The following is a 115,343-nucleotide window of genomic DNA, read 5'->3' as shown; positions in this document are numbered from 1 at the left end:
ACGCCGTGCGCCCAAAGCTGGCCGAGCGACTGCGCGAAACGGGACCAGCCACCCTCGTCGCGGCGGAGAGTTCCCGTCACTACGACGGGGTTGCCCGCCTCCTGCGCGGTGTCCTCGATTCCCGGAGTCAGAACGGGATGCGCACTGCATTCGACGAATACGCCGTGCCCGTCGGCCAGCAGCGCCTGGATCGCTTCCTCGAACCGCACGGTGTTGCGGAGATTCTCGAACCAGTACGCGGCGTCCAGGTCCTCGCCGGAGACGAGTGCGGCGTTCACCGCGGAGTAGAACGGGATCCGGCCTTCAGCAGGGGTCACCTCGGCCAGGACCGTCGCAAGCTCCTCCCGCAGCTCCTCGACCTGGGCACCGTGCGAGGCGTAGTCCACCGGAACCTGCCGAGCCCGCACCTCCTGCTCAGCACACTCCGCCAACAACTCCTGCAAAGCCTCGGGCTCGCCTGAAACCACGGTCGACGACGGGCCATTGATAGCGGCGATAGATATCCGCTCGCCCCACTTGGCGATGCGCTCCTGCACCGCCTCACGCGAACCGGCAACCGAGACCATGCCACCGCGCCCGGCAAGCACCCGCCCGATGGCCTGACTGCGCAGTGCCACGACCCGGGCACCATCACGCAGCGACAAGATCCCGGCCACGCAGGCCGCGGCAATCTCACCCTGCGAATGACCCACCACGGCAGCGGGCACCACACCACAGTCCTCCCAGACCGCAGCCAGCGACACCATCACCGCCCACAACACAGGCTGAACCACATCAACCCGCGCCAGCATGTCCTCGTCGGACAGAACCTCATCCAACTTCCAGGACACGAACTCCGACAGCGCCTCACCACACTCAGCCATCCGACCCGCGAACACCGGGGACATAGCGAGCAGTTCATCCGCCATCCCCAGCCACTGCGAACCCTGACCAGGGAACACCAGCGCCACACGGGTACCGGCTCCGGTGCCGGTCGAACCCCGCACCACACCCGCCGGATCCAGACCCCCAGCCACACCCTTCAGCCCGGCAAGGAGCTCCGCACCGTCAGCACCGAGCACCACAGACCGGTACTCCAACCCCGCCCGCGAACTCAGCAGCGAGAACCCCACATCAGCAGGATCAAGCTCCCGTCGGTCCTCCGGACGGCCCTCCAGACGGTCCTCCACGAAGGACGCCAACCGCTCCGCCTGAGCCGCCAAGGCCTGCTCCGAACGCGCCGACAGCACCCACGGCACCACCCCGGCCCGCGCCGCCGCCCCAGCAGGCTCGCCCTGAACCGGCTCCACAGCGACCGGTTCCACAGCCACCGTCTCAGAGGCAGGTGCCTGCTCCAGCACCACATGGGCATTCGTCCCGCTGATGCCGAACGACGACACGCCCGCCCGACGCGGCTGACCACTCTCGGGCCAGTCCCTGGCCTCCGTCAGCAGCTCCACCGCACCCGCGGACCAGTCCACATGCGACGACGGCTCATCGACATGCAGCGTCTTCGGCAGCACACCGTGCCGCAGCGCCATGACCATCTTGATGACGCCGGCCGCACCGGCCGCGGACTGGGTGTGTCCGATGTTGGACTTGATGGACCCGAGCCACAGCGGCCGGTCCTCCGGGCGGTCCTGGCCGTACGTGGCCAGCAGCGCCTGGGCCTCGATCGGGTCGCCCAGCGTCGTGCCGGTGCCGTGCGCCTCCACCGCGTCGACCTGACCGGCGGCCACTCCCGCGTTGGCCAGTGCCTGCCGGATCACCCGCTGCTGCGAGGGACCGTTCGGCGCGGTCAGACCATTGGAGGCACCGTCCTGGTTCACCGCCGAACCCCGCACCACCGCAAGGACGCGATGGCCGTTGCGCTGAGCGTCGGACAGGCGCTCCACCAGCAGCATGCCGGCGCCCTCTCCCCAGCCCGTGCCGTCCGCGGCGTCCGCGAAGGGCTTGCAGCGGCCGTCCGCGGCGAGGCCGCGCTGGCGGGAGAACTCGATGAACACGTCCGGGGTGGCCAGCACCGTGACGCCGCCGGCCAGGGCCAGCGAGCACTCGCCGGAGCGCAGCGCCTGGATGGCCAGATGCAGGGCCACCAAGGAGGACGAGCAGGCCGTGTCCACGGTCAGCGCCGGGCCTTCGAGGCCGAAGGAGTAGGAGATACGGCCGGAGACGACGCTGCCTGCGGTGCCGGTGCTGGCGTACCCCTCGGTCTGGTCGAACACCGGGGCCAGTTGGGTCGAGTAGTCATCGGAGGTCGCGCCCGCGAACACTCCGGTCTTGGTGCCCCGGACCGACTGGGGGTCGATGCCGGCGCTCTCGAAGGCCTCCCAGGAGGTTTCCAGCAGCAGTCGCTGCTGCGGGTCCATGGCCAGGGCCTCGCGCGGGGAGATCCCGAAGAAGGCGGGGTCGAAGCCGGTGACATCCGCGAGGAAGCCGCCCGCCCGCGCATAGGAGGTACCGCGGTGGTCGGGGTCCGGGTGGTACAGCTCGTCGAGGTTCCAGCCCCGGTCCGCGGGGAAGCCGGACAGCGCGTCGGTGCCGTCGGTGAGCAGCCGCCAGAGGTCCTCGGGCGACTCCACCCCGCCGGGGTAGCGGCAGGCCATGCCGACGATGGCGATCGGCTCGTCGTCGGCGGCACCGGCGGCCCGCACGGGCGCCAGTGTGTCGTCCTGCCGGCCGAGCAGCTCGCCGCGCAAGTGGTGCACGAGGGCGAGCGAGTTCGGATAGTCGAAGACGAGGGTCGCGGGCAGCCGCAGTGCGGTGCCGCTGTTGATCCGGTTGCGCAGCTCCACCGCGGTCAGCGAGTCGAAGCCGAGTTCGGAGAAGGCGCGCTCGGCCTCCACCGCCTCCGGGCCCGGATAGCCGAGCACGGCGGCCACCTGCGTACGTACCAGGTCCAGCAGGGCCCGGTCCTGGTCGGCCGTGGACAGTGCGGTGAGCCGCTGGACGAGGGTGTTGCCGGATTCCGGTCCGGTGACGGCCGCGGCGGCGCGCCGGGACGGGGTGCGCACCAGACCGCTGAGCACGGGCGGCAGTTCCGCCGCGGCGAGTCCCTTGAGGTCCAGCTTGGCGGGCGCGACCACCGCGCGGGCGACGGTGGCGGCCGCGTCGTACAGTGCGACGCCCTCCTCCGACGTCATCGGCAGGACACCGCCGGAGGCGGCGCGCCGCACATCGTGCTCGGCCAGCTTCCCGGTCATGGCGCTGGCCTCGGCCCACAGGCCCCACGGCAGGGAGAGCGCGGGCAGGCCGAGCGCGCGGCGGTGTGCGGCCAGGGAGTCCAGGAAGGTGTTCGCGGCCGCGTAGTTGGCCTGACCCGGCCCGCCGAACACCCCGGACACCGAGGAGAACAGGACGAAAGCGGAGAGGTCGAGGTCCTTGGTGAGCTCGTGGAGGTGCCAGGCGCCGTCCACCTTCGGCCGCAGCACGTGGTCGAGCCGTTCCGGGGTGAGCGATTCGATCACTCCGTCGGAGAGCACACCGGCGGTGTGCACCACACCGGTCAGCGGGGTCTCCGCGGGGATCCCGGCGAGCAGCGAGGCCACGGCGTCCCGGTCGGCGATGTCGCAGGCGGCCAGGGTGACCTCGGCGCCGAGTGCGGTGAGTTCGGCGCGCAGGTCGGCCGCGCCGGGCGCGTCGGCGCCGCGTCGGCTGACCAGCAGGAGGTGGCGCACACGGTGCTCGGCCACCAGGTGGCGGGCGATGACGGCGGCGAGGGTGCCACTGGCCCCGGTGATCAGCACCGTGCCGTCCGGGTGCGGCGCCGGCGGGATGGTGAGGACGACCTTGCCGACCTGGCGGGCCTGGCTGATGTACCGGAAGGCCTCCGGGGCGCGGCGCACATCCCAGGTGGTCAGGGGAAGCGGGCGCAGCACACCGCGTTCGAACAGGGAGAGGAGGTCGGCGAACATCTCGCGGGTGCGTACCGGCCCGGCCTCGGGGAGGTCGAAGGCGCGGTAGCGGACGCCGGGGTAGGCGGCGGCGACCTCGTCCGCGTCCCGGACATCGGCCTTGCCCATCTCGATGAACCGGCCGCCCGAGGGCAGCAGACGCAGGGAGGCGTCCACGTACTCACCGACCAGGGAGTCGAGGACGACATCCATGCCGCGGCCTCCGGTGGCGGCGAGGAACTCGTTCTCGAAGTCCAGGGTCCGGGAGGAGGCGATGTGGTCGTCATCCAGGCCGAGTTGGCGCAGGGCGTCCCACTTCGCGGGGCTGGCGGTGCCGTACACCTCGGCGCCGAGGTGGGTGGCCAGCTGGACCGCGGCCATGCCCACACCACCGGCGGCGGAGTTCACCAGCACGGTGTCCCCCGGCTGCACTCCGGCGAGATCGACCAGGGCGTAGTAGGCGGTGAGGAAGACGATCGGGGTGGCCGCGGCCTCGGCGAAGGACCAGCCCTCCGGGATGCGGACGATGGCGCGGTGGTCGGCCACGGCGAGGGGCCCGAAGGCCTCGGTGAACGTCCCCATCACGCGGTCGCCGGGGGCGAGGCCGGTCACGCCGGAGCCGACCTCGACGATCACGCCGGCCCCTTCCAGGCCCATCGGCCCGGGGTCGCCGGGGTACATGTCCAGGGCGCTGAGGACGTCGCGGAAGTTGAGGCCGGCGGCGCGCACCTCGATCCGGACGTGGTGCCCGGCGAGTGGTCCACAGGCCCGGTCGCTGTCCACGAGCGCGAGGGCGTCCAGGTTGCCCTTGGCGGTGCTGGTGAGCTGCCAGGCCGGGCCGTCCGGCGGGGTCAGCGGGGCGGTGGAGGCGGCCTTGACCAGGCGGGTGGCGTGGAGCGTGCCGTCGCGCAGCGCGAGCTGCGGTTCGCCGGAGGCGACGGCGGCGGGCAGGGCGCGGCAGGACGCGTCCTGGTCGTCGAGGTCGATGAGCAGGAAGCGGTCCGGGTGCTCGGTCTGCGCGGAGCGGACGAGTCCCCACACCGGGGCGGGTGCGAGGTCCGGGCCGCGCTCGTCGGTGACGGAGACCGCGTCCCGGGTGAGGATGACGAGCCGGGACGCGGTGAACCGCTCCTCGGCCAGCCAGTCGCGCAGCGCGGCCAGCGTCCGGGTGGTGGTCTCCCGCACCTGGTCCGGCAGTTCGCCGGGGGTGGTCTCCGGAAGGGACCAGAGCACGGTGTCCGGCACGGTGTCCCGCGCGGCGAGGGCCGCGAAGTCCTCGGCCGTCACCACCTCGGCGCCGTCGGCGCGCAGTGTTGCGGCCAGGGTCTCGGTGCCGCTGCCGACGGCCGCCCAGGTGGCCGGGGCGGGTGCGGCGGCTTCGGGCAGCGTGATCCAGTCGAGGTGGAAGAGGGAGGACCAGCGGTCGCGGGCGGGGGCCGTGAGAGTGCCGGAGACGGGCCGGATCGCCAGGGAGTCGATGGTGGCGACGGGCGCGCCGGTGTCGTCGGCGACAAGGACCGCGACACCGCCGTCCGGCGACGGCGAGAGCCGTGCACGCAGGGTGGCGGCGCCGACGGCGTGCAGCCGGACCCCGGTCCAGGAGAACGGCAGGCCGGGCCCGCCCTTGGTGAGGGTCGTGCCGAGGCTCACGGTCTGTACGGCGGCGTCGAGCAGGGCCGGATGCAGACCGAACCGGCCGGCCTGTTCGGCCGCGTCCGCGGGCAGGGCGACCTCGGCGAACACCTCGTCACCGCGCCGCCATGCGGCCCGTACACCCTGGAACACCGGTCCGTACGCGAACCCGGCGGCGGACAGCTCCTCGTAGAAGCCGTCCACGGCAACGGGCTCGGCCTCGGCGGGCGGCCAGGACTCCTCGAATACGGGGGGTGTGCCGGTTCCGGCGGCCGCGGTGAGGAACCCGGTGGCGTGCTGGGTCCAGGGCTCCTCGTTCTCGGCGTCCTCGTGGCGGGAGAAGACCGAGATCTCCCGGCGGCCGTCCGCGGCGGCCTCACCGACGGTGACGCGCGTCTGCACCGCGCCCCGGTCGGGGAGGGTCAGGGGTGTCTGGAGGGTGAGTTCCTCCAGGAGGTCGCAGCCGACCTGGTCCCCGGCGCGGATGGCGAGTTCGACCAATGCGGTGCCCGGTACCAGTACGGTGCCGGAGACCGCGTGGTCGGCGAGCCAGGGGTGGGTGGCCAGCGCCAGCCGGCCGGTGAAGAGGAAACCGTCGGAGTCGGGCAGCGCCACGGCCGCGCCGAGGAGGGGGTGTCCGGCCGGACCGAGTCCGGCGGCCGTCACGTCTCCGGCACCGGCGGATCCTTCGAGCCAGTACCGCCGGCGCTGGAAGGCGTAGGTGGGCAGGGCCGTCCGCCGGCCGCCCTGGAGCTGTGCGGTCCAGTCCACGGTGGCACCGCGTACGTGGGCGCCGGCGAGGGTTTCGCGCAGGGCCTGGGGTTCGGGGCGGTCCTCGCGCAGACTCGGCTGGAACGCCACGGTCTCCGGCAGACAGTCCTGGCCCATGGCGGAGAGCACCCCACCGGGGCCGAGCTCCACGAAGAGGTCCACGCCTTCGCGGTGCGCGGCACGGATGCCGTCATGGAAGCGCACGGCCTCCCGGACATGACGCACCCAGTACGCCGGATCGCGCAGCTCCTCGGGCTCGGCAAGGCGTCCGGTCACATTGGACACCACCGCGAGCTGCGGTTCCTGGTAGGTGAGTTGCTCGGCGACCGAGCGGAACTCGGCCAGCATCGGCTCCATGAGGGGTGAGTGGAAGGCGTGGCTCACCCGCAGCCGCTTGACCTTGCGGCCCTCGGCCTCCAGAGCGGCGATGACCGTCTCCAGCTCGGCCTCGGCGCCCGAAAGTACGACGGACTCGGGGCCGTTGACGGCAGCGATCCCGACCTGGTCCCGGCCGTCCAGCAGCGGTACGACCTCGTCCTCCGACGCCCGCACCGACACCATCACACCACCGGTCGGCAGGGCCTGCATCAGCCGCCCACGCGCCGCGACCAGCTTCGCCGCATCCGCCAGCGACCAGACGCCCGCCAGGTGGGCCGCCGTGACCTCACCGATGGAGTGGCCCAGCAGGACGTCCGGGGTCAGGCCCCAGGACCGCATGAGCCGGTAGAGCGCGACCTCGACGGTGAACAGGGCGGCCTGGGCGTACTGGGTCTGGTGGAGGAGTTGCTGCTCCTCGCCCCAGACGACCTCCCGCAAGGGCCGGGGCAGGTGCGGGTCGAGTTCCGCGCACACCTCGTCCCAGGCCCGCGCGAAGACCGGATAGGTCTCGTACAGCTCACGGCCCATACCCAGCCGCTGAGACCCCTGGCCGGTGAAGAGCACACCGACCCGGCCGTCGCCCGCGACCCCGCACAGCGCTCCGGCGGCATCGGCGCCGCGCTCGGCCAACTCCTCTACGCAGGCGAGGAGTTCATCCCGTCCGGTACCGAAGACGACCGCGCGGTGCTCCAGCGCGGCGCGGCCGGTCGCCAGGGAGAACCCGATGTCGACCGGGTCCAGGTCCGGCCGGTCGGCCACGAAGGGCATCAGCGCACGGGCCTGTGCGGCAAGGGCGTCCCGGGAACGGGCGGACAGTACCCAGGGCAGCACCGCGGGCGTCACCGGGGCGGCGGACTCCACCGGGCCTGCTTCCGGGGCCGGTTCGAGTTCCGGGGCCTGTTCCGGCGCTGCTTCCGGGGCCTGTTCGAGGATGACATGGGCGTTGGTGCCGCTGATCCCGAAGGACGACACCCCCGACCTGCGGGGGCGGCCGGTCGCCGGCCAGTCGCGTGCCTCGGTGAGCAGACGCACCTCGCCGGCCGACCAGTCGACATGCGGGGTGGGCTCGTCCACGTACAGCGTCTTGGGCAGCACGCCATGTTGCAGGGCCATGACCATCTTGATGACCCCGGCAGCTCCGGCGGCGGCCTGGGTGTGCCCGATGTTGGACTTCACCGAGCCGAGCCAGAGCGGCTGGTCGGCGGGCCGGTCCTGCCCATAGGTCGCCAGCAGGGCCTGCGCCTCGATGGGGTCGCCGAGGGTCGTGCCGGTGCCGTGCGCCTCCACGGCGTCGATCTGGTCGGCCGACAGCCGGCTGCTGGCCAGGGCCTGCCGGATCACGCGCTGCTGTGCGGGACCGTTGGGGGCGGTCAGACCGTTGGACGCACCGTCCTGGTTCACCGCCGAACCCCGCACCACGGCGAGCACCGGATGGCCGTTGCGCTGGGCATCCGACAGCCGCTCCACCAGCAGCAGTCCGGCGCCCTCGCCCCAGCCGGTGCCGTCCGCGGCACCGGCGAAGGCCTTGCACCGGCCGTCCTCGGCGAGCCCGCGCTGCCGGGAGAACTCCACGAACAGATCGGGGGTCGACATCACCGACACACCGCCGGCCACGGCCAGCGAGCACTCCCCGGCGCGCAGGGCCTGCATCGCCCAGTGCAGCGCCACCAGCGAGGAGGAACAGGCGGTGTCCACGGTGATCGCGGGACCTTCGAGGCCGAAGGTGTAGGCAATGCGGCCGGACAGCACGCTCGCCGAGGCGCCGGTGACGCCGTAGCCCTCGGCGACCTCGGGCGCCACCCGCAGCTGCGAGGCGTAGTCCTGGTAGTTCACGCCGACGAACACGCCGGTCCGGCTGCCGCGCAGCGAGAGCCCGTCGATACCCGCCCGCTCGAAGGTCTCCCAGGAGGCTTCGAGCAGCAGCCGCTGCTGCGGGTCCATCGCGGTCGCCTCACGAGGCGAGATCCCGAAGAAGCCGGCATCGAACTCGCCGACCCCGTCCAGGAAGCCGCCCTCGCGGACGTAGGAGGTGCCGCGGTGATCGGGGTCCGGGTGGTACAGGCTCTCCACGTCCCAGCCGCGGTCGGCCGGGAAGGCGGTCATGGCGTCGGTGCCGGAGGCCAGGACGCGCCAGAGTTCCTCGGGAGAGTTCGCGCCGGGGAACCGGCATGCCATCGCGACGATCGCGATCGGCTCCCGCATCGCGCCCGCGAGCTTGCGGTTCTGTTCACGCAACCGTTCGGTCTCCTTGAGCGATGCTCGCAGAGCCTCAGCGACGCGGTCTTTCTGCACGGCCATCGTGAACTCACAGTCCTCGCGTCATGTCGTCTTCGGCGCCGGAACCGTCGAGCGCGAGCTGGATCATGGCTTCCATGTCCATCGTGTCGAGTGATTCGCGGTCGTCGTCTTCGGTGGTCTCGGACGCTTCCTCGGTGATCCCGGCCAGTTCCAGCAGGGAGCTCATCAGCCCGGCCTCGGCAAGACGGTTCAGCGGAATCGAGGTCAGCATCCGGCGGATGGTCTCCTCGTCATCGGCGGCACCGGTGCCGGTGTCCCCGTACGGCGCGAAGTGCGTGCCGAGGTATTCGGCGAGCACCCGCGAGTTGGGGTAGTCGAAGATCGTGGTCGCCGGGAGTTTCAGCCCGGTGTCCCGGTTGAGCCGGTTCCGCAGCTCCACGGCGGTCAGCGAATCGAACCCCAGGTCCTTGAAGGCCCGGCCCGCTTCCACGGCGTCCGCATCGGCGTAGCCCAGTACGGCGACCACATGGCCGCGCACCAGGTTCAACAGCAGGCGCGCCCGCTGTGCCGGGGAGGCGGTCCGCAGCCGCTCCGGCAGTCCGTCCGCACCGCTCTGGCCGGCCGCGGCGCTGCGCCGGGTCCCGCGGACCAGGTTGCGCAGGAGCGGCGGGACCTCGTCGGTACGCAGGCCGGCGCCGAGCGCCGTGAGATCGAGCCGGACCGGCACGGTGAGCGCCCGTCCCCCCGCGACCGAGGCGTCGAACAGTGCCAGGGCCTCCGCCGAGGACATCGGGCGCAGGCCGTCCCGGGCCTTACGCTGCCGGTCGGCCTCGCTGAGCGTGCCAGTCAGCCCGCTGCTCTCCTCCCACAGCCCCCAGGCCAGCGATTCGGCAGGCAGGGTGTGGGCGCGACGGTAGGCGGCGAGCGCGTCCAGGAACGCGTTCGCGGTGGCGTAGTTGCCCTGTCCCGGTGCGCCGAACACACCGGCTGCCGAGGAGAACAGCACGAAGGCGGACAGATCGAGGTCCTTGGTGAGCTCGTGCAGGTTCCAGGCGGCGTCCACCTTCGGCCGCAGTACCGCGTCGATACGGTCCGGGGTCAAGGACCCGAGGACACCGTCGTCCAGCACGCCCGCGGTGTGGACGACACCGTTCAGCGGGGCCTCCGCCGGGATCCCGGCGAGCAGTCCGGCCAGCGCGTCCCGGTCGGCGGTGTCACAGCCGGCGATGGTCACCCGGGCGCCCAGAGCGGTGAGTTCGTCCCGGAGTTCCGCGGCGCCCTCGGCGTCCGGACCGCGTCGGCTGGTCAGCAGCAGGTTCCGTACCCCGTGCTCGGTGACCAGATGCCGGGCAACCAGTGTGCCCAGGGTCCCGGTACCACCGGTGATCAGCACGGTGCCCTCCGGCTTCCACACCGACCCGCCGTCCTTCTCCGACGGGTCCAGCGTGGTGAGCCGCGGTACCGACAACTCCTGGTGACGAACAGCCACTTGGGGCTCGCCCAGGGCGACGGCCGCGAACAGCGCGCTGCGCGAAACCTGCTGGTCATCGCTGTCCACCAGCAAGAAATGATCCGGGTTCTCCGACTGTGCCGAACGCACCAACCCCCATACCGGTGCCGTCACCAGATCTACTTCCTCCCCCGTCACAGACACCGCACTTCGGGTCAGAACCACCAACCGTGACCCGGCGAACCGTTCTTCAGCCAACCAGGCCCGCAGCGTGTCCAACACCCCATATGCGACCTCCCGAACCCCACCAGGAACCCCGACAACCCCTGAGTCCGGCACGGGGAGAACCACTACTTCCGGGGTCGGGTCGAGCGCTCTCACGGCTTCCAGGCTCATGACATCGGCACCCAGTGCGGCGCCGACCCCTAGACCGTCGTCGTCCCCGAGCACCACCAGGGCACTCCCCTCGGGGTCCATCCGGGTCGTCGACGGGGCCACCCAGTCCACCCCGTACAGCGATTCGCGGCGGCCGGCGGCTTCGACCAGCCGCTCCGCCGGCACCTCGCCCCAGTTCACGGCATCGATGGAGGCGACCGGGTCACCCTCGGTGTCCGCGAGCCGTACGGAGTACCCGTCTCCGGCCGGGGTCAGGGCCACCCGTAGTGCGGTCGCCCCCACGGCGTGCAGGCACACCCCGGCCCAGGCGAGCGGCAGGTGCGCCCCGGCCGGCCCGGCGAACTGCAGCGCCGCATCGAGCAGTGCCGGGTGCAGCCCGAAGCCGGCCGTGTCGCCCGTGTCCCCCTCAGGGAGGGCCACTTCGGCGAACAGCTCGCCACCGCGCCGCCAGACCGCACGCAGCCCTTGGAACACCGGGCCGTAGCCCAGCCCCAGATCGGCCCGTTCGCGGTAGAAGTCCGCCAGCTCGACGCGCTCGGCTTCCGCGGGAGGCCAGGCCCGTGCGTCAAAGGCGGCCGGTTCGGCGCCGCGGGTGAGGACACCGGTCGCGTGCCGGGTCCAGTCCTGCTCGTCCGGGGCGTCCTCGGACCGGGAGTAGACGGTGAGCTCCCGGGCGTCGTCCGCGTCGGGCTCCGCGACGAGCACCCGCAGCAGCACGGCACCACGGTCAGGGAGCACCAGCGGCGCGTGCACGGTGAGTTCGCGTACGAGGTCGCAGCCGACCTGGTCCCCGGCCCGGAGCGCAAGGTCGACCCACGCGGTCTCGGGCACCACCGTGGTGTTGAGGACGATCCGCTCGGCCAGCCAGGGGTGGGTGGCCAGGGACAGCCGCCCGGTGAGCACCTGGGTACCGGGCATCGCGACGGCCGCACCGAGCAGGGGGTGTTCGGCACTGCTCAGCCCGGCGGCGGTGACATCGCCGACGGTGCCGGTGTCGTCCAGCCAGTAGCGCTGGCGTTGGAAGGCGTAGGTGGGCAGTCCGATCCGCCGTCCGGTGGGGAGCAGGGTGCTCCAGTCCACCGGGACGCCGTGCGCCCAGAGTTGGGCGAGCGACTGCGCGAAACGGGACCAGCCGCCCTCGTCGCGGCGGAGAGTGCCCGTCACCACGACGGGACTGCCCGCCTCCTGTGCCGTGTCCTCGATTCCCGGGGTCAGGACGGGGTGCGCACTGCATTCGACGAATACGCCGTGCCCGTCGGCCAGCAGCGCCTGGATCGCTTCCTCGAACCGCACGGTGTTGCGCAGGTTCTCGAACCAGTACCCGGCGTCCAGGTCCTCGCCGGAGACGAGTGCGGCGTTCACCGCGGAGTAGAACGGGATCCGGCCTTCAGCAGGGGTCACCTCGGCCAGGACCGTCGCGAGTTCCTCGCGCAGCTCCTCGACCTGGGCACCGTGTGAGGCGTAATCCACCGGGATCTGGCGAGCCCGCACCTCCTGCTCGGCACACTCCGCCAGCAGTTCCTGCAGGGCCTCGGCTTCGCCTGAAACGACGGTCGATGTCGGGCCGTTGATGGCGGCGATAGATATCCGCTCGCCCCACTTGGCGATGCGCTCCTGCACCGCCTCACGAGAGCCGGCGACGGAGACCATGCCACCGCGCCCGGCAAGCACCCGCCCGATGGCCTGACTGCGCAGTGCCACGACCCGGGCACCATCACGCAGCGACAAGATCCCGGCGACGCAGGCCGCGGCAATCTCACCCTGAGAATGACCCACCACGGCAGCGGGCACCACACCACAGTCCTCCCAGACCGCAGCCAGCGACACCATCACCGCCCACAACACCGGCTGAACCACATCAACCCGCGCCAACATGTCCTCGTCGGACAGAACCTCATCCAACTTCCAGGACACGAACTCCGACAGCGCCTCAGCACAGTCAGCCATCCGCTGCGCGAACACCGGGGAACTGGCGAGCAGTTCATCCGCCATCCCCAGCCACTGCGAACCCTGACCAGGGAACACCAGCGCCACACGGGTCCCGGCTCCGGTGCCGGTCGAACCCCGCACCACACCCGCCGGGTCCAGGTCCCCAGCCAGTCCACGTACTCCGGAGAGCGACTCCTCCCGGTCAGCGCCGAGGACCACCGCCCGGTACTCCAACCCGGCCCGTGTGCTCAGTAGGGAGAATCCCAGGTCAGTAGCGTCCAGCTCCGGGCGCTCCGCCACAAAGGAGGCCAAGCGCTCCGCCTGTGCCGACAACGCCTGCTCCGAACGCGCCGACAGCACCCACGGCACCACCCCGGCCCGCGCCGCCACCTCAACCGGCTCGTCACCAGCCGAATCCACGGCCTCCGGGTCAGAGACGGGAGGCGCCTGCTCCAGCACCACATGGGCATTCGTCCCGCTGATGCCGAACGACGACACACCCGCCCGACGCGGCTGACCACTCTCGGGCCAGTCCCTGGCCTCCGTCAGCAACTCCACCGCACCCGCGGACCAATTCACATGCGACGACGGCTCATCGACATGCAGCGTCTTCGGCAGCACACCGTGCCGCATGGCCAGCACCATCTTCATCACACCGGCCACCCCGGCCGCGGCCTGGGTATGACCGAGGTTGGACTTGACCGAGCCCAGCCACAGCGGCCGGTCCTCCTGCCGGCCCTGCCCGTAGGTGGCCAGCAGCGCCTGTGCCTCGATCGGGTCGCCGAGGGCGGTGCCGGTTCCGTGGGCCTCCACCGCGTCGACCTGATCGGCGGAGAGACGGGCATTCGCCAGCGCCTGTTCCACGACCCGCTGCTGCGAGGGACCGTTCGGCGCGGTCAACCCATTCGAGGCACCGTCCTGGTTCACCGCCGAACCCCGCACCACCGCGAGCACCGGATGGCCGTTGCGCTCGGCATCCGACAGGCGCTCCACCAGCAGCATCCCGGCGCCCTCGGCGAGGGTGGTGCCGTCCGCGCCCGAGGCGAAGGCCTTGCACCGCCCGTTGCGTGCCAGGTTCTGCTGCCGGGAGAAGTCGATGAACGTATCGGGGGTGGACATCACGGTCACACCGCCGGCCAGGGCCAGCGAGCACTCCCCGGTCCGCAGCGCCTGCACCGCCAGATGCAGCGTCACCAGGGAGGAGGAGCAGGCGGTGTCCACGGTCACCGCCGGGCCCTCCAGGCCGAAGGAGTACGAGATCCGGCCGGACAGCACGCTGCCGATGCTCCCGGTGCCGAGGAATCCCGCGGCTTCGGGGGCGACATTGTTCAGCCGGGACGCGTACTCGTGATACATCAGCCCGGCGAACACCCCGGTGGGGCTGCCGCGCAAGGCCACCGGGTCGATTCCCGCATGCTCGAACGCCTCCCAGGAGGCTTCCAGCAGCAGCCGCTGCTGGGGGTCCATGGCGGAGGCCTCATGCGGTGAGATGCCGAACATCTCGGGGTCGAATTCGAGGGCGTCGTGCAGGAATCCGCCCTCGCGGACATAAGAGGTGTAGGGACGTCCGGAATCCGGGTCGTGCAGGGATTCCAGGTCCCAGCCCCGGTCGTCCGGGAAGGTGGTGACGGCGTCCCGGCCGGCGGCCACCAGCTGCCAGAGTTCCTCGGGTGAGCTCACTCCTCCCGGGTACCGGCAGGCCATGCCGATGATGGCGATCGGCTCGTGCTGTTTCTCCTCGACCTCGCGCAACCTCTGGCGCGTGCGGCGGAGATCAGCCGTTGCTCGCTTGAGATAATCCCGGAGTTTGGCTTCATTCTCCATCCGGTACCTTCCCCCAAAACACTGTCAGGCGCTTGATCCGCACGCGTTAGGACATTCCGAGTTCGTTGTCGAGAGCATCGAAGAGTTCGTCGTCGGTGGCTGAGTCGAAGTCCTCGTCGGAGTGCTCCGGACTCTCGCCGTTCCCGCTCTCATCCCACTGCCACAAGATGCTGCGCAGCCGGGCGGTGATCTTGTCGCGCCCGGCGGCGTCGGGGGCGATCTCCGGGAGTCCGGCGGCGATCCGATCGAGTTCGGCGAGCAGCCGCGCCGAGGGTTCCTCTTCGGCCGGCACCAGTTCCGCCCGCAGGAACTCGGCGAGCGCGACCGGGGTCGGATGGTCGAAGACCAGGGTGGCGGGCAGGGTCAGGCCGCCGACCGCGGCGAGCTGATTGCGCAGTTTCACGGCGGTCAGCGAATCGAATCCCAGGTCCTTGAACGGCCGGTGGTCCTCGACCTGGTCGGCGGACTCATAGGCGAGTACCGACGCGACATGGGTACGCACCAGGCCCAGCACGGTCTCCCGCTGCTTGTCCGCCGGCATGGCGATCAGCCGGTCTGCCCAGCCCTTCTCGCCTGGTCCCTCGGCGCCGGCCGACCGGCGGGTGTCGCCCGGCATCAGACCGTGCAGCAGGATCGGTATCCGGTCCTTCGGCAGGGCCCGGATCGCCGGGATGTCCAGCGGGATCGGCACCAGCACCGGTTCGCCGGCCCGGCGGGCCTGGTCGAAGAGGACCATCCCGAGTTCCGCGGTCATCGCTCCCGCGGAGATCCGTTCCGCGCGCATCTCCTCGCTCTGGTCCGCGGCCTCGACCCGCTCGGCCCAGACGCTCCACGCCATCGAGACGGCGGGCAGGCCCTCGGCTCGGCGGTGGTGCGCCAGTGCGTCCAAGAAGGCGTTGGCCGCGGCGTAGTTGCCCTGCCCGGGATTGCCGAAGTGCGCGGCCGCCGAGGAGAACAGGATGAACGCGGACAGATCGAGGTCGCGGGTCAGCTCGTGCAGGTTCCAGGCCGCGTCCACCTTGGGCCGCAGCACGGTGTCCAGGTGCCCCGGGGTGAGCGAGGTGACCACACTGTCCTCGACCACCCCGGCCGCGTGCACGACCGCGGTCAGCGGATGGGCCTGCGGGAGCGCTGCCAGCAGTTCCGCCAACGCGGTCCGGTCGGCGGCGTCGCAGGCGGCGAGGGTGACCTCCGCCCCGAGTGCGGCCAGTTCGTCCCGCAGTTCCGTGGCACCCGGGCTCGCCGGGCCACGGCGGCTGGTGAGCACGAGGTGACGTATCCCGTGCTGGGTCACCAGATGGCGGGCCACCAGGGTGCCGATCATTCCCGTGCCGCCGGTGATCAGCACCGTGCCCTGCGCATCGAACGCCGGGGCCTCGCCGGTCAGGTGGACCCGGGCGAGCCGTACGGCGCGCGGCGTGCCGGAACGGATCACGGCCTGGGGTTCGCCGGAGCCGATGACCTCCGGCAGGGCGGCGGCCGAGGAGGCCTCCTCGTCCAGATCGACGAGGACGAACCGCCCGGGATGCTCGGACTGGGCGGACCGGAACAGCCCCCAGCTCGACGCGTGCGGCAGATCGGTCACCGCGTCGGTGACCTCGGCCGCCATGGCGCCGCTGGTCACCAGGACCAGCCGGGAGGTGGCGAACCGGTCGTCGTCCAGCCAGCCCTGAATGAGTTCCAGCGACTCGCGCACGATGCCGTGTACCGCCGACGGAAGGGATCCGTCCTGATCAACGCGGGGTGCGGCGACCAGCACGGCCTCGGGGACGGGTGCGCCCTCCTCGATCGCAGCGGTGAGCGCGCCGAGATCGGCGTAGGTTTCGCCGTTCCCCGCCAACGCCGCCGTCAGACCCGCGCTGTGCGCACCGAGCACGGCCCAGGAACCGGTGAACTTCGGCCCGTGGAGCACCGTCCACTCGGGACGGAAGAGGGTGTCGCGCGGTGCGGAGCCGGTCAGCGCGGAGGCGGTGACGGCCCGCAGCCGCAGCGCGTCGACGGAGGCGATGGGATCGCCGAGGCCGTCGGCGATGTCCAGCGTCACCGCTCCGGTGGGCGCGGTGGTCAGGCGGGCCCGCAGAGTGGTGGCCCCGGTCGCGAAGAGCGAGACCCCGTTCCAGGTGAACGGCATCCAGGGGCCGCCGCCCTGCTCCGCGAGCGGGGTCCACGACAGGGCGTGCAGTACGGAGTCGAGCAGGGCCGGGTGCAGCCCGAACCTCTCGGCCTCGTCCCGCTGGTCCTGCGGCAGGGTCACCTCCGCATAGAGGTCGTCACCCTGGCGCCAGACTTCCCTCAGCCCCTGGAAGACGGGGCCGTAGTCGACTCCGGCCGCGGCGAGCTGTTCGTAGATGCCATCCAGGTCCACCGGGGTGGCTCCCTTAGGGGGCCAGACCTCGAGGCCGGAGCCGCCGGCGGCGGTGTCCGGGCCGAGAAGTCCGGTGGCGTGCCCGGTCCACGGCTCACCGTCGAGCGCGTCATCGGCACGCGAGTGCACATTGACCGGCCGACGGCCCTGATCGTCGGGGTCGCCGACGGTGACCTGGAGCTGCAGCCCACCCTGATCCGGGAGGATCAGCGGGGCCTCCAGCACGAGTTCCTCGATCCGCGGGCAGCCGACCTGGTCACCCGCCCTGATGGCAAGGTCCACAAAGCCGGTGCCGGGAAGGATGGTGACACCCCGGACGGTGTGGTCGGCGATCCAAGGGTGGGTGGCCGTACTGACCCGCCCGGTGAGGACGACCGTGTCGCTGCCGGCCATCGAAACGGCGGCAGGGACGAGCGGATGCTCGACCGGTTGCAGCCCGAGCCCGGTGGCGTCCTGAGTGGCCGCGGAGGCCGACAGCCAGTAGCGCTGCCGTTGGAAGGCGTAGGTGGGCAGGCCGATACGGCGTCCGGTCGGGAGCAGGGTGCTCCATTCCACCGGGACACCGTGCGCCCAGAGCTGGCCGAGCGACTGCGCGAAACGGGACCAGCCACCCTCGTCACGGCGGAGAGTGCCCGTCACCACGACGGGACTGCCCGCCTCCTGCGCGGTGTCCTCGATTCCCGGAGTCAGAACGGGATGCGCACTGCATTCGACGAATACGCCATGCCCGTCAGCCAGCAGCGCCTGGATCGCTTCCTCGAACCGCACCGTGTTGCGCAGGTTCTCGAACCAGTACCCGGCGTCCAGTTCCTCGCCGGAGACGAGTGCGGCGTTCACCGCGGAGTAGAACGGGACCCGGCCCTGGCCAGGGCTTACCTCGGCCAGGACGGTGGCGAGTTCCTCGCGCAGTTCCTCGACCTGGGCACCGTGCGAGGCGTAGTCCACCGGAACCTGCCGAGCCCGCACCTCCTGCTCAGCACACTCCGCCAACAACTCCTGCAAAGCCTCGGGCTCGCCTGAAACGACGGTCGACGTCGGGCCGTTGATGGCGGCGATAGATATCCGCTCGCCCCACTTGGCGATGCGGTCCTGCACCCCCTCACGCGAGGCGGCGACGGAGACCATGCCACCGCGCCCGGCAAGCACCCGCCCGATGGCCTGACTGCGCAACGCCACCACCCGGGCACCATCACGCAAGGACAAAATCCCGGCGACGCAGGCCGCGGCAATCTCACCCTGCGAATGACCCACCACAGCAGCAGGCACCACACCGCAGTCCTCCCAGACCGCAGCCAGCGACACCATCACCGCCCACAACACCGGCTGAACCACATCAACCCGCGCCAGCATGTCCTCGTCGGACAGAACCTCATCCAACTTCCAGGACACGAACTCCGACAGCGCCTCAGCACAGTCAGCCATCCGCTGCGCGAACACCGGGGAACTGGCGAGCAGTTCATCCGCCATGCCCAACCACTGCGAACCCTGACCAGGGAACACCAGCGCCACACGGGTCCCGGCTCCGGTGCCGGTCGAACCCCGCACCACACCCGCCGGATCCAGACCCCCGGCCACACCCTTCAGCCCGGCAAGGAGCTCCGCACCGTCAGCACCGAGCACGACAGACCGGTACTCCAACCCCGCCCGCGAACTCAGCAGCGAGAACCCCACATCAGCAGGATCAAGCTCCGGAAGGCCCTCCGGTCGGCCCTCCAGACGGTCCTCCACGAAGGACGCCAACCGCTCCGCCTGCGCGACCAATGCACGCTCGGAGCGCGCCGACAGCACCCAGGGGAGAACGCCGGGCCGCGTCACTTCCTCAACCGGCTCCGCCGGCGTCTCGTCAGGTGCCTGCTCCAGCACGACATGCGCGTTCGTCCCGCTGATGCCGAAGGACGACACACCCGCCCGACGCGGCTGACCGCTCTCGGGCCAGTCCCTGGCCTCCGTCAGCAGCTCCACCGCACCCGCGGACCAGTCCACATGCGACGACGGCTCATCGACATGCAGCGTCTTCGGCAGCACACCGTGCCGCATGGCCAGCACCATCTTCATCACACCGGCCACCCCGGCCGCGGCCTGGGCGTGCCCGATGTTGGACTTGACCGAGCCCAGCCACAGCGGCCGGTCCTCCTGCCGGCCCTGCCCGTACGTGGCCAGCAGCGCCTGCGCCTCGATCGGGTCGCCCAGCGTCGTGCCGGTGCCGTGCGCCTCCACCGCGTCGACCTGACCGGCGGTCACCCCCGCGTTGGCCAGCGCCTGCCGGATCACCCGCTGCTGCGAGGGACCGTTCGGCGCGGTCAACCCATTCGAGGCACCGTCCTGGTTCACCGCCGAACCCCGCACCACCGCGAGCACCGGGTGACCGTTGCGGCGGGCGTCCGAGAGGCGCTCGACCAGGAGCAGGCCGACGCCCTCACCCCAGCCCGCGCCGTCCGCGCTCTCCGCGAAGGCCTTGCTGCGCCCGTTCGGAGCGAGGGCGCGCTGGCGGGAGAACTCGATGAACTCCATCGGTGTGGACATGATCGTCACACCGCCGGCCAGGGCCAGCGAGCACTCGCCGGACCGCAGTGCCTGGCTCGCCCAGTGCAGGGCCACCAGGGAGGACGAGCACGCGGTGTCCACGGTGACCGCGGGGCCCTCGAAGCCGAAGGTGTAGGAGATCCGGCCGGAGACCACGCTGCCCGCGGTGCCGGTGGCGAGGTGGCCGTCCACATCGGCGGAACTCTGGGACAGGAAGGAGCCGTAGTCCTGGCCGTTGGTGCCGACGAAGACACCGGTGTCGGCGCCGCGCAGCGTCGTCGGGTCGATCCCCGCGTCCTCCAGGGCCTCCCAGGAGGTTTCCAGCAGGAGCCGCTGCTGCGGGTCCATGGCGGTCGCCTCACGCGGCGAGATGCCGAAGAACCCGGGGTCGAAGTCGGCCACGTCCCGCAGGAAGCCGCCCTCGCGGACGTAGGAGGTGCCGTGGTGGTCGGGGTCCGGGTGGTAGAGCCGTTCGATGTCCCAGCCGCGGTCCCCGGGGAAGTACCCGACGGCGTCCTCGCCGCGGGCCAGCAGGTCCCAGAGTTCCGCCGGAGAGGCGACGCCGCCGGGAAAACGGCAGGCCATGCCGACGATGGCGATGGGCTCGTCGTCCACGGCCCCCCGGGCCCGCACCACGGTGGCGGCGGCCTGCCCGCCGAGCAGCTCTTCCCGCAGGTACCGCACGAGAGCAGCCGGGGTCGGATGGTCGAAGACCAGGGTCGCCGGGAGGCTGAGTCCCGTCGCGGTGTCCAGGCGGTTGCGCAGCTCCACCGCGGTCAGCGAATCGAACCCGAGGTCCCGGAACGCGCGGGAGGTCTCCACCGCGCCGCCACCGGCGTAGCCGAGGACCAGGGCGACCTGGGCCGTGACCAGTTCCCTCAGCGCCCGGTCCTGGTCGGCCTGCGGCAGGCCGGCCAGACGGTCGCGCAACGCGTTGCCCGCACCGGCGCCGGCCGTGGCGGCACGCCGGCGCAGCGGCACCAGTCCGCGCAGGACGGGCGCGACCTCCCCGGAGGCGGCGAGGGCCCGCAGGTCCAGTCGTATGGGGACGGACAGCGCGGTGTCCGCGGTGACCGCGGCGTCGAAGAGGGCCACGCCTTCCTCGGCGGTGAGCGGGACGAGTCCGCCGCGGGCCATCCGTCGCAGATCGGTGTCGCTGAGCTGCTTGGTGATCTCGCTGGTCTCGGCCCAGAGCCCCCAGGCCAGGGAGGTGCCCGGCAGACCGTTGTTCCGGCGGTGGCGGGCGAGCGTGTCCAGGAAGGTGTTGGCGGTGGCGTAGTTGCCCTGTCCGGCCGCGCCGAGGACCGCCGCGGCCGAGGAGAACAGCACGAACGCGGAGAGATCGGCGTCCTGGGTGAGCTCGTGCAGGTTCCAGGCGGCGTCCATCTTGGGCCGCAGAACGGTGTCCAGGCTTTCCGCGGTGAGGGAGCCGAGGGTCCCGTCGGAGGTGACCCCTGCGGTGTGCACGACTCCGGTCAGCGGGGCGTCCGCCGGGATCCCCGCCAGCAACTCGGCGAGGGCGTCGCGATCCGCCGCGTCACAGGCGGCGATCTCCACCTGGGCGCCCAGCGCGGTGAGTTCCTCCCGGAGTGCGGCGGCGCCTTCGGCGTCCGGGCCGCGTCGGCTCGTCAGCAGGAGGCTGCGGATGCCATGGGTGGTCACCAGGTGCCGGGCGATCACTGTGCCCAGGGTTCCGGTGCCACCGGTGATCAGTACCGTGCCCTCGGGGTTCCAGACCGTGTCCGTACCGGACGGTTCCAGCCTGGCGAGTCGCGGTACCGACACCCCCCCTTCCCGCAGGGCGAGTTCGGTTTCGCCGGTGGCCACGGCGGCACGGATCGCGGCGGAGGACTTCTCGTGGTCATCGGTGTCGACCAGGACGAAACGGCCCGGGTGCTCCGACTGCGCCGAGCGCACCAGCCCCCAGAGCGGCGCCGTGGCCAGATCCACCGGCTCACCAGCGACCGAGACGGCGCCCCGGGTCACCACCACAAGCCGCGAAGCGGTGTTCTGGTCATCGGCGGCCCAGCTCTGCAGCCGCTCCAGGACCTGGTGGGTCACCGTACGCACGCCGTCCGGAACGGTCGTCCCCTCCTCCGCCGACGGATGCAGGAGTACGAGCTCGTCGCCCTCGCCTTCGGAGGTCTCGGGCAGCTCCGGAAGGGCCACCCACTCCACTGCGAACAGCGAGTCGCGGTCGCCCGGGACGGTCGTGGTGGTCAACTGCTCGGGAACCACGGGCTCCCAGCGCACCGCATCGACGGAGGCGACCACGCCCCCGGCCTCGTCGGCGACCAGGAGCGCGTACCCGTCACCGGACGTGGTCAGCTTCACCCGGAGCGCGGTGGCGCCCACCGCGTACAGGCGCACCCCGGTCCAAGACGCGGGGAGCCGCAGCCCGTCGAGTGCCGGTTGCAGCGCGGCGTCGAGCAGGGCCGGGTGCAGTCCGAACTTCGCTGCCTCGGCGGCCACTTCGTCCGGCAGGGTGACCTCGGCGTAGAGCTCGTCGCCGCGCCGCCAGATGGCCTGAACACCCTGGAACAGGGGGCCGTGCTGGAATCCGGCGGCGTCGAGGGCGTCGTAGCAGCCGTCCACGGAGAGGGACTCGGCGCCGGCCGGCGGCCAGACCGGTTCGTTGAAGGAGACCGTCCCGGTGCCCGCCGCCAGCACACCCATGGCGTGCGGGGTCCAGGACTGTTCGGGGGAATCCTCAAGCCGGGAGTACACCGCCAGTTCGCGACGGTCGTCCCCATCGGGCTCCGCGACGACGACGCGCAGCTGCACTCCGCCACGCTCCGGAAGAACCAGTGGCTGCTGCACGGTGAGTTCTTCGAGCAGATCGCAGCCGACCTGGTCCCCGGCCCGGATGGCGAGTTCGACCAGGGCCGAGCCCGGCAGCACGACGGCCCCGAGTACGGAGTGATCGGCAAGCCAGGGGTGGGTGACCAGGGACAACCGGCCGGCCAGGACCACGGCGTCCGGCAGGGTCACGGTGGCACCGAGCAGCGGGTGATCGGCAGCGCCCAGCCCCGCGGCGGTCACATCGCCGACCCCGGTGTCACCTTCCAGCCAGAAGTGCTGTCGCTGGAAGGCGTACGTCGGCAGCTCCACCCGGCGGCCGCCGGTGAGCATCGGGTGCCAGTCGACGGGGACTCCACGGACCCACAGTCCGGCGAGCGCCTCGGTCGACACCTCGGGTTCGGGGCGGTCCTTGCGCAGCGTGGGCACGAAGCCCGCGTCCTCCGGCAGGCAGTCCTGCCCCATGGCGCAGAGCACGCCGTCCGGGCCCAGTTCGAGGAAGGTGGTCACGCCGTCGTCGTATGCGGCCTGAATACCGTCGTGGAAGCGGACGGCCTCGCGGACATGACGCACCCAGTACTCCGGGTCGCGGAGTTCGGCGGGCTCGGCGAGTCGGCCGGTCACATTCGACACCACCGGCAACTGAGCGTCGGTGAAGGTGAGTTGCTCCACGACCGCGCGGAATTCCGCCAGCATCGGCTCCATGAGCGGGGAGTGGAAGGCGTGGCTCACGCGCAGCCGCTTGACCTTGCGGCCCTCGGCCTCCAGAGCGGCGACGACCTGCTCGACCTCGGTCTCGGCGCCCGAGAGGACTATGGACTCGGGGCCGTTGACGGCAGCGATCCCGACCTGGTCCCGGCCCTCCAGCAGCGGTACGACCGCGTCCTCCGGCGCCCGCACCGACACCATGACGCCACCGGTCGGCAAGGCCTGCATCAGCCGGCCTCGCGCCGCGACCAGCTTCGCCGCGTCCGCCAGCGACCACACACCGGCCAGATAGGCAGCCGTCACCTCGCCGATGGAGTGCCCCAGCAACACCTCGGGTGTCACACCACGCGACTCCATCCACCGATAGAGCGCGACCTCCAGCGCGAACAACGCCGCCTGCGCATACTGCGTCTGGTCGAGGAGCTCTCCCCCGCCCCGGATCACCTCCGCCAAGGGCATGGGCAGCAGACCATCCAGCTCCGCACACACCTCGTCCCAGGCCCGCGCAAACACCGGAGAGGAGTCGTACAGTTCACGGCCCATTCCCAGCCGCTGCGCGCCCTGACCCGTGAACAGCGCGCCGAGTTTGCCGTCGCTGACCAGTCCTGTGATGACGCCGGGCGCGGCGTCCTCGGTGGCCAGGGCGGCCACCGCGGTGCGCAGGCCGTCCCGGTCGGCGGCCAGTGCGACCGCCCGATGGTCGAGGTCGGCGCGCGTGGTGACCAGCGAGAAGCCGGTGTCCACGAGGTTCGGCTCCGGCTGGTCGTCCACGAAGGCGGCGAGTTTGGCGGCCTGTGCGGTGAGCGCCTGCCGGGAACGGGCGGACAGCACCCAGGGGACCAGACCGGAGGGGTCGGAGGCCACGGGGGCGGAGCCGGCCACTGCGGGCTTCCCGACGGGGGCCTGTTCCGGGGTCTTCTCCGGGGTCTTCTCCGCCGTCCTCTCCGGGTCCTGTTCCGGGGCCTGTTCGAGGACGACATGGGCGTTGGTGCCGCTGATTCCGAAGGAGGACACCCCGGCCCGGCGAGGCCGTTCGGTCTCCGGCCAGTCCCTGGCTTCGGCGAGGAGTTCCACCGCGCCGGCCGACCAGTCCACGTGCGGTGAAGGGGCGTCCAGATGCAGGGTCTTGGGCAGCACGCCATGCCGCATGGCGAGCACCATCTTGATGATTCCGGCGACACCGGCGGCGGCCTGGGTGTGTCCGAGGTTGGACTTGATTCCGCCCAGCCAGAGCGGTCGGTCCGCCGGGCGGTCCTGCCCGTAGGTCGCGAGCAGCGCCTGGGCCTCGATGGGGTCGCCGAGCGTCGTACCGGTGCCGTGCGCCTCCACCGCGTCCACCTCGGACGGCGACAGATGGGCGTTGGAGAGTGCCTGCCGGATCACCCTCTGCTGCGACGGACCGTTCGGCGCGGTCAGACCATTGGACGCACCGTCCTGGTTCACCGCCGAACCCCGCACCACCGCGAGCACCGGGTGACCGTTGCGCTGGGCGTCCGACAGCCGCTCCACCAGCAGCAGTCCGACGCCCTCGCCCCAGCCCGTGCCGTCCGCGGCGGCGGCGAACGGCTTGCAGCGGCCGTCCGCCGCGAGACCACGCTGGTAGGAGAAGTCGACGAAGGTGTCCGCGGTGGCCATGACGGTCACCCCGCCGGCCAGCGCGAGGTCGCACTCCCCCGCCCGCAGCGCCAGTACCGCCTGGTGCAGCGCCACCAGTGAGGAGGAACAGGCGGTGTCGACGGTGATCGCGGGGCCTTCGAAGCCGAACAGATAGGAGATCCGGCCGGAGACCACACTGCTCACCGCGCCGGTGCTCATGAAGCTGGCGATTTCGTCGGGGACGTCGACGACCCGCGCGGCGTAGTTGTGATACATCAGCCCGGCGTACACCCCGGTCTTGCTTCCGCGCAGGGTGCCCGGGTCGATACCGGCGCGTTCGAAGGTCTCCCACGCCGTTTCCAGGAGCAGCCGCTGCTGCGGGTCCATCGCGAGCGCCTCGTGCGGGGAGATTCCGAAGAACCCCGGGTCGAACTCCGCGGCATTCTGCAGGAATCCGCCCTCACGGACATAGGACGTGCCGGGGTTTTCGGGGTCGGGGTGATACAGCCCTTCCACATCCCAGCCCCGGTCCGCGGGGAAGGCGGACATGCCGTCGCGGCCCTCGGACAGCAGCGTCCACAGCTCTTCCGGTGAGGCGACCCCGCCGGGATAGCGGCAGGCCATACCGACAATCGCGATCGGTTCCGATTCGAGTTCCCATATCCGGCGGCGACTCTGCCGGAGATCAATCGTGGCCTGCTTGAGATACTCGACAAGTTTCTTGTCGTTCGTCACCTGGTTCCGCCCCTTCGACCGGCACGAAAAATGTTCTGGAAGGTCATGAGTTACCGAACTCCCGGTCAAAGACGTCCAGCAGTTCATCGGTGGAGGCGTCCCGGATATCGCTGTCCGTGTCGTCGCCGTATTCCGCCGCATCGCCGTCGCGGTACTGGCTCAGCGCACGCTCCAGCCGCTTGGTGATTTCCCTTCGGTCACCGCTCTCCGTGTGCAGCATCGAGAGACCGGCTTCCAGCTTTTCGATGGTGGCCAGCACCGTCGCGACCGGGTCGGGTTCATGCGCCACCACCTCGTCGAGGATGTGGCCCGCGAGCGCGGCGGAGGTCGGATAGTCGAAGATCAGAGTGGCCGGCAGCCGCAGACCGGTGGCGGTGTGCAACCGGTTGCGCAGCTCCACCGCGGTCAGCGAGTCGAAGCCCAGCTCGGTGAACTGCTGCTCCGCCTTCATCTTCGCGGTCTCCGCATGTCCGAGGACCGCGGCGACATGGGTGCGCACCAGATCGAGCACCATGCCGGACCGTTCGGCCGCCGGTACCGACCCCAGCCGCTCGCCCAGCGATACCTCCGCCACGGCCGGACCGGCTGCCGCCGCCCGTCGTGCGGGTGCCCGCACCACACCGCGCAGCACCGCGGGAATGTCCCCCGAGGCCGCCAGCTTCCGCGGGTCCAGGTCCATCGGGAGGACCACGGCCGGACCGGCCACGGTGGCCGCGTCGAGCAGTGCCACGCCCGCTTCGGAGGACAGCGGTACGAGCCCGCCGCTCCCGATGCGCCGCAGATCGGCCTCGCCGAGCTTTCCGGTCATCCCGCTGCTCTGCGCCCACAGGCCCCAGGGCAACGAGACCGCGGGGAGCCCCTCCGCACTCCGGTGCGCGGCGAGCGCGTCCAGGAAGGTGTTGGCTGCGGCGTAGTTGCCCTGTCCCGGGGCGCCGAGGATGCCGGCGACCGAGGAGAACAGGACGAACGCGGACAGGTCGTGATCCCGGGTGAGCTCGTGCAGGTTCCACGCCGCGTCGATCTTGGGGCTCAGCACACGGTCCACCCGGTCGGGGGTCAGCGAGGTGATCACCCCGTCGTCCGTGACCCCGGCGGTGTGCACCACCGCGGTCAGCGGAGCCTCCTCAGGAATACCGGCCAGCACTCCGGCGAGGGCGTCCCGGTCGGCCGCATCGCAGGCGAGGATCTCCACCCGGGCACCGGCTTCGGCGAGTTGGGCCCGCAGTTCCTCGGCGCCCGCGGCCGTCGGGCCGCTGCGGCTGGTCAGCAGCAGGTTCCGTACGCCGTGTGCGGTCACCAGGTGCCGCGCGACCTCGGCGCCCAGTACACCGGTACCGCCGGTGATGAGCACAGTCCCTCCGGTGTTCCACACCGGTGCGCTGTCCTGCCCGGCCGGTGGGAGCGCCGACAGGCGGGGCACCGAGAGGACTCCCCGGCGGATCGCGGCCTGCGGTTCACCGGCGGCGATCAGAGCGGGCAGCTTCGCCGGCGAGGCGTCCTCGTCATCGAGGTCGGCCAGCACGATCCGGTCCGGATGCTCCGACTGCGCGGAACGGATGAGGCCCCAGACCGGCGTGGTCGCCAGGTCAGCCGGTGCCCGGTCGAGTGAGACCGCGCCCCGGGTGAGGACGACCAGCCGGGCGCCTTCGAGACGTTCCTCGGCCAGCCAGGCCTGGACCGCGCCGAGGACACTGTGCACCGCCGCGCGGGCAGCGGCCGGCATCGCGTCGGACCCGGCCTCGGACACCGGCACCGATACCGGCAGCACCACCACATCCGGTGCCGGGTCCTGGCCCGCGGCCTTCGCCGGCTCCGGGCAGGTGCTGACGTCCACACCCGCCCGCCGCAAGGGTTCGGCGATCTTCTCGGCGTCCGGGCCGACCACGGTCCAGCTACCGGATACGGGTTCGGCGGCTTCCTCGACGACGTTCCAGGCGAGTTCGTACAGCGATCCGCGCCGCGTGGTGGTGCCGAGCTGTTCGGCCGGCACCGGTCGGGTCACCAGAGAATCGATGGTGGCCACCGGCGCACCGGTCTCGTCGGCCACCAGGACCTGCACCCCACCGTCCCCGGCCGGGGAGAGCCGCACCCGCAGTGCCGTCGCACCGACGGCGTGCAGCCGCACACCGGTCCAGGCGAACGGCAGCCCCGATGCGGCGTCGTCGAGCAGTCCGACGGTCTGCAGCCCGGCATCGAGCAGAGCCGGGTGCAGTGCGAACTTCGCCGCCTCGGCGGCCGTGTCCTCCGGGAGGGCCACCTCGGCGAACACCTCGTCACCGCGTCGCCAGGCCGCGCGCAGCCCCTGGAACGCCGGCCCGTACGCAAAGCCGACGGTGACCAGTTCCTCGTAGAACCCGTCCACCGGAATGCTCTCGGCATCCGCAGGCGGCCAGACGGTCTCGTCGAAGCGCACCGGCGTATCCGTGGCAGTGGTCAGTGTGCCGCTGGCGTTGCGGGTCCACTCCTGGTCGGGCTCGTTCTCGTTCCGGGAGAGCACCGCAAGTTCGCGGCGGCCGTCCTCCGCCGACTCCTCGCCCACCGTCACGCGAAGCTGCATTCCGCCGTGCGGCGGGAGAATCAGCGGGGCGTGCAGGGTGAGTTCGTCCAGGAGATCGCAGCCGACCTGGTCCCCGGCCTGGATGGCGAGTTCGACCAGCGCGGTTCCCGGCAGCAGGACGGTGTCCATGATGGCGTGATCGGCCAGCCAGGGATGCGTGGTCAGGGAGAGCCGCCCTGTGAGGACCACGGCGTCCGGCAGAGTGACCGCGGCACCGAGCAGCGGATGGTCCGCGGCGCCCAGCCCGATCGAGGACACATTTCCGCTCCCCGTGGTGGCCTGCAGCCAGTAGTTCTGCCGCTGGAACGCGTAGGTGGGCAGCGCCACCCGACGCGCGCCCGGGAACAGCGGGGCCCAGTCCACCGCGGCACCACGGGCCCACAACCCGCCCAGTGCGTCGATCAGCGCTCCGGGTTCGGGGCGGTCCTTGCGCAGGCTCGGCTGAAGGGTGATGGGGGCAGTGGTGGTCTCGGTCTCCGGCAGGCAGTCCTGACCCATGGCGCAGAGCACGCCGTCGGGGCCGAGTTCGAGGAACGTGGTCACGCCTTCGGCGTGCGCGGCCTGAATACCGTCGTGGAAGCGGACGGCCTCGCGGACATGACGCACCCAGTACTCCGGGTCGCGGAGTTCGACGGGGTCGGCGAGACGGCCGCTGACATTGGAGACCACCGGCAACTTTGCCTCGGAGTACGTGAGTTGCTCCAGGACCGTACGGAACTCGGCCAGCATCGGTTCCATGAGGGGTGAGTGGAAGGCGTGGCTCACGCGCAGCCGCTTGACCTTCCGGCCCTCCGCCTCCAGGGCGGTGATGACCTGCTCCACCTCGGCCTCGGCACCCGACAGGACGACGGACTCGGGGCCGTTGACGGCGGCGATGCCGACCTGGGCCCGTCCCTCCAGCAGCGGTACGACCTCGTCCTCCGACGCACGCACCGACACCATCACGCCACCGGCCGGCAGGGCCTGCATCAGCCGCCCACGCGCCGCGACCAGCTTCGCCGCGTCCGCCAGGGACCAGACGCCCGCCAGATAGGCAGCCGTGACCTCGCCGATGGAGTGGCCCAGCAGCACTGCGGGAGTCACACCATGGGACTCGACGAGACGGTAGAGCGAGACCTCCAGTGCGAACAGTGCCGCCTGGGCGTACTGCGTCTGGTCGAGAAGCCTCTCCTCACCATCGTCGGCCGCCGCCCAGACCACCTCACTCAGCGGCCGCGGCAGCAGACCATCCAGCTCCGCACACACCTCATCCCAGGCCCGCGCAAACACCGGATAGGTCTCATACAACTCCCGGCCCATCCCCAGCCGCTGCGCACCCTGACCCGTGAACAGCACACCGACCCGGCCATCGCCGGCGAGCGCTGTGGGGTGCTCGCCCGCGGCCAGTCGTCCGGCCGCGTCCAGCAGGGCATCCCGGTCCGCTCCCGTGATGACCGCCCGGTGCTCCAGAGCCGCTCGGGTGGTGGCCAGCGAGAACCCGATGTCGGCCGGGGCCAGTTCCGGGCGTTCGACGGCAAAGGTCACCAGCCGCTCCGCCTGCGCGTACAGGGCTTCCTGTGTACGTGCGGAGAGCGCCCAGGACAGCGCACCGGCCGGCCCGGTCTCGGGGGATCCGGCCTCGACAGTTTCGGTCGGGGCGGTTTCAGTCAGGGCCGTTTCGGTCTTGGCGGGTTCGTCTTCGGGAGCCTGCTCAAGGATGACGTGGGCGTTGGTGCCGCTGATCCCGAACGCGGAGATACCGGTCCGGCGCGGGCGGCCGGTCTCCGGCCACTTCCGTGCCTCGCTGAGCAGCTCCACCGCGCCCGCGGACCAGTCGACGTGCGGGGTGGGCTCGTCCACGTGCAGGGTCTTGGGCAGCAGCCCTTGCTGCAGCGCGAAGACCATCTTGATGATTCCGGCCGCACCGGCCGCGGCCTGGGTGTGCCCGATGTTGGACTTGACCGCACCGAGCCACAGGGGCTGGTCGGCGGGCCGGTTCTGCCCGTACGTGGCGAGCAGTGCCTGGGCCTCGATCGGGTCGCCCAGCGTCGTGCCGGTGCCGTGGGCCTCCACCGCGTCCACGTCGGACGGTTCGAGTCCGGCGTTGGCGAGTGCCTTCCGGATCACCCGCTGCTGCGAGGGACCGTTGGGGGCGGTGAGACCGTTGGACGCACCGTCCTGGTTCACCGCCGAACCCCGCACCACCGCCAGAATCGGATGACCGTTGCGCCGGGCGTCCGACAGCCGCTCCACCAGCACCATGCCGGCGCCTTCGGCCCAGCCGGTGCCGTCCGCCGCGGCGGCGAACGGCTTGCAGCGGCCGTCCACCGCGAGACCACGCTGGCGGGAGAACTCCACGAAGTTGCCCGGGGTGGCCATGACGCAGACACCACCGGCCAGGGCCATCGAGCACTCCCCCGAGCGCAGCGCCTGGATCGCCAGGTGCAGTGCCACCAGTGACGAGGAGCAGGCCGTGTCCACAGTCACTGCGGGCCCTTCGAGGCCGAGTGAGTAGGAGATGCGGCCGGAGAGCACGCTGCCCGCGCCACCGGTGGTCAGGTAGCCCTCGATGTCCTCGGGTACGTTTCCGTCGGCGGGCGCATAGTCGTGGTAGTTGATCCCGGTGAACACGCCTGTCTGGCTGCCGCTCAGGGCCAGCGGGTCGATGCCCGCGTGCTCGAAGGTCTCCCAGGCTGCCTCCAGCAGAATCCGCTGCTGCGGGTCGGCCGCCAGGGCCTCCCTGGGGCTGATCCCGAAGAAGCCGGCATCGAACTCGCCCGCGTCGTAAAGGAATCCGCCCTGCTGGGTGATGCTCTTCCCGGTTTCGGCGGAATCGCTGCCGAACAGGTTGTCCAGGTCCCAGCCGCGGTTGACGGGGAAGCCGGAGATGGCGTCCCCACCGCTGGTCACGAGCTGCCACAGGTCGTCCGGTGATGCCACCCCGCCGGGGTAGCGGCAGGCCATGCCGACGATCACGATGGGGTCGTCGTCGACCGGCCGGGCCACCGGGACGGTGGCGACCGGTGCGGCCACTGTGCCCAGCAGTTCCTCGCGCACATAGCGGGCGAGGGACTCCGGGTTCGGGTAGTCGAAGATCAGCGTGGCCGGCAGGGTCAGCCCGGTGGCCGCGTTCAGCCGGTTCCGCAGTTCGACCGCGGTGAGCGAATCGAAGCCGAGTTCCTTGAAGGCCCGGGTGGTCCCCACGGCGTCGCCGCCGTCGTAGCCGAGTACGGCGGAGGCCTGCCGACGGACCAGTTCCACCAAGGCCCGCTCGCGCTCCGCCTCGGTCATCGGGCGCAGTCGCTCGGCAAGGGTGTCGGCCGTGGCACTGCCGGTGGCCACGGCACGGCGCCGGACCCGCACCAGGCTGCGCAGGAGCGACGGGACCTCGCCGGTGGCGGCGATGGTGTTGAGGTCGAGGTGTGCGGACAGCGCAACCGTCTGCCCCGTGGCCATGACCGCGTCGAACAGCGCGGTGCCCTCGGCCTGGCCGAGCGGGATGAGCCCGCCCCGGGCCATGCGCCGCAGGTCGGTGTCGCTCAGCTGCCCGGTCATGCCGCTGGCGTCCGCCCACAGGCCCCAGGCCAGGGAGGTACCCGGCCGACCGCTGAGGCGACGGTGCTGAGCAAGCGCATCCAGGAACGTGTTCGCCGCCGCGTAACTGCCCTGTCCCGCACTGCCGAGCACACCGGCAGCGGACGAGAACAGGACGAACGCGGTCAGGTCCAGGTCCTGGGTCAGCTCGTGCAGGTTCCAGGCCGCGTCGACCTTCGGCCGCAGAACGGTGTCGACGCGTTCAGGAGTCAGCGACCCGATCACGCCGTCGTCCAAGACACCGGCCGTGTGCACCACACCGGTCAGCGGCCTCTCGGCGGGGATGCCTGCCAGCAGCGCCGCCAGTGCCTCCCGGTCAGCGGCGTCACACGCCACGACCTCAACCCGGGCACCCAGATCCGTCAGCTCGGACCGCAACTCCTGTGCGCCGTCAGCCTCCAAGCCACGTCGGCTGGTCAACACCAGGCTGCGAACGCCGTGTTCAGCGATCAGATGCCGGGCGAACAGCGCTCCCAGCGTTCCGGTACCACCGGTGATCAGCACCGTTCCCTCGGTGTCCCACACCGGCGCGCCGTCCGCGTCCGACGGCTCGGACCGCGCCAGCCGCGGCACGGAAACCACCCCGGCCCGGACCGCCAACTGCGGCTCACCCGAAGCAACCGCCGCGGCGATGGCGTCCACCGAGGCCGGACGCTCATCAAGATCGAGGAGCACGAACTGGTCCGGGTTCTCGGTCTGCGCGGAACGCAGCAGACCCCATACCGCGGCACCCACTGCATCCAGCGACTCCCCCACCACCGAAACGGCACCGCGAGTGGCCACTATCAGCTTCGAACGGACACAACGCTCATCGGCCAGCCAGGACTGCACCGTTTCCAGCACTCGCCCCACCGTGGCACGTACAGCCGCCGGGACCTCCGGCGCACCATCCGCGCCACCCGAGCCCTCCGCGCCAGGCACCGCAAGCACCACACACTCCGGCACCTCCACAAGCTCACTCAGCACGTCCGCAGTCGACGCGCCCAACGCCGCAGCCAACGCCACGTCATCGCCCAGCAACGCCCACGAACCCGCCACCGGCCCGGACCCGAGCGGCAACGCCGACCACTCCACCCCGAAGAGCGAATCCCGGTGCCCCGGGCCGGCAACAGCCACTTCCTCCTCGGAGACCGTCGTCCAGGTGATGGATTCGGCCGCGGCGACCACCTCGCCCTCGTGGTCGGCGGCGACGAGTGCGTAACCGTCCGCAACGCTTGAGAGCTTGACCCGCAGGGAGGTCGCGCCCTCGGCGAACAGCGTCACACCGGTCCACTGAGTGGCGAGTTTCGTCCCGTCCACGGCTTCCTGGCGAGTGACCGGGTGCAGCGCGGCGTCGAGCAGCGCAGGGTGCAGACCGAATCGGCCCGCCTCGCCCTCGTTCTCCTCCGTCAGGGCGACCTCGGCGAACAGGTCCGCGCCGCGGCGCCAGGCCGCCCGCACGTTCTCGAACACCGGGCCATGGGTGATACCTGCGGCGGCGAGTTCGTCGTAGAGCCCGTCCACCGTCAGGGTGTCGGCGCCCGCCGGGGGCCAGGCAGCTTCACCGAAAGCGACCGGCGCGGCTCCCACTGCCAGTACACCGGTGGCGTGCCGGACCCAAGGCAGATCGGCTTCGGCGTCCTCATTGCGGGAGAACACCGCCAGCTCCCGGCGCCCGTCCGCATCGGACTCGCCAACGGTGACACGGAGCTGGATCCCACCGCCTTCCGGCAGAAGGGGCGGAGCCAGAACGGTGAGTTCTTCCAGACGGTCGCAGCCGACCTGGTCCCCGGCCCGAATGGCCAGCTCGACCAGGGCCGAACTCGGCAGCACCACGGCGCCGAGTACGGAGTGATCGGCCAGCCAGGGGTGCGTGGCCAGGGACAGCCGCCCGGTGAACAGGTAGCCATCGGACTCGGGCAGGGCCACGGCCGCGCCCAGCAGGGGATGCTGAGAGTCCGCCTGGCCGAGGCCCGAGGCGTCACCGGCCGCGACCACCGTGGCGGGCCAGTAGCGCTTGTGCTGGAAGGCGTAGGTGGGCAGATCGACCCGACGTCCGGACGGCAGCAGGGTGCCCCAGTCCACCGGGACGCCGTGCGCCCAAAGCTGGCCGAGCGACTGCGCGAAACGAGACCAGCCACCCTCGTCGCGACGCAGAGTGCCCGTCACCACTACAGGGCTGCCGACCTTTTGCGCGGTGTCTTCGATCCCCGGAGTCAGGACGGGGTGCGCACTGCACTCCACGAACACTCCGTGCCCGTCGGCAACCAGCGCCTGGATCGCTTCCTCGAACCGCACGGTGTTGCGGAGATTCTCGAACCAGTACCCCGCATCCAGCTCCTCACCGGAGACGACCGAGGCATTCACCGCGGAGTAGAACGGAACCCGCCCCTGGCCAGGGCTCACCTCGGCCAGGACCGTCGCAAGCTCCTCGCGCAGCTCCTCGACCTGCGCACCGTGCGAGGCGTAATCCACCGGAACCTGCCGAGCCCGCACCTCCTGCTCAGCACACTCCGCCAGCAGTTCCTGCAAAGCCTCGGGCTCGCCTGAAACCACAGTCGACGACGGGCCGTTGATAGCGGCGATAGATATCCGCTCGCCCCACTTGGCGATGCGCTCCTGCACCCCCTCACGCGAACCGGCAACCGAGACCATGCCACCGCGCCCGGCAAGAACCCGCCCAATGGCCTGACTGCGCAACGCCACCACCCGGGCACCATCACGCAAGGACAAAATCCCGGCGACGCAGGCCGCGGCAATCTCACCCTGAGAGTGCCCCACCACAGCAGCAGGCACCACACCGCAGTCCTCCCAGACCGCAGCCAGCGACACCATCACCGCCCACAGGACAGGCTGAACCACATCAACCCGCGCCAGCATGTCCTCATCCGCATCCGACAGCACAGCCATCAGATCCCAGGACGCGAACTCCGACAGCGCCTCAGCACAGTCACCCATCCGACCCGCGAACACCGGGGACGTAGCGAGCAGTTCATCCGCCATGCCCAACCACTGCGAACCCTGACCGGGGAACACCAACACCGCGCCAGAAGCCGCCGTAGCCGCCACACCGCCGCGCACCGCACCCGGCCCCTCCAGGCCATCGGCGAGACCACGCAGGCCACTCAGCAACTGATCCTTGTCAGCACCGACCACCACAGCCCGATGCTCCAACTCCGCCCGCGTGCTCAGCAGAGAGAAACCCACATCAGCCAGACCCAGCTCCGGACGGCCCTCCACAAAAGACACCAACCGGCCCGCCTGAGCCGCCAACGCCTGCTCCGAACGCGCCGACAGCACCCAGGGAAGAACCCCGGGCCGTGTCTCCTCCTCAACCGGCTCCGCCGGCGCCTCTTCAGGTGCCTGCTCCAGCACCACATGCGCGTTCGTCCCGCTGATGCCGAACGACGAGACACCCGCTCGGCGGGGACGGCCGGTGTCCGGCCACTGGCGCGCCTCGGCGAGCAGTTCGACCGCGCCGGAAGCCCAGTCCACATGCGGGGAGGGCTCGTCCACGTGCAGCGACTTGGGCAGGACGCCCTGCCGCATCGCGAGGATCATCTTCATCACGCCGGCGGCGCCGGCCGCGGCCTGGGTGTGCCCGATGTTGGACTTGATGGAGCCCAGCCACAGCGGCTGGTCCTCCGGGCGGTCCTGGCCGTAGGTGGCCAGCAGCGCCTGGGCCTCGATCGGGTCACCGAGCCTCGTACCGGTGCCATGGGCCTCCACCGCGTCCACCTCGGACGGGGACAGCCGTGCACCGGCGAGTGCCTGCCGGATCACCCGCTGCTGCGACGGGCCGTTCGGGGCGGTCAGACCGTTGGACGCACCGTCCTGGTTCACCGCCGAGCCCCGGACGACCGCCAGGACACGATGTCCGTTGCGCCGGGCGTCCGAGAGGCGCTCCACGAGCAGCATGCCGACGCCCTCGCCCCAGCCCGTACCGTCGGCGGCCGCGGCGAACGGCTTGCAGCGGCCGTCCGCGGACAGGCCGCGCTGCCGGGAGAAGTCGATGAACGTATCCGGGGTGGCCATCACGGTCACGCCTCCGGCCAGGGCCAGCGAGCACTCCCCGGACCGCAGCGCCTGCACCGCGAAGTGCAGGGCCACCAGGGAGGACGAGCACGCGGTGTCCACGGTGACCGCGGGCCCTTCGAACCCGAAGGAGTAGGCCAGCCGGCCGGACGTCACGCTGCCGGAGTTGCCGGTGCCCATGAAGCCTTCGACGCCCTCGCCCACGGACTGCAGCTGGTGGACGTAGTCGTGGTACATGAGCCCGGCGTACACGCCGGTCGGGGTGCCGCGCAGGGTGGTCGGGTCGATGCCCGCGCTCTCCAGGGCCTCCCAGGACGTTTCCAGCAGGAGGCGCTGCTGCGGGTCCATGGCCAGGGCCTCGTTCGGGCTGATCCCGAAGAAGGTGGGATCGAAGTCCGCGGCACCGTCCAGGAAACCTCCCTCGCGCGTGTACGAGGTGCCCTGGTGGTCGGGGTCCGGGTGATAGAGAGCGTCGAGGTTCCAGCCGCGGTCGCCGGGGAAGGCGGAGATGCCGTCCCGCCCGGATTCCAGCATGCGCCAGAGATCCTCGGGGCTGTGGACGTTCCCGGGGAGGTGGCAGGCCATACCGATGATGGCGATGGGTTCGTCCACCGTCGTGCTGGTGGCGACGCTGGTGACCGCGGGCTGATCACGGCCCCCGACCAGCTCGTCGCGCAGATGGTCCAGCAGCGCGGCCGGGGTCGGGTAGTCGAACACCAAGGTGGCGGGAAGCCGGAGGCCGGTGGCCGAGTTGAGCCGGTTCCGGAGTTCGACCGCGGTCAGCGAGTCGAATCCGAGGTCCTTGAAGACCTGGTCGATACGGACCGCACCGGAGTTCTCGTAGCCCAGTACGGCAGCCACCTGCGTGGTCACCAGGTCGAGCAGCAGCTCCTCGCGTTCCTCGACGGGCAGGCCGAGCAGGCGGTCGCCCAGCGAGCCGGCCGAGGTGGCCTCGGCGGCGCTGCGACGTACGGGAGCCCGCACCACTCCTCGCAGGATCGCCGGCACCGCGCCGGAGGCGGCGAGCGCCCGCGCGTCCAGCCTGATCGGTGCGACCACGGCCTCACCGGTGCCGACGGCCGCGTCGAACAGCGCGGTGCCGTCGGCCACGGAGATCGGCAGGAACCCGTCCGCGGCCATCCGCCGCAGATGGGTGTCGTCGACCTGGCCGGTCATGCCGCTGGTGTCCGCCCACGGCCCCCAGGCCAGGGACACACCCGTCAGCCCCGCAGCGTGGCGGTGCTGAGCGAGCGCGTCGAGGAAGGAGTTGGCAGCGGCGTAGTTGCCCTGCCCGGCGCTGCCGAGCACACCGGCAGCCGACGAGAACACCACGAACGCCGACAGGTCCAGATCCTGGGTCAGCTCATGCAGGTTCCAGGCCGCGTCCACCTTCGGCCGCAGCACGGCATGGACGCGCTCCGGAGTCAGCGATCCGATCACGCCGTCGTCCAGGACACCCGCCGTGTGCACCACGCCGGTCAGCGGCACGTCGGCGGGGATGGCGGCCAGCAGCGCCGCCAGCGCCTCCCGGTCAGCGGCGTCACACGCCACGACCTCAACCCGGGCACCCAGATCCGTCAGCTCGGACCGCAACTCCCTGGCGCCGTCGGCCTCCAGACCGCGACGACTGGTCAACACCAGGCTACGAACGCCATGTTCGGCCACCAGGTGCCGGGCGAACAGCGCGCCCAGGTTCCCGGTGCCACCGGTGATCAGCACCGTGCCCTCGGTGTCCCACACCGGCGCACCGTCCGCCCCGGACGACACGGTCCGCGCCAGCCGCGGCGCGGAAGCCACCCCGTCCCGGACCGCCAACTGCGGCTCACCCGAGCCCACAGCCGCACGGACGGCCTCCAGCGAACCCGCCGCACCGTCCACATCGATCAGAACGAACCGGCCGGGATTCTCCGACTGCGCCGACCGCACCAGCCCCCACACGGCGGCCGCCGCCACATCGACCGGCTCGCCGGCCACCGAGACCGCGCCCCGGGTCACCACCACCAGCGTCGAACCGTCACACCGCTCATCCGCCAACCACTGCTGTACCCGCTGCAACGCCTCGGTCGTGGCCCCGCGCACCGAGCCCGGAACCCCCGCGCTCGCGCCCGTCTCCACTTCCGGGGACCAGGCCACATGACCAGGCACAACTTCCGCAGCCGGATCCAGGACCCCCACACCCAGACCAGCCGCCGGCGCCACATCCTCGTCGGCCACCGCCCACGAGCCGTCAACGTCCCCTGCGGGCAAGGCGATCTGCGCCCATTCCACCCCGAACAACGCGTCCTGGTGTGCGCCACCGGCGCGCACGAGCTGCCCGGCGGCGGGCACCGGCCGGGTGGTCAGGGAGTCGATGGTGGCCACCGGGGCGCCGGTGTCATCGGCCGCCAGGATCCGTATCCCACCGTCACCCGTCGGCGTCAGCCTGGCGCGCAAGGAGGCTGCGCCGACGGCGTGCAGGCGCACACCGGCCCAGGCGAACGGGAGACCGGGACCGTCCGTACCGAGTTCCTCGCTCAGACCGAAGGTCTGCAGTACGGCGTCGAGCAGGGCAGGGTGCAGCCCGAACTCCGCCGCCTCCTCGGCCGCGTCCTCAGGCAGCGCGACCTCGACGAACACCTCCCCGCCGCGTCGCCAGGCAGCCCGCACCCCTTGGAACACCGGGCCGTAGCCGAATCCGGCGGCGACGAGTTCCGCGTAGAAGCCGTCCACGGAGACGGCCTCGGCTCCGGCCGGAGGCCAGGCCGCTTCACCGAGGTCCGGGACCGCGGTGGCACCCGCAGTGGTCAGCGTCCCCAGCGCGTGCTGGGTCCACGGTTCCTCGCTGTCCTCGCCACGGGAGAACATGGCCAGCTCGCGTCGGCCGTGGGCGTCCGGGCCGCTCACGGTGATCTGGATCTGGATTCCGCCGCGCGACGGGATGATCATGGGCGCCTGAAGAGTCAGTTCCTCCAGCAGATCGCAGCCGACCTCGTCCCCGGCCCGGATGGCGAGCTCGACCAGCGCGGTTCCGGGCACCAGGACGGTGTCCATGACGGCGTGGTCGGCCAGCCAGGGGTGGGTGGCCAGGGACAGCCGGCCGGTGAAGAGGAAACCGTCGGACCCGGGCAGCGGCACCGCGGCACTCAGCAGCGGGTGATCCGCCGCGCCCAGACCGGCGGAGGTCATATCGCCCGCAACCGCGCCGCTGCGGTCCAGCCAGTACCGCTGCCGCTGGAACGCGTACGTGGGCAGCGCCACCCGGCGGGCGCCGGGGAAGAACGTCGCCCAGTCCACCGCGACACCCCGCGCGTAGACGGCGCCCAGCGCCTGGAGAACCGCTTCCGGCTCGGCCCGGTTCTTGCGCAGGCTCGACTGAAGGGTGACGGTGGCGGTCTCCGGCAGAGTGTCCTGGCCCATGGCGGAGAGCACGCCGTCGGGGCCGAGTTCGAGGAAGGTGGTCACGCCTTCGGCGTGCGCGGCCTGAATACCGTCGTGGAAGCGGACGGCCTCGCGGACATGACGCACCCAGTACTCCGGGTCGCGGAGTTCGACGGGCTCGGCGAGACGGCCGGTCACATTCGACACCACCGGCAACTGAGCGTCGGAGAAGGTGAGTTGCTCCACGACCGCACGGAAGTCCGCCAGCATCGGCTCCATCAGCGGCGAGTGGAAGGCGTGGCTCACCCGCAGCCGCTTGACCTTGCGGCCCTCCGCCTCCAGAGCAGTGACGACCTGCTCCACCTCGGCCTCGGCACCCGACAGGACGACGGACTCGGGGCCGTTGACGGCAGCGATGCCGACCTGCTCCCGGCCCTCCAGCAGCGGTACGACCGCGTCCTCCGACGCCCGCACCGACACCATCACACCACCGGCCGGCAGGGCCTGCATCAGCCGCCCACGCGCCGCGACCAGCTTCGCCGCATCCGCCAGCGACCACACACCGGCCAGATAGGCAGCCGTCACCTCACCAATCGAGTGGCCCAGCAACACATCCGGCGTCACACCATGGGACTCGACGAGACGGTAGAGCGAGACCTCCAGTGCGAACAGCGCCGCCTGCGCATACTGCGTCTGATCGAGCAGATCTCCCTCGCCCCAGACCACCTCACCCAGCGGCCGCGGCAGCAGACCATCCAGCTCCGCACACACCTCATCCCAGGCCCGCGCAAACACCGGATAGGTCTCATACAACTCCCGGCCCATGCCCAGTCGCTGCGCACCCTGACCGGTGAACAACACACCGACCCGGCCGTCACCAGCCGCCGGACCAGTCGCCGGACCAGTCGCCGAAGACACATTCCCCAGAGCCGCAAGCAGCGACTCCCGGTCCGCACCCGTGACCACGGCACGGTATTCCAGCCCCGCACGACTGGTCGCAAGAGAAAACCCGACGTCAGCAAGCCCCAGCTCCGAACGCCCAGCCGCCCACGCCGCAAGACGCTCCGCCTGACCCGCCAACGCCTGCGGAGAACGAGCAGAAAGCACCCACGGCACCGGCCCCGCCACCACCGCAGCAACCGACTCCGCCCGCTCCACCTCAGGCGCCTGCTCCAGCACCACATGCGCATTCGTCCCACTGATGCCGAACGACGACACACCCGCCCGACGGGGACGGCCGGTGTCCGGCCACTCCTGTGCTTCGGCGAGGAGCTCGACGGCACCCGAGGACCAGTCGACATGCGGGGTGGGCTCGTCCAGGTGCAGGGTCTTGGGCAGGATCCCCTGTCGCATGGCGAGGACCATCTTCATCAGGCCCGCGACGCCTGCCGCGGCCTGGGTGTGGCCGAGGTTGGACTTGATCGCACCGAGCCACAGTGGCTGGTCGGCGGGCCGGTTCTGCCCGTACGTGGCGAGCAGCGCCTGGGCCTCGATCGGGTCGCCCAGCCGCGTACCGGTGCCGTGCGCCTCCACCGCGTCCACCTCGGACGGGGACAGCCCCGCGCCGGCCAGCGCCTGCCGGATCACCCGCTGCTGCGAGGGACCGTTCGGGGCGGTCAGACCGTTGGACGCACCGTCCTGGTTCACCGCCGAACCCCGTACCACCGCAAGGACCGTATGGCCGTTACGGCGGGCATCGGAGAGCCGCTCCACGAGCAGCATGCCGACGCCCTCGCCCCAGCCGGTGCCGTCCGCGGCGGCGGCGAACGGCTTGCAGCGGCCGTCCGCCGCGAGACCGCGCTGCCGGGAGAAGTCGACGAAGGTGTCGGGGGTGGACATCACCGAGACACCGCCGGCCAGGGCCATCGAGCACTCCCCGGACCGCAGCGCCTGCATCGCCCAGTGCAATGCCACCAGCGAGGCCGAGCACGCCGTGTCCACGGTGACCGCGGGCCCCTCGAAGCCGAACACGTACGAGACCCGGCCCGATACCACGCTGGCCGAGGTTCCGGTGATCAGGTAGCCGTCCGCGTTGTCCGCACCCTGGGCGAGGACCGTTCCGTAGTCCTGGCCGTTGGTGCCGACAAAGACACCGGCGTCGCTGCCGCGCAGGGTGGTCGGGTCGATGCCCGCGTTCTCCAGGGTCTCCCAGGAGGTTTCCAGCAGCAGCCGCTGCTGCGGATCCATCGCGGTCGCCTCACGCGGCGAGACCCCGAAGAAGCCGGCGTCGAATTCCCCGGCATTGCCGAGGAAGCCGCCCTCGCGCACATACGAGGTGCCCTTGTGCTCCGGGTCCGGGTGATACAGCCGCTCCACGTCCCAGCCACGGTCGGCCGGGAAGTCACCGATGGCGTCGCCGCCACGTGCCAGCAGGTCCCACAGTGCCTCGGGGCTGTCGATCCCGCCGGGGAACCGGCAGGCCATTCCGACGATGGCGATGGGCTCGTCGTCCACGGCTGCCGTGGGCCGTACCGCAGGGAGGGCGGTCTGCCCTCCGAGCAGTTCCTCCCGGAGATGGCGCACCATCGCGCCCGGGGTGGGGTAGTCGAAGATCAGCGTGGCCGGAAGCCGCAGACCGGTGGCGTTGTCCATCCGGTTGCGCAGTTCCACCGCGGTGAGTGAATCGAACCCGAGGTCCTTGAACGCCCGGGACGCGTCGAGCCCACTGCTGCCGGAGTAGCCCAGCACCAGGGCGACCTGGGCGGTGACGAGGTCCAGCAGAGCGCGGTCCTGATCTGCCTTCGTCAGCCCGGCGAGACGGTCCCGCAAGGTGTGACCCGCACCGCCGCCGGCCGCGGCGGTGCGCCGCCTCATCGGTACGAGGCCGTGCAGGATCGCCGGCACCGAGGGCGCGGCGGCAAGCGCCCGGAAGTCGAGGTGGATCGGTACGGCCAGCGACGGTTCCGCGCCGACCGCCGCGTCGAACAGGGCCACGCCGTCGGCCGTGGAGACCGGCAGCACACCGTCGGCCGCCATACGCCGCAGGTCGGTGTCGCTCAGCTGCCCGGTCATGCCGCTGGCGTCCGCCCACAGGCCCCAGGCCAGGGAGGTACCCGGCTGTCCACTGAGGCGACGGTGCTGAGCAAGCCCGTCGAGGAACGTATTCGCCGCGGCGTAGTTGCCCTGTCCGGCGCTGCCGAGCACACCGGCAGCGGACGAGAACACCACGAACGCCGTCAGGTCCAGGTCCTGGGTCAGCTCGTGCAGGTTCCAGGCCGCGTCGACCTTGGGCCGCAGAGCGGTGTCGAGGCGTTCAGGAGTCAGCGACCCGATCACGCCGTCGTCCAGGACACCGGCCGTGTGCACCACACCGGTCAGCGGCCTCTCGGCGGGGATGTCTGCCAGCAGCGCCGTCAGTGCCTCCCGGTCAGCGGCGTCACACGCCACGACCTCAACCCGGGCACCCAGATCCGTCAGCTCGGACTGCAACTCACGGGCACTCGGGGCCTCCAGACCACGGCGACTGGTCAACACCAAACTCTGGACGCCGTGTTCGGATACGAGATGCCGGGCGAACAGCGCTCCCAGCGTTCCCGTGCCACCGGTGATCAGCACCGTGCCCTCGGTGCCCCACACCGGCGCACGCTCGGCCTCGGACGGTACGGCCCGAACCAGTCGCGGCACGGAAACAACCCCGTCCCGGACCGCCAACTGCGGCTCACCCGAAGCAACCGCCGCGGCAATCACATCCACCGAGGTCTGACGCTCATCAAGGTCAAGAAGAACGAACTGGTCCGGATTCTCGCTCTGTGCGGAGCGCAGCAGACCCCACACCGCGGAACCCACCGCATCCAACGGCTCCCCCGCCACCGAAACGGCACCGCGGGTCACCACCACCAGCTTCGAACGAGCGCAACGCTCATCGGCCAGCCAGGACTGGACACTCTCCAGCACCCGACCCACCGTGGCACGCACCGCCGCCGGCACGTCCAGCGCACCCTCCGCGCCATCCGAGCCCTCCGCTCCCTCCGCGCCAGGCACCGCAAGCACCACACACTCCGGCACCTCCACAAGCTCACTCAGCGCGTCCGCAGTCGACGCACCCAACGCCGCAGCCAGCGCCACGTCATCACCCAGCACCGCCCACGAACCCGCCACCGACCCGGATCCGAGCGGCAACACCGACCACTCCACCCCGAAGAGCGAATCCCGGTGTCGCACATCGGTGTGCGCGAACTGCTCGGCGGAGACCGCCTCCCACGCCACCGCGTCCGCCGAGGCCACCAGGCCGCCGGCCTCGTCCGTCGCGGTCAGCGCATAGCGGTCACCGGCCTTGGTCAGCCGCACCCGCAACGACACCGCACCGACCGCGTGCAGCCGCACCCCGGACCAGGAGACGGGCAACCGCAGCGTGCCGGTCACCGGCTGCAGGGCAGCGTCCAGCAATGCCGGATGCAACCCGAACTCGCCCGCCTGATCGGCCGTTTCTTCGGGCAGCGCAACCTCGGCGAAGACCTCATCGCCACGACGCCACATCGCGCGCACGCCGCCGAACACCGGCCCGTGCCCGAAGCCCGCAGCCGCCAGCTCCCCGTAGAGCCCCTCCACGGAGACGGCTTCCGCGTCGGCCGGTGGCCATACCGGCGCGTCGAAGCTCCCGGCGGGTGAACCCGCGGCCAGCACGCCGTCGGCATGCCGGGTCCAGGCCTCGTCCACCGCTTCCTCATCGCGGGCGAACACCGCAACCTCACGGCGACCGTCCACTCCGGACTGGCCGAGCGCGACCCGGAGCTGCACTCCGCCACGTTCGGGCAGGATCAGCGGCGCCCGTACGGTGAGTTCCTCCAGCAGGTCGCAGCCGACCTGGTCCCCGGCCCGGATGGCGAGTTCGACCAGGGCCGAGCCCGGCAGCACGGCGGCGCCGAGTACGGAGTGGTCGGCAAGCCAGGGGTGGGTGGCCAGGGACAGCCGGCCGGTGAAGAGGAAGCCGTCCGAATCCGGCAGGGCGACGGCGGCGCTGAGCAGCGGGTGATCCGCGGGGCCCAGGCCGGCAGCGGTCATATCGCCGGTGCCCACGCCACTGCGGTCCAGCCAGTACCGCTGCCGCTGGAAGGCATAGGTCGGCAGCGCCACCCGACGGGCGCCGGGGAAGAACGTCGCCCAGTCCACCTCGACACCCCGGGCATAGGCAGCGCCCAGCGCCTGGAGGACGGACTCCGGCTCGGACCGGTCCTTGCGCAGACCGGAGAGGAAGGCCGCGGGGGTGCCCTCGACCTCACGAAGGCAGTCCTGTCCCATGGCGGAGAGCACGCCGTCCGGACCCAGTTCGAGGAAAGTGGTCACGCCGTCGGCGTACGCGGCCCGGATACCGTCATGGAAACGGACGGCCTCGCGGACATGCCGCACCCAGTACTCCGGGTCACGGAGTTCGGAGGGCTCGGCGAGACGGCCGGTCACATTCGACACCACCGGCAACTGAGCGTCGGAGAAGGTGAGTTGCTCCACGACCGCGCGGAAGTCCGACAGCATCGGCTCCATGAGGGGTGAGTGGAAGGCGTGGCTCACCCGCAGCCGCTTGACCTTGCGGCCCTCCGCCTCCAGAGCGGCGACGACCTGCTCGACCTCCGCCTCGGCGCCCGAGAGGACTATGGACTCGGGGCCGTTGACGGCAGCGATCCCGACCTGCTCCCGGCCCTCCAGCAGCGGTACGACCTCGTCCTCCGACGCCCGCACCGACACCATCACACCACCGGCCGGCAGGGCCTGCATCAGCCGCCCACGCGCCGCGACCAGCTTCGCCGCATCCACCAGCGACCACACACCGGCCAGATAGGCAGCCGTGACCTCGCCGATGGAGTGGCCCAGCAACACATCCGGCGTCACACCATGGGACTCGACGAGACGGAAGAGAGCGACCTCCAGTGCGAACAGTGCCGCCTGGGCGTACTGCGTCTGGTCGAGAAGCCCCTGCTCACCATCGTCGGCCGCCGCCCAGACCACCTCACTCAGCGGCCGCGGCAGCAGACCATCCAGCTCCCCGCACACCTCATCCCAGGCCCGCGCAAACACCGGATAGGTCTCATACAGCTCCCGGCCCATTCCCAGTCGCTGCGCGCCCTGACCGGTGAACAACACACCGACCCGGCCATCACCAGCCACCGGACCAGCCACCGGACCAGTCGCCGAAGACACATTCCCCAGAGCCGCAAGCAGCGACTCCCGGTCCGCACCCGTGACCACGGCACGGTATTCCAGCCCCGCACGACTGGTCGCAAGAGAAAACCCGACGTCAGCAAGCCCCAGCTCCGAACGCCCAGCCGCCCACGCCGCAAGACGCTCCGCCTGACCCGCCAACGCCTGCGGAGAACGAGCAGACAACACCCACGGCACCGGCCCCGCCACCACCGCAGCAACCGACTCCGCCCGCTCCACCTCAGGCGCCTGCTCCAGCACCACATGCGCATTCGTCCCACTGATGCCGAACGACGACACACCCGCCCGACGGGGCTGATCGCCCTCGGGCCAGTCCCTGGCCTCCGTCAGCAGCTCCACCGCGCCCGCGGACCAGTCCACATGCGACGACGGCTGGTCGATGTGCAGGCTCTTGGGCAGCACACCGTTCCGCAGTGCCATGACCATCTTGATGACACCGGCCGCACCGGCCGCGGCCTGACTGTGTCCGATATTGGACTTGACCGTACCCAGCCACAGCGGCCGGTCCTCCGGGCGGTCCTGGCCGTACGTGGCCAGCAGCGCCTGCGCCTCGATCGGGTCGCCCAGGGTCGTACCGGTGCCGTGCGCCTCCACCGCGTCCACCTGGCCGGCGGCCACTCCCGCGTTGGCGAGCGCCTGGTCGATGACGCGCTGCTGCGAGGGACCGTTCGGCGCGGTCAATCCATTCGAGGCACCGTCCTGGTTCACCGCCGAACCCCGTACCACCGCAAGGATCGGATGACCATTGCGCTCGGCGTCCGACAGCCGCTCCACCAGCAGTATTCCGGCGCCTTCGGAGAGCACCGTGCCGTCGGCACCCGTTCCGAACGCCCTGACCTCACCGCTGCGCGCCAGGTTCTGCTGGCGGCTGAAGTCGACGAAGGTGACCGGGGTGGACATCACGGTGACGCCGCCGGCCAGCGCCATCGAGCATTCGCCGGACCGCAGCGCCTGGATCGCGAGGTGGAGGGCGACCAGCGAGGAGGAACAGGCGGTGTCCACCGATACGGCCGGACCTTCGAGTCCGAACAGATAGGCAACCCGGCCGGAGAAAATGCTGCCGTCGGAACCGCTGCCGAGAAAGGCAGCCACTTCCTCCGACGCACCGGAAACCCCGGTCCCGTAGTCGTGGTACATGACTCCGGCGAAGACCCCGGTTTTGCTTCCCTTCAGCGAGAGGGGGTCGATGCCGGCGCGTTCGATGGCTTCCCAGGACACCTCCAGCATCAGCCGCTGCTGCGGGTCCATGGCCAGCGCTTCGCGCGGGGAGATGCCGAAGAATGCCGGGTCGAACTCCGCGGCCTCGTGCAGGAATCCGCCCTGCCGGACGTAAGAGGTACCGCGGTTCCCGGGGTCCGGGTTGTAGAGCGAGTCAATATCCCAGCCACGGTCGGCGGGGAAGTCGGTGATGCCGTTTTCGCCCCGGGAGACCAGTTCCCAGAGATCCTCCGGCGACGACACCCCGCCCGGGTACCGGCAGGCCATTCCGACGATCGCGATCGGCTCGGATTCGAGCTCCCAGACGCGACGGCGGCTCTCTCGCAGGTCGATCGCCGCCTGCTTCAGATACTCGACAAGCTTCTCGTTGTTCGTCACCTGCACCGGCCCCCTCAGGCTGGAAAGAATGTGGACAGAATCGCGGTCAGGACTTCCCGAACTCCTGGTCGAAGAAGTCGAGTAGCTCATCGGCGGAGGCATCCCGGATATCGCTGTTCGTGTCGCGTTTATCCGTTGCCGAGCCGCCGTCGCGATACCTGCTCAAGGCCCGCTCGAGGCGTTTCGTGATGGTCGTTCGTTCACGGCTTTCCGTTTCCAGCGTCAGAAGAGCGTTTTCCAGCTTGGTGATGGTGGCCAGCGCCGTGGCGACCGCATCGGGTTCGTCATCGACGAGTCCGGCGAGAATGTGGTGCGCCAGTGCCGTGGAGGTCGGGTAGTCGAAGACCAAGGTGGCCGGCAACCGCAGCCCGGTCTCCGCATGCAGGCCGTTGCGCAGCTCCACCGCGGTCAGTGAGTCGAAGCCCAGTTCAGAGAAGCTCTGATCCGCGTTGACCATGCCTGCACCGGAGTGCCCCAGCACCATGGCCGTGTGAGTACGCACCAAGTCCAGGACGACACCGGCGCGTTCGGCGGCCGGTACCGCCGCCAGCCGGTCGCGCAGGGACTTCGCCACGGCGGGCCCGGCGCTCACCGTACGGCGCGCGGGCGTGCGGACGATGCCGCGCAGGATCGCGGGCACCTCCCCGGCTGCCGCGACCTTCTTGGTGTCCAGCGCCACGGGAATCACCACCGGGGTTTCGGCGGCGCCCACCACGTCGAACAGTGCCACGCCCTCCTCCGAGGACATCGGCGGCAGCCCCTCACGGCTCATCCGCCGCAGATCGGTCTCGGTGAGCTTCCTGGTGAGGTCGCTGCGCTCCGACCAGAGCCCCCAGGCCAGTGACAACGCAGGGAGGCCTTGGGCGTGCCGGTGCTCGGCCAGCGCGTCGAGGAAGGTGCTCGCCGCCGCGTAGTTGGCCTGGCCGGGCGCGCCGAGCACCCCGGAGGCCGAGGAGAACAGCACAAACGCCGACAGGTTCAGGTCCTGGGTGAGTTCGTGCAGGTTCCAGGCCGCGTCGACCTTGGGCCGCAGCACGGTCTCGATCCGCTCCGGGGTCAGCGCGCCGATCAGTCCGTCGTCCAGCACCCCGGCGGTGTGCACCACCCCGGTCAGCGGCGCCTCCGCCGGTATCCCGGCGAGCAGTTCACCCAGCGCGTTCCGGTCGGCCGCGTCGCAGGCGACCACGTCCACATGGGCACCCAGCTCGGTCAGTTCGTCCCGGAGCCGCGGGGCGCCGTCGGCGGCCAGGCCCCGGCGGCCGGCCAGAATCAGCCGCTTCGCACCGTGCTCGGCGACCAGGTGCCGCGCGACCAGACCGGCCAGCATGCCGGTGCCACCGGTGATCAGCACCGTTCCCTGACCGGCCCATACGGGCTTCCGGTCCGCATCCACCGGCCCGGGACGGGCCAGCCGGGCCACGGAGGCGACCCCGCCGCGCACCGCCAGTTGCGGTTCCGCCTCGGCCAGCAAGGCGGGCAGGGCCCGCAGCGATGACTCCTCGCCATCGAGGTCGGCGAGCACGATCCGGCCCGGGTTCTCGGACTGGGCCGACCGCACCAGGCCCCAGACGGGAGCGAGCGCGAGATCCGGGCTCAGCTCACCGGACACGGCGACCGCGCCCCGGGTGAGGACCACCAGTTTCGCGTCGGCGAACCGGCTCTCGGCCAGCCAGGTCTGCACCGTGCCCAGCACCTGGTGCACCGCCGAGCGCACGGCATCCGGCACCGGGCCGGGGCCGGCCGCGGGCACCGGAAGCAGCACATACTCCGGCACCGGGTCCTGCTTGCCGAGCACCGCCAGATCCGCCGCGGCACCCGCCTCGATCCCGGCGCCCCGCAGGGCACCCGCGAACGCTTCGGCCTCGGGCCCGACCACGGCCAGGGACATCCCGTTGTCTCGGCCGGAGAGGTCGGGCAGTACCGTCCAGTCGAGCCGGAAGACCGAGTCCCGGCCGCTGCCGGCGACCCGCATCTGGTCGGCCGAGACCTCACGCATGACCAGCGACTCGACGGTCGCCACGGGGGCACCGTCGGCATCGCTCACCACGACCCGCACACCGTTCTCGCCGGCCTTGCTCAGCCTGGCGCGCAGCGCGGTGGCGCCCACCGCATGCAGCTGGACCCCGGTCCATGCGAACGGCAGCCCCGGCCCCTCGTCGCCGTGGGCTTCGCCAAGGCCCACCGTGTGCAGGACCGCGTCGAGGAGTGCCGGGTGCAGACCGAACCGGCCCGCCTCTCCGACGGCTTCCTCGGGAAGAGCGACCTCGGCGAACACCTCGTCACCGCGTCGCCAGGCAGCGCGCAGCCCCTGGAAGACCGGGCCGTACTCGTAGCCCGCCGCGGCGAGTTCCCCGTAGAACCCGTCCACCGAAACGGCTTCCGCACCGGCCGGCGGCCAGGCCTCCTCGCCGAGCACCGCCGGAGCTCCGGTCCCGACGGCGAGCACGCCGGTCGCGTGCCGGGTCCACGTCTGTTCGGGCGCTGCGTTCTCGTCACGGGAGAACACCGCCAGGTTCCGGCGCCCGTTCTCGTCGGACTCACCGATGGTGACCCGCAGCTGCACCCCACCGGTCGGCGCGATGATCAGCGGTGTCTCCAGCGTGAGTTCCTCCAGCAGGTCACAACCCACCTGGTCCCCGGCCCGAATAGCCAGCTCGACCAGCCCGGTACCCGGCACCAACACCGTGTCCAGCACGGTGTGATCGGCCAGCCAACGGTGCGTGGACAGCGACAGCCGCCCGGTGAACAAGAAGCCGTCCGAGTCCGGCAACGCCACCGCGGCACCGAGCAGCGGATGATCCGCCGCACCCAGCCCCACCGAGGACACGTCCCCGGCACCGGACGAGGTCTCCAGCCAGTAACGCTGCCGCTGGAAGGCGTAGGTCGGAAGCTGGACCCGCCGCCCGGCAGCGAGCAGGGTGCTCCATTCCACCGGGACACCGTGCGCCCAGAGCTGGCCGAGCGACTGCGCGAAACGGGACCAGCCACCCTCGTCACGACGCAGAGTGCCCGTCACCACGACGGGACTGCCCGCCTCCTGCGCCGTGTCCTCGATCCCCGGGGTCAGGACGGGATGCGCACTGCATTCGACGAATACGCCGTGCCCGTCAGCCAGCAGCGCCTGGACGGCTTCCTCGAACCGCACAGTGTTGCGCAGGTTCTCGAACCAGTACCCGGCGCCGAGTTCCTCGCCCGATATGGCCGAAGCACTCACGGCGGAGTAGAACGGGACCCGACCCTCACCAGGACGCACTTCGGCCAGGACCGTCGCAAGCTCCTCGCGCAGCTCCTCGACCTGCGCACCATGCGAGGCGTAATCCACCGGAACCTGCCGAGCCCGCACCTCCTGCTCAGCACACTCCGCCAACAACTCCTGCAAAGCCTCGGGCTCGCCTGAAACCACGGTCGACGTCGGGCCGTTGATGGCGGCGATAGATATCCGCTCGCCCCACTTGGCGATGCGCTCCTGCACCGCCTCACGAGAGCCGGCAACCGAGACCATGCCACCACGTCCGGCAAGCACCCGCCCGATGGCCTGACTGCGCAACGCCACCACCCGGGCACCATCACGCAGCGACAAGATCCCCGCCACGCAGGCCGCGGCAATCTCACCCTGAGAATGACCCACCACGGCGGACGGCACTACACCACAGTCCTCCCAGACCGCAGCCAGCGACACCATCACCGCCCACAACACCGGCTGAACCACATCAACCCGCGCCAACATGTCCTCGTCGGACAGAACCTCATCCAACTTCCAGGACACGAACTCCGACAGCGCCTCCCCACACTCCGCCATCCGACCCGCGAACACCGGGGACGTAGCGAGCAGTTCATCCGCCATGCCCAACCACTGCGAACCCTGACCGGGGAACACCAACACCGCGCCAGAAGCCGCCGTAGCCGCCACACCGCCGCGCACCGCACCCGGCCCCTCCAGGCCGCCGGCGAGACCACGCAGGCCACTCAGCAACTGATCCTTGTCAGCACCGACCACCACAGCCCGATGCTCCAACTCCGCCCGCGTGCTCAGCAGAGAGAAACCCACATCAGCCAGACCCAGCTCCGGACGGCCCTCCACAAAAGACACCAAGCGCTCCGCCTGAGCCGCCAACGCCTGCTCCGAACGCGCCGACAGCACCCACGGCACCACCCCGGCCCGCGCAGCCGCCTCAGCCGGTTCGCCCTGAACCGGCTCCACAGCCACCGCCTCAGAGGCAGGCGCCTGCTCCAGCACCACATGCGCGTTCGTCCCGCTGATCCCGAACGACGACACACCCGCCCGCCAGGGTTCGCCGGTCTTCGGCCACTGCCGGAGATCGGTCAGCAGCTCGACGCTGCCGGCGGACCAGTCCACGTGCGGGGTGGGCGCATCGACATGGAGGGTCTTCGGCAACAGCCCGTGCCGCATGGCCAGCACCATCTTCATCACACCGGCCATACCGGCGGCGGCCTGGGTGTGCCCGATGTTGGACTTGATCGAGCCCAGCCACAGAGGCCTGTCGGACATCCGGTCCCGGCCGTAGGTCGCTATCAACGCCTGGGCCTCGATGGGGTCGCCCAGCCGCGTACCGGTGCCGTGCGCCTCGACCGCGTCCACCTGACTGGCGGTCACCCCCGCGTTGGCCAGGGCCTGTTCGATGACGCGCTGCTGCGAGGGGCCGTTCGGTGCGGTCAGACCGTTGGACGCACCGTCCTGGTTCACGGCCGAACCCCGCACCACCGCAAGGACCGTGTGGCCGTTGCGCCGGGCGTCCGAAAGGCGCTCGACCAGGACCATGCCGACGCCTTCGCCCCAGCCGGTGCCATCCGCCGCGGCGGCGAAGGCCTTGCAGCGGCCGTCCGCGGACAGGCCGCGCTGCCGGGAGAAGTCGACGAAGGTGTCCGGAGTGGACATCACGGAGACGCCGCCGGCCAGGGCCAGGGTGCATTCCCCGGTGCGCAGCGCCTGGATGGCCCAGTGCAGGGCGACCAGGGAGGAGGAGCAGGCCGTGTCCACGGTCACCGCGGGGCCTTCGAGGCCGAAGGTGTACGAGACCCGGCCGGACAGGACGCTGCCCGCGCTGCCGGTTCCGACATAGCCTTCGAGGTCCTCGGGGATCTGACCGCTCGGCGGGGCGTAGTCGTGGTAGCTCACTCCGGCGAACACACCGGTTTTGCTGCCGCGCAGGGTGGTCGGGTCGATGCCTGCGTTCTCGAAGGCCTCCCAGACGGTCTCCAGCAGGATCCGTTGCTGGGGATCGGTGGCCAGTGCTTCGCGGGGGTTGATCTCGAAGAAGCTCGCGTCGAAGTCGGCGACGTCGTGGAGGAATCCGCCTTCGCGGGTGTAGGTCTTTCCGCTGCGGCCGGGGTCCGGGTCGTAGATGCCTTCGACGTCCCAGCCGCGGTTCTCCGGGAAGTCGCCGATGGCGTCGCCGCCGGAGACCAGCAGGTGCCACAGGTCGTCGGGGGAGGTCACCTGGCCGGGGAACCGGCAGGCCATCCCGACGATGACGATGGGGTCGTCGTCGGCCGTCGGCGTGGTGGACCGCACGGCGACGGGCGCGGCCGCTTCGCCGAGCAGTTGTTCCCGCAGGTGCCGGACCAGGGCGACGGGGGTGGGGTAGTCGAAGACCAGGGTCGCGGACAGGCTCAGGCCGGTCACCGTGTCCAGGCGGTTGCGCAGTTCCACCGCGGTCAGTGAATCGAAGCCGAGATCCCGGAACGCGCGGGAGGTCTCCACGGCCCCGCCGCCGGCGTATCCAAGGACCAGGGCGATCTGCGCGGTGACCAGGTCCAGCAGGGCCCGGTCCTGGTCGGCCTGCGGCAGCCCGGCCAGCTTCTCCCGCAGGGAGTCGCCGGTTCCGGCACCGGCCGTCGCCGCGGTGCGCCGGCGGAACGGCACCAGGCCGTGCAGCATCGGCGGGAAGTCACCGGTGACGGCGAGGACGTTGATGTCCAGGCGCACCGGTACGACCAGGGGCGCGCCGGAGCGGACGGCGCCGTCGAACATCCGCATGCCCTCGTCCGGGGTCTGCGCCACGATGCCCTTGCGCGCCATGCGCCGCAGGTCGTTCTCGCCGAGTCCGCCGGCCATACCGCCACCGTCCTGCGCCCACAGGCCCCAGGCCAGCGAGACACACGGCAGACCGAGGCCGTGGCGGTGTTCGGCCAGGGCGTCGAGGAAGGCGTTGGCCGCCACATAGTTCGCCTGTCCGGGTGCGTCGAAGACGCTGCACGCGGCGGAGAACAGGATGAACGCGGACAGGTCGAGGTCGCGGGTCAGCTCGTGCAGGTTCCAGGCCGCGTCCACCTTGGGCCGCAGCACCTTGTCCATGCGCTCCGGGTTCAGCGAGGCGAGGACGCCGTCGTCCAGCACGCCCGCGGTGTGGACGACCCCGGTCAGCGGGGTGTCCGCCGGGATGCCGGCCAGCAGGGCGGCCAGCGCTTCCCGGTCCGCGGCGTCACAGGCGGCGATGGTCACCTGCGCGCCGAGTGCGGTCAGCTCGTCGCGGAGTTCCGCGGCGCCTTCGGCGGCCATACCGCGGCGGCTGGTCAGCAGCAGATGCCGGACGCCGAGGTCGGCCACGAGGTGGCGGGCGGTGATCGCGCCGAGGCTTCCGGTGCCGCCGGTGACCAGGACTGTGCCGTCCGCGGTCCACACCGGGTCCGGTTCCCCCTCGGGGGCGGGCAGTTGGGCGAGGCGGGGCGCCGAGACGCGACCGCCGCGGATCGCCAGCTCGGGTTCCCCGGCGTCGGCCGCCGCGGGCAGCACGTCCAGGGACCGGGTGTCGTCGTCGATGTCGACCAGGACGAGCCGGTCGGGATGCTCCGACTGTGTGGAGTGCACCAGCCCCCAGACCGGTGCCGTCACCAGGTCGACCGGTTCCTCCGCGACCGAGACCGCGCCGCGGGTGAGCACCATCAGCCGGGTGCCGGCGAACCGCTCCTCGGCCAGCCACCACTGCAGCCGGGCAAGGAGCTGATGGGAGGTTTCCCGTACGGCATCGGGCACGGTGCCGGCCGTGGCCCCGATTACCGGCAGCACCACGGTGTCCGGTACCGGGGCATCGGTGTCCTGCGGGTCGAGCACGGAGGCGCCCAGGGCCGCCGCGAGGGCGGGGTCGTCGCCGAGGACCGCCCAGGTGCCGCCGGTCCGCTCGGCGACCGGGACCGGTGTCCAGTCCAGCCGGTACAGCGAGTCCGGGGTGTGCGAGTCGGTGGTCAGTTCGTCGGCCGTCACGGTGCGGCGGGCGACCCGGTCCACGGAGGCGACCACGGCGTTGTCCGCGTCGGCCGCCAGTACGGAGAAGCCGTCCGCACCGGCCGGGGAGATCTTGACCCGCAACGTCGTGGCGCCGACGGCGTGCAGCCGGAAGCCGGACCACGAGGAGGGCAGCCGGGGGCCGTCCCCGTCCGTGCCGGACTCGGCCCGGCTCAGGGTCTGGACGACGGCTTCCAGCAGGGCGGGGTGCAGCCCGTAGCCGTCCGCCTGGGCGGCCGGTTCGTCGGGGAGGGCGACCTCGGCGTAGAGGTCCTCGCCGCGCCGCCAGGCCGCGCGTACGCCTTGGAAGACCGGCCCGTAGCCGAAGCCGGTCGCCGCCAGCTCGTCGTAGAGCCCGTCCACTGCGAGGGGTTCGGCGGCGGCCGGGGGCCAGGAGGTCTCCGGGAAGGCCGGTACGGGCGCGGGCCCGGTGGCGAGCACACCGGTGGCGTGCCGGGTCCAGGGCCGGGTGTCGTCGGCGTCCTCGGCCTTGGAGAACACGGACAGTTCCCGTCGGCCGTTGTCGTCCGGCGCGTCCACGGTGAGCTGGATCCGCACCCCGCCCCGTGCGGGCAGGATCAGCGGATCGAGCGGTGTGAGTTCCTCGATGAGCTCGCAGCCGGCCTGGTCACCGGCTTGGACGGCCAGCTCGACGAGGGCGGAGCCCGGCACCACCACGGTGCCCAGGACGACATGGTCGGCCAGCCAGGGGTGGGTGGCCAGGGAGAGCCGGCCGGTCAGCAGGAATCCGTCGGAGCCGGGCAGCGGCAGCACCGCGCCGAGCAGCGGATGGTTTCCCGCACCGAGCCCGGCGGAGGTCACGTCCGCGCCTCCGGCGGCGCCCTCCAGCCAGTAGCGCTGCCGCTGGAAGGCGTAGGTCGGCAGGTCCACCCGCCGGCCTCCGGGCAGCAGGGCGGCCCGGTCCACGCGGACGCCCCGGGTCCACAGTCCGGTCAGCGCCTTCAGCAGTGCCTCGGCGTCGGCGAGCGGGGCGCGCAGGCTGGGCTGGAAGGTGACCGTGTCGTCCTCGGGCAGGCAGTCGCGTCCCATGGCGGAGAGCACACCGCCGGGGCCCAGTTCGAGGAAAGTGGTGACGCCGTCGGCGTGGGCGGCCTGGATGCCGTCGTGGAAGCGGACCGCTTCGCGGACATGGCGTACCCAGTACTCCGGGTCGCGGAGTTCGGCGGGCTCGGCGAGACGGCCGGTCACATTCGACACGACGGGCAACCGGGCGTCGGAGTAGGTGAGTCGGTCCACGACCGTGCGGAACTCGGCCAGCATCGGCTCCATGAGCGGCGAGTGGAAGGCATGGCTCACCCGCAGCCCCTTCACCTTCCGGCCGCGGGACTCCAGCGCGGCGACCACCTGCTCCACGGGCTCCGCGGCGCCGGAGAGCACCACCGATGCCGGTCCGTTCACCGCCGCGATCCCGACCTGCTCCCGGCCCTCCAGCAGCGCGCGCACCTCGTCCTCGGACGCCGCCACCGACACCATCACGCCGCCACCGGGCAGGGCCTGCATCAGCCGCCCACGCGCCGCGACCAGCTTCGCCGCGTCCGCCAGCGACCAGACACCCGCGAGATGGGCCGCCGTGACCTCGCCGATGGAGTGGCCCAGCAGGACCTCCGGAACCACGCCATAGGACTCGACGAGCCGGAAGAGCGCGACCTCCAGCGCGAACAACGCCGCCTGCGCATACTGCGTCTGGTGGAGGAGCTCCTGCTCGCCACCGCCGGACTCGGCCCAGACCACCTCGGTCAGCGGGCGCGGCAGCAGACCGTCGAACTCCGCGCACACCTCTTCCCAGGCCCGCGCGAACACCGGGTACGTCTCGTAGAGTTCGCGGCCCATGCCCGGCCGCTGCGCACCCTGGCCGGTGAACAGCATCGCGAGCCGGCCCTCGCTCACGGCACGCGGCTGCTCGGTGTCCTCGGCCAGTGCCCGGATGCCGGCGAGCAGTTCATCGCGGCCGGTGCCGGTCACCGCCGCGCGGTAGTCCAGTCCGGCCCGCGTGGTCACCAGCGAGAAGCCGATGTCGACCGGGTCCAGTTCCGGCCGGGACGCCACGTGGGACGCCAGGCGCCCGGCCTGTGCGGCCAGTGCCTCCCGGGACCGTGCGGACAGCATCCACGGCACGATCCCGGGCGCGGACGAGGCGGCGGCAGGTGCGTCGTCCGGGGCCTGCGGCCGGTCGTCGTCCGGACCCGGCACCGGCGCCTGCTCCAGTACGACGTGCGCGTTGGTGCCGCTGATCCCGAAGGAGGAGACGCCCGCCCGGCGGGGCCGACCGGAGTCCGGCCACTCGCGTGCCCGGGTGAGCAGCTCCACCGAGCCGGCCGACCAGTCCACCTGCGGCGAGGGCTCGTCCACGTGCAGGGTCTTCGGCAGCGTCCCGTGCCGCATGGCGAGGACCATCTTCATCACACCGGCCACTCCCGCGGCGGCCTGGGTGTGCCCGATGTTCGACTTGATCGAGCCCAGCCAAAGCGGCTGGTCCTCCTGCCGGTCCTGCCCGTACGTGGCCAGCAGCGCCTGCGCCTCGATCGGGTCACCCAGCCTCGTGCCGGTGCCGTGCGCCTCCACCGCGTCCACGTCCCCCGTGGACAGCCGGGCGTTGGCCAGCGCCTGCCGGATCACCCGCTGCTGCGCCGGACCGTTCGGCGCGGTCAGCCCGCTGCTCGCACCGTCCTGGTTGACCGCGGAGCCCCGCACCACGGCAAGGATCGGATGCCCGTTGCGCTGGGCGTCCGACAGCCGCTCCACCAGCAGCACTCCGGCGCCCTCGCCCCAGCCGGTGCCGTCCGCGGCCGCCGCGAAGGACTTGCAGCGGCCGTCGGCCGCGAGACCGCGCTGCCGCGAGAAGTCGATGAAGGTCTCGGGGGTGAACATGACGGTCACACCACCGGCCAGCGCCATGCTGCATTCGCCGGCCCGCAGGGCCTGAATCGCCCAGTGCAGCGCCACCAGGGAGGAGGAGCAGGCGGTGTCCACCGTCACGGCCTGTCCTTCCAGGCCGAAGAGGTACGCCACACGGCCCGAGACCACGCTGGAGTCGGCCCCGTTGCCCTGGAACGCCGCGACGTCCTCGGCGACGCCGGAGACGCCCGCACCGTAGTCGTGGTACATCACGCCGGTGAACACCCCGGTCTTGCTGCCCCGCAGCGAGGCCGGGTCGATCCCGGCACGTTCGATGGCTTCCCAGGACACCTCCAGCAGCAGCCGCTGCTGCGGGTCCATCGCCACCGCCTCATGCGGGGAGATGCCGAAGAACCCCGGGTCGAATTCCGCCGCTTGGTGGAGGAATCCGCCCTCCCGGGTGTACGAGGTGCCGATGTGCTCGGGGTCCGGGTGGTACAGCGAGTCCAGGTCCCAGCCGCGGTCGTCGGGGAACTCCGAAACGCCGTCGGTCCCGGCGGCCACCGCTTCCCACAGCTCCTCCGGCGAGGACACCCCACCGGGATAGCGGCACGCCATTCCTACGATGGCGATCGGCTCCGACTCTTTCCGCTCGGTTTCGGTCAGCCGGGCACGGGTATCCCGAAGCTCGGCCGTTGTCCGCTTGAGGTACTCGAGCAGCTTTCCCTCGTTGTTCGCCACCGTATTCCACTCCACTGAATCGGTCGGAGGACCTTTACGTCGATGACACCGAAAGACACCGAACGCCACGACACCCGTACGGCGCACTCGGCAGCGGCATACCCTGCCGCGCCGGCCGCCGTATCAATCGCCCTGATGAGAGCGCGCAATTAGTCCGCGCAGTCGGCTTCCCAAGAATTCCAAGCCCGACAGATCCCCCTTCGACTCACTGCGGGCCACGCTACGGAATCGCCGACAGGTACTCCAACCCCTAGCCTCCCCTAAGGGATATCGCGCAACCCTGAGAGACGGGTGGGGCGGTGAGGGGTGATCAGGGGGTCTGCAGGCGCTCCCGGTGACGGTCGCGGTGAATTACCCGGTGCACGGGTGTGAAGCAGGACAGTTTCGCGCGGGGATACGGGGATACGGGTCGCGGGGAAGGCCGGGGAGGCGAAATCACCGGCCGCGGCCTCGCGCGCCGCAGCCCGCCGACAGCCCCACGGCCGCCCCGTCCATCCGTGGCGGCCCGGCAGTACCACCTGCTCACGGCAGCCCTTCATACCTGGGCAGTCCGCCGGCACCCGGGCCCGCGAAACGATCGGGGCGCACGAAATCCCACTTCTCTTGCGGCTGCCAGGTTAGAGCTGCGATCCCGCGCCGGCTACCCCTATCCGGTACCGGCGAACCCCCTAATTTGCGCCATGCGCGGCCCGGCCCGATTGCCCCGCACATCGGTGACAGCCGAGGAGCGGACCGGATACCCTGAACCCCTCTACGGCCGTCATCCGCAACGGTGTTGACGACCACAGCACGAGACATGGGGAGGAATCCTATGCCCAGGGGGGCGGCCCGTGTCCGTGTCCTCGCGTTAGCACTGGTACTGCTGACCGCGGGATGCACGGACAAGGAGCATTCCAATAAGTCGTCCGAGCTCAAGAACAAAGCTTCCGCCTGTGTGAAGGCACTCCGGATCATCGATCTGGTGCCGGATCCGAAGAAGGCCGAAGACTACGAGAAAAAGGGCAAGGAATTACGCGACTTGGCGAAGGACGTGCGTGACCGTGAGGTCGCGAAGGCCATGCGCCAAGTGGCCCATCAATATGGCATGGCACGAGTCGAGGCCGCACGCGACTTCGGCCGGGTGGCGGTGTGGGTCAAGGGGACCGTCACCAACATCAAAACTTTGAAAAAGGTGTGTGCCTGACCATGGGTCGGACTGAAGCGCAAGGGTGGGACTCCCCCACCGCGCCGGCCGTCGGGCGAGGCTCCGGTGCGGGGCCGCGGACCGCCGTACTGTTCCCCGGCATGGGCCGGTTCGATTTCGCGAGCGCCGGCCGGTTCCTGGTGCTCGACCGGTATGCACGCAACCGGCTCGCGACCGCCGACGAGGTGCTCGGCTTCTCCGTACTGGAGCGCTTCCACGGCGCCGGCGCCGACTACTCCGAGTACGCCCAGCTGGCTTTCCTGATCGCCTCGCTCGCCGCCGCGGACCGGGCCGAGGACCGCTTCGGTATGCGGCCGGACGTCTGCGCCGGGGCCAGCTTCGGCCAGAAGGCGGCGGCCGCGTACGCCGGTTCGCTCGATTTCGCCGATGTCGTACGGATGACGGCGGAGCTGGCGCGCTGCGAGAAGGAGTACTTCAGCACCGAGCACTCGGACGTGGTGACGCACTCCGTTTACCGCGTCCCGGACGAAGAGTTCCATGCCCTGCTGGACGACATGCGGACCCGGGGTGAGTGGTTCGACATTTCCGGGGTGCTGGAGCGCGGGTTCTACATGGTGTCCCTGCGCGAATCCCGGCTGGAGGATTTCATCCGGGCCGTGCGGGACCTCGGCGGATACTCCCTGTACACCATGCGCCCGCCGGTGCATGCCGGCGCGTTCGGTGCCCTGCGCCGCAAGGCGGAGGCGGAGGTCATCGCCAGGTACCCGATCAGGGCGCCCCGGCTCCCCGTGATCTCGGACGCCGACGGAACGGTGGTGGACTCCGCCGAGGCGATGCGGACGATGCTGCTGGACACCTTCGACCGGGCGATCCGCTGGCCGGACATGGTGACCTCGATGGCCGGGCTCGGCGTGGACACCCTCTATGTCACCGGCGCCGATGACATGTTCCACCGGCTGAACTGCACGGTCCGCAATTTCGACGTCATTACGGTCAACCCGAAGAACGCCCTCCGCCCTGGACCCCCGAAACTCCGGGCCCGGGCCGCCTGATGCCGGTCCGATGAGCCGGTGCGATCCCCCTGCGCCGGCCCACCGGACAGCCCTCAGTCCAGATTCGCGCTGTTCAAATAGGCCAGGACCGCGAGCACCCGGCGGTTGGTGTCATTGGAGTTGGTGAGGTTCAGCTTGGTGAAGACGCTGGCGATGTGCTTGCTCACCGCGCCTTCGCTGATGTAGAGGCGGTGCGAGACCGCGGCGTTGGAACAGCCCTCGGCCATCAGCTCCAGGACCTCCCGCTCCCGGGCGGTCAGGGTGCCCAGCGGCTCCTGATGGGCATTGCTCTCCACCAGCTTGGAGATGACCTCCGGGTCCATCGCGGTACCGCCCTCGGCGACCCGGCGCAGCGCGTCCACGAACTGGGTGGCGTTGAACACCCGGTCCTTCAGCAGATATCCGATGGCACCGGACCCGTCGGCCAGCAGTTCGCGCGCATAAAGCTGCTCGACGTGCTGGGAGAGCACCAGGACGGGCAGGCCGGGGATCCGCCGGCGGGCCTCGTGCGCCGCCTGCAGCCCCTCATCGGTGAACGTGGGCGGTAGTCGGACATCCACGATCGCGACATCGGGCCGGTGCTCCTCCACCGCCGTGAGCAGCTCCGGGCCGGTCTCGACTGCGGAGACGACCTCGAAGCCGTGCGCGGTGAGCAGATGGGTCAGACCTTCGCGCAGCAGGTAGAGGTCCTCTACGAGGACAACACGCACGGAATCTCCAGGGTGACTGTGGTGGGACCGCCAAGTGGACTGTGCACGGTGAGACTTCCGTCGAATGTAGCGAGCCGCCGCTGGACGCCGCGCAGCCCGCTGCCCTTCGCCGGATCGGCGCCACCGGCCCCGTTGTCGGTGATCGCGATCCGCAGATGCTGTGCCGTGTGGCGCACGTCGATGCGCACACGGTCCGCCTCGGCGTGTTTGGAAACATTGGTGAGCAGTTCGGACACCGCGAAATAGGCGGCGGACTCGACCGGGCGCTCCGGGCGGCCGGGCAGGTCGATCCGCAGACCGACCGAGAGCGGTGAGTCCAGGGCCAGTCCGCGGATGGCGTCCGCGATACCGCGTTCGGCGAGCACCGGTGGGTTGATCCCGCGGATCAGATGGCGTAGCTCGATGAGGGCTTTCGCGGAGGCTTCCCTGGCGGTCCCGACCATCCTCTTGGCGGACGCCGGGTCCCGTTCGATGAGCGCCTCGATGGCGCCGAGTTTCATGCCCATGGCCACCCACTGCGCCTGCGCTCCGTCGTGCAGGTCCCGTTCGATCCGGCGCAGCTCGGAGGAGAGGGTCTCCCGGGCTTCCATCCGGGTCTCGGTGAGCTGGTCCACCCGGCGGCCGAGCAGGGCCGACTTGGTCGGCCCGAGGAGGAGCCAGCTCCACAGGCCGTGCAGCCGCAGCAGCGGGATGGCGAGCAGGCTCCCGGTCAGGGTGCCGATCACGCCGATCAGCGGGGCGGTGGCGATCGGGTAGTCGCCGATGACCGGGATGGCATGGATGAGCAGGGGCCAGCGGTCGAAGGTGTGGAAGTTGACGAAGGGCTGAAGCAGCGATGCCCAGGCCCAGGACCAGATCAGACCGAAGAAGCAGTACCCGGTGACCACTACGGGCAGCGCGGCGAGCAGCACCCCGACCACGGGGTCGAGCAGGAGCCACAGCAGGTCCCGCCAGGTGGCCAGATCCCGTGCGTTCTGCCGGTACCGCAGGGACCGCAGCGCCATCTCCGGGGTGCGGTAGAGCGTGCGGCCGATCTGGTAGGTGCCGTCGGGCCGGGGCGGGGGCAGGGCCGGTTCGGGCAGGTAGGGCCGGTCGATCCGGATGCCCGTCCACTCCTGGATCTGATGCCGGCGCCAGGAGGTGAGCTGCCGGCCGGCGACCAGCACGGTCGGCCAGGCCCACAGCAGGATCGGCACCATGGCCAGCAGATGCATGAGCGCGGCGGCCAGTTCGGCGACCGCGAGTCCGGCGGTGAGGGCCAGCCGCCAGGTGGCGAGCCCGCCACGGCCGATCCAGATCAGCGCACGGCGTATCCCCGAATCGGTTGCGGACGCGAGCAGTTGGCAGGTCCAGCGGCCGTGCAGATGGAGCAGGACCGGCCCGAAGCCGAAGCCGGCCAGCGCCGTCGCCACGGCGATCGGGACGGTGATCCCGGTATGTCCCGGCCAGTACCAGGGGAACGTGGTTCCCAGCACGACCAGCGTGAGCGGCAGCAGCGCCGTGACGCTGCCGACGAAGGGGTTGATCAGCATCCACAGGATGTCCCGGGAGGTGGCCGGGTCCTTGACCAGCCAGTCCCAACGCCGTTCGTAGGAAAGCTTCTTCGGGGTCTGATAGAGCCGGTTCTTGTAGCGGTACCAGCCGTCGTGTTCGGGTTCGGGGGGCGGCGGCGGGGGTTGGTACGGCACCGGGATGTCCACCCCGCACCACCGGCTCGCGAGGGTGCGGTACACATTGAGCGGATCGCGGTACCACTGGGCGAGCGCCTGGATACCGAAGAGCGTGCCGAGGCCGACGGCGGCCAGCATGGGTCCGGCGGTGAGTCCCAGCCCGAACAGCACAAGGCCGCGCAGGGGCGCCCACAGGTGCCGTCCGAACATCGAATCTCCCCGTACTTTCCGATGCCCCCGGCGGGAGCGATCGCCAGATGCCACGATACCGACCGGGGGTAGGGGTTCTCGGATTTCTTTGGCCGACACCCATGGCCTCAATAGGGAGGCGCTGGCCGGGAATCGATCCTCAATTCCGGGGTCCCCGGCACGGTGTGCGGTGCGGCGCATATCAGTGACGCATCCCGTAGCGGATCGGCCCCTTCACACGGCCGCCCCGCTCACCGCCCCTCTCCGCCAACGGCCCCTCCACATGGCTGGAAAAAGAGCATTGACCCCCTACAAGGATGGCCGGTGAAGCCGCCACTGGCACCACGCCCGCGGACTCTTCCCCCCTCCTGGGTAAGGAATGAGATATCCGTCAACCGGGGTAGAGCTAGCTCCACCCGTCGTGTGGCCGTAGCTTGATTCACGGAATGTGCCGCCACGGCATATTTTCTGCATACGACGATTCACGATGGACAAAGGTCCATACCGACTCCCCTCCCTCATCGCCAGGAGGTATTCGATGCGGTCGTCGCGCGGTGCATCCCTCACACCGCCCCGGGTCTACGGCGTCGGCGTCTGCGCCGGTCGCCTCGTCGTACATGACCCCTTGACCGGTGTGACCCACTACCGGGACCAGCTGATCACGGTGGGACGCACCATGCTGCGGGCGAGCGAGGTCGCGACGCACCCCGTGGCCGACCCGACCGCACTGGGCGGGTCGGGGGCCCTCGGGGTCCGCTGGTCCCCGGTGGTGCAGCGCGATCCGTCGCCCACATGTGTGCCCGCTGACTCCGTTCACCGCCGTGCGGCGCGCGCGCTGGCCTGCGCCGGACTGCTGACCGTGGACCTGCACGAGGTGGAGCCGCTGCCCACTCCCGATCTCACCGACATCGCCGGCCATCTCACCGACGATGGCTGCACGGTCAGCCTCACCACCGAACACTGTCCTGCCGAGCGCCATGCGGAAGCACTCGCCGACTGCGTCGACGCACTGCGCATCTGCGTGGACAGCGCGGTCACCGGACGGCATCACTTAGGACCCGACGAGCGGGAGCAGCGTCTGAGATCCCTTGTCTCCGGTACGCGCGCCACGGTCGCGGCCGGGCTGCCCACCCAGCTGTACACCCGCGTCATCCCGCCCCGGCCGGGGAACGAGGCGACCCGGTGGCTGGTCGAGCTGGCCGACGCCGTCGGCGCGCACGGGGTGACCTTCGCCCGGCCCCACGGGGACGGCACGCTGGCGATGCCGAGCCTGACCGACTGGGGCGCCGACACACCGCCCTGCGGAACGCTCAAGCCGCTGGACGTTCCGCTGGACACGGTGTGTCTGCGCGCGGACGGCTGAGGAAGCCGTCCGCCGCGACCGCACAGGACCGGAGGCACCAACTCCCGTGTCACCACCGGCAATTGGTACGTACCGCCCTGCGCTCAGGCGATATCCGCGATGTCCGCCGGAAGTCCGACCGGCAGATCCGCCCGGCGCTTGATGTTCAGTTTCCGGTACACCCTGGTCAGATGCTGTTCCACAGTGCTCACGGTGATGTGCAGCTTCCGGCCGATCTCCCGGTTCGTCCGCCCCAGCGCGGCGAGCGCGGCGACCCGGCGTTCGGCCTCGCTCAGCACGGCCATGCCCTCGGCGTCCTCCCATTGGCTCGGAGTGGTCTCACTGTTCAGCGGCTCCCTGGTGGCGACGAGTTGGTTGTACAGCTGCTCGGCATGGCAGCTCTTGGCCAGTTGCAGCGCCCGGCGCCGGATCAGCTGGGCCCGGTCCAGTTTGCCGAGGATCTGCCAGACCTGACCGAGTTCGACGAACGCCCGCGCCAGTTCGTACCGGTCCCCGCCGGCCTGCAACAGATCGACCACCTCGCCGAGCAGGGGCAGCCGTTGCTTGAGATCGCTGACCGAGGCGAGAATTCCGAGCGAGACACCCCGCATCCGGGTGGAGTCCGTCCCGATCATGCGTAGTTGGTCCTTGATGAGTTCCCTGGCCCGGTCGGTCTGGCCGACCCGGACGAGGGCCTGGGCCAGGTCCCCGCGCCAGGGCAGGGTCATCGGATGGTCGAGCTTCCACTTGACCACGAGATCGCCCACGGCTTCGAAGTCCTCTAGCGCGGCGTGCGGCCGGTCCGTCGCGAGATGGAAATGCCCACGAGCCGTCCGGTACTGCAGCCCGTAACGGGTGTCCATCATGGCCTGCGGGATCATCTGGTTGAGGAATTCCGCGGCCTTGTCGAAGTGGCCCCGCATCGTCGCGGCGTGCACCGCATGGGACAGCGGCGAACCGATCGCCACGCCCCAGCTCCGCGCGGAGAGGGCGGTCAGGGCACTGCAGGCATCCCGTTCGGCGTCGGCGAGATCACCGAGCCGGAGGCTGACCGCGGCCCGGGTGTCCAGCAGCACGCCACGCCAGGCGGCGGCGTGCTGGCCCTCGGCCTTCTGGAGCAGTTCGTTGCACCAGTACATCGCGCGCTCGAACCGCTCGGCGGCCAGGAGTTCATGCAGCGCGGAGATCACGGATGCCAGCGGGGTCTCCCTGACCCGGGCCCGCTGCAGCACCTGCTCGGCCCCCTCGACCGCCGGGGAGTTTCCCGTGCCACGCGGCAGAACGGCTGTCTGCGGTCTGCGCGCCGGGCCCGGGGACCCCGGGGGTTCGGACATCGCGGCGTGCCGTTCGACCTGGGCGAAGATCTGCGGATGCCAGCGGGAGAGCCACTGGCGGGTCAGTTTCCGTTCGGCCTGATCCCGGGAGCCGTCCCCCTCGGGCGGGGCACCCAGGCTCTCCAGCGCGCGCACCGCTTCCTTGGGCCGGCCGTGCCATGCCAGCGAACGGACCAGCCGCATCACCTCACGGCCGCTGAGCAGCTCCTTCTCCAGCGCCGTCTGCAGGGGGCCGTGGTGTCTGGTCGCGGCCGCGGGGCTGCTCGTCCACTGCACCCAGGCGAGCCGGGCGGTGAGCATGGCGCGCTTGTGCTCGTCGCCGCAGGAGCGACTGGCGAACTCCAGGTACTGCACCGCCTCCGCCACCTTTCCGAGCGCCAGTGCCTGCTCCGCGTGCGGCAGGGCCTGATCGGCGGCGGCGTGCAGCACCCGGGCGGCCCAGGGCTCGTCGGCCTCACCGGCGGCCAGGAGGTAGCCCACCACGTCCGAGGGCGCCACTCCGTCGTGGTGCAGCAGCTCGGCCGCGCGGCGGTTCAGTGCGGAACGCTCCTCGGGCGTCAGCTCGTCCAGTACCGCTGCCCGGGTGCCCTCGTAGCGGAACTGGGCGTCGATGGTCAGTCCCGCCAGCTCCAGGGCCTCCAGGGCACCGCCCACCACCGACGGCCGGACGTCCAGGAATCTGGCCAGCAGCGCGGGGGCGGCGAACTCGCCGAGCACCGCGATCGCCCGTGCGGTCCGCAGCAGTTGGGGGCCGCCGCGGTGCAGGCAGGCCAGCACCGCCCTGGTGAAGGCCTGCCCGGTGACCGGGCCGGCCGCCGCTCCGGCGGATGCGTCCGGGCCCGGCGCCAGACTGTCGTCCACGAGTGCGCGCGTCAGCAGGGGGTTGCCGCCGGTCAGTGCGTAACTGCCGGGTGCCTGCCGGAGGGCGGCCGAGGAGTCCAGCCGCTGGGCGAGCAGCTGCCCGACCCCCTCCGGGGACAGCGGGGACAGCGTGAACTGCCGGGAATACGGCTGCCTGAGCGCCTCGGCGACCAGGTCGGACGGCGGTTCGGTCCCCTGGCTGAGCAGCAGCATCACCCGCGCCGTCCCGATCCGGTGCTGGAGGTAGGTCAGCACCTGCAGCGAGGCGGGGTCGGCGAACTGGTGATCGTCCACGGTGACCACCAACGGCCCCTTCCTGCTCAGTTCGAGCAGGCCGACGCACAGGTCGTGCGCATCCCTGGTCCCGGACTGCACAGGGGACGGCGGTTCACCTCCCACCTGCGGCGCCTCCAGGCCGGTCAGGTGCGAAAGCATCGCGGAGGCTTCGGGCGGGGTGGTCGCCCCGCTGAAGAACTGCTCGATCACACCGAAGCGGAGCGATTGTTCACTGGGCGCGCCCGAGGCCCGCAACAGCGTGGCACCGGAGGCAACAGCATGTTCCTCGAACGCTCTGAACAGGGCAGTTTTACCGCTGGCGATTCCCCCTCGTATCACGGCCACCTTGCCGCAACCCTTGGCACTGTCACTCAATGCTGTGCGCAGCTCCGCAATAACCGCGTCACGTTCCACTAACCCCATGCAGCTCTTCCTCCCCGAAAGAAGAACCTCAGGCATACCTCTTTCTACCCGAGGTAATGCACATTCCCCACAATATTTACTTTGACGACTGCTGTGCCGGACGACGTGAATACCACGACCGTCACCGGAAAGCGCATCTTATGAAGAAGTTGCTTTTCGCGCCGAGCAAACACATACAGTCCGGCCGCCGAGTGAAATTCGGCGAACATCAATCAACCGCAGTTGTAAAATTTGACTCAGGAGTCAATATCGTATTTCAGAAACAACAAAGGCAAGGCGATAGCATCGCGTCTGGAGATATGATTCCACACCGCCTCAGGTTTGCCACAGGGCCGGAAATTCCGACCAAAAGCGCCTGGGGAAGCAGATGTCCGCGAGAAAGCCCGGTCCCCCAGATGCCGGGAACGCGCTCTTGAAACCCGAACAAGAGAAGATCAAGAGACGTTAAAGGTCGCGTTTTCGCGCCGCAAAGGCACTACCACTATTAATATGAACGATCACACCCCTAGGGTTCAAGCAGACCAGGTGTGACGGCAGTCACACCAAGGCCTCTAAGTGTACGCCAACCACCGGCGTCACATTCTCGCGAATTATGGATTCCGGACCCGGCCCGGCCGGCGCGGAATTAAAGATTCCGGGAGTGGGTGCACCATCACGGAATTCATGATTCCGCAGTTCTCGTTGGTGCCACCTGCACAAATGCGAGGCGGCCAGGCCATCCGGAGCGCCCCGTTCGACCACCGGAACAACCGCTTCCACCGATCGCCGACCACGCAACGCCGCCAGATGTTCACGCGACGCACCGACCGCGCTTCTCAGCCTTCGGCGCCTTCCGCAAGGCCTCCTGAGTAAGAGTCACGTAAAAGTGCGCCGGATCAACCAATAGGAGGCCGCGCACCGCCACGGGAGCCCATGGACCGAAACTCCCGCAACGTCCCGGCGATGAGCGGCAGGACGAGGACACCGGTGACCGGCGGATACCTCTCGCCGCCGGTCACACCGTGACCACCACATCGATCCGCACAATCAGCAGCGAGGGGAAGGAAGTTGGCGTGTCCGGCCTTGACTCGGGCTTGACTCGTGTGCACGTATCGCTACCCAGAGTGAGTGCGTGAGCTGACTTCTGAGTAACCCGTGCCGAACGGCGTCACTGCGGGGAGAAGGCGCGCCGCGCCACCGCCTCCGTTGCCGACACATCTCCGCAGGAGGCCCCCGGCCACCGGGCGCGGGCGTATCGGCCCGTGCGGCGGGCAGCCTCCGAAAGGAAATGCCGGGGCGTGGCTCCGCGCGACCTGCCACGGGTGCCGGGCAGGAAGGCGAACCCCGGCGGAATTCCGGCAGGCGGAATGGCGCCGGGAAAGCAAGATCGAGCGTGCCGACATCCGCGATGGCGCCGTCGGATGCCGTGGTCACGGTGGTCAGGCCGTGGCGAACGCAGCCATGCGAACCCTGCCGTGTGGACATCGCTCCCTTCGGCGCCGGCGGCCTTGGCGGGGTGGCGCCGGCACCCGCGATGCGGCTGGCGCAACGTCCCTGGTGGACCCGGCCCGCGACGGAATTCCGGCCGGGGACGGCCCGAGGCCGGGGTGGCAAGAGAAGGGACCTTAGGGGTGCGGATAAGGGTTCCCTCCCCGCGCCGCCGCTTCCAGACTCGCCGTAGGTGAGGCACGTGCCCTGCCCTGTCGGCTGGGCGGCTCCCGCTCGATTTCCGCAGTGATGCCGCATGTGAGGTCTGCCCACGAGGAAGGAAGCGTGCGACCAGTGAACGCAAGGATCTTTGCCCCTGACTCGGTGCGGACCCTGTCCGAATTCGAGCACGACGCACTCCGCATCGCGCAGGTACTCGGTGAGCGGGGCGTCGGCCCCGGGGACCGGGTCATGCTCAAGGCGGGCAACTCGGCAGCCTGGGTGGCGACGCTGCTCGGGCTGATGCACATCGGCGCGTCGATCGTGCTGATCGACCAGCAGGAGCATGCGGAGCAGACCCGGCAGATCATCCTGCGCACCGGTACGAAACTCGTCCTCAGTGACGAGGACTCGCCGCTCGACAGCAGCCAGGAAGCCGTGCATCTCTACGAGTTGCTGGTGTCCGCCGCCGGCCGGCAGATCGCGGACGAGCCGCTGACCGTCGATGCCTGGAGCGAGCTCCCCGACGGCCTGATCATGTGGACGTCCGGTTCGACCGGCACCCCTAAGGGTGTGGTCAAGTCGGGTCGCAAGTTCCTCAAGAACCTCGAACGGAACGCGGCGCAGGTCGGGCACCGGGAGGACGATGTTCTGCTGCCGCTGCTGCCGTTCGCCCACCAATACGGCCTCTCCATGGTGCTGATCGCCTGGCTGAAGCGGTGTTCGCTGGTGATCGCCCCGTACCGGAGGCTGGACCGCGCGCTGCTGATGGCGGAGGAGTCGGGGGCCACGGTCATCGACGCCCCGCCGTCCAGCTACCGCAGCATGCTCAACCTCGTCTCACGGAAGCCGAGTCTGCGTCCCGGGCTGGAGCGGGCGCGGATGTTCTGCGTCGGCGCGGCGCCGCTGGACGATCCGCTGGTCGGCCAGTACGCGGCGGAATTCGGCCGGCCGCTGCTGGACAGCTACGGCAGCACGGAGCTGGGCAACATCGCCTTCGCGACACCGGACAACCCGGTGGCGTGCGGGCAGGCGATGGACGGTATCCAGGTGCGCGTCGTCGACGATGCGGGCCGGGCGGTCCCCGCGGGCGAGCCCGGCGAGGTGGAGGTGAACACCCCCGACGCGCTGGAGGGCTATCTCGCCGAGGACGGCACCCTGCAGCCCTCGCCGCAGGGCTGGCAGCGCACCGGCGATCTCGGCCGCCTCGACGCGGACGGCAATCTCTTCGTCCTCGGCCGCAAGTACGCGGTGCACCGCATGGGTTACACCCTCTATCCCGAGCTGATCGAACGCAGTGTGGCGGCCCAGGGCTGCTCGGCCAGGATCGTCGCCCTGCCCGACGAGCGGCGTGGCGCACAGCTCGTCTTCTTCGTCGAGGACGACCAGGGCCAGGAGGAGGCGTACTGGCGCGAGCGGCTCTGTGGCATGCTGGCGGCCTACGAGCACCCCGACCGGGTCGTCGTGCTCGATCACTTCCCGCTCAACCGCAATGGCAAGCCGGACAAACGGCAGTTGGAGCACCTCGCCCGAGCCCGCGGCCGGTGAGCTCACCGCCGGCGGCTCCGGCACTGCCGGCGGGTGTCATCCCCGGAGGACGTACGCAGTGAAGATCGCCTGCCTTCAGACCGTCTGTGGCGCGACGGATGTCGGGCAGACCCTCGACCGGCTGCGGGACGCCGCGGGGAAGGCGGCCGCCGAGGGCGCCGAGCTGCTGGTCGCTCCGGAGATGACGGTCGGCGGCTATCCCCTGCAGTACGCGGCCCTCGCGCAGTCGGCCGGCCCCGCGGAGGGCCCGCAGTGCGCCGCGGTGTCGGAGATCGCACGGGAAGCGGGGATCGCGGTGGCGCACGGCTGGCCCGAGCGGGACGGTGCGCGCCTCTACAACGCGGTGCGGCTCGTCGGCCGGGACGGGCGGCAGCTGGCCGTCTACCGGAAGGCGCACCTCTACGGCCGGGCCGAGCAGGAGCTGTTCACCCCCGGCGGGAGCGGCGTGGTGCAGGCGTCCCTGGGCGGCCTGACCGTGGGCATGCTGATCTGTTACGACGTCGAGTTCCCCGAGGCCGTGCGGGCCCATGCGCTCGCGGGCACGGATCTGCTGCTGGTGCCCACGGGCCTGATGAGCCCATGGGACTTCGTCGCCCAAACGATCGTGCCCGCCCGCGCCTTCGAGAGTCAGCTCTACATCGCCTACGCCAACTGGAGCGGCGAACACGGTGGCCTGCGCTTCTGCGGCCGGACCACGATCGCCGCCCCGGACGGCACGGTGGAGTGCCTCGGCCCCACCGCATCCGGCGGGGACCAGCTCCTCTTCGGCGAGGCCGACCCCAACACGCTGGCCTCGGCGCGCCGGACCACGCCCTACCTCAGGGACCGCCGCCCGGAGCTGTACGGGAGCTGACCCCATCACTTCGGTTGCGCACACATACGCCGCTGCCGGGCCTTTCGCCTGAATCCGGACTGTGCCTAGGTTGTCGCCAGGGATCGCCGTGCCCGGGACCACCGCAGACCGGAACGCCCTCAGCACCTGGAGGACACATCTTGCCCAGCAGCGCCGTGACAGCCGAGCAGTCCACGAACTCCGCTGACTTTCCCCGCCAGTTCGCCCGCAGCCGCCGCTTTTCCCTAGGGGTTCCCCGGCACTTCACCGTCTCCCCCGACGGCCGCCGGGTGCTCTTCGTCCGTACGGTCTCGGGCAACGATCCCGTGGGCCGGCTGTGGCAGTACGAGGACGGTTCGGAACGGCTGTTGGCCGATCCGGCACTCCTGGTAGGGGCCGGTCCCGGCGCGGTCCCCGAGGAGGAGAGGCTGCTTCGGGAGCGCGCCCGCGAGCGGACCGTGGGAGTGGTGTCGTACGCGACGGACGAGGCCGCCCGTCTGGTGGCGTTCGCGCTGTCGGGGGCCCTGTGGGCGGTGCGTACCGACGGCGGCACCCCGTTCTCCGTCCCCGCGGCCGGTCCGGTGATCGACCCCCGCCCCTCCCCCGACGGCCGGTACATCGCCTATGTGAGCCGCCGCTGCTTCCACGTCGTCGATCTGGCCGGCGCCGACCGCCGGCTGGCCCGTGCGGAGGGTCCGGAGATCTCCTACGGGCTCGCCGAGTACGTGGCCGCCGAGTCCATGCACCGGCTGCGCGGCTACTGGTGGGCACCGGACAGCCGCCGCGTCCTGGTGGCCAGGGTCGACACCAGCCCCGTGGAACGGCGTTACCTCAGCGATCCGGCCGACCCGACGAAGCCGCCGCAGGCGATCCGCTATCCGGCGGCCGGCACCCCCAATGCGGAGGTCACCCTGCAGCTCCTCTCGCTGGAGGGGGACCGGGTCGAGGTGGAGTGGGACCGTAAGGAGTACGAGTACGTCGTGGCGGCCGGCTGGGACGCGCACGGTCCGCTCGTCACCGTGCAGAGCCGCGACCAGCGCGTCGTGCGCACGCTCGCGGTCGATCCGGAGACCGGTGCCACCGAAGTGCTGCACGAGCGGACCGACCCCGCGTGGGTGGAGATCATCGACGGCACCCCGGCCCGTACGGCGTCGGGCGCGTTGGTGCACCATGAGGACGAGGGCGACACCCGGTATCTGGCCGTCGGGGGCCGACGGGTCACCCCGGAGGGGATGCAGCTGTGCGCGGTCCTCGGGGTCGAGGGCGAGCGGGTGCTGTTCACGGCGAGCGAGGATCCGCTGGAGACCCATGTGTGGTGCCATGAGCCCGGCCGCGGCAACCGCCGGCTGAGCCGGGAGCCCGGCAGGTTCACGGGCGTGGCGCGGGGCGGCACCGTCGTCCTGGCGGGCGTGACGTCGCGGGGCGACGAGGTGGGCGTACTGCGGGATGACGAGAGGGCCGGGGACCCGCCGTACCAGGCCCTCACCTCGCTCGCCGAGGAGCCGTCGGTCACCCCGCGGCCGGTCCATCTCACCCTCGGCGAACGGGAGTTGCGCGGCGCCCTCTTCCTGCCGTCGTGGCACGAGGAGGGCACCGGAAAGCTGCCGGTGCTCCTCGACCCGTACGGGGGACCGGGCATACAGCTCGTGGGACGGGGCCGCGGATGGTTCACCTGTGTGTCGCAGTGGTTCGCCGAGCAGGGCTTCGCGGTGCTGGTGGTCGACGGGCGCGGGACCCCGAACCGGGGCCCGGCCTGGGAGAAGACCATTCACGGCGACCAGCTCACGCCCGCGCTGGAGGACCAGGTGGACGCGCTGCAGGCGGCCGCGGCGCGCTTCGGTGACCTGGATCTGACGAGGGTGGCGATCCGCGGCTGGTCGTTCAGCGGGTTCCTGGCCGCGGCCGCCGTGCTGCACCGCCCGGAGATCTTCCACGCGGCGGTCGCCGGCGCCCCGCCCACCGACCAGCGGATGTACGACACCCACTGGAAGGAGCGGTTCCTGGGCCACCCTGAGGAGCAGCCGGAGAACTATGTGCGCTCCTCCCTGGTCGGCCACGGCCATCTGCTGAGCCGCCCGCTGCTGCTGGTCCACGGGCTCGCGGACGACAATGTGGCGGCCGCGCACACTCTGCGCTTCTCGGCGGAGCTGCTCGCGGCGGGCAAACCGCACAGTGTGCTGCCGCTGCCCGGTGCCACCCATCTGCCGGCCGACGACGCGGTCAATGCGCAGCTGCTGAACTTCCAGCGGGACTTCCTGCTGAAGGCGCTGGAAGGGCGCGCCGACCAGAGCTGACGGGGCCGGCTCGCGACGGGCGGTGCCGTCCCGCCGGGCGCTTCGGCCGGTCGCCCCGGTCGTCGGCCGCCTTCGTGGGGCGTCGCGTCACGACCGCCCCTCGTCCGCCTCCGTCACACCCGTCCGCCATCCGCCACCCGCCACCCGCCGTCCGGTCATCCGCGGTCCGGTCATCCCCGGTCCGGTCATCCCCGGTCCGGTCATCCGCGGTCCGCCGTCTGCCGTCGGCTCCGGCAGACGCGCGAGGCCGCATTGAACGCTCCGGGCGGCGGCTCCGTATGGACCTTGTGCAACGTCCATGGAGCACATCGCGCACCGAAGGCACCACCAAGAACCGGAGGCACACCATGGCTCGACAGGCAGCGTCGGAGCGGACGGAGACCGAAGCGATGACGGCGACGGAGGAGACCGGCCCGGCGCCGGCGGGGCGCGGGGCGGGGCGGCGGGCCGTCGTCGCGGCGGTCGGCGCGGCCGGGCTGACGGCCGCGCTCGCGGCCTGCGGCGGCAGCATGGAGGACGCGGGGGGCGGCAGCTCCAAGGCAGCGGGGGACGAGCAGGCCGCGCCGGGGACGAGCGGCGGGGGCGACAGCGGCTCGGGTGGCACCGGAGGGAGCGGGGACGACGGTGCCGCCGGTGGGGGCGGCGGCCCCGCCCTTGCCAAGACCTCGGAGATCCCCAAGGGCGGGGGCAAGATCTTCAAGGGCGAGAAGGTCGTCGTCACCCAGCCCCAGGACGGCGAGATCAAGGCCTTCTCCGCGATCTGCCCCCACGCGGGCTGTGTCGTCGGCGAGGTCGCCGGCGGCACCATCAACTGCATGTGCCACGGCAGCAAGTTCGACATCACCGATGGCAGCGTGAAGACCGGCCCCGCCACAAAGGCGCTGGCACCCGCCAAGGTGACCGTCAAGGGCGGCTCGGTCACCCTCGGCTGACGCCCCCGGCCACCCGGCCGCCCGCCGGGCTGCCGCCCCGGCGGGCGGGTGTCACGGCGGGCGGGTGTCACGGCGGGCGGGTGTCACGGCCACCGCTCAAAGTCGCATCAGCGTCGCGCTGGGCGGAATGGTCGGTGTCGCGGCATGGTCGGTGTCAGAGCCGTGTCAGTCGTATGTCAGTGCCGTCGGCGATGTTTGTGGCCGCAACAACCGCCACGAAAGGACATCCGATGAGTCAGACGGTTGCCACCCCGCACGGCCTTTCCTCGGAGCGCGACGCGGGCCCCTTCGACCCGCCCCGCCAAATCACCCGGCTGCGTGAGGCTCGCCCGGTCAGTCCCATGGTCTTCCCCGACGGTCACGAGGGCTGGATCGTCACCGGCTACGACGCGGTCCGCCAGCTCCTGGCCGACACCCGGTTCAGCTCCCGTCAGGACATCGGCATTCTCCACGTGCCGTACGAGACCCCCCACATGCCCGCCCCCACCGAACCGTCCCCGCAGGTGCCGGGCCTGTTCGTCGCCATGGACCCGCCGGACCACACCCGGCTGCGGCGCAAGCTCACCGGCGCCTTCACCGTCAAACGTATGAAGCAGCTCGAAGAGCGCATCATCGACATCGCCGAGCGGCAACTGGACGAAGTGGCGCGCCTCACCCCACCGGTCGATCTGGTCAAGGAGTTCGCGCTGCCGGTGCCCTCGCTGGTGATCTGCGAACTGCTCGGTGTCCCCTACGCGGACCGGGAGACCTTCCAGCTCAACTCCGCCAAGTTCCTGGTCAAGGACCAGTCGCTCGACGAGAAGATAGCCGCGTACACCGCAATGACCACGTACCTGGCCGAACTGATCACGGGCAAACGCGCGACCCCCGGCGAAGACATCCTGTCCGACCTGGCCCGCGATGACGACCTCACCATCGAGGAGCTGACCGGCATCGCCTTCCTGCTGCTGTTCGCGGGCCACGAGACCACCGCCAACATGCTGGCACTGGGCACCTTCGCGCTCTTGGAGCACCCCGAGCAGCTCGCCGAACTGCGCGCCACCCCGGACCTGATGCCCGGCGCCGTCGAGGAACTCATGCGCTACCTGTCCATTGCCGACATCTTCTATCGCTACGCCGCGGAGGACATCGAACTCGGCGGTGAAACCATCCCCGAGGGATCGACCGTCGTCGTCTCGCTGCTGGCGGCCAACCGCGATCCGAAACGCTTCGACAACCCCGACACCCTGGACGTCCACCGCAAGGCCCGCGGTCACCTGTCCTTCGGTCACGGCATCCACCAATGCCTGGGCCAGCAGCTGGCCCGCATCGAGATGCGCGCCGGTTTCGACGGACTGCTGCGCCGCTTCCCGACCCTCAAGCTCGCCATCCCCGCCGGCGAGGTGAAACTCAAGAGCGACATGAATATCTACGGCGTCCACGAACTGCCGGTCACCTGGACGGAAACGGCCCGGTAAAGCCGCCGGCCGAGCGCGTCACCTGTGGAGGAACGCGTCTTCAGGACCGCAGCGGCCCCGCCTGCGCAGGGGCCGTCACCACGGCAACTTCCCGCAGAGCGCCAGCAATTGGATGCCTGCCGAACGCCCATGGCAAAATCAGCGGGTGCAGATCGGGATGCTGGGTCCGTTCGAGGTTCGCACGGACGACGGCGGATTGGCCGACGTGCCGGGCGCGCGGCTGCGCGGGCTGCTGATCGCCCTCGCGCTCAAGCCGGGGCATGTGGTCCCGAAGGCGTCACTCGTCGACTGGATCTGGGGGGAGCACCTGCCCGCAGGTGCGCCGAACGCACTGCAGCGCTTGGTTTCCCGGCTGCGGAGGGCACTGCCGGACGGGGTGGTCGAGAGCCGGCCGGACGGCTACCGGCTAGCGGTGGAGCCCGACGCCGTCGACGCCGTGCGGTTCGAACGCCTCGTCATCGCGGGCCAGGCCTGCACCGAGGACGGCTCCCGGCGGGTGCGGCTGCTGCGCGAGGCCCTCGAACTGTGGCGCGGTGCGGCCATGCAGGACGTCGGTCTGCGGGACAGCGCCGCCTTCGACGCCGCGGTCGTCCGGTTCGAGGGGCTGCGCCTGACCGCCACGGAGGAGCGGGTCGACGCGGAGATCACCCTCGGGCGCGGCGCGGAGAGGGTCACGGAGCTGACCGACCTGGTGGCCGCGCACCCGCTGCGGGAACGGTTCGTCGCCGCACTGATGCGCGCCCTGGTCGCGGCAGGCCGCGACAGCGAGGCGCTGCTGGTGTACCAGCACGCGAGGGAAGCCCTGGCCGACGCGCTGGGCGTCGACCCCTCGCCGGAGCTGTCCGCTGTGCACCTCGCGCTGCTGCGGGGTGAGCTGGGGCGGCGGGAGACGAGCCGCAGGACCAACCTGCGCGCCGAGCTGACCACCTTCGTCGGCAGGGGCGCCGATGCCGCCGCGGTCCGTGAGCTCATCGCCGGGCACCGGCTCACCACCGTGATCGGACCGGGCGGCTCGGGGAAGACCAGGCTGGCCACGGAGACCGCGCGCACGCTGCTCGGCGAACTGCCGGACGGGGCCTGGCTGGTGGAGCTCGCCGCCATCGGCACGGACGGCGACGTGGCGCAGGCGGCTCTCGCCGGGCTCTGCCTGCGGGACTCCCTGCTCGGCGGGGCCCCGAACGCGGAGCTGACGGACCGGATCATCGCCGCGATCCGCGAGCGGGAGGCGCTGCTGATCCTGGACAACTGCGAGCATGTGATCGAGTCCGCGGCGTCGTTCGCCCACCGGGTGCTCGGGGAGTGCCGGCGGCTGCGGATCCTGGCGACGAGCCGGGAACCGCTCGGTATCACCGGGGAGGCGCTGTGGCCGGTCGAGCCGCTGGCCCTGCCGGAGGGGGACGCGGGGCCGGGCGAGATCGAGTCAGCACCCGCCGTCCAGCTGCTGCGGGACCGGGCCGGGGCGGTGCGCCGGGATCTCGCGGTGGATGCGCCCACGCTGGCGACGATGGTCCGCGTCTGCCGGGCGCTGGACGGGATGCCGCTGGCGATCGAACTGGCCGCGGCCCGGTTGCGCACCATGTCCGTCGACCAGCTCGCGGGCCGGCTCGACGACCGGTTCCGCCTGCTGACCAGCGGCAGCCGGACCGCGCTGCCGCGGCACAAGACGCTGCGCGCGGCGGTCGACTGGAGCTGGGAGCTGCTCACCGACGCCGAGCGGACGGTCCTGCGCAGGCTTTCGGTGTTCTCCGGCGGGGCGAGCCTGGAAGCGGCCGAGCAGGTCTGCGCGGGCGACGCGGTCGAGCAGGAGCAGGTGCTCGAACTGCTCACCGCGCTGGCCGAGAAGTCGCTGCTGCTCGCCGAGGGCGACAGCGCCCCGCGCTACCGCATGCTGGGCACGATCAAGGAGTACGCCGGGCACCGGCTGGCGGAGGCGGGGGAATCGGACCTGGTGCGCCATGCGCACCTGGCCTACTTCACCGAGCTCACCGAGACCGCGGAGCCGCACCTGCGCCGCGCCGAGCAGCTGGACTGGCTGGCCACGCTCGGGGCCGAGCACGACAACATCGGTTCCGCGATGCGTGGTGCGCTCGCGGCGGGCGAGGCGCAGGCGGCGATGCGGCTCGCGGCGGGCGCCGGCTGGTACTGGTGGCTCAGCGGGCACAAAACCGAGGGCATGGAGCTGATCACCGCGGCCACCAGGACGCCCGGCGAGGTGACCGACGACGTCCGGGCCACGGTGTACGGCCTGGTCGTGCTGTTCGTGACCTCCGGGCCGGGCGACGAACACCAGGCCGCGGAGTGGATCCACAAGGCGTACCGGTTCAGCCGGCGCAGTCGGGGCGGCCACCCGCTGATGGGGTTCATCGTCCCGCTGGAACGCATGCTGCAGGCGCCGGACGCGTTCCTGCCCGCGTTCGAACCGCTGCTGGACGCCGAGGACCCCTGGGCGCGCGCGCTGGCCCGGCTGCACCTGGGCAAGATGCGGATCGTGCTCGGCCATGGCGGACAGGAGGCGGACGCCTACCTGGAGAAGGCGCTCGCCGAATTCCGCGCGCTCGGCGAGCGGTTCGGGATCTCGTTCGCCCTGACCGAGCTGGCGGAACGGATCGCCGTGCGCGGAGATCTCGCCGGTGCGTGCGCACACTATGAGGAGGCGATCGCGGTCGTCACCGAGATCGGCGCCACCGAGGACGTCATGCGCATGCGGTCACGGCAGGCGCGGCTGTACTGGCTGCTGGGCGACAAGGACGCCGGTACGGCCGCCCTCGCCGAGGCACAACGGTGCGCGGAACGGGTCACCTGGCCGGGCGCGCTGGTCTTCCTGGCCCTCGCGAAGGCGGAGTTCGCCCGGTGGGGCGGCGACTCCGAGGAGGCGCACAGGCAACTCGGCGTCGCGGTGGCCGTGTTGGGCGACGAAGCGGACCAGGCGAGCCTCCGCGCGGTGACGCACGACGTGCTCGGCTACCTCGCCGACGACCCCGGCGAAGCCCGGGCGCACCGCGCGGCGGCCTGCGAGGCGGCGTCCGAGGCAGGACACGCGCCGCTGATCGCGCAGGTGCTCGTCGGGGTCGCGGACCTGGCACTGCGCCGCGACGAGCACGAGCAGGCCGCGCGGCTGCTCGCCGCGAGCGCGGGCGTGCGCGGGCTGCCGGACCGCTCCCACCCGGACGAGGCGCGGATCGAGCAGACCGCACGGCGCCATCTCGGCGACGCGCGGTTCGCCGAGGCGACTCGGGAGGGGACGCGGGCCAGCTGGTCCCAGCTGGTCGAGATCACGCTCGCTTCCGGCGGATAGCCGCTCGCCCCGCGCACCGCTCGCACCACCCACCGCTCGCACCGCACACCGGTCGCACCACACGTCACGCATCCGCGCACTGGTGTCACAAATCGCCGGAAACGCAACCGAACAGGCGGATCCCCCCTCTCTTGCAGAGCGGACTGACAGCCCCTGTCCGCCGCCTGCACCAGCCGAGGAGGCATCCACTATGTCCGAGACATCCACTTCCGTGATCCGGCGTCGTCGTGGCCGGTCCATGGGACTCGCCGCGGCCGGTACGGCCCTCGTCCTCGCTGCCCCGACCCCGGCGACGGCCTTAGCCGGCCAGGCCCGCCCCGCCCCGGCCGACCCGGTCTCCGTCTTGACGTACACCGCCAAGGAACGCCAGGAAGCCCTCGCCTACTGGACACCCGCCCGCATCAAGGCTGTCGGGAAGTCCGTGGACCTCGGTCCGAACGGACCGAAGGCCAAGCCGTGGCAGGGCACCGCCATGAAGACCGTCGGGCGGCTCTTCTTCGTCAACGCGAACGGCGCCGATACCTGGTGCACGGCCACTGCCGTCACGAGCGCCAACCGCTCCGCCGTGATGACCGCGGCACACTGTGTGCGCCGGGGCTCCTCTCCCTACAACACCAACATCGCGATGGTGTTCGTCCCCGGCTACAGCAAGGGCAAGATGCCCCACGGCGCATTCGCGGTCCGCACCGCCGTGACCCCACGCAGCTGGGAGCAGGACTCCACCGACGACCTGTCCACGCTGGTCGTCGACACCGACAAGAGCGGCCGCAAGCTCACCGACGTCGTGGGCGGCCAGGACATCGCCTTCAACCGCCCCGTTGGCGGCACCATCTCCGCCTTCGGCTACTCCGCCACCCGCCCGCAGCTCGGCGAGGAACTCCTCCGCTGCGTCGGTACGGCGAAGAAGAAGAGCGGCGTGCAGGCCATTCCCTGCGACATGAGTGGCGGCTCCAGCGGCGGCCCGTGGCTGGCCGACTTCAACGCCACCACCGGCAAGGGAGTCCTGGTCTCGGTCAACAGCGCACTGGACTCCCTGACACCGACCGAGATGCAGGGCGAAGTGCTGGGAGCCATGGCCAAGAAGGTGTACGACCGGGCCCAGAACGGCTGACACAGAGGCACGGGAACCCCGGGCCGGGCCTGGCCAGGCCAGGCCAGCGAACGCACCACCGGCAGGCGTCACCATGCGACGCCAGGCGACGCCTGCTGACGCCTGCTGAACGCGAACCTTCTACTTATCGCGCTGTCGGCGCACCATCTCACTGATCCAGATGGGCGCGAACGGAGAAGTGCAGCCCGGGGAAGTCGGGTAATCCTTGAGCACCTCCAGGCGCTCACCGATGTCGAGGGCACGGGTGCGGTGCTCGGAGTGCTCGATCCCGATCTGAGCCAGGCAGTGGTTCATCGCCCACTGGAGGCGATCCGGGGCGTCTTTCATCTCCGCCTCGATGACGTCGAGCAGCCCTGCGAGGTCAAGACCCTCGGGCTTCTTCGTCACGCGTTCGGTCGTCAGCGCCCAGCCCGCACTCGCGACCACGGGATCCGGATCGGCGGACCAGGCCCGGCGCAGCTCTTCGGAGTGCGGGTTCTTCTTCACCACGTAGTTCACAAGCCAGTCGTGCACCTTGGGTGTCCGCGCCTCGCGCGCCATGACGTCCAACTCGTCACGCTCGAACGCCTTCGGGCGGCAGATCAGGAGCGCCAGCAGTCTCGCCGCGGTGTCACCCGTCTTCCAGAGACGGCACGCGAGTTCCTGCTGCGTCTTCAGCCGCTTCGCGAGCGCCCGCAGCTTGCTGAGGTTCACACCGTGATCGTCACCGTGTTTCTCGTTCACCGCGCGCGTCTTAGGGTCCTCGAGAGCGGCCAGCTCGGCCATCACCTCGGCCACCATCGTCCCGGTCGGCGTCGTCCCGGCCACCTGAGCCTCCTGTCCCTCACCTGCGAAATTCAGCCTACGACGGAAATCCGCCTCCTGTCGTACAGCCGGCCATGGGACGGCACGCAGCGGAGCAGGCCCTCGCTGTCAGCGTCCGGAAGAGGCGGCTGCGTCGAGGGTCGTGGCGAGTTCGACGGGTGTGGACAGCATGGGCCAGTGCCCGGTGGGCAGGTGGAAGCGCCGCCACGGTGGCTGGTTGAGGAAGTCCAGCGTCGGCACCCCGGCATCCAGCAGGGCCTTGGCGTCGTGGCAGGCAACCACGACCTGGTCGACATCAGGGCCGAGTTCATCAGGGCGGGTCAGCCGCTGTTCGAAGGTGCGAAAGGGCTGGGGCGTGGCGCGGGTGCGCATGAGGTCGAGCTGGTCCTCGTCGAGCCCTTCAAGGGTGCTGAACGCGCTGAGAAGCTCGAAGGGCGGCAAGGGCAGCCGCCATCCGTCTCCGTGCTCGGCAACCTGCTGGTGCAGTTGGCCCACCACGTCGTCCGACATGACGTCGAGCAGGCACGTGTCCTCGGCGAAGGGAGCACTGTCGACATAGACCAGGCGTTCCAGCCGCGGTCCGAGACGTCCCGCAGCGCCGGTGACGGGGACCGCCGCGTAGCTGTGCGCCACGAGGGTGACCTCGCGCAGGTCCCGCTCCACGACGAACGCGGTGATGTCGTCGATGTGCGTGTCCAGGCCCACCTCCGGGGTGGCGAGGTCGGATCGTTCGCCCAGGCCGGTCAGCGTCATCGGCAGCACCACGTGCCCACGCTCCCGCAGCGCATGGGCGGTGGCGTCCCATGCCCAGGCTCCGAGCCAGGCGCCGGGGACGAGTACGAAGGTAGCCATGCGGTTTCTCCTTGGATTTCAGGGGTTGCGGCGAGAGTAGAGTCCATACAGGACAGTTTCCGCCCTGAAATGCCGAGTGATCCATGTCATACCCCTTGACGCGCGTACTGGCCCTGCTGGAACTCCTCCAGACACACCCGGGGCTGACCGGTGTACAGCTGGCGGACCGCCTGGGGACCGATGTGCGCACGGTGCGGCGCTACGCGGCACGCCTGCGCGAGCTGGGCATTCCGGTGGAATCGGACCGGGGCCGCTTCGGTGGCTACCGGCTGGCCCGCGGCTACCGGATGCCACCGCTGATGCTCACCAACGAAGAAGCGCTCGTGGTCATGCTGGGCCTGCTCGCCGGGGAGCGTCTGGGCATGAGCACCACGGCTCCCGCCGGCGCCGGTGCCCTTGCCAAGATCGAACGAGTCCTCCCGGACCCTCTGCGTGCACCGCTGGCCGCCATGCGGGACACCCTGTCCTTCACCACCAACACGGTGCTCGCGCAGGCCCCCGAAGCAGGCGTCCTGCTGACCCTGGCGCAGGCCTGCCGCTCCGGTCACACCGTCGGGCTGCGCTACCGCTCCTGGCACCAGGAAGACACAGAGCGCGATGTCGACCCGTACGGGGTGGTCTTCCATTCCGGGTGCTGGTACCTCGTCGGTCACGACCACCTCCGTGACAGCCTGCGCACCTTTCGCATCGACCGGATCGCGTCCGCCACGACCGGCGCGGCAACGTTCACCGCCCCCGACGGCTTCGACCCGGTTACCCACCTCACCGCATCCCTGGCCCGAACACCCGCCCCGTGGCAGGTCGAGGTACTGATCGAAGGCCCCATCGAGGACATCGCGCGCCGGCTGCCCCGCACGATCGTCACCCTCACCGCCACACCCACCGGCGTACTGATGCGCGCGCAGGCCGCCCAGCTGGACAGCGTGGCGCGCCTGCTCGCCTCTCTGGAATGGCCCTTCACCATCCGCAGCCCCGACCAACTGCGCCAATCCCTCAAAGACCTGGCCCAACAGCTCACGGCCGCCGCCGAACGACCCCCCGGGGACACTCCGAAGTAGAGGACATCGGAACAGCCCGTAGACGAGCGCTCCTTGGGAGCATGCGACTCTGACCGGCTACGGGCCTCCGATCGCGGAGAGGTGCTGGGCGGAGAAGGCTGCTGTGTAGCCCGCGCCGCTTTCCACACTCGCCCATGTGACGGAGGCCAACGCACTGTACGGGGCGATATGGCGGTACGGCAGGCCAACGATGCCGGCCAGGTGCGGGGCAAGGGTCCGCATCACAGGCACAAAGCGGAAGATCAGGAGGGTTTGGCCGGCGCGCTTTGTCATGAGGGTTTCCGCTCGCTGCCACGCCGAGGCAGGAATGCGGCGGCCGAGCTTCCCGGTGCGTAGGCGATTGCCCAGCAGCTGACCGGTTCGATGACCAAGAGCGTCCCCGATCACGACAGCACTTGCAGCGACTCCGATGACCCACAACAGATTCATGCTGCCGGCACGGGCCAAGGCCCCCGCGGTGAGCATGAGAGCGAGAGTGGGGATGACGGCACCCACCAGCAAAATGGATTCCGCAATGATTGCCGCGGCCAGCACCGTGTAGGCGGTGGCAGGGGGAATCTGGCTGAGCAGAGTGGTGAGTCCGCTCATCGCAATATGTCCGACCGGACGGCCAACAGGTCCGGGGCGTTGACCGTATCGATGGGGCGGCGCAGTTGCCACACCTGTGCAGGTGGCAGATTTCCCCACACCGTCCAACAGCCGACCGCGTACTGGTTGTGGTATTGGTTCAAGAGATCTTTGACGTCGCGTTGACGACGGGCCTCTGGGCGGGATGTCAGCAAGGCGCGGACCCAGCGACTGCCGCAGTAGGAAAAGTAGGTGAGAGTGCCCCCGGGGCGGAGCAGTTCCATGTAGCGGCCCATGATCTCCTCAACCTGTCCCGGGGCGAAGTTGGAGAACGGCAGGCCGGAGACGATCACGTCATAGCGGCGGTCAGTGGTGAGCTGTTCGACAAATGCGTTATGGACGCGCACTTGCTCCTGCTTTTCCAGCAGGTTCGGATAGCCGCGAACCAGGCGACGCAGATGTGCGGCAAAATGAGGGTTCGCTTCTACGATGTCCAGCCGGCTTCCCCGAGGTATCCGAGGGAGCAGGACTCGTGTGACCGAGCCGGTACCCGCGCCCACTTCCAGGACATTCGAATTCCGCGGCGCTCGTCTCAGCAACGGGTCAGCCAGCATGTTGGCCAGCGACTTGCTGCTGGGGGCAATGGAACCGACCGTGCGATGGTTCCGTACCGATTCCACCAGGAAGGTCCATCCTTCGGTCGTACGCTGAGCCCGGGCGCGGCTGTGAGAAGTGTGCTCATTCATTGAGAAATGACATTCCTGGGGGATGCGAAGCGGCCGTGTGCGTCACACCGCACTTCGAGGGGAAGGGGATCAGGTCTTGACCCATCCTCGAATGCACAGGTCAGCGCCGTCCTCCCCCACAGGAACCCAAAGCCGGACTGTACTGAAGTGCCACCACGGGCCCCGACGTCATTCTCTGGAGGGACGGCCGCCCACCCTGGGACCTAGGGGGTTTCGTCGGGATCAGCCCCGGGGGGATCGCCGCATCACCGCGGCCCGTAGCGCCCGTGGAGTCACCGGTCACCAGTCACCGGTCACCAGTCGCCAGTCACCGTTCAACGTGCAGCCCCTCTGCGGCTGGCCACAGCGGCACCACGCGGTTCTCAACTAGGACTTGTCCGCCCGATCATGTTCGGGGCGGGTGACCGGACGTAGCCCGCGGACGGCGAGGCCGATCAGCAGGCCAAAGGCTGCGAGGGCCGTGAGCGTGCGCATGTTGTTGAACAACTCCCAGCGCCCCAGGATCTCTGCGTGTTCGGCCGGGGCTGAGGTAACCGCCCATCGCTTGATCTGTCCGTTGATCGGCACGTTGCCGAACCGGGTTATCAGGAAGGAAGCGAGGGTCAGCAGACTTGCCGCACCCGCGATCAGACGGGCGCGGCCGCCTGTCAGGACGGCGAGGGTCAGCGAACTGAGGAACGCCGTGCCCATCGCCGCCTGCATGGTGATGCCGTTCATCTTCATCAGTTCGGCATGGAACGACAGCCGCATGCCGAGCGGTACGGCATTGAAGGTCGGGACGAGATTGGCCGCGCCGTAGCCAAACGCGCCGGCGAGGAGGCCGGTGGACAGCAGGGCGAGTCCGTGGACGATTCTGATGCGCATGTTCGTCGGCTCCAGTGCGTTGGCTCTTTGGGGCGTGTGGTCGGCTCTAGCAGGTGATGAGCAGGGGGCCGGGGCTGCCACCAGCGCGGGGTTCGGCGGCATCTCCATGAATGCAAGGGTTGCGGGGTACCCGCTATAAGTCCAAGATCTTGATCTTCTGCCATCCAGAACCGTCAGTTATGGCCCTCGGTACCTGCGGTACTGGGGACTTGTCCGGTCGTTCAGGTGAATGCTCCGTGGTCAGGTCGTTGATGTGGACATTGGTCGGTCTCGATCAGCAGGCAGTGGCAGAAGGGCATGGCGCCCGTGGTCCTCGACGGCACGCTGATCGAGTCGGACGCCTCGCGGGAGTCCGGGAGAAATGCGACCGGCCGCGCCCGCCCGTCCGGCCACCCGCCGCCCCGGGTCAGCGGCCACGGCGCGGCCGTCTCCAACTGGTCAGGACCTCATCGGTGGTGGTGACGGTGGCGACCAGCGCGAGGGTGTTGCGGACCATCGCGGGGGTGTAGTCGGCAGGCACCCCCGCGATGGCGTCCGCGGGCACCACGGCCGTGTAGCCGAGGTTGACCGCGTCGAAGACGGCATTGGGGATCGCCACATTCGCCGACACCCCGGTGACGATCAGCGTCCGGCACCCGAAGTTGCGCAGCAGCGCGTCCACCTCGGTGCCGGCGATCGGCGAGAGACCGTGCAGTCTGCGCACCACCAGGTCGTCGTCGGAAACGGGTATCGGGTCGGCGACACGGACCGCGGTGGACCCGGTGAGCTGCTGGACTGGCAGCCGCGCGGCCGCCTTGAACAGGCGGGCGTTGTGGCTGGCGCCGCGGCCGTCGGGACGGCGTTCGGCGACCGCGTGCAGCACCTGGACGCCGGTGTCATGGGCGGCCGCCACCAGCCTGGCGACGTTCGCCAGCGCCCCCGACGTGCGGGCCGCGTCGGCGAGTTCGGGCAGTGCGCTCTCCGGGCCGACCACCCCGCGCTGGCACTCGACGGTGAGCAGCGCCGTCGTGGCCGGGTCCAGTTGGCCGATGATCCGTGCAGCGTCCGAAGGCATCGCATTCCCCTCTGGCGGGTCTGAGTTCTCGCGGGTCTGATGTTCTCGCGGGTCTGTTTTCCGACGGGCTTTCCGACGGGCTTTCCGACGAGCCTGATGCCCGTCCGACGGGCTTTCCGACGAGCCTGATGCCCGGCGGGCCTGATTCCGGGCGGGACTGCAGGGCGGCGGGTCTGCAGGTGCGGCGGGACCGGGTCCCGGACGGGCGCTTCCCGACGGGCCGGTTCGAGGCGGGCGAGGCTATCGGGCATTGCGCACGTCAGGAAGAGCCCTCATGCTTTCCGACACCGGTTTCTGACGGCCAGTCAGGCAGCTGGGTGTCAGGTGAGCGGTCAGTGCCGCACGGGCGGCACACGGCGGAGGGCGAGGACGGATGGCCGACACACAGCGGCGCGGGCGCCGGATCATGATGACGCGGAACGAGCTCGACGTCTTCCTCGCGGCGCAGCGCACCTGCCGGGTCGCCACGGTCGGTGGCGACGGTGCGCCGCATGTCGGGGCGCTGTGGTTCGTCTGGGACGGTACGGCACTGTGGCTCTATTCGATCACCCGCAGCAGGCGCTGGGCGCAGTTGCGCACGGACCCGCGGATCGCGGTGGTCGTCGATGACGGGCACGAGTACGTCGAGCTGCGCGGGGCCGAGCTGGCGGGCCGGGCGGAGTGCGTCGGCGAGGCGCCGCGCACCGGCGAGCCGTGCCCCGAACTGGGCGCCCCGGAGCGGCTCTTCGCGGAGAAGTACTTCGGGATGTCCGAGATGCCGCACGACGGCCGGCATGCATGGCTGCGGCTGACGCCGGAGTCCGTCGTGTCGTGGGACTTCCGCAAGATCCCGGGGTGAGGCGTGGGCGCCGCGCGGGTGGTGGCCGCGGCAACGGGGCCGGGTGAGCGCCGCGCACGAGCAAGCTGATCGCCGCGGACGGCGAGGCCGGTTCGTCCCGAGGTGATCGCGTTGTCGGTGGTCTCTGCGAGAGTGGTGGGGGTCAGCCCGTCCCGTACCGGCAGGTGCGGGAGCGGGACGGCCCGGCCGCGAGGTGGCCGGGCCCCGACGAGGACGAAGGAGATCCGGTGAACGTGCTCTTCCCCGCGCTGCGCGACGCTTCGCCCGCCCCCGCGCTGCGCTTCGGCGATCGCAGTCTCAGCCATCGCCAGTTGGCGTCGGTGGCGGGTGCGCTCGCCGAGCGGATCGCCGGCGAGACCCGTATCGCCCTCTGGGCGACGCCGACGCTGGAGACCGCGGTCGGTGCGGTGGCCGCGCTGCTCGCCGGGGTGGCCGTGGTGCCGGTCAATCCGAAGATCGGTGAGAGCGAGCTGGCGCACATCGTGGCGGACAGCGTTCCCTCGCTCGTCCTGGCCGAGCCGGGTGTCGATCTGCCGGGGCCGCTCGCCGCGCTGTCCCGTATCGACATCGAGGCCGCGGCGCCGCCCGAGGAGGCCGCACCGGCCCCGCTGCCGAGCGAACCGGGCGAAGAGGCACCGGCCCTGATCGTCTACACCTCCGGCACGACCGGGCCGCCCAAGGGCGTCGTCCTCCCCCGGCGCGCCCTCGCGCACACCCTCGACGCGCTGGAGGACGCCTGGCAGTGGACCGCCGAAGACGTCCTGGTGCACGCCCTGCCGCTCTTCCATGTCCACGGCCTGATCCTCGGTGTCCTCGGGCCGCTGCGCCGCGGCGGCAGTGTGCACCACCTGGGGCGCTTCAGCACCGAAGCGGTGGCGCGGGAGCTGTCCGCGGACGGCACGATGCTGTTCGGGGTACCGACGATGTACCACCGCCTGGCCGAAGAGGCGGGCCGGAATCCCTCGCTCGCCAAGGCGCTCTCGCGGGCCCGGCTGCTGGTCTCCGGCTCGGCCGCGCTGCCGCTGACCGATCATGAGCGGATCGCGGCGGCCACCGGCCGACGGGTGATCGAGCGCTACGGCATGACGGAAACGCTGATGAACACCAGCGTCCGGTCGGACGGCCCCGATGCCGCGGGCACGGTCGGCGTACCGCTCCCGGGGGTGTATGTCCGGCTCGTCGACGAGGCGGGCAACGCCATCGAGGCGAACGACGCCGAGACGGTCGGCGAGATCCAGGTCCGCGGCCCGAACCTCTTCGTCGAGTACCTCAACCGGCCCGATGCCACCGCCGCGGCCTTCGACGGCGGATGGTTCCGCACCGGCGACATGGCGGTGCGTGACGCCGCCGGCAACTACCGCATCGTGGGCCGTAAGGCCACCGACCTGATCAAGAGCGGCGGCTACAAGATCGGCGCGGGCGAGATCGAGAACGCGCTGCTGGCCCACCCTGGCGTCGCCGAGGCCGCCGTCACCGGCGCGCCGGACGAGGACCTCGGCGAGCGGATCGTCGCCTGGATCGTGACGGAGAGCGGTCCGGACGCCGGGCCGACGCCGTCCGCCCAGGAACTCGCCGACCATGTCGCCCGCCAGCTCGCGCCGCACAAACGCCCCCGCACCGTGCACTTCCTGGACGCCCTGCCGCGCAACGACATGGGCAAGATCCTCAAGCGTGAGCTCCGTGCGTAGCGGCGGCGCCGGGGTCGGGGGCGCGGGGAACGGCGAGTCCGCAGGGCACCACGGTGGCGACGGGGCCGCCGCCGGCGACCGGACTCCCGCGGGCAACTCTGCCGCCACGACGTTGCCGTGCGCCCGGCTGACAGCCCGTCAAGCCATCGCTGCGGTGGCGGACACCTACAGCGAGGCGGCCGTGCCCGACGGTCGCGGCACCCCGTCCGGGGCGTCGTCCGCACCGGACGGCCCCCTCGGCTGGCGCGGCTACGAGGACGCCCGGGCCCGCGCCCGGGAACGGACCGGCGAGGACGAGTCAGTGGTCACCGCGCTGGCCACGATAGGCGGCCGGGAAACGGTCGTGCTCTCCTTCGAGTTCCGCTATCTGGGCGGCTCCCTCGGCGAGCGCACCGGCGACCGGCTGGAGGCCGCCTACACCCATGCGCGCGAGCACGGCCTGCCGGTCGTCTCACTGATCGCCACGGGCGGCAGCCGGATGCAGGAAGGGATGCGCGCGCTGACCCAACTCCAGCGGGTGGCACGGCAGTCGGCGCTGAACCGCGCCGCGGGGCTCCCCCAGCTCGCGGTGCTGCGCGATCCGACGACCGGCGGCGGCTGGGCCACCCTGGGTGCGGCCGCCGATGTGATCCTCGCGCTCCCCGGGGCCCAGGTAGGCTTCGCGGGCTCGCGGGTGCGTCCCCCGGACGCCGACCCCGCCGCCTACACCGCCGAGGGTCAGCTGGCGGCCGGCCAGATCGATGCCGTCGTCCCGCCCGACCGGCTGCGCGCCACGCTCCAGCGGTGGCTGCAACTGCTCGGCACACCTCGGGAGTTCCGCGTCGAGGCGGTGGAGCCCGCGCCCCCGCCGGACGCGCTCGGCGCACCCGAACCGCCGGAGTCCGGCTGGGGTGCGGTGGTCCGGGCCCGCGCACCCGGCAGGCCGCGGGCCGAGGCGTATCTGCGCGCATACTTCGACGACTGGGAGGAGATCGGCGGCGACCGCTGCGGCGGCGTCGACCCCGGGATACGGTGCGGATTCGGTCACCGTGAAGGGCGCACCCTCGCCTTCGCCGCCCAGTGCGGTACGGCTACCCGCCCGGCCGGTTTCCGTACCGCCGCGCGGCTCGTCCGGCTCGCCGACCGGCTCGGCATCCCGGTCCTCACCCTCGTGGACACCCCGGGCGCCGCCAACGACGCGGCGGCCGAACGGGCCGGTGCCGGGGCGGCCATCGCCGACACCTTCGCGGCGCTCGCCACCGCCCGGGTGCCCGTCACTTCCTTGCTCATCGGCGAAGGCGGTTCGGGCGGCGCACTGGCCCTGGCCGCACCGGACCGGCTCTGGGCCACGCCGGACAGCTACTTCTCCGTGATCGCCCCGGAACTGGCCGCGGCCATCCTCAAACGCGACGAGACACAGATCCACGAGACCGCGGACCAACTCCGTATCCGGCCAACGGACTTGCTGGATCTGGGTGTCATCCGCGGCATCGTCCCACCGGCCTGAGAGGAGCCGGGAGGCCGTCGGCGGCGGCCGTCTCAGGAACCCTGCAGGCTCTTCCCTGCCGTACGGAGCGCTCCCACGGCGGCCCGGATCGAGGGCCTGCGATCGGCATCCGCGCGCCAGATGGCATAGACATGGCGGCGCATCGTATGGCGTACGGGCACCACACTCACTCCCTCCGGCACCGGCCCACGGCCGAGACGTGGAGCCACCGCGACGCCCAGCCCGGCCGCGATGAGGGCGAGCTGGGTGCCGTGCTCCTCCGCCATGTGCGCGACACGCGGCTCAATGCCCTTGCTGCGCAGCGTGAACATCAGCCATTCGTTACAGAACTCCCCCTGGGGCCAGGAGATCCACTCATCGTCGGCGAACTCCTCCAGCTCCACGGAACGCCGCCGGGCCAGCGGATGGGTGGACGGCATCGCCACATCGGCCGGATCGTCCAGCAGCGGGGCCTTCGCCAGCCCGTCGGGCAGGGACAGCGGCCGGTTGTACCAGTCGAGGACGACCGCCAGATCGATATCGCCGCGTACCACTCCGCGGACCGACTCGTCCGGCTCCATCTCCGTCAGCCGCGCCCGTAGTTGGGGGTGCTCGGCGCGGAGAGTGACCAGCGCGGCCGGGAAGAGCCCCCGTGCCGCGGTGGGAAAGGCACCCAGCCGCAGCTCGCCCACCGCCTGGCCGCGATGCGCTTCCAGCTCGGCCTGGGCCAGCTCGACCTGCGAAAGGATGCGCGTCGCATGGTCGGCGAGCAGCCGTCCGGCGTCGGTCAGCCGCACCCCGCGCCCGTTCTTGGCCAGCAGCTGCTGGCCCGTCTCCCGCTCCAGCTTGGCGATCTGCTGTGAGACCGCCGAGGTCGTCACATGCAGCCCGTCGGCGGCCGCGCTCACCGAACCATGGCGGGCGACCGCGCTCAGCGTCCGTAGGCGATCAAGGTTCAACATATAAGCAATGCTAAGCGATACCGGCCACTAATTCTCGATTGTGCTACGACGTTGCACCCCGCATCGTTGACCTCATGAGTACCGCCACCGGCGCGCCCACCGCCTCCGCCGACACCACGACCTCTCCGGCCACGACCGCGGGCCCCACGGCCGACAGCGACACCGCGACCACCGCGGCCACCTCGCTCCGCAGCGCCACCGCGACCGCGGCTCCGACGGCCCGCGGCCGGGCCCGCGGCTGGCAGCTCCGCTTCGCCGTCCTCTCCCTCGTCTGGGGCTTCAGCTTTCTCTTCATCAAGGTGGGCACCCAGGGCTTCGCTCCGCTCCAGGTGACGCTGGGCCGGGTCGCCTTCGGTGCGCTGGTACTGCTGGCCGTCCTCGTGGTCAAGCGCGAGCGGCTCCCCCGGTCCGCCCGGACCTGGGCCCATCTGACCGTTGCCGCGTTCCTCCTCAACGCGCTGCCGTTCTCCCTCTTCGCGTATGCCGAGCTGACCATCCCCTCCACACTGGCCGGCATCTGCAACGCCACCTCACCGCTGTGGGGCATGGCGCTGTCGGTCGTCGCGCTCTCCGAGGACCGCCCCACCCGGCGCCGGGTGGCCGGCCTCGGCCTCGGGTTCCTGGGTGTGCTCACCGTGCTCGGTGCCTGGCAGGGCTTCGCCGGCACGGATCTGACGGGCACCGTGATGGCCCTGGGCGCCTCGCTCTGCTACCCCATCGGCTGGATCTACGTCCGCCGCACCCTGGCGGGCGTCTCGCACTCCCATCTGTCCATGTCCGGCGCGCAGCTGCTGCTGGCCACCGCCCAACTGGCCGTGGTGACACCGCTGTTCACCACCGCACCGACCGGCTACCCGATCATCCCGCTGCTCGCCGTCTTCGCCCTGGGCGCCCTGGGCACCGGCCTCGCCTTCCTCATCCAGTACGGCCTGGTCGCCGAGATCGGCCCCACCACCGCGCAGATGGTCACCTACTTCATCCCCGTGATCGCCACCGCGGCCGGCGTGGCCCTCCTGCACGAACAGCTGAGCTGGAACACCCCGGTAGGCGCCCTCATCGTCCTGGCAGGCGCCGCCCTCACCCAGAGCAGGCCGCGTCCGAGCCGACCGACGGTCCCGCCGACCGGTTCGAGCACCACCAACTGACGACACTCACCCGGAAGCCTGGTCCCCGAGCCCGAGCCCCAGCCCCCGTCCCAACCCCAGGCTTCCGAGCCCCCGAGCCGCCCCTCGGGGGCTCCGCCATGCGCACCCCACGCCTCGCCATGCGCACCCCACGCCTCGCCATGCGCTCCTCGCGCCGCCATGCCCTCCTCACGTCGCGGCGTCAACATCCTTGGCTGCTACGGGCGTTCCACCCCCGTACCACAGAGTCGATGCGTGCGCATCACGATGCCGTGGCCGCCGCCCTCACTCGTACCGCCGCGCCTCCCCCACCCCCGTCGCCGCGGCAACGGCGTCCGCCACCGGGATGATGTCGTCGTCGGAGAGGCCGGAGACCGTGATGCGGATGCCGGGGGGCGAGTGGAGGCGGAAGCGCGCGCCCGGGGCCACCGCCCAGCCGGAGTGCAGCAGCCGGGCCACCGCGCCGGTCTCGTCCGGTACCGGTATCCAGACGTTCATCCCGCTGCGGCCGCGCGCACGGACTCCGCGCTCCGCCAGCGCCCGTATCAGCGCCCCCCGCCGCCGGCCGTACGCCCCGGCCACCGCCTTCGGGTCGATCGCGGAGGTCCGCCACAGGTGGACGACCGTGTCCTGGAGCAGATGGCTGATCCAGCCCGGGCCGAGGCGCTGACGGCCGCACACCCGGTCAATGGTCAGCGGATCACCGGTGAGCACCGCAAGGCGGAGGTCCGGGCCGTACGCCTTGGCCGTCGAACGGACCAGGACCCAGTGGTCGGTGATCCCGGTCAGCGGATGGAGCGGGAGGTCGACGATGCCATGGCCGTGGTCGTCCTCGATGAGGAGGATGCCGGGGTCTGCGGCCAGGAGGGTGCGGAGTTCGGTGGCGCGGGTGCGGCTGATGGCGGCGCCGGTGGGGTTCTGCGCCCGGTCGGTGATGACGACGGCACGGACGCCCTCCTGGACCGCGCGCGCCAGCTGCTCCGGCAGCGGGCCCTCGTCGTCCACTCCGACCGGGACGGTGCGCAGTCCGAGCGCCGGGATGAGGTCCAGCAGGCTGCCCCACCCCGGGTCTTCCACCGCCACGGCGTCGCCGGGCCGCAGATGGGCGGCCAGCACCCGCTCTATCGCGTCCAGCGAACCACTGGTGACGGCGACGGGGGCCTCCGTCACGCCGTCGGCGGCGAACGCCGCGCGGGCGAGGGCGGCGAGGTCGTCATCCACGGCCGGTGTGCCGTAGAGCGCGGGGCGCCGTGCGCTGCGCGCGGCGGCCTCGGCCAGCGCCCGCTCCAGCGGCGGCAGCAGGGACGGATCGGGATTTCCGTCGGAGGCGTCCCGCACGCCCGGCGGCACCTCCACCCGCAGCGCCTCACGTGAGGTGCTCGCGGGGCGGGGGCGCACCCGGCTGCCGCGCCGGCCCGCGGTTTCGATCACCCCGCGGTCGCGGAGGGTGCGGTACGCAGCCGCGACCGTATTCGGATTGACCTCAAGATAGACGGCCAACTCCCGCAGTGGAGGCAGCACTTCGCCTGGTTGGAGCTCGCCCGCACCGACGGCTCGCTCGACGCTGGCGGCAATGTCCGATGCGCGCCGCCCTTCGATCCGATACTCTCCTAGCACAAACTTGATTATGCACTAGTACAATGGAGAACGCAATGGCCCGAGCCGAGTCGTACGAACCGACCGCGCGCACGACCCCCACCCGCGCCCGCGAACGCGCCGCCTATGACCACGAGACGGTGCACGCCATCCTCGATGCGGGCTACGTCTGCCACCTGGGCTTCGTCCGTGACGGTTCCCCGGTCGTCCTGCCGACGCTCTACGGCCGGGTCGGCGACCGCCTCTATCTCCACGGTTCGACCGGATCCCGCCCACTGCGGATGGCCGGCGCGGCACCGGACCCCGGCCTGGAGGTGTGTGTGACGGTCACCCATGTCGACGGTCTGGTCCTGGCCAGGTCCGCGTTCCACCACTCCATCAACTACCGCAGTGTCGTGGTGCACGGCACCGCACACCAGGTGACCGACGAGGAGGAGAAGACGGCCGCGCTCGACGCGCTCGTCGATCATGTGCTGCCCGGACGCGCCGCGGACTCCCGGCCAGGCAACGCCAAGGAACTGGCCGCCACCTCCGTGATCCGTCTCGACCTGCACGAGGCCTCCGCCAAGATCCGCGCCGGTGGGCCCAACGACGAGCCGGAGGATCTCGGGCTGCCGTACTGGAGCGGCGTCCTTCCGGTGGCACCCGTGTACGGCGCCCCCATACCGTCCGACGACCTCGCGCCCGGCACGCCCGAGCCGGCGTACCTCTCCGCCCGCTGAGGAGCCACCGTGCTGATCCACCCCTGGGACGCCCCCACCGAAGACGCCGAGTGGCAGCAGTGGCTCGCGGCGCACGACTTCGGCCAGCTGGCCGCCAATGGACGGCCCGGCGAACCTCCCGTGCTGCAGCCGCTGCACTTCGCCTACGATCCGGCCCGCCGCGAGGCCGTCACGCATCTGGCCCGTCCCAATCCCCTCTGGGGCGCGCTGGAAGACCGGCCGACGGTGCTGCTGAGCGTGGTGGACGACTACACGTTCATCCCCGGCCCCTGGCAGGCGGCCGAGGACCAGCCGCCCGAGCACGGCGTCCCCACCAGCTTCTACGCCGCGGTCCAGCTGACCTGCACCGCCCATGTCGTGGACGACCCGGAGGCGAAGGCGGCGCTGCTGCAACGGCAGATGGGCCACTTCCAGCCGGACGGCGGCTCGGCCCCGGTCGCCGCGGGTGCGGCTCCGTACGGACGGCTGCTGTCCGGCATCCGTGGCCTGCGGCTCGAAGTGCGGGAGGTACGCGCCAAGTTCAAGTACGGGGGCAAGCGGAGCGAAGCCGTCCAGCACCGTGTCTCGGAACGCCTCGCCGAGCGGGACGGCCCCGGGGACGCGGCGGCCCGCACCCACCAGCAGCGCAGGCTGGCCGCGGCCGGCACGGGGAAGCCCGCTGTCTGACGGGCACCCGCCGCCCCGGGGGCCCGGACGTCCGGGTGCCCGGCCGACACCGCCGGCCGGGCACCCGCGTCCTCAGCCCGCCACCGGCGCCGCCGACCGCGCGGCCGTCACCGCCCCGCGCGCCTCGGTCACCGCCAGCGCGGCAACGGCCGTCAGCAGCACACCCGTTCCGATCGCCGTCGCCATGGTGAGCCGCTCCCCGAGAAACAGCACCGCGATGGCCGCGGCCGACACCGGCTCGATCAGTGAGATCACGGACGCGGTCGCGGCGCGGACGACGGCCAGGCCCGCGAAGTACAGCCCGTAGGCCAGTGCCGTCGGCACCGCCGCGATATAGGCCAGCAGGCAGAGGCTGCGGCCCAGGTCGTGCGCCTGGGGCCACAGCCCCTCCACCGCCGCGAGCGGCAGCAGGCACAGCGCGCCGACCGCGAAGGCGCTGACCGTCGAGGCGTACGGATCGCTGCCGCCGCCCTTGCCCAGCCGCCGGGTGATCAGCGTCATCGCGGCACAGCCGGCCGCCGACAGCAGGGCATAGCCGATCCCGGCGGGACGGACGGTGGCACCGCCATCGCCGCCGAGGACCAGAACCGCCAGCCCGGCCAGCGCCCCGGCAACGGCCAGGACCCCGCCCGCGCCGAGCCGTTCGCCCATCGTCACCCGCGCCCCGATGGCGATGAGGACGGGACCCGCCCCCATGGTGACGACGGTTCCCACGGCCAGCCCGGTGGCTTCGACGGCGGCGAAGTAGGCGGCCTGGAAGACGGCGAGAGCGATGCCCGTCATCACGATCCGCATCAGGCGCCTGCGCCGCGGCTCATACGGGGCGGGCGTGGGAACGGCGACGGTGCCGGACCGGCGGCGCAGCAACGCCCGTACGGCGAGCAGAAGAATCAGCCCGCCGAAGGTGCGCCAGAAGGTGAGGGCGAGCGGGCCCAGTCCGCTGCCGCGGTAGAGGAGGGCGGCGGCCGCGCCCGCGGTGCCCCAGGCGGTCGCGGCGAGGGTGACGTACAACAGCCCCCGGCCCACGGGCAGGGCGGAGGAAACAGTGGCATGCATGGGAGAGGTGCTCCGGGAAATCCAGGACGGCGTCATACGCCGTGGAATGGTCGCTTGATCCCGTGTGCAGGCAGCGACAAGCGGCTCGGGAACCAGCCCGGGCCGGGGTTTCCTCGGAGGCCGCCGCCCGCTTTACGCGGCGGGCGGGGACAGCACAGTCAAATACATGATCGATACCCTATGGCGCACAGGAACCGGCCGACAAGTCGTCCCCGGTCCGGGGCGCGGACGCCGGGGTACCCGGGGGCTCCGGGGACCCGCTGCCCCCGGGGGCACCCACGCCGTCACCCGTCCCCGCCCCGGCTCCGGCCACCCGTACCGTCTCCGTCGCCTTCGGCTTGGCCGACTGCGCGATGAAGGCACCGGCCAGCACCACCGCCCCGCCGACGATCTGCGGTGCGGAGAGATGCTCGCCGAGCAGGACCCAGGCCAGGACCGTCGCGATGACCGCCTCCAGACAGGCGACCACTCCGGCCACCTGCGGCGAGAGCCGGCGGATCGACACCACGCCGGTGAGGTAGGCCGCCACCGTCGCGATCAGCACGATCCAGGCGAGCAGGAGAACGGCCGGCACCTGCGTCCCGTTCATGTCCGCACCACCGCCGAGCACCGCCCAGTCCATGCCCCAGGGGCGGGCGATCACGGTGAGGAGGGCGGCGCCGATCAGCAGGCCGTAGGCGATCACACCGAGCGGGTCCACCGCATCGTCGCCGTCGGAACCGTGATCGGAGAGCACGAAGTAGCCGACCTGGCAGCAGGCCGCGCCGAGCGCGAGCGCAAGGCCGATGACGTCGAAGCTCAGCCCGGACCAGACCTCGACGACACAGGCGAGCCCGCCGACGGCCAGCACCACACCGACCGCCGCGGCCCGGGTGACCGGCCGTTTCTGGACGAAGCGGACCCAGCCCAGCACAAGGGCGGGCGCCAGATATTCGATGAGGAGCGCGACGCCCACGGGGATACGGGAGAGCGCGGCGAAGTAGCACGCCTGGACGCCGGCGACGGCGAGCAGCCCGTACCCCGCGAGCAGCGCGGGCCGGCGGCGCACCAGATCCCGGTGACGCCAGGCGACCGGCAGCATGACCAGCGCCGCCCCGGCCACCCGCAGCCAGGTGACCTGCAGCGGTTCGAGGCCGGCGGATATCAGGGGCTTGGCGGCGACGCCCGAACCGCCGAAGGCGAGCGCGGACAGCAGGGCGATACCGAGGCCGGCACCACGTCCCCCGGACGTCCGAAAACGGCGCACCCCGAGGGCGGGCGATGACTGCTGGGCCCCCAAGGACCCGGAAATTCCCTGGCCCGAGCCGGTCGATGATCCTGCCGGGCTCCCCGAAGACGCGTGCATCCGGCCATCATGGCAGCCGTGGTCAGCAGCGCCACCCCCGAGACCCCTGTCAGTCTTGGCCGGGACGCTCTCCGTCCAGACGGCCGGCGAGCCGGGCGGTGTCGACGGAGGCCCGGCGCAGCACCTCGACGGCCCGCGATTCGGGGTCGTCCACCAGCGCGGCGAGCAGGTCGAGGCAGCCCGCGCGGGTGGCGTAGCGGGCATGGGCACGGTCCAGGGCGCCGTCCATGGCGGCGGCCGCGGCCGGTGACCATCCCGGGACGGCACCCTCGGCAACTACGGGGACCGCACCGGAATCCTCAACGGTGCCGTGCCACTGGAGTCCGTAGCCGATGCTGCGCTGGACGAGGTAGCCGAGCAGCCGGGCGACCTGCGGTGCACCGTCGAAGACATCGCGTACGGCGGGGTCCCATTCCAGGAGGCCGTGCAGCAGATGCGCGGTGTCGACCTGCCGGTCGCCGTCGCGGGTGGCCCGCCTGCGGGCAGCGGATACGACCGACGCGAGCTCGACGGTGAGCTGTGTATCGAGGTCCTCCGGGGCGGGGCTCTCGCCCCCACTGTACGCAGTACGGTTTTGCACAGCACCCACCCCACCAGCCCCTGAGCGCCGGGACATCACCGGCGGGAAGCATTTGCGTCTCCCACGCTGGTTGCGCACGGCGCACCCGATCTCATCCTTGCGGAGGAGATGCAGAGGAATAGTGGAGGCCGGACATACAGGGACGGGGCGACCGCGCACCTGCCAAGGCCCCCTCCCCAAAACCTGACGACTCATCAGCAATAGCGGGGACCTCGCTATTGAACCTTCACCCCGGCGGGGATACGTTCCGCGGCACCAGCCAGGGATCGTCACCGAAGGGGTGATCGCATGGCCGAAGTCACCGCACAGGCCCGTATCGAGGCACCGGCCGCGAAGGTCTGGGAGCGGCTCACCGACTTCGACTCCTACGGGGAGTGGAACGCCACCCACACCGCCTTCCCCAAAGGCGGCCCGGAATCGCTCGAAGTGGGCGCCGGCTACGAGGAGAACATGAAGCTGATGGGCTTCCCCGCGGAGGTCGCCTGGACCGTGCGGGAGCTGGAGCCCGGCCGGCTGCTCGACATCGAGGGCAAAGGCCCGATGGGCGTCAGCCTGGGGATGCGCTACGAGCTCACCCCGGACGGCGGGGCGACGGCCGTACGGATCGACGGGGCGTTCACCGGCGCCGCGGTCTCGCTGATGGCCGGCAAGCTCAAGGACTCGGCGGGTACCGCACTGAACGAGTCGCTGCGCAAGCTCGCCGCCCTGGTCACCTGACCCTTCGGGGGCCGACCCTCACCCCGGCCCCCGAAGGCCGCACCACCCCGCGCACTCCGCGCTCAGTCCTCCTCGGCGAGGATCAGATACAGCTCCTTGCGCGCCTTGTTGACCACCGCCATGGCCTTCTCCCGCTGTTCGGGACTACCGGTGGCCCACACCTGCCGGAAGGCCTCGACCAGGCCGCCGCCCGCCTTGCGGATCTCGTTCATCGCCTCCCAGTCGACGCCGCGGCCGGCCTCCTCCCAGGGGGCGTCCGAGCCACCGTCGGCCTCGGTGCGCCCGGCGTCGGTCAGCGAGAACAGCTTCTTGCCGCCCTCACTGGCGCTGACGATCAGCCCCTCGTCCTCCAGGAGCTGCAGCGTCGGATAGACCGAGCCGGGGCTGGGCTTCCATGCCCCGCCGCTGCGCTCGGCGATCTCCTGGATCATCTCGTAGCCGTGCATCGGACGGTCCTTGAGCAGCGCCAGGATCGAAGCGCGCACATCGCCGCGGCGCGCCCGGCCGCGCGGTCCGCCGCGCCCCCGGCCACCCCCGAAGGGTGGACCTCCGAACGGCGGGCCGAACGGACCGAAGGCCGCGCGCCGCCGCTCCCAGCCGCCCGCGAAGTCGCCACGGCCGCCATGACGCCCGGGACCGCAGTGCTCATGCCGACGCTCATGCCCGTGTTCATGCCCTTGTTCATGTCCGTGGGAACACATGATGACGTCCTCCATCTCTCTATCGTTGATCGGTCGCGATGCTTCAACGATATATCGGGACTGTTCGTCGAAGCAAGAGCCTGACCCGCATCCGGTGTCCCGTCCCACGCAGGGCGGCGCCGTACACGTCGGCTTCGAGTCGTGGCGGGAGCGGGACCGGCTGCTGCTGATGGACTTCGATCCGAGCGTGGGTGGGGATGGGCTCGCAGCCGTTCTGGCTGCACTGGCATAACGGTGGACATCCACTACCACCGCCGAGCCGTCCGCGCGGCGCATCTGTCGAGGGAGTCGGCCCAGGAGGAGGCGCTTCTCGCCCGGATGCGGCGGAGAAGTCTTTCCTGACTCTGCGTCCAAAGTCGCTGCCCGGTTTCCGGGGTGGGAATTCGCCGGAGCCAGACCCTGTTGGGACGGGAGCGGGTCTTGATCACGTTCATGGAGGGGGATCCATGCCCATTTTGGTCACTACGCCGAACGGAACCGTGGGGCGATACCTGACCGAAGCGCTGCGCGACCGGAGTGATGTGCGCTTCCTCGTTCGCTCCGAAGCCGGCGCCAAGGCGCTCGGCAAGGTCCGTGGTGAGGTCTTCCGTGGGGATGTCACCGATGCAGCGGACGTTCGGGGTGCGGTCGCCGGCGTGGACCGGCTGTACCTTGCACATCCCTTCGCCGAAGACCAGGTTGCCGCCGAAACGAACCTCGGCCTTGCCGCCATCGAGGCCGGTGCGCGCCGGATCATCAAACTGGGCGCCCGAGCTTTCAGTGGCAACGGAATCGTCCCGGACGCCGTCACCAGCGCCCATGACACGATCACCGAACGACTGCGAAGCGCCGGTGTCCCGGAACTGACTGTCCTTCAGCCCGACCGTTTCCTGCAGAACTTCCTCCCGGCAGCGGCCGCGATCGCCAGGGGCACGCTGGCCGATCCCGCCGGACCTGGTGCCAGGGGTTACGTAGACGTGCGGGATATTGCGGAGGTCGCGATCGCCGAACTCCTGGCGGCGCATCCGATCGGTGGTGAGATCGAGATCAGCGGCCCGCAGACACTGACGCTGCCAGTGCTCTGCGAACGCTTCGGCGCCGTTCTCGGCAGGCCGGTGCGGTACGTCGATATTCCACTGGACGGCGCCTGGCGGGCAACGCTCGCGGACCGTGGAATCACGCCGCAGGTCATCGACGGTTTGCAGGGGCTGTATTCGAATTATCACCAAGAGGGCGTGGCAGGTCTCGGTGACGGTGTTCAGCGCGTGCTCGGCCGCCCGCCGCGCTCGGTCGAGGACTTTGCGACCGATCTGCTCATGCCCGCCGTGTCCGGTACCTGACCCCGCCCCGTGCCGCAGCGGTGGTCGACTGTGGCCCCTGACGGATCCTGGGGCTGAGGCCGACGCGCCGGGGAGCTCGCCGCACCTCATCTCAGAGGACACCTACCCGGAAGCACCTCGTGAGCGCGCGGCAGGCCACCGCACCGACCATGCGGCTCCCCCCCAAGGCCAATTCCCTCGAATTGGCCTTGGTCTGTGGCTCTGTGGCACCTCTACGCTCGCGGCCATGAGGATTCGCATCGTCGACGCCTTCAGTGAGCGTCCGTTCGCCGGCAACCCCGCGGGAGTCGTACTCCTCGACTCCGGCGCCTTTCCCGATACGGCCTGGCTGCAGCGGGTCGCCACCGAGGTCAATCTCTCCGAGACCGCCTTCGCACACCCCCTGCCCGCGGGCGGCGACGCCGACTGGGCGCTGCGCTGGCTCACCCCGGCCGCCGAGGTGAACATGTGCGGGCACGCCACTTTGGCCACCGCGCACGTCCTGCACACCACGGGGACGGCGAGCGGTACGGTCCGCTTCCGCACCCGCAGCGGGGTACTGACCACCACGGCCGACGACCGCGGGACGATCACCATGGACTTCCCGACCGCCCCGCTCACCCCGGTCGAGGTCCCGCCGGTGGTCGCGAGCGCGCTGGGCACCGACATCCGCTCCGCGCACGACACCGGCCCCGATGTCGGCGACCTCCTGGTCGAGCTGCCCGACGAGAAGTCCGTACGGGCGCTGACCCCGGACCTCAAGGCGCTCGCCGGGCACGGCGGCCGTGGGGTGATCACCACCGCGCGCGCCGAAAACCCCGACGGCGGCTACGACTTCATCTCGCGCTGCTTCTTCCCCGGGGTGGGCATCGACGAGGACCCGGTAACGGGCAGCGCACACACCGCGCTCGCCCCCTTCTGGTCGGCGCGGCTGGGCCGTGCCTCCCTGGTCGGCCTGCAGGGCGCCGCCCGCACCGGCTTCGTACGGACCGAGCTGCGCGGCGACCGTACGCTGCTGACCGGGGCGGCGGTCACGGTCATCGACGGGGAACTGCTGGTCACCGGCTGAGCCGGCCCGCACGGCAACAGCCCCCGGGAGGCGCGGCAGGCACCGCCGGTGCCCCGCGCCTCCGCCGTCTCATGGCGTCGGCAGCCACCCCAACCGTCCGGCGAGCAGCGCATAGCCGACGAACGCCACGATGTCGATCAGGGCATGGGCGGCGACCAGCGGCCCGACCCGGCCCCACCGCCGGTAGAGCAGGACGAAGAGCGCGCCCATCACCATATTGCCGACGAAACCGCCGATGCCCTGGTAGAGGTGGTAGGAACCGCGCAGCACCGAGCTGGCCGCGAGCGCCGCGAACGGCGACCAGCCCAATTGCCCCAGCCTGCGCAGCAGATACCCGACGACGATGACCTCCTCCAGCACGGCGTTCTGCACCGCGGAGGCGATCAGCACCGGGATCTTCCACCACACCTCGGGCAGCGCCTCGGGGACCACCGTCAGATTGAATCCGGCCGCCCGCGCACCCAGATACAGCAGCACACCGCTGCCGCCGATGACGGCCGCCAGCACGACGCCGCGGCTCAGGTCGAAGCCGGGCCGCCGCCGGTCGAAGCCGAGCACGCGCAGACCGCCGGCCCGTTCCCGCAGCAGCAGATGCGCCACCAGCACCACGGGCACCAGGGCGGTCGCGATACCGAACAGCTGCCAGGCGAGATCCAGCCAAGGCCGGCCGGGCGCATGGGAGCCATTGAGCGTGGCCGCCTGGTCCTTGAGACCACCGGGCTTGGTCACCGACCCGATGAAGCTGATCAGCGCCGACAGCCCGCTGGCCCCCAGCGAGAGGGCCAGCACGATCCAGGTCTCGCTCCGCAGGATGCCTCGGGACGGCTCGCCGACGAGCCCGTCACCAGGCCCTTGACCTGGAACGTCCGCATCGGCCACAGGACTTGTATCCGACTGCACACTTCCTCCGCTTCCGCATTACCGCCTCGTCGCCACCACCGCCCAGCTAGGGTCTCGGCAGCAGGTACGAAGATCGCGCGCGACAGGCCGGGGACGGGCGCCATCCAGATGGCGCGTTTTCCCCCCAGCGCATCCCGGTCGAACTCCGAGAAGGAGAGGCGCTACCGCAATGGGACGACACAGCTTGCCCGACGCCCCCGCACCGGCGCGCACGGGGGCCCGCCGTGGGCTACGTCCACGCGCGCTCGTCCTCGCCACCGGCCTCGTGCTGACCGTCGCCGCCGGCACGTTCGTGGCGCTGGACAGCGGTCTGCTCCCGTTCGGGGGGCCGTGCGACGGCGAGACGACACGGCTCGATGTGGCCGCCTCGCCCGATATCGCCCCGGCGATCGAAGCGGTGGCCAAGTCGGCGCGGGAGGAGGCGACACGCACCGACGGCAGATGTCTGGACGTCAAGGTCACCGCGCGAGCCGCCCACGAGATAGCCGACGCCTTCGGACAGCGGCCGGTCGACCCCGAATTCCAGGTCTGGATACCGGATTCGAGCCTGTGGGTGGACCGGGTCGGCGCGGAGCGCGGGACCCCGCTGACCGCCGCCGGCGCTCTCGCCTCGTCCCCGATCGCCCTGGGCGCCGTCCCCCAGGCCGCCAAGTCGCTGGGCTGGCCGGCGAAGACCTACACCTGGACGGAACTGACCCGCGCCACGGCATCCGGCGACGCGCTGCACCTGGGCGTCGCCGACCCGTCCCACAGCGCCACCGGACTGCTCTCACTGGCCCGCATCAGCGCCGCCCACACCAAGGAAGCACCGGACCGCGTCACGGCGGACACCCGCACCGCCGCCACGGCGAGGCTGCTCAACCAGCGGGTCGCGGACGGCGACGGACGGGCCATGGCCACCCTGCCCCGCGACGGCTCCGGTGCGGAACAGGACAATCCGCGCCGCAACCAGGCGCTGCTGCTGTCCGAACAGGCCGCTTTCGCACACAACACGCGCGCGAAGGACGGGCCGGATCTGGACCTGATCTACCCCGAGGGCGGCACGGCCCGGCTCGACTACCCCTACACACTGGTCGACAGCATCGAGACGGGCCCTGAACAGTCGCGCGCCGCCAACCGCTTCATGACGCTGCTGAGCGGGCCCGCCGGACAGCGCGCGCTGCGCCGGCACGGCTTCCGGGCCGCCAACGGCGAGGCGGACCCGAAGGTGGTCGCCGCGGCCGGCGGACGCGCCCCACAGCCGTTCTCCGCCGACCCCGCCGAGCCGCCGGCGGTGAAGGAACTCCAGGCCCTGATGGGCATGTGGACGATCACGGTGCAAAGCGCCCGGCTCTCCACCGTCGTGGACGCCTCGACCTCGATGAGCGCCCCGGTCCCGGGGCACAGCGGCCGGTCCCGGATGGACCTCGCCAAGAATTCCCTCCTCCAGGCACTGACCACCTTCACCCCCGACGACGAGATCGGGCTGTGGAAGTTCGCCACCACACTGGACGGCGACAAGGACTATGTGGAGCTCTCCCCCACTGAGCGGCTCGGCGGCCGGGACAAGGACGGCAGCAGCCACCGCGACACGCTGGCCGACGCCTTCCGCGCGCTGGCCCCGCAGCCCCAGGGCGCCACCGGGCTGTACGACACCACGCTCGCCGCGTACGAGGAAGCCCGCTCGACCTATGCGAGCGGGAAGTTCAATGCGCTGGTCATCGTCACCGACGGCACCAACGACGATGCCCACGGCATCGGCCTCGACGCCCTGGTGGGCAAGCTGGAGAAGCTCTCCGACCCGAAGCGGCCGGTGCCGCTGATCGCCCTCGCGATCGGCCCGCAGGCCGACACCTCGGCCCTCGACCGCATCGTGAAACCCACCGGCGGCTCGATGCACCTGGTCAGCGACCCGTCGCAGATCCATCAGGTGATGCTCAAGGCCATCATGGCGGCAGGCAGCAACGGACCCCGCTGAACAGCTCCGGGCCCCGGCGACGGACAGCCCTTACGCCCCCTCCGTCGCCGCCTGCCGTTGTCCCGGTACGGCGGAGCGCTCAACGACCGGCCAGGCCACCGGCCAGGTGTGCACCGGCTTCCCCGTGTGCATCAGCTCGCTGTAGCGCCGGGTCATCGCGGCGAGCGCCGCGTCCCGGTCCAGACCGTGGCGCAGGGCGTGGTGGAAGGCCGCGGCCTGCCAGGACGCCCCGTTCACCCGGCGCCGGCAGCGCTCGTCGATGATGCCGAGGTAGTGGTCACGATCGGCCGGTTCCACCCCCCAGGCGTCCAGCCCGCGGGCCGCCAGCGGCAGCAGTTCCTTGCGCACCAGCCGTACGGCCGGGATGTCGGCGACAGCGCCCGCCCGCCCGGGACGCGGCCAGTCCAGGGTCGCGTCGATCCCGTACCGGCACGCGGAGTCGAAGTTGCGGGCCGCGGCGGCGAACGGGAGCCGCGTCCACACGGGGCGCGGCTCCTCGGCCAGCGCCCGCACCAGGCCGTAGTAGAAGGCGGTGTTGGCGATGACGTCGGCGATGGTGGGGCCGGCCGGCAGCACCCGGTTCTCGACCCTGAGGTGCGCGACGCCGTCGGCGACCGCGTAGACGGGGCGGTTCCAGCGGTAGACCGTGCCGTTGTGCAGGACCAGTTCGGACAGGTCGGGCACCCCGCCCTCATCCAGGAGCCGCAGCGGCTCCTGTGACCCGCACACCGGCAGCAGCGGCGGGAAGTACCGCACGTTCTCCTCGAAGAGGTCGTACGCGGACTCGATCCAGCGCTCACCGAACCAGGTGCGGGGGCGTACTCCCTGGGCCTGCAGCTCGGGCGAGCGGGTGTCGGTGGCCTGCTGGAAGACCGGCGGCCGGGACTCGCGCCACAGCTCACGGCCGAAGAGGAACGGCGAGTTGGCGCCGACCGCCACCTGCACCGCGGCGATGGCCTGGGCCGCGTTCCAGACATCGGCGAAGCGGCCCGGTGTCACCTGGAGGTGCAGCTGGACCGACGTACAGGCGGCCTCCGGCGCGATCGAGGGCGAACGGGAGACCAGATGCTCGACGCCCCGGATGTCCAGGGCGAAGTCCTCGCCGCGGGCCGCCCGCATCTGGTCGTTGAGCAGGACGTAGCGGTCGTTCTCGGAGAGGCTGGCGGCCGTGAGGTCGGTGGCGTGCAGGGTCGGCAGAATGCCGATCATCACGATCCTGGCGGCGACCTCCCGGGCTTTCCTCTCGGCATAGCCGAGTCCCGTACGGAGTTCCTCGGCGAGCTGGTCCAGCACACGGCCGCTCAAGCGGTGCGGCAGGATGTTGACCTCGAGGTTGCACTGGGCGAGTTCGGTCTGGAAATCCCCGCTGGCGATGCGCTCCAGTACTTGAGAGTTCATCATGCGGGGCAGCCCGTCGGCGCCGGCGAGATTGAGTTCGATCTCCAGGCCCATGAGATTCCTGGGCCGGTCGAACCGCTTCTCCGCCAGGAGCCTGTGCAATCCCTCGAGACAGTCATGAAGCTTTCTTCGATAACGCTCCCGGTCCGCCAGGTCGATCCCGTCCGCGGCGACCTTCTCCCCCATCGAAGGGTCCCTCCTCGAGTGAACAGCCCGTTGCCACGGGCCGCTTGGGGCCGTCCCCGACACCGCCGGGGCTCGCGCTACGGTCGATGATGCCCCGGCAATCTGATCAATAACGCCGCGGGGGCATGCCGGTGCCGATAGGCTCGAAGTGGTGCAGCGTCCGGCACTTCCCTTAGGCATATCTCGGAGGCACTCACCAACGGCATTTCGCTCGCGAGAAACACCAACGAGTTCCGGCCTACCGCACTGGTAAGGCAATACGAGGCGGCGTCTCCAAAACGCCACACAAAGGGGTGTAAAGCACCTCGCGCGGCGGTCCGGATTTCCCCTTGCCGGAAATCGGCAAGGCCGGTAGCAGAAACACTTTCGGAACATACGTCGTATAAACTCCGCTTACGAGGCAGAGACTTGGCGCCCAGCGTCTCGGCGATCTCACCGTCTCCGGGGCCCAGCGGCTGAGCCGGCCGGGCCGCAGCCCCGGTCGGCCCTGCTCTGACCCCGCACGCAGACAACGCCGTTTGCACCCGCCACGCTCCACCGTGTCTCCGAGCCACGCTCCACCGTGTCTCCGAAGTGAGAGGCGACCCACCATGCCGCTGCACCTCCCCCCTGCCCCCGCGCCCGCCCTGCGCAGTGTTCTCGCCGCTCTCGGCTCGCCCACCGCGGTGTGCGACGCCCCGGTCTCCGCGCTGCGCGCCCATCAGGGTCCGCTCAGCCCCGACCACCCGCTGCCCGTCCATGTCTGGGACGACGTCAGCCGGGCCGGCGGCACCCCGCACACCCGACTGGCGGGCTGGCGCTTCCTGGTCCGCGGCGGGGAGCGTGCCGTGGCGTCCGCGGAGGCGGTGCTCACCGCGGACGGCTGGACCTTCGGACGCTTCTGCGGCGGCCCCTACGTCGCCGCGACCGAGCAGGCGCTGGCGCAGGCCGAGTCACTCGCCACGCCCTACCAGCCGCGCCTGCTGTCCGTCCCCGAGCTGTACATGCTCACGCTGTGGCTGCATCACGACCTCACCTCCGACGGCGCGCAGGGGCTGCCCGCGCCCGGTGACCTGCTGGTACCTCTCGCGCCTGCCCCGCCGGGCATCGCCGCACACCGCCCGCACCGCATCGCCGATCTGCTCCCCCGGCTCACCCTGCGGCTCACACCCGCCCCGCTGCTCGCCGAACCCGCCTGACCCGGCAGCGCCGGCGCGCCTTCGCGCGCGGAATCCGGCGCCCGCCGTCCCGCCCGAGCATGCCCCGCGGCCCCGTCCGGCCACGGGGCGCTCACGCATGCTCACCCACGCGGCCTAGTCCGCGGATACCACTCCCAACCCTCTTGGGGAGGAGTGCAATTGGGAGCAACCGCCCGCATGGGTGACGCGTCCCTATCGAGTGAGTACCGCTGCTGCGAAATCCCTGCGGAATCCCGTCCGTGGGGCAACACTGGGACCGACCGAAAGAAACGGGGGAGCGGCCATGAACAGCTCATCGAGCCGCACTACGACGTTCACTTCACCGCAGCGAAAGACAACTTCCATGTGTCAGCACCAACCGCCATGCCCGTCAGCAGACTCCACCGACCGGGAGGCCGCACACCTTGTGGCGCACCATCCGGAGCAAGGCTGGAGCCTGCTCTGCAACGGCGTCCTGCTCTTCGAGGACACCGGTGAGCTGCTCCCGGACGGGCAGGTCATCGCCCCGCACCGCGCCCGGGCCATCGCCGCTGCCTGACCCGCCGCGCCCACCACGTACCACAGGGCCCCCGGCAGATCTGCCGAGGGCCCTTGATGCTGCGGTGACTCAGTTGTCGTACTCGTCCAGCGGCGGGCAGGAGCAGACGAGGTTACGGTCGCCGAAAGCACCGTCGATACGGCGCACCGGCGGCCAGTACTTCTCCGAGGCGGCGACACCGGCCGGGAAGACGGCCTCCTCGCGGGTGTACAGGTGCGCCCAGTCGCCGCCGAGCGCGCCCGCGGTGTGCGGGGCGTTGCGCAGCGGGTTGTCGTCCTTGGCCCACTCCCCCGAGCCGACCTTCTCGATCTCCGCGCGGATGGCGATCATCGCGTCGCAGAACCGGTCCAGCTCACCGAGGTCCTCGCTCTCGGTCGGCTCGATCATCAGCGTGCCGGCCACGGGGAACGACATCGTCGGCGCGTGGAAGCCGTAGTCGATCAGCCGCTTGGCCACATCGTCGATGCTCACACCGGTCGCCTTGGTCAGCGGCCGGACGTCGATGATGCACTCGTGCGCCACCAGACCGCCGGGGCCCGTGTAGAGCACCGGGTAGTGCGGCTCCAGGCGCTTGGCGATGTAGTTGGCGCTGAGGACCGCGACCTGAGTGGCGCGCTTGAGGCCCTCGGCGCCCATCAGACGGACGTACGCCCAGGAGATCGGCAGGATGCCGGCCGAGCCCCAGGGAGCCGCGGAGATCGGCCCGACGCCCGTCTCGGGGCCGGCGCCCGGCTGCAGCGGGTGGTTGGGCAGGTACGGCGCCAAGTGGGCGCGGACGCCGACCGGGCCGACGCCGGGGCCACCGCCGCCGTGCGGGATGCAGAAGGTCTTGTGCAGGTTCAGGTGCGAGACATCGCCGCCGAACTTGCCGGGCTCGGCGAGCCCGACCAGCGCGTTGAGGTTGGCACCGTCGACATAGACCTGGCCGCCGGCGTCGTGCACCGCCGCGCAGATCTGGGTGATGTGCTCCTCGAACACGCCGTGGGTGGAGGGGTAGGTCACCATCAGGACCGCGAGCTCGTCACGGTGCTTCTCGATCTTGGCGTGCAGATCGTCGGTGTCGACCTCGCCGTCCTCACCGGTCTTGACGACGACGACCTTCATTCCGGCCATCACGGCGCTGGCGGCGTTGGTGCCGTGTGCCGAGGACGGGATCAGGCAGACCGTGCGCTGCTCGTCGCCGTTGGCGCGGTGGTAGGCACGGACGGCCAGCAGACCGGCCAGCTCGCCCTGCGATCCGGCGTTCGGCTGGATGGAGACCTTGTCGTAGCCGGTGACCGTGGCCAGCCGCTCCTCCAGCTCCTGGATCAGCGTGAGGTAGCCCTGGGCCTGGCCGGCCGGCGCGAACGGGTGCAGCTGGCCGAACGCGGGCCAGGTGACCGGCTCCATCTCGGTGGTGGCGTTCAGCTTCATCGTGCAGGAGCCGAGCGGGATCATGCCGCGGTCCAGCGCGTAGTCCTTGTCGGCGAGGGTGCGCAGGTAGCGCAGCATCGCGGTCTCGGAGCGGTGCTCGTGGAAGACCGGGTGGGCGAGGTAGTCGTCGTGGCGCAGCAGCGCCTGCGGCAGCGCTTCGGCGGCGGCCGCGTCCAGCTGCTCGACGTCACCGTTCACGCCGAAGGCGCCCCAGACACCGGCCAGCTCCGCACGCCCGGTGGTCTCGTCACAGGCGATGCCGACCAGGTCCGCGTCGACCTGCCAGAGGTTGACCCCAGCCTCACGGGCGGCGGCGACGACCTCGGCGGCCCGGCCGGGAACCCGCGCGGTCAGCGTGTCGAAGTACGCACCGTGCACGATCTCCACCCCGCCGGCCCGCAGGCCCTCGGCGAGGACCGCGGCGTAGCGGTGGGTGCGCCGGGCGATGGTGCGCAGGCCCTCGGGCCCGTGGTAGACCGCGTACATCCCGGCCATGACGGCGAGCAGCACCTGCGCGGTGCAGATGTTGCTGGTGGCCTTCTCCCGGCGGATGTGCTGCTCACGGGTCTGCAGCGCCAGGCGGTAGGCCTTGTTGCCGTCGGCGTCGACGGAGACGCCCACCAGACGGCCGGGGAGGCTGCGGGCGAACTGGTCACGGACGGCCATGAAGCCGGCGTGCGGCCCGCCGAAGCCCATCGGGACACCGAAGCGCTGGGTGGTGCCGACGGCGATGTCCGCACCGAGCTCACCGGGCGGGGTCAGCAGCGTCAGGGCGAGCAGATCGGCGGCGACGGTGACGATCGCGCCCAGCTCGTGGGCCTGCTCGATGACGGCGCGGGGGTCCCGCACCGCACCCGAGGCGCCCGGGTACTGCAGCAGCACACCGAAGACACCGCGCTCGGCGATCTCGGCCGGAATGCCGTCGGACAGGTCCGCGACCACGACCTCGACGCCGGTGGGCTCCGCACGGGTCTCGATCACGGCGATGGTCTGCGGCAGACAGTCGGCGTCGACCAGGAAGACGCCCTGCTTGACCTTGCCGACCCGGCGGGACAGCGCCATCGCCTCGGCGGCGGCGGTGCCCTCGTCCAGCAGCGAAGCACCGGAGGTGGGCAGTCCGGTCAGGTCGGCGACCATCGTCTGGAAATTCAGCAGCGCCTCCAGGCGCCCCTGCGAGATCTCCGGCTGGTAGGGCGTGTACGCCGTGTACCAGGCGGGGTTCTCCATGACGTTGCGCAGGATCACCGGCGGGGTGAACGTGCCGTAGTAGCCGAGACCGATCATGGAGGACAGGACCTGGTTGCGGTCCGCCAGGCCCTGCAGCTCCTTGAGCACCTCGGCCTCGGTACGGGCCTGCGGCAGGCCGAGCGCCTCGGCGCTCTTGATCACATCGGGTACGGCGGCGGCGGTGAGCTCGTCCAGCGACCCGAAGCCGATGTGCGCAAGCATCTTGGCCTGCGCCGCGTGATCGGGACCGATGTGCCGGCGCTCGAAGGGGGTGCCGCGTTCCAGCTCGGTCAAGGAGATGCGATTGGTGGTCATCTGCGGGGGCCTCCTGGTCAGTACGACCTACGAGGGGCACCACGGCACGGGTGCCCGGACGGCCTCCCCCTCTGTCATCTCAACCTGAGAGCTTCACCGGCCCGCGCGTGGCGGTCCGGCTTTCACCGTCGGTGAGGAGGGGTCCCGGCGCTGTGCCTTCCGTGGCCCGCCCTGCTTTCCAGAGTGACCTCGTCCATGCGGTACGTGTGCCTGAGAGATTCCGGGGAGGATTTGCTCCTTCGGCGCCCTGGTCGCGAACGACAAGGACTCTCCCGCACGGGGTCTGCGGCCAATCGCCAGCCTACCAGCGCGCCACTCGAAGGATCCTTCGAGTGGCCAGGGCATGAAATGTGCCGTTTGGTAGTTGTCACAGGGCAGTTGCGACCAATTGGAGGGGCCGTGCAAACCGATATCGATCCCCGAAGCCTGATCGGCCGCAAAGCGTTCGACCGTAACGGCGCGAAAATAGGGACCATCGACGAGGTCTACCTCGATGATGCGACGGGGGAACCGGAGTGGGCGGCCGTACGCACCGGACTCTTCAGCCGGGATGCGTTCGTCCCCCTGGAGCCCAGCAAGATGGTCGGTGAGGGCCTGCACATTCCCTACGACCGCAAGCTGATCAAGGACGCGCCGGACTTCGGCGTGGGCCGCCATCTCTCCCCTGAGCAGGAACTTCAGCTCTATCACCACTACCGTCTGGATATTTCTTCCCCGACCGATCCGGTGTCCCCCGGCTCCGGCGACAAGAACTTCGGCAAGATCGCCGGCTCGGACGACTGATCGCCCGCAGGCGCCCCGCCCACCAGCGGCAGGGGCTCCCCCGGCCGCAGTGCCGGGTCCTCGACAGCAAAGGTCCGCACCCTCCCCGGTGCGGACCATGGCGTTTCGAAGCGCACGGTCACTCTCCCCACCCCGCTCCCCTGCACCCAGCCGGCGCCGTACTCGTCGTGCACCACGTCCAGCCCCGGATGCCAGCGCCGCGGCCGCTCCTCCTCGGCCTCGTGCTGCTCTGTCCCCCCGGCCTCCTCCGCCGCTGCTGCCGCAGCCGTCGCGGCCTCCTCCGCCTCCCGCTCCGTCGCCAGCTGGGCGAACAGATCCTCTTGTGTGAAGTCCGCCAGGCCACTCACCCCCACGCCCAGGAGCCGCACCCCGCCCGTGGTGTCCACCGTTTCCAGCAGGCGCACAGCGGCCTCCCGTATCACCGCCGGGTCGTCGGTGGGCCCACGGAGCGTCTCGGAACGGGTCAGCGTCGAGAAGTCGTAGTTGCGCACCTTGATGACCACCGTGCGCCCGGAGCGCCCGGCCTCCCGCAGCCGCTGTACGCACCGGTCCGCCAGCCGCAGCACCTCGCTCCGCACCCGCGTCCGGTCGGTCAGATCGACCTCGAAGGTGTCCTCCACCGAGATGGACTTCGCGTCCCGCTCGGCCACCACCGGCCGGTCGTCCTGCCCCAGCGCCATCGCATACAGCCCGGCGCCGTGCGCCTTGCCCAGCAGCCGCACCAGCTCCGCCTCACCGGCCTCCGCTGTCTCGGCGACGGTATGGATCCCGGCCCGGCGCAGTGTCTCGGCCGTCGCGGGACCCACCCCGGGCAGCGTCCGCACCGTCATCGGGCCCAGCAGCTCCCGTTCGGTACCCGGCTCGATCACCACCAGCCCGTTCGGCTTGGCCGCTTCGGACGCGATCTTCGCCAGCATCTTGGCCCCGGCCAGCCCCACCGAGCCGGTCAGTCCCGTCGCGGACCGGATGTCGCGCCGCAGCTGCTCCCCCACGGCACGTACCGCCGCCGTCTCGGCCGGCACCCCGCCGGCCTCCAGGTCGACGAACGCCTCGTCCAGGCTCAGCGGCTCCACCAGCGGCGACAGCGCATGCAGCAGCTCCATCACCACATCACTCACCTGGCGGTACAGCGTGAAGCGAGGACTGAGATAAGCGGCATTGGGGCACAGCCGGCGCGCCTGGGCCGTCGGCATCGCGGAGCGGACACCGAAGACCCGGGCCTCGTAGGAGGCCGTGGAGACCACGCCGCGCACGCCGATCCCGCCGACCACCACGGGCTTGCCGCGCAGGCTCGGCTTGGCCGCCTGCTCGGCGGCCGCGAAGAACGCATCCATGTCCAGATGCAGGATCGTCGGGGCGGGTCTCACATCTCCGATGCTGCCCCATGCCACTGACAATCGGCCCGATGCCGGGCCGCGCACTCCGCCGGGACTCAGCCCGCCCGGTTGCGCCGCCGCGCCAGCTCGTCGTGCGGGTTCTTCCCCACCAGCGTCTCGCCGGTGTCCACACGCTCCCCGTGGAGCTGTGACAGCGCACCTTCCACGTCGCGCCACACCACACCCACGGCGATCCCGAAGACGCCCTGGCCGCCCTGGAGCAGATCCACGACCTGGTCGGGCGAGGTGCACTCGTAGACCGTCGCGCCATCGCTCATCAGCGTCATCCGCGTCAGATCCGCCAGCCCGCGCGAGCGCAGATGCTGCACGGCGGTGCGGATGTTCTGCAGCGACACCCCGGTGTCCAGCAGCCGCTTGACGATCTTCAGAACCACGACGTCCCGGAAGCTGTAGAGCCGCTGGGTGCCGGAGCCGTAGGCCGGCCGGATGCTCGGCTCCACCAAGCCCGTACGCGCCCAGTAGTCGAGCTGCCGGTAAGTGATGCCCGCTGCCGCACAAGCGGTCGGGCCGCGATAGCCGATGTTCTGCGCCTCGCAGTCCCCCGACACCGCCGCGGCCGGTGCCGGGGCAGGGTTCGCTGCTGCGCCCGAGTGGAGCGGCAACGCCCCTTCCGCCGCCATACCGTCGCCGGTGATTGCCACGCCGCCCTCCGTCCTCCACGTCCCGGACGGGACCTGCCATATCGACGGTATGCAGTCACTCGGGGTGCGTCAACGATCGCCGCGCTCGCCACGCCGAGTGATAATCACCCTACGAGTGGTTTCTCGTGACCTCGCACGGGGAAGGGCTCATTGTTTGGCCGGAAACAGGCGGTTCGCCTGGCCGATTCACTGGCTGTTGGTCCCGAAGTCCTCGGGCGAGATCTGGTCGAGGAACTCGCGGAACTTCTCCACCTCGTCCTCCTGCTCGTCAGGGATGGCGATCCCCGCGTCGTCCAGCACACCGTCGGTACCGAAGATCGGCGTGCCGGTGCGCAAAGCCAGCGCTATCGCGTCCGACGGACGCGCACTGACCTCGACCCCACTCGCGAAGACAAGTTCGGCATAGAAAACCCCCTCGCGCAGATCCGTGATGCGGACCTGCGTCAGCTCCTGGCCCACCGCTTCGAGCACATCCTTGAAAAGGTCGTGCGTCAGCGGCCTGGCAGGGACCATGCCCTGCTGGGCGAAGGCGATGGCGGTGGCCTCCCCTGGCCCGATCCAAATGGGCAAGTATCGGTCGCCTCCCACCTCCCGCAGGAGCACGATCGGTTGGCTGGAAGGCATTTCCACCCGGACACCCACGACGTCGAGCTCGTTCACACAGCAACCCTAGGACGTGCCCGGCCGGTTTGGGTAGTCGGGCACTCGTTTGCTCGCTACAGGCGGACCCGCAGAGCGCTCTGCATCAAGGCCGCATGCAGCCGTACGGACAGCGTTGCCAGCTCCCTGGCGGTGGCTTCGGCATGGGCCCTGGTCTGCGGGTTACGGTGCCGCCGAAGGGGTGCAACGACCTGCTCGACCAGGCCCGCCTCGCGTTCGGCCGCCGCCTTCACCGCACGCAGATGCCGCGGCTCCAGACCGAATCGGCCCAGGTCCGCGACAAGTTTGGCCACCGTGACGGCCTCGATGTCGTATCCGCCGTCCGCATGAGGGACGATGAGTCCGTAGGACTCCCAGTCGGCGAGCGCCGCCTCGTCCACCTCCGCGGCGGCCAGCAGCTCGGCCCGGCCGATCCGGGCAGCCGTAGGACGCTCCGCACCGGGATCGTGCACGCCCTCGACCAGATCGCGGGAGGGTGCGGCCGGCGCCGGCAGCGGCACCTGCTCACCGCGCTCCAGGGCATCCAGATGCTCCCTGATGACCTTCAGCGGCAGATAGTGGTCCCGCTGCATCCGCAGGACGGCAGCCAGCCGCTCGACGTCCGCCGGTGTGAATTTGCGGTAGCCGGAAGGCGTGCGCTTCGGTTCGACCAGCCCCTCGGCCTCCAGGAAGCGAATCTTGGAGATGGTGACCTCGGGAAACTCCTCGCGCAGCGCGGTGAGCACCGTGCCGATGCTCACCGGCTTGCCGTCCGAGGAGGCGGCGCCGGCAAAACCGGCGCCGCCTTTCGGTGTATCGCGCATATGCCTTCCCCGGCCGGTCAGATACCGGCGCCTCGCTGGCTCGCGTAGAAGACCAGGCGGAACTTGCCGATCTGGACCTCGTCGCCGGTGGCGAGGGCAACGGAGTCGATCCGCTCACGGTTGACGTAGGTGCCGTTCAGGCTGCCGACGTCGGCGACCGTGAAGAGACCGTCCGGGCCGCGACGGAATTCCACATGACGGCGCGAGACCGTCACATCGTCGAGGAAGATGTCGCCCTGCGGGTGCCGGCCTGCCGTTGTCAGCTCGCTGTCCAACAGGAAGCGGCTGCCCGCGTTCGGTCCCCGGCGGACGACCAGCAGCGCCGATCCCAACGGAAGAGCGTCCACGGCCGCCTGCGCCTCGGGCGACAGCGACGGCGCCAGATTCTGGCCCGTCGTCTCCGAGTCGTAGGCCTCCAGCCCCGAAATGGAGATGGTCGACGTCGTCTCGGACGCCCGCTCGGGCTGGGCACCCGCACGCAGCGGCGCGCCACAGTTGGAGCAGAACCGGCTCGCCTCGGCGTTCTGGTTCCCACACCTCGTACAAACCGGCAAGGCCGACCCTCCACCCGTGTGTGCGGCTGATGGTTCCTGGGAACCTATGCGGCCGGCACCGGAGGGGTCAACAGAACCCGCGCCGTACCCCCCGGACGGACCGCTGACCTCGTCACGGAAGAGCGGACGGCCCTCGGCCGCACCGCTCTCGTCGGGCTGGCGCGGAGCGGCATGCCGCGCGGAGCCGCTGCCGCCCTCCTGGCGTGCGCTCTTGCCGAA

At 70.8% G+C, this 115,343-nt stretch carries 53 protein-coding genes, 1 pseudogene and 1 riboswitch (2 of these 55 cut by a window edge); of the genes and pseudogenes, 25 read left to right on the top strand and 29 right to left on the bottom strand.

Features of this window, described 5'->3' with window-relative positions:
- From SLV14N_RS34745 to SLV14N_RS34720, 6 genes and pseudogenes are all read right to left on the bottom strand, one after another.
- Positions 1-8,951: the 5' portion of a type I polyketide synthase gene (locus tag SLV14N_RS34745; RefSeq protein WP_263272500.1), read on the bottom strand. Its footprint begins 8,176 nt before the window's first position; the window shows 8,951 of its 17,127 coding nt (coding positions 1-8,951); it begins with the start codon at positions 8,949-8,951; its stop codon lies beyond the left edge, outside the window.
- A 7-nt stretch (positions 8,952-8,958) separates the two neighbouring features.
- Entirely contained in the window at positions 8,959-14,346 is a 5,388-nt protein-coding gene (locus SLV14N_RS34740) for a type I polyketide synthase (protein WP_263273377.1), read from the bottom strand.
- A gap of 93 nt (positions 14,347-14,439) precedes the next feature.
- Positions 14,440-14,490, bottom strand: a pseudogene (locus SLV14N_RS34735) (polyketide synthase docking domain-containing protein); the annotation flags it as partial.
- A gap of 46 nt (positions 14,491-14,536) precedes the next feature.
- Positions 14,537-25,216, bottom strand: a complete 10,680-nt coding sequence (locus tag SLV14N_RS34730) for a type I polyketide synthase (RefSeq protein ID WP_263272499.1) — start codon at positions 25,214-25,216, stop codon at positions 14,537-14,539.
- A 43-nt stretch (positions 25,217-25,259) separates the two neighbouring features.
- The gene (locus SLV14N_RS34725; RefSeq protein WP_317633726.1) at positions 25,260-46,466 is read right to left on the bottom strand and encodes a type I polyketide synthase; all 21,207 of its coding nucleotides are present in this window, start codon (positions 46,464-46,466) and stop codon (positions 25,260-25,262) included.
- Between the two features lie 46 nt (positions 46,467-46,512).
- On the bottom strand, positions 46,513-57,306 hold the full coding sequence (locus SLV14N_RS34720; protein ID WP_263272497.1) for a type I polyketide synthase: 10,794 nt from the start codon (positions 57,304-57,306) through the stop codon (positions 46,513-46,515).
- Between the two features lie 811 nt (positions 57,307-58,117).
- Between SLV14N_RS34720 and SLV14N_RS34715 the strand changes: the two genes are divergently transcribed.
- Both SLV14N_RS34715 and SLV14N_RS34710 read left to right on the top strand, forming a co-directional pair.
- Entirely contained in the window at positions 58,118-58,489 is a 372-nt protein-coding gene (locus SLV14N_RS34715) for a hypothetical protein (protein WP_208686495.1), read from the top strand.
- A 101-nt stretch (positions 58,490-58,590) separates the two neighbouring features.
- Positions 58,591-59,502, top strand: a complete 912-nt coding sequence (locus SLV14N_RS34710) for an ACP S-malonyltransferase (RefSeq protein WP_263272496.1) — start codon at positions 58,591-58,593, stop codon at positions 59,500-59,502.
- A 53-nt stretch (positions 59,503-59,555) separates the two neighbouring features.
- On the opposite strand, the gene SLV14N_RS34705 is transcribed toward SLV14N_RS34710, so the two are convergent.
- Positions 59,556-60,212, bottom strand: a complete 657-nt coding sequence (locus SLV14N_RS34705; protein ID WP_018093232.1) for a response regulator transcription factor — start codon at positions 60,210-60,212, stop codon at positions 59,556-59,558.
- Positions 60,194-62,092, bottom strand: a complete 1,899-nt coding sequence (locus SLV14N_RS34700; RefSeq protein WP_263272495.1) for a sensor histidine kinase — start codon at positions 62,090-62,092, stop codon at positions 60,194-60,196. Before SLV14N_RS34700 ends, SLV14N_RS34705 begins: the two co-directional genes overlap by 19 nt.
- 517 nt (positions 62,093-62,609) lie before the next feature.
- On the opposite strand from SLV14N_RS34700, the gene SLV14N_RS34695 reads away from it, so the two are divergent.
- Positions 62,610-63,434, top strand: coding sequence for a hypothetical protein (locus SLV14N_RS34695; protein WP_263272494.1), 825 nt, complete (start codon positions 62,610-62,612; stop codon positions 63,432-63,434).
- Between the two features lie 83 nt (positions 63,435-63,517).
- Here the strand turns inward: SLV14N_RS34695 and SLV14N_RS34690 are convergent, their stop codons facing one another.
- Positions 63,518-66,307 (bottom strand): AAA family ATPase, encoded by a 2,790-nt coding sequence (locus tag SLV14N_RS34690; protein ID WP_208686489.1) that lies wholly within the window; start codon positions 66,305-66,307, stop codon positions 63,518-63,520.
- A 1,761-nt stretch (positions 66,308-68,068) separates the two neighbouring features.
- Between SLV14N_RS34690 and SLV14N_RS34685 the strand changes: the two genes are divergently transcribed.
- The 7 genes from SLV14N_RS34685 (at position 68,069) to SLV14N_RS34655 (ending at position 79,402) form a co-directional block, all read left to right on the top strand.
- Positions 68,069-69,481, top strand: coding sequence for a class I adenylate-forming enzyme family protein (locus tag SLV14N_RS34685; RefSeq protein ID WP_263272493.1), 1,413 nt, complete (start codon positions 68,069-68,071; stop codon positions 69,479-69,481).
- 58 nt (positions 69,482-69,539) lie between these two features.
- Positions 69,540-70,334 (top strand): carbon-nitrogen hydrolase family protein, encoded by a 795-nt coding sequence (locus SLV14N_RS34680; protein ID WP_208686484.1) that lies wholly within the window; start codon positions 69,540-69,542, stop codon positions 70,332-70,334.
- Between the two features lie 140 nt (positions 70,335-70,474).
- The gene (locus tag SLV14N_RS34675) at positions 70,475-72,607 is read left to right on the top strand and encodes a prolyl oligopeptidase family serine peptidase (RefSeq protein WP_263272492.1); all 2,133 of its coding nucleotides are present in this window, start codon (positions 70,475-70,477) and stop codon (positions 72,605-72,607) included.
- Positions 72,608-72,996: 389 nt separating this feature from the next.
- A complete protein-coding gene (locus SLV14N_RS34670; RefSeq protein WP_208688239.1) occupies positions 72,997-73,539 on the top strand; it encodes a Rieske (2Fe-2S) protein in 543 nt (180 codons plus the stop codon).
- Between the two features lie 230 nt (positions 73,540-73,769).
- The gene (locus SLV14N_RS34665) at positions 73,770-74,996 is read left to right on the top strand and encodes a cytochrome P450 (RefSeq protein WP_263272491.1); all 1,227 of its coding nucleotides are present in this window, start codon (positions 73,770-73,772) and stop codon (positions 74,994-74,996) included.
- Between the two features lie 145 nt (positions 74,997-75,141).
- Positions 75,142-78,291 carry a BTAD domain-containing putative transcriptional regulator gene (locus SLV14N_RS34660; RefSeq protein WP_263272490.1) on the top strand — a complete coding sequence of 1,050 codons (3,150 nt, stop codon included), beginning with the start codon at positions 75,142-75,144 and terminating at the stop codon, positions 78,289-78,291.
- Between the two features lie 190 nt (positions 78,292-78,481).
- Positions 78,482-79,402 carry a serine protease gene (locus tag SLV14N_RS34655; protein WP_263272489.1) on the top strand — a complete coding sequence of 307 codons (921 nt, stop codon included), beginning with the start codon at positions 78,482-78,484 and terminating at the stop codon, positions 79,400-79,402.
- 120 nt (positions 79,403-79,522) lie between these two features.
- On the opposite strand, the gene SLV14N_RS34650 is transcribed toward SLV14N_RS34655, so the two are convergent.
- Together SLV14N_RS34650 and SLV14N_RS34645 are read right to left on the bottom strand one after the other, a co-directional pair.
- Positions 79,523-80,182, bottom strand: a complete 660-nt coding sequence (locus SLV14N_RS34650) for a DNA alkylation repair protein (protein WP_263273374.1) — start codon at positions 80,180-80,182, stop codon at positions 79,523-79,525.
- A 132-nt stretch (positions 80,183-80,314) separates the two neighbouring features.
- Positions 80,315-81,058: an alpha/beta fold hydrolase gene (locus SLV14N_RS34645; RefSeq protein WP_263272488.1), complete on the bottom strand. Its 744-nt coding sequence runs from the start codon at positions 81,056-81,058 to the stop codon at positions 80,315-80,317.
- A 95-nt stretch (positions 81,059-81,153) separates the two neighbouring features.
- Here SLV14N_RS34645 and SLV14N_RS34640 point away from each other — a divergent pair, with 95 nt between their 5' ends.
- Positions 81,154-82,116: a YafY family protein gene (locus SLV14N_RS34640; RefSeq protein WP_263272487.1), complete on the top strand. Its 963-nt coding sequence runs from the start codon at positions 81,154-81,156 to the stop codon at positions 82,114-82,116.
- Positions 82,117-82,173: 57 nt separating this feature from the next.
- Here SLV14N_RS34640 and SLV14N_RS34635 read toward each other — a convergent pair whose 3' ends face one another.
- The 4 genes from SLV14N_RS34635 to SLV14N_RS34620 all read right to left on the bottom strand — a co-directional run bounded on the left by SLV14N_RS34635 (position 82,174) and on the right by SLV14N_RS34620 (position 85,347).
- The gene (locus SLV14N_RS34635) at positions 82,174-82,704 is read right to left on the bottom strand and encodes a DedA family protein (protein ID WP_208686470.1); all 531 of its coding nucleotides are present in this window, start codon (positions 82,702-82,704) and stop codon (positions 82,174-82,176) included.
- Positions 82,701-83,429 carry a class I SAM-dependent methyltransferase gene (locus SLV14N_RS34630; protein ID WP_263272486.1) on the bottom strand — a complete coding sequence of 243 codons (729 nt, stop codon included), beginning with the start codon at positions 83,427-83,429 and terminating at the stop codon, positions 82,701-82,703. Before SLV14N_RS34630 ends, SLV14N_RS34635 begins: the two co-directional genes overlap by 4 nt.
- A 366-nt stretch (positions 83,430-83,795) precedes the next feature.
- Positions 83,796-84,293 (bottom strand): DUF1772 domain-containing protein, encoded by a 498-nt coding sequence (locus tag SLV14N_RS34625; RefSeq protein ID WP_208686466.1) that lies wholly within the window; start codon positions 84,291-84,293, stop codon positions 83,796-83,798.
- A gap of 406 nt (positions 84,294-84,699) precedes the next feature.
- A complete protein-coding gene (locus SLV14N_RS34620; RefSeq protein WP_208686464.1) occupies positions 84,700-85,347 on the bottom strand; it encodes a cysteine hydrolase in 648 nt (215 codons plus the stop codon).
- Between the two features lie 373 nt (positions 85,348-85,720).
- Between SLV14N_RS34620 and SLV14N_RS34615 the strand changes: the two genes are divergently transcribed.
- The 3 genes from SLV14N_RS34615 (at position 85,721) to SLV14N_RS34605 (ending at position 89,359) form a co-directional block, all read left to right on the top strand.
- Entirely contained in the window at positions 85,721-86,185 is a 465-nt protein-coding gene (locus SLV14N_RS34615) for a pyridoxamine 5'-phosphate oxidase family protein (protein ID WP_208686463.1), read from the top strand.
- 227 nt (positions 86,186-86,412) lie between these two features.
- A complete protein-coding gene (locus SLV14N_RS34610) occupies positions 86,413-87,873 on the top strand; it encodes an acyl-CoA synthetase (RefSeq protein ID WP_208686461.1) in 1,461 nt (486 codons plus the stop codon).
- Positions 87,874-88,027: 154 nt separating this feature from the next.
- On the top strand, positions 88,028-89,359 hold the full coding sequence (locus tag SLV14N_RS34605; protein ID WP_263273372.1) for a carboxyl transferase domain-containing protein: 1,332 nt from the start codon (positions 88,028-88,030) through the stop codon (positions 89,357-89,359).
- A gap of 32 nt (positions 89,360-89,391) precedes the next feature.
- On the opposite strand, the gene SLV14N_RS34600 is transcribed toward SLV14N_RS34605, so the two are convergent.
- Positions 89,392-90,300 carry a LysR family transcriptional regulator gene (locus SLV14N_RS34600; protein WP_208686459.1) on the bottom strand — a complete coding sequence of 303 codons (909 nt, stop codon included), beginning with the start codon at positions 90,298-90,300 and terminating at the stop codon, positions 89,392-89,394.
- 74 nt (positions 90,301-90,374) lie between these two features.
- On the opposite strand from SLV14N_RS34600, the gene SLV14N_RS34595 reads away from it, so the two are divergent.
- A complete protein-coding gene (locus tag SLV14N_RS34595; protein WP_208686457.1) occupies positions 90,375-91,445 on the top strand; it encodes a DMT family transporter in 1,071 nt (356 codons plus the stop codon).
- A 264-nt stretch (positions 91,446-91,709) separates the two neighbouring features.
- Here SLV14N_RS34595 and SLV14N_RS34590 read toward each other — a convergent pair whose 3' ends face one another.
- A complete protein-coding gene (locus SLV14N_RS34590) occupies positions 91,710-93,041 on the bottom strand; it encodes an aminotransferase class I/II-fold pyridoxal phosphate-dependent enzyme (RefSeq protein WP_263272485.1) in 1,332 nt (443 codons plus the stop codon).
- A 35-nt stretch (positions 93,042-93,076) separates the two neighbouring features.
- Here SLV14N_RS34590 and SLV14N_RS34585 point away from each other — a divergent pair, with 35 nt between their 5' ends.
- Positions 93,077-93,742 carry a pyridoxamine 5'-phosphate oxidase family protein gene (locus SLV14N_RS34585; RefSeq protein WP_208686453.1) on the top strand — a complete coding sequence of 222 codons (666 nt, stop codon included), beginning with the start codon at positions 93,077-93,079 and terminating at the stop codon, positions 93,740-93,742.
- Positions 93,743-93,751: 9 nt separating this feature from the next.
- Complete coding sequence (locus SLV14N_RS34580; RefSeq protein ID WP_263272484.1) at positions 93,752-94,408, top strand: FMN-binding negative transcriptional regulator; 657 nt, start codon at positions 93,752-93,754, stop codon at positions 94,406-94,408.
- Positions 94,409-94,480: 72 nt separating this feature from the next.
- Here SLV14N_RS34580 and SLV14N_RS34575 read toward each other — a convergent pair whose 3' ends face one another.
- The 3 genes from SLV14N_RS34575 to SLV14N_RS34565 all read right to left on the bottom strand — a co-directional run bounded on the left by SLV14N_RS34575 (position 94,481) and on the right by SLV14N_RS34565 (position 97,389).
- Positions 94,481-95,464 (bottom strand): DMT family transporter, encoded by a 984-nt coding sequence (locus SLV14N_RS34575; RefSeq protein ID WP_263272483.1) that lies wholly within the window; start codon positions 95,462-95,464, stop codon positions 94,481-94,483.
- 178 nt (positions 95,465-95,642) lie between these two features.
- A complete protein-coding gene (locus SLV14N_RS34570) occupies positions 95,643-96,809 on the bottom strand; it encodes a DMT family transporter (protein ID WP_263272482.1) in 1,167 nt (388 codons plus the stop codon).
- A 49-nt stretch (positions 96,810-96,858) separates the two neighbouring features.
- A complete protein-coding gene (locus SLV14N_RS34565) occupies positions 96,859-97,389 on the bottom strand; it encodes a Clp protease N-terminal domain-containing protein (protein WP_208686447.1) in 531 nt (176 codons plus the stop codon).
- A gap of 288 nt (positions 97,390-97,677) precedes the next feature.
- Between SLV14N_RS34565 and SLV14N_RS34560 the strand changes: the two genes are divergently transcribed.
- On the top strand, positions 97,678-98,106 hold the full coding sequence (locus SLV14N_RS34560) for an SRPBCC family protein (protein WP_263272481.1): 429 nt from the start codon (positions 97,678-97,680) through the stop codon (positions 98,104-98,106).
- 62 nt (positions 98,107-98,168) lie between these two features.
- Here the strand turns inward: SLV14N_RS34560 and SLV14N_RS34555 are convergent, their stop codons facing one another.
- Positions 98,169-98,822, bottom strand: a complete 654-nt coding sequence (locus tag SLV14N_RS34555; RefSeq protein WP_208686442.1) for a PadR family transcriptional regulator — start codon at positions 98,820-98,822, stop codon at positions 98,169-98,171.
- A 79-nt stretch (positions 98,823-98,901) separates the two neighbouring features.
- On the opposite strand from SLV14N_RS34555, the gene SLV14N_RS34550 reads away from it, so the two are divergent.
- The 3 genes from SLV14N_RS34550 to SLV14N_RS34540 all read left to right on the top strand — a co-directional run bounded on the left by SLV14N_RS34550 (position 98,902) and on the right by SLV14N_RS34540 (position 101,174).
- A complete protein-coding gene (locus SLV14N_RS34550; protein ID WP_208688344.1) occupies positions 98,902-99,039 on the top strand; it encodes a hypothetical protein in 138 nt (45 codons plus the stop codon).
- Positions 99,040-99,253: 214 nt separating this feature from the next.
- A complete protein-coding gene (locus SLV14N_RS34545; RefSeq protein WP_263273370.1) occupies positions 99,254-100,126 on the top strand; it encodes an NmrA family NAD(P)-binding protein in 873 nt (290 codons plus the stop codon).
- A gap of 226 nt (positions 100,127-100,352) precedes the next feature.
- On the top strand, positions 100,353-101,174 hold the full coding sequence (locus SLV14N_RS34540) for a PhzF family phenazine biosynthesis protein (RefSeq protein ID WP_208686440.1): 822 nt from the start codon (positions 100,353-100,355) through the stop codon (positions 101,172-101,174).
- A 69-nt stretch (positions 101,175-101,243) separates the two neighbouring features.
- Here SLV14N_RS34540 and SLV14N_RS34535 read toward each other — a convergent pair whose 3' ends face one another.
- The gene (locus SLV14N_RS34535) at positions 101,244-102,053 is read right to left on the bottom strand and encodes a CPBP family intramembrane glutamic endopeptidase (protein WP_259670594.1); all 810 of its coding nucleotides are present in this window, start codon (positions 102,051-102,053) and stop codon (positions 101,244-101,246) included.
- A 190-nt stretch (positions 102,054-102,243) separates the two neighbouring features.
- Between SLV14N_RS34535 and SLV14N_RS34530 the strand changes: the two genes are divergently transcribed.
- Entirely contained in the window at positions 102,244-104,031 is a 1,788-nt protein-coding gene (locus SLV14N_RS34530; RefSeq protein WP_263272480.1) for a substrate-binding and VWA domain-containing protein, read from the top strand.
- A gap of 30 nt (positions 104,032-104,061) precedes the next feature.
- Here SLV14N_RS34530 and SLV14N_RS34525 read toward each other — a convergent pair whose 3' ends face one another.
- Positions 104,062-105,615, bottom strand: a complete 1,554-nt coding sequence (locus tag SLV14N_RS34525; RefSeq protein WP_263272479.1) for a glutamate-cysteine ligase family protein — start codon at positions 105,613-105,615, stop codon at positions 104,062-104,064.
- Between the two features lie 590 nt (positions 105,616-106,205).
- Between SLV14N_RS34525 and SLV14N_RS34520 the strand changes: the two genes are divergently transcribed.
- Both SLV14N_RS34520 and SLV14N_RS34515 read left to right on the top strand, forming a co-directional pair.
- Positions 106,206-106,793, top strand: a complete 588-nt coding sequence (locus tag SLV14N_RS34520) for a hypothetical protein (protein ID WP_263272478.1) — start codon at positions 106,206-106,208, stop codon at positions 106,791-106,793.
- Positions 106,794-107,136: 343 nt separating this feature from the next.
- Positions 107,137-107,331, top strand: coding sequence for a DUF5999 family protein (locus SLV14N_RS34515; protein ID WP_026170299.1), 195 nt, complete (start codon positions 107,137-107,139; stop codon positions 107,329-107,331).
- Positions 107,332-107,400: 69 nt separating this feature from the next.
- On the opposite strand, the gene gcvP is transcribed toward SLV14N_RS34515, so the two are convergent.
- Positions 107,401-110,286: an aminomethyl-transferring glycine dehydrogenase gene (gcvP, locus tag SLV14N_RS34510; RefSeq protein WP_263272477.1), complete on the bottom strand. Its 2,886-nt coding sequence runs from the start codon at positions 110,284-110,286 to the stop codon at positions 107,401-107,403.
- Between the two features lie 188 nt (positions 110,287-110,474).
- A riboswitch (glycine riboswitch) is annotated at positions 110,475-110,571 on the bottom strand.
- 114 nt (positions 110,572-110,685) lie between these two features.
- On the opposite strand from gcvP, the gene SLV14N_RS34505 reads away from it, so the two are divergent.
- Positions 110,686-111,069, top strand: coding sequence for a PRC-barrel domain-containing protein (locus tag SLV14N_RS34505; protein WP_026170300.1), 384 nt, complete (start codon positions 110,686-110,688; stop codon positions 111,067-111,069).
- Here the strand turns inward: SLV14N_RS34505 and SLV14N_RS34500 are convergent.
- The 5 genes from SLV14N_RS34500 to SLV14N_RS34480 form a co-directional block, all read right to left on the bottom strand.
- Positions 110,979-112,436 carry a DNA polymerase IV gene (locus SLV14N_RS34500; protein WP_263272476.1) on the bottom strand — a complete coding sequence of 486 codons (1,458 nt, stop codon included), beginning with the start codon at positions 112,434-112,436 and terminating at the stop codon, positions 110,979-110,981. The two genes, SLV14N_RS34505 and SLV14N_RS34500, sit on opposite strands and share 91 nt — an antisense overlap.
- A 65-nt stretch (positions 112,437-112,501) precedes the next feature.
- A complete protein-coding gene (locus SLV14N_RS34495; protein ID WP_018093277.1) occupies positions 112,502-113,107 on the bottom strand; it encodes a MerR family transcriptional regulator in 606 nt (201 codons plus the stop codon).
- A gap of 186 nt (positions 113,108-113,293) precedes the next feature.
- Entirely contained in the window at positions 113,294-113,767 is a 474-nt protein-coding gene (locus SLV14N_RS34490) for a bifunctional nuclease family protein (RefSeq protein WP_006606439.1), read from the bottom strand.
- A 56-nt stretch (positions 113,768-113,823) separates the two neighbouring features.
- Positions 113,824-114,570, bottom strand: a complete 747-nt coding sequence (locus SLV14N_RS34485) for a MerR family transcriptional regulator (RefSeq protein ID WP_208686426.1) — start codon at positions 114,568-114,570, stop codon at positions 113,824-113,826.
- Positions 114,571-114,587: 17 nt separating this feature from the next.
- Positions 114,588-115,343 carry the 3' portion of an FHA domain-containing protein gene (locus SLV14N_RS34480; RefSeq protein ID WP_078518836.1) on the bottom strand. It continues 93 nt past the right edge of the window, so 756 of the gene's 849 nt are visible here — the last part of the coding sequence; its start codon lies beyond the right edge, outside the window — the gene reads right to left on this strand; it ends in the stop codon at positions 114,588-114,590.

Origin of the sequence: Streptomyces sp. Je 1-4 4N24 (genome assembly GCF_026239515.1) — a bacterium.
Classification (GTDB): Bacteria; Actinomycetota; Actinomycetes; order Streptomycetales; family Streptomycetaceae; genus Streptomyces; species Streptomyces nigrescens.
This window is presented reverse-complemented; position numbering and strand designations above follow the sequence as displayed.

Bases quoted from the DNA above. Each gene is read 5' to 3' on its own strand.
- SLV14N_RS34655 (WP_263272489.1), top strand. From the start codon at position 78,482: ATGTCCGAGACATCCACTTCCGTGATCCGGCGTCGTCGTGGCCGGTCC.
- SLV14N_RS34575 (WP_263272483.1), bottom strand. From the start codon at position 95,464: ATGCATGCCACTGTTTCCTCCGCCCTGCCCGTGGGCCGGGGGCTGTTG.
- SLV14N_RS34630 (WP_263272486.1), bottom strand. From the start codon at position 83,429: ATGAATGAGCACACTTCTCACAGCCGCGCCCGGGCTCAGCGTACGACC.
- SLV14N_RS34570 (WP_263272482.1), bottom strand. From the start codon at position 96,809: ATGCACGCGTCTTCGGGGAGCCCGGCAGGATCATCGACCGGCTCGGGC.
- SLV14N_RS34555 (WP_208686442.1), bottom strand. From the start codon at position 98,822: ATGGAGGACGTCATCATGTGTTCCCACGGACATGAACAAGGGCATGAA.
- SLV14N_RS34560 (WP_263272481.1), top strand. From the start codon at position 97,678: ATGGCCGAAGTCACCGCACAGGCCCGTATCGAGGCACCGGCCGCGAAG.
- SLV14N_RS34545 (WP_263273370.1), top strand. From the start codon at position 99,254: ATGCCCATTTTGGTCACTACGCCGAACGGAACCGTGGGGCGATACCTG.
- SLV14N_RS34710 (WP_263272496.1), top strand. From the start codon at position 58,591: ATGGGCCGGTTCGATTTCGCGAGCGCCGGCCGGTTCCTGGTGCTCGAC.
- SLV14N_RS34525 (WP_263272479.1), bottom strand. From the start codon at position 105,615: ATGGGGGAGAAGGTCGCCGCGGACGGGATCGACCTGGCGGACCGGGAG.
- SLV14N_RS34665 (WP_263272491.1), top strand. From the start codon at position 73,770: ATGAGTCAGACGGTTGCCACCCCGCACGGCCTTTCCTCGGAGCGCGAC.
- SLV14N_RS34620 (WP_208686464.1), bottom strand. From the start codon at position 85,347: ATGCCTTCGGACGCTGCACGGATCATCGGCCAACTGGACCCGGCCACG.
- SLV14N_RS34530 (WP_263272480.1), top strand. From the start codon at position 102,244: ATGGGACGACACAGCTTGCCCGACGCCCCCGCACCGGCGCGCACGGGG.
- SLV14N_RS34485 (WP_208686426.1), bottom strand. From the start codon at position 114,570: ATGCGCGATACACCGAAAGGCGGCGCCGGTTTTGCCGGCGCCGCCTCC.
- SLV14N_RS34695 (WP_263272494.1), top strand. From the start codon at position 62,610: ATGCGGTCGTCGCGCGGTGCATCCCTCACACCGCCCCGGGTCTACGGC.
- SLV14N_RS34690 (WP_208686489.1), bottom strand. From the start codon at position 66,307: ATGGGGTTAGTGGAACGTGACGCGGTTATTGCGGAGCTGCGCACAGCA.
- SLV14N_RS34520 (WP_263272478.1), top strand. From the start codon at position 106,206: ATGCCGCTGCACCTCCCCCCTGCCCCCGCGCCCGCCCTGCGCAGTGTT.
- SLV14N_RS34540 (WP_208686440.1), top strand. From the start codon at position 100,353: ATGAGGATTCGCATCGTCGACGCCTTCAGTGAGCGTCCGTTCGCCGGC.
- SLV14N_RS34635 (WP_208686470.1), bottom strand. From the start codon at position 82,704: ATGAGCGGACTCACCACTCTGCTCAGCCAGATTCCCCCTGCCACCGCC.
- SLV14N_RS34615 (WP_208686463.1), top strand. From the start codon at position 85,721: ATGGCCGACACACAGCGGCGCGGGCGCCGGATCATGATGACGCGGAAC.
- gcvP (WP_263272477.1), bottom strand. From the start codon at position 110,286: ATGACCACCAATCGCATCTCCTTGACCGAGCTGGAACGCGGCACCCCC.
- SLV14N_RS34715 (WP_208686495.1), top strand. From the start codon at position 58,118: ATGCCCAGGGGGGCGGCCCGTGTCCGTGTCCTCGCGTTAGCACTGGTA.
- SLV14N_RS34585 (WP_208686453.1), top strand. From the start codon at position 93,077: ATGGCCCGAGCCGAGTCGTACGAACCGACCGCGCGCACGACCCCCACC.
- SLV14N_RS34515 (WP_026170299.1), top strand. From the start codon at position 107,137: ATGTGTCAGCACCAACCGCCATGCCCGTCAGCAGACTCCACCGACCGG.
- SLV14N_RS34700 (WP_263272495.1), bottom strand. From the start codon at position 62,092: ATGTTCGGACGGCACCTGTGGGCGCCCCTGCGCGGCCTTGTGCTGTTC.
- SLV14N_RS34670 (WP_208688239.1), top strand. From the start codon at position 72,997: ATGACGGCGACGGAGGAGACCGGCCCGGCGCCGGCGGGGCGCGGGGCG.
- SLV14N_RS34645 (WP_263272488.1), bottom strand. From the start codon at position 81,058: ATGGCTACCTTCGTACTCGTCCCCGGCGCCTGGCTCGGAGCCTGGGCA.
- SLV14N_RS34595 (WP_208686457.1), top strand. From the start codon at position 90,375: ATGAGTACCGCCACCGGCGCGCCCACCGCCTCCGCCGACACCACGACC.
- SLV14N_RS34650 (WP_263273374.1), bottom strand. From the start codon at position 80,182: ATGGTGGCCGAGGTGATGGCCGAGCTGGCCGCTCTCGAGGACCCTAAG.
- SLV14N_RS34600 (WP_208686459.1), bottom strand. From the start codon at position 90,300: ATGTTGAACCTTGATCGCCTACGGACGCTGAGCGCGGTCGCCCGCCAT.
- SLV14N_RS34625 (WP_208686466.1), bottom strand. From the start codon at position 84,293: ATGCGCATCAGAATCGTCCACGGACTCGCCCTGCTGTCCACCGGCCTC.